Source organism: Streptomyces sp. SX-6 (genome assembly GCF_059089585.1).
On sequence record NZ_JBTHHU010000008.1, the window covers coordinates 1 to 109,246 of the forward strand.

Genomic DNA, 109,246 nt, shown 5'->3' on the forward strand with positions numbered 1-109,246 from the left:
GGCCCGGGGGCCCGGGGGCTTGCCCCCGGAGGAAACGGTGAAAGGGCGGGACCGGGGCACAACTCCCCACCCCCCCCCCGCCCACCCCAACCGCAAGGAAACCCCATGCCGAACCACCACCCCCTCGCCGAAGCCCGCTCCCTCCACACCCGCATCGCGCACCGCACCGTCCTCACCGACATCCACCTCACCGTCGCCCCCGGCGAAGTCATCGCCCTCGTCGGCCCGAACGGTGCCGGCAAGTCGACGCTCCTCGCCGCGCTCGCGGGCGACCTTCCCGCCGCGTCCGGCGAGGTACTGGTCGACGGCCGCCGGACGACCTCCTGGTCACCCCGCGAACTCGCCCTGCGGCGCGCCGTGTTGCCGCAGTCCCCCGAACTCTCCTTCCCGTTCACCGTCGAAGAGGTCGTACGGATGGGCCGCACCCCCTGGGCCGGCACACCCGCCGAGGACGAGGACGACACGGCCGTACGCGCCGCCATGGCCGCCACCGAGGTCACCCCCTTCGCCCCGCGCCCCTTCACCGCGCTCTCCGGCGGCGAACGCGCCCGCGCCGCCCTGGCCCGCGTCCTCGCCCAGCGCACCCCGCTCCTCCTGCTCGACGAGCCGACCGCCGCACTCGACCTGCGTCACCAGGAACTGGTGCTGCGCATCTGCCGGGAACGCGCCGCGGCCGGCGACGCGGTGGTGGTCGTCCTGCACGACCTGAGCCTCGCGGGCGCGTACGCGGACCGCGTCGTCGTGCTGCACGAGGGACGGATCGCGGCCGACGGCGCACCCGCGAAGGTCTTCGACCCGGAACTCCTGGGCCGGGTCTACGCCCAGCCCGTCGACGTCATCGCCGACCCCCGCACCGGCGACCCCCTGGTGATCCCGAGGCGCGAGATCCGGATCACGCACCACCCCGGGGGACGACCATAGGTAAATGTCAGGTAAGTTAGGGCAGCCTAATTCGGCAGGCATTTCCAGCCATGTCCGAAATCCGTACCCGCCCCACCCCACCCCACGCCTGGAGTCCGCCATGCGAGCCCTCCGCTCCACCGTCGTCACCGCCTTCGCGGCAGTCGCGGCCCTGACCGCCTTGTCCGGCTGTGCCGAGAAATCAAACGGCAAGGACTCCGACGCCATCGACATCAAGGCCTCCGACGACGCGTGCGAGGTCTCGAAGACGACCTTCCCCGCCGGCCACGTCAGGATCAACGTCCAGAACAAGGGCTCCAAGGTCACCGAGGTCTACGTCTACGCCCCGGACGACCGCATCGTCACCGAGCGCGAGAACATCGGCCCGGGCACCAAGGCCGAGATCACGGCCACGATCAAGGCCGGTTCGTACGAGATCGCGTGCAAGCCCGGCATGAAGGGCGACGGCATCCGCCAGAAGGTCACCGTGACCGGCGGCGGCGCCCCGCACAAGACCGACCCGGAGCTCGACAAGGCCGTGGCCGCGTACCGCAAGTACGTGCAGCAGCAGGCCGACGAGTCGATACCCGCGGCCCGCAAGTTCACGGACGCGGTCAAGAAGGGCGACCTCGACGAGGCGAAGAAGACCTACGCCCCGTCCCGGGTCGGCTGGGAGCGCACCGAGCCGGTCGCCGAGTCCTTCGGCGACATCGACCCCAAGGTCGACGTCCGCGAGGACGGCCTGGAGAAGGGCCAGAAGTGGACCGGCTGGCACCGGCTGGAGAAGTCCCTGTGGGACGACAAGAAGATCACTGACGAGGACAAGGCCCTCGCCGACCAGCTGATGAAGGACCTCGAGGGCTGGCAGAAGCGCGTCGGCACCGCCGAGATCACCCCGACCAGCATGGCGAACGGCGCCAAGGAACTCCTCGACGAGGTCTACCGGAACAAGATCACCGGCGAGGAGGAGCGCTACAGCCACACCGACCTCGTCGACTTCGAGGGCAACGTGGACGGCGCCGAGAAGGCGTACGCGCTGCTGAAGCCCGTCGCCGCCAAGCACGACCCCGAGCTCGTCAAGGAGCTCGACAAGCAGTTCGCCGCCGTGAAGAAGGCGCTCGACGCCCACCGCGAGGGCGACGGCTTCGTGTCGTACGACACCGTCGGCAAGGACGACCGCAAGGCCCTCTCCGACGTGGTCAACGCGCTCTCCGAGCCCCTGTCCAAGCTCGCCGCGGCGGTCGCGAAGTGACCACAGACATAAAGGACATGAAGGACGCGAAGCCCTCCCGCCGCGCACTGCTCGGCTGGGGCGGCGCGGGCCTCGCGCTCGGCGCCGCCGCGGCCGGGGGCACCGCCGCCGCGCTGAACCTCGGCCGGGACACCGCACCCGCCGCCGTCGCCGGGGACGCCGTCCCCTTCCACGGCGCGCACCAGGCCGGCATCGCCACCCCCGTCCAGGACCGGCTGCACTTCGCCGCGTTCGACGTGACCACGACCGACCGCGGCCAACTGGTCGAGCTGCTGAAGGAATGGACGGCCGCGGCCCGCGCGATGACCGCCGGGCACGAAGTCGGCGACGGGGCGATCGGCGACAACGACGAACTCCCGCCGGACGACACCGGCGAGGCGCTCGGCCTCAAGCCCTCCCGCCTCACCCTCACCTTCGGCATCGGCCCCGGCCTGTTCGAGAAGGACGGCAAGGACCGCTTCGGGCTGAAGGACCGCCGCCCCGAGGCACTGATCGACCTGCCCGCCTTCAAGGGCGACAACCTCGACCCGGCCCGCAGCGGCGGCGACCTGTGCGTCCAGGCCTGCGCGGACGACCCGCAGGTCGCGGTGCACGCGATCCGCAACCTGGCCCGCATCGGCATGGGCCGGGTCGCCATCCGCTGGTCGCAGCTCGGCTTCGGCAAGACGTCCTCGACCACGCCCGACGCGCAGACCCCGCGCAACATGATGGGCTTCAAGGACGGCACCCGGAACATCGCGGGCACCGAGACCGACCGGCTCGACAAGCACGTATGGGTCGGCGGCGGCGACAAGGACGGCCACGGCTGGATGGCCGGCGGCTCGTACCTCGTCGCCCGCCGCATCCGCATGCACATCGAGACCTGGGACCGTGCCTCGCTCAAGGAGCAGGAGGACACCTTCGGCCGCGACAAGGCCGAGGGCGCCCCGCAGGGCAAGCAGCGCGAGCACGACGAGCCGAACCTCCGGCTGATGAAGCCGGACGCCCACGTCCGCCTCGCCCACCCCGACAGCAACGGCGGAGTGACGATCCTGCGCCGCGGCTACTCCTTCACCGACGGCACGGACGGCCTGGGCCGCCTCGACGCGGGCCTGTTCTTCATCGCCTACCAGCGCGACGTACGCGACGGCTTCGTGCCGCTGCAGACGAAGCTGGCACGGCACGACGCGCTCAACGAGTACATCCAGCACGTGGGTTCGGCCGTCTTCGCCGTCCCGCCGGGCGTCCGCGACAAGGACGACTGGTGGGGCAAGGCCCTGTTCGCCTGACGGCCCACTGACGGCCCTTGACGGCCCCTGACAACACCCAACCAAGGAGAAGCCGCGTGTTCGGCAACTACCTCATCGGCCTGCGCGAGGGCCTTGAGGCCAGCCTGGTCGTCTGCATCCTCGTCGCCTACCTGGTGAAGACCGGCCGCCGGGACGCCCTGCGCCCGGTCTGGCTGGGCATCAGCGCGGCCGTGCTGCTCAGCATGGGCTTCGGCGCCCTGCTCCAGTACGGCTCGCGCACCATGACCTTCGAGGCCCAGGAGATGCTCGGCGGCTCGCTGTCCGTCGTCGCGGTGGTCCTGGTGACCTGGATGGTCTTCTGGATGCGGCGCACCGCGCGGCACTTGAAGAAGGAGCTGCACGGCAAGCTGGACGCCGCGCTGGCGATGGGCACCACCGCGCTGGTGGTCACCGCGTTCCTGGCGGTGGGCCGGGAGGGGCTGGAGACGGCGCTGTTCATCTGGACCGCCGTGCAGGCCACCGACGACGGCGCCCGCCCGCTGGCCGGCGCCCTGCTCGGACTGCTGACCGCCGTCGTCCTGGGCTGGCTGTTCTACCGCGGCGCGCTGCGGATCAACCTGGCGAAGTTCTTCACCTGGACCGGCGGCATGCTGATCGTCGTGGCGGCGGGCGTCCTCGCCTACGGCTTCCACGACCTCCAGGAGGCGAACGTCCTGCCGGGCCTGGGGAACAGGGCCTTCGACATCAGCGAGCAGATCCCGGTCGACAGCTGGTACGGCACCCTGCTCAAGGGCGTGTTCAACTTCCAGCCGGACCCGACCTGGCTGCAGGTCACGGTATGGACGCTGTACGTGGTCCCCACGCTGGCCGTCTTCTTCGCCCCGGGTAGGGTTGCCCGGACCCCGGCCCGGACGCCCGTCCGGACGCCCGCCCGGACCGCAGCAGCTGCCAAGGAGGCCCAGACCGATGCGACGTCGGCCGCGCCCTCGACTGTTCCCGTGGCTGGCAGTGCTGACGGTGCCGCCGATGCTGGTGGCGACCGGGTGCGTGACGGTGCACGGCGAGCGGGAGATCGTCCCGGCGGTGAGCAGGGCTGAGGCCCCGAAGGTCCTCAGCGGCTTCACCGAGGGCTACACCGAGGCGTACCGCAAGCTCGACCCGGCGCTCGTCGACCGGGTCGAGACCGGTGCGCTCGCGGAGATAGGCAAGTCCGACCTCAAGGCCCAGCGCGCCGTGACCCCGCAGGGCAACCCCGGGTACACGCCGCTGGTGCTCGACGACGCGCGGTTCACCATTCCGCAGATGGCCGGCTGGCCGAAGTTCTTCGTCGCGGACACCCGCAGCAACCGGGACGGCAACCGCTGGCTGGTGGCGTTCACGCGCACCGGGGCGGACGAGCCGTGGAAGGCCGCGTACCTGTCGATCGCGGCCCCGGGCCGGGTGCCCAAGTTCGCCACGGGCAAGGACGGTTACGCGGTGCCGGCGCTCCCGGCCGCGGACCTCGCCGTGGCGCCGTCCGAGGTGAGCGGCGCCTACACCGACTACCTGCGTACGGGCCGGGGCGATGTCTTCGCCCCCAGCAGTTCGACGACGCAGGCCCGTGCGGACCGGGCCAAGCTGGCCCGTACGCCCACGTTCTGGACCGAGTACATCGACACCCCCGACACGGCCCCGGACTTCCCCCCGCTGGGCCTGCGCACCCAGGACGGCGGGGCGCTGGTCTTCTTCACCGCGCACCACCGCGAGAAGCGCACCATGGCCAAGGGCCTGCGCCCGACGGTCACGGACGGCCGTACGAAGGCGCTGCTGAACGGCGACCTGAGGACTGCCGTCACCTACACCCGGGTCTCCGAGTCGGCGGTCCAGGTCCCGGCGAAGAAGCCGGGCGGACGGATCACCTTCCTCAACCGCATCGAGACGATGACGGCGGCGAAAGGGGAGTAGTCCCCCTCCCCCCCCCCCCCCACCCCCAGCCCGGCCCGGCACAATCCAGCCCGTCCGGCGTTTGAGGACACCGCGCGAAGCGCGGTTCGGGGTCCGGGGCGCAGCCCCGGCAACGGCGGGGAGCAAGCCCCTATCGCCCTATGGGCCAAGCCGCATGGTGCTCATGGTCAGGCCGCGCGCCAGCGTATTGCGCACACGCGTCCGTGAGCGCCTCCAGCAGCGTCAGCGGATCCGGCAGGGCCCGCTCCGGGCCGTGCAGCCATGCCACGTACGCGTCGGCGTCGTCACCCGGCAGCCGGGACGGCGGCAGCAGCACATAGCTGCCGCGGCAGTGCCACCGCAGGCCGGGGTGCTCGTCCATCGTCTCGGGGTGACAGTCCAGTTCGCAGGGCCACCACTCGTCCTCGTCGTCCGGGGTGCCGCGCGTCGCGGTGAAGAACAACATACGGTCCGGCGCCACGGTGGCGACCGGACCGACATCGATCCCGGCTGAGGCGAGCTTCTCCAGTGCCTGGCGGCCCGCCTCGGCCGGTACGTCGAGCACGTCGTGCGCGATGCCCGTGGCCGTGACGAAGTTGGCTTCCGGCTGGCCGCTCAGCCATTTGGTGACTTTCTCGGTGTCCGTCGTGGCGAGCGTCTGCCAGGCGAACGAGACGGGGTGCCGGCCGGGCGTGGGACAGCCGATGCGCTCGCAGGAACAGCCGTAGCCGGACGGGTGCGCGGCGGGCGCCAGTGGGAACCCGGCGGCGGCCGCGGCCAGGAGCAGTTCCTCGCGGGCGGCTCCGGTCGCCGCCCCTGTGTCCGGATGGCCGCCCGTTCCGCTCCTGGGTCGGCGCAGCCACTGGGAGAATCTGCTCTTGCGTTCCATCTATCCCCTCGCTTCGACCGCGTCCTGCGTCAATGCTGCCACCATCCCGGGCCCGGCGTGACCGCCGGGCGCATCCGGTGGTGTGACACGGGCCGCTTCGGCGGGCGCTTCGAGGGTGACTTCAGCGGGCGGTGAGCCCGCGCAGGGTGAGGCCCACGAGGGTGTCGGCGTAGTCGTGGGTCAGCGGCAGGGTGCGCAGCAGCCAGCGATGGGCGAGCGGACCGACGAGCAGTTCGAGGGCGATGCGGGGGTCGAGGTCCGGGTCGACGTGCCCGGCCTCCTGGGCGATGCGCAGCCGCTCGACGTAGAGCTGGAGCCCCGGCTCCAGGACCCGTTCCACGAACTGGGCGGAGAGCCCGGGGTTGACGATGCTCTCGGCGGCGAGGGCCCGGTAGGCGGCGTCGTACTGCGGGCTGTTGAGCTCGTCGACGGTCGCGCGGAGCACGGTTTTGAGGTCGGCCTCCAGGTCGCCGGTGTCCGGGAGCCGGTACTCCTCGGGGGTGGCCGCGGCCTCCTCGCTCAGGGCGACGAACGCGTCGAGCAGGACGGTCGCCTTGGAGGGCCACCAGCGGTAGATCGTCTGCTTGCCGACGCCGGCGCGGGCGGCGATGGCCTCGATGGTGAGCTTCTGATAGCCGGTCTCGCCGACGAGTTCGAGCGCGGCGTCGAGGATCGCGCGCCGGGAGCGTTCGCTGCGGCGGGTGGCGTCGGGTGCGGGTTTGGTGGCCATGGGGGCAGCCTAGCGGGAGTTGAGGCGATACGTTTCGTCTCATTTTCCGTTGACAAGACGAACCGTCTCGTGCACTAATAGGTGTCACGCCGCGAGACGAACCGTCTCGCACGACTGGGGCCCGACCGAGGGCCCGACTGAGACCCGACCGAGAGGAGACCCCATGACCCGGGGAAACAACGGCAACATGCTCGGAGTCGGCGGCGCCCGCAGCAATCTCTCCCGCAAGACCCTCCGCGGCGGCCGTGACGGCCGGGGCGGCTACGGCGCCGACCCGGCCGCACAGAAGCGCGAACTGCTGCGCGCCCTGCGCGAGGGACGCAAGTCGTGACGCACACGTCCTCGTAAACCACCCGTACGGTTCATGCGCGCAGGTCGCCGCTCGTGGACGATTTGGGCACGCACGGCACTGCCGCGTGCGTGCCCAACACCACTGCGAGGAGCGCGACTTGCGTACCTTCACCCCTCGTCGTTATCTGATGTGCCCGCCCGTCCACTTCAGGGTGACCTACTCGATCAACCCGTGGATGGACCCCGCCAAGCCCGTCGACCTGCCTCTCGCGCTCGCCCAGTGGGAAGAGCTCCGCGACCGCTACCGCGCACTCGGCCACACCGTCGAGGAGCTCGAGCCACGGCCCGACCTGCCGGACATGGTCTACGCCGCCAACGGCGCCACCGTCGTCGACGGCCGCGTCCTCGGCGCCCGCTTCGCCCACCCCGTACGCGCGCTCGAGGCCGTCATCCACGCCGCGTGGTTTCGCACGCACGGCTACACGGACGTGCACGAGCCCGAACACATCAACGAGGGCGAGGGCGACTTCGCGGTCACCTCCTCCTGGCTGCTCGCCGGCCGCGGCTTCCGCAGCAGCCCGCTCTCCCACCCCGAGGCCCAGGAGTTCTTCGGCCGCCCCGTCATCGGCCTCGACCTCGTCAACCCCCGCTACTACCACCTCGACACCGCCCTGTGCGTGCTCGACGGCGACGAGATCATGTACTACCCGGGGGCCTTCTCGCCGGGCAGCCGCGCCGTCCTCGAAAGACTCTTCCCCGACGCCCTGATCGCGACCGAGGAGGACGCGTCCGCCCTCGGCCTCAACGCCGTCAGCGACGGCCGCCACGTCCTGCTCCCCCAGGCCTCGGTGGGCCTCTTCGCCCCGCTGCGCGAGCGCGGCTTCCAGCCGGTCGGCATGGACCTCGGCGAGCTGCTGAAGGGAGGCGGCAGCGTCAAGTGCTGCACGCAGGAACTGCGCTGAGCTCCGCGTGAGCCGGAACGGGTCCGGATCCTCGCGTCCGTCCGCGAACGCGAGGACCGGCTCCAGGGGCACCGGCGGAAATACCGCGGGGCCGCGCGAGGTTGGATGCGACGAACCCAACCGCCGGAACTGGAGCCCCACATGACCCGCTCGTTCCTCTTCCTCCTCGCCGGCGCCCGCGCGGACGGCAACACCGAGACACTGGCCAGGGCCGCGGCGGAGCAACTTCCGGGCGACACCGAACAGCGCTGGCTGGACCTGAAGGAGCTGCGCCTGCCCGACTACGTCGACGACCGGCACGCCGACGAGCCCTGGCCGGAGCAGGAGAACGAGAAGCTGCTGCGGCAGGCGACGCTCGCCGCCACCGACATCGTGATCGTCTCACCGCTGTACTGGTATGCGCTGTCGTCCTACGCCAAGCGCTACCTGGACTACTGGTCGAAGTGGCTGACCGCCTCGGCCCCGGACCCGGACCCGGGCTTCAAGGCGAAGATGGCGGGACGCACCCTGTGGGGCGTGACAGCGCTGGCGCACCCCCAGCACGTGGTCGCCGAGCCGTTGGCGCTCACCCTGAACCACTCCGCCGCGTACATGGGCATGCGGTTCGGCGGCGTACTGCTCGGCAACGGCATCCGGCCGGGGGACATACTCGGCGACGAGCAGGCGGCAACCCGGGCCAAGACGTTCTTCGCCCAGGAAGCGCCGCTCGCCCGCTACCCGTACGAGACGGAGTGAACGGTTTACAGCGTCTCGCCGGCGATCCGGCGGTACGTCTCACCGAGCTCCCGCAGGACGGAGTGCTCCGCAGGGAACTGCGCGTCGTCGACCGCGACGACCGCCCGGACGCCGATCGCGGCGTTCGTGGCGAACACGGCCCGCATGGTGCGGACGGCATCGCACGGCACCGAGGCGACGGTGTGCGGGTGGTGCTCCTGGAGCAGCGCCATGGTCACCCCCGGCAGGACGTCGCCGTCCTTCGGCCATACGACCGTGCCCTCGCCGTCGACGAAGCCTACGTTCCAGGTCGCGCCCTCGGACACCAGGTCGCCGCCCTGCGAGATGAACAACGCGTCGTCGAACCCGGCGAGTTGGGCTGTGCGGCGCGCCTGCAGTGCGCCGAAGAGGCCGGTGTGTTTCACCGCGGGCACGTCCCGTACATAGCGAACCGTCTTCGCGCGCAAGGGCGCGAGCGGCAGCGCACCCGCCGGCCTGGTCGTCACGAGGATGTGCGGAGTGGCGGGCGCGGCAGGACGCCCTATGTCCAGGCCGGGATCGAAGACGGTCACCCGCACCACGAGCGGTCCGGGTCCCCGGATGGCGCGGGCCGCCAACTCGCGTACGCGGTCGAGGTCGAGCTCCGTACCGAACACCGCCCGGCAGTCCCGGGCCAGCCGCTCCATGTGCAGGCCGAGGCCGCGTACGCGCCGGTCCTCCACCCGCATGGTCGTGTAGTGCCCGTAGTTCGCGAGTGCGAGCGCTCGCAGGGCGTCAGGGCCGGCGGGACGTCCGTTCAGCTCCATCATGTCCGTCATGAGCCTCAGTGTTCCAGCCGAGGGTGAATCGGAGGAAACCCATATGAACCCCATACACGCCTGTGCCGAACTCGTGGCGCTGGCCAGCCGGGTCATGGCAGCGGCCGGCCACGGCGACATGGTCTGGGGCCATGTCGCACTACGCGACGACGAGGACCGCGGAGTGTGGATCAAGGCACCCGGCTGGGGCCTGGAGGAGATCCGGCCCGACCGGGTCCAACTGGTCTCCTGGGAAGGCGAGGTGCTCGTAGGCACGGGTGCGCCGCACCAGGAGTGTCCGATCCACATCGAGATCATGCGGGCCCGCCCCGACGTACGGGCCTCCGTGCACACCCACTCGGCCGCCGTCAACGCCTTCAGCGCCCTGGACGTACCGCTCCGGCCGATCAGCCACGACGCCGTCCTCTTCGCCGAACACGGGCTGCCGCGGTTCACGGCGACCGCCAACCTCGTCCGTACCCCGGAGCTCGGCCGGGCACTGGCCCGCGAACTGGGCGCGGCCCGCGCCTGTTTGATGCCGCAGCACGGCCTGGTCGCGGCCGGCCCGGACATCCCGCACGCGGTGATGACCGCGATCCTGCTGCAACGCGCCTGCGCGCTCCAGCTCACCGCCATGGCGGCGGGCGAGATCCGCCACTTCACGGGCGAGCAGGAGAGTGTGGAGAAGTCCTCCGTGGTCTGGGCGCCGCAGCAGGTGGAGGCGGGCTGGCGCTACTGGTCCCGGCAGGCCGCCTGAGCGCTTTCGGCCTTCAGCTCGCGCAGCCGCTCATGCCCTTCTTCGGTCACCCGCACGGCACGGCACCGAGGCAGCCGTACTACCCACTTGTTCTCCAGGAACGCATCGGCGACCGCCGCTCCGAGCCGACCGGCCAGGTGGTGCTGCTGCTCGCTCCAGTCCACGCAGATCCGCAGCAAGGGCCTCTTGCTCCTCGATATGCGCAGCACATCGTCCAGATCGACCCCCAGCTCGCCGAACACCTCGCGGGCCGAATCACCGATGCGGTAAGGGTGCGTCGGCAGATACGCGCTCCGGGGGTCGGTGGCGCGGCGCACGGCAGTGAGCTCCCCGTCCTCGCGTACGAGGGCGCCTCGTCGGAGCAGAACCGCCGTGAGGTCCACGCCCAGTTCACCCGCGAGGTGGTCGTAGCAGGTACGGGCCTTCCGCATCGCGCGGGCGCGCGTACCCTCGCGGAGGGACGAGACGGACCGCGGTGGCGACAGCCGCGCCAGCGCCTCGACCGCCTCGGCCACCTCGGGACCGGCCAACCGGTAATAGCGATACCGGCCGTTGCGCTCCATCGCGACGAGCCCGCCGTCGAGCAGTTTGCTCAAGTGCATGCTCATCGCCTGGGCCGAGACCCCCGTTTCGGCCGCCAGCACGCTGGCGGGCAGCGCGCGTCCGTCGGACAGGGCCAGGAGGACACGGGCCCGGGTGGGTTCGCCGATCAGGATGGCAGGACGGGCGATGTCGGCGTCGCCCAGAAGCCGCTTGGGTTCTGCTGCGCTGACTGTCATGGGACCAGTGTGTCCCATGTTCGTTTCAGCACCGGCTGAACTGTCCTGGCGCCGACACTTCAGCCGCCGCTGAACATTCCTGGTGGAACGCTGTGCCCATGTCCACCCGAGACTTGCTAGCGAGCCCGGCCCGTTCCCGGCTCAGTGCGCCGGCACCACGCAAGGGCACGGTACTGGCGATCATGTGCGCCGGGATGTTCCTCGTGCTGCTCGACGTCACGATCGTCAACGTCGCCCTGCCGTCCATCCGCAGCGACCTGCACACCAGCCTCAGCGGCCAGCAGTGGGTGGTGGACAGCTACGCGGTGGTCATCGCGGGCCTCCTGCTGGGCGGAGGGACGGTCGGCGACCGGATCGGTCACCGCAAGGTGGTCGTGGCAGGGCTGGCGCTCTTCGGCCTGGCTTCCGCGGCGTGCGGGCTCGCACCGGGCATCGCGACCCTCATCGGTGCACGGGCGGCACAAGGCGCGGGCGCGGCCCTGCTGTTGCCGGGCACCTTGGCGGTGATCGCGGACACGTATCCGGGACGCGAGGAGCAGGCCAGGGCCTTGGGTATCTGGGCAGGGGTGTCGTCGCTGGCCGTACCCGCCGGGCCGCTTGTCGGCGGACTTCTGGTCACGAGCGTCGGATGGCGGTCCGTCTTCCTGATCAACGTGCCGGTGGTCATCGCGGCCGCAGTGGCGATCTGGGTCCTGGTCCCCGACCACGGCAGGCGCCGCCGCGACGGCCGGCTGGACGTCCCCGGCCTGATCACCGCTCCCGTCACCTTGGCGACCGCGGTCTTCGCGGTGATCAGCGCGGAGCGTTCGGGGTTCGGTACGACGACGGCTGCCGCGACGGCATGTGCGCTGGCCTTCGGCGCCCTGTTCATCATCTGCGAGCGCCGGGCGCCGAACCCGATGTTCCCTCTGTCACTGCTGCGCCGCCCAGCCTTCGTAGGAGCCAACTCCGTCGCCCTGCTGATGAACTTGGCCTACAACGGCACGGTCTTCGTCACCACGCTGAACCTGCAGAGCGTGCACCACTACAGCGCCATGGCCGCTGGGGCTTCCCTGGTCCCCGTCGCACTGCCGCTGGCCGCACTGGCCCCGGTTTCGGGCCGGCTGACGGCCCGGTTCGGGCCGCGGATTCCCATGACGGCCGCCATCGTGCTGTGCGGCGTGGCGGCACTGTGCATGCTGCGGATCCATGCGGACAGCGCGTACACGGCGTTCCTGCCGGTGCTGTTGGGGCTGGGGCTGGGCTGCGGGCTGCTCATCACCGCGGACGTGGCCGCGGCCGTACGCTCGGTACCCGCCGACAAGTCGGGCCTGGCCAGCGGCGTGAACAACACGATGCGCCAGACCGGTACGGCCCTCGGCGTGGCCGTCTTCGGCGCCATTGTCGGTTCGCCGGAGCACGGTGCATCGTTCATCGCGGGCTGGCACCACCTCGGGTGGGTCATCTTCGGAGTGTGGTGCGCGGCCCTGCTCCTGTCCTTGCTCGCCACCACTTCGTCAACCCGGAAGGCTCGATGATGATCCACAAAAGAGCAGAACTGTTCATGACTTTGCACCAGCAAGGCCGCTCCTTCATCCTCCCCAACGCATGGGACGTGGTCAGCGCGCGCCTGCTGTCACAACTCCCCGGAGTCCAGGCGCTCGCGACGAGCAGCGCAGCCATCGCGGCCCACCGCGGACTGCCCGACGGGGAACGCCTGCCCATGACCGCGATGCTGTCCTCCGCCCGCGAGATCGCGGAGGCCACGCCGCTCCCCGTAACGGCCGACCTGGAAGCCGGCTATGCGTCCACGCCGTCGCAGATGCGACGCACGGTGGAAGCGGCACTCGATGCCGGGATCGTCGGCATCAACATCGAGGACGGCGTACCGGACGGCGACGACGGTCTGGACGATGCCCGCCGGCACGCCGAGAAGGTCGCGGTCGCGAAGGAGGTGGCGCGGTCACGTGGCGTGGCCTTGGTGGTCAACGCCCGTACGGACACGTACCGGCGCGGCATCGGCACCGCCGAGTGGCGCCGCGAGGAGACCCGGCGGAGGGCACGGCTCTACCGCGAGGCCGGTGCGGACTGCATCTTCGTCCCCAACTTCCCGGAGCCGGGGACATCACCGGAGGAAGCAGTGCGGCAGGTGCACGAGTTGGTGGACGACCTGGACGGCACCACGCTGAACCTGCTGGCGGGCCCTGGCATCCCACCCGTGCCGGACCTCGAGGCCATCGGCGGGATCCGGCTGTCGGTCGGCTCCGTGCTGTACCGCATCGCCATGCACGCCGTACGCGACCGGATGGCGGCCTTCTTGTCGGACGGCCAACCGGACACTCTGCTCTCCGCTGCCGGACTGAGCTATCCGGAGCTGGCCGGGCTTCTTTCCGAAGAGCGTGGTTGAGGCGCAGCCGACGGGGATCATGATGGAGAGGACAGGATGCAGCTCTCCCCGGAGGTAGCTGGTGGCACAGTTGAGCTTTGAGGAACTACTCGGCCAGGCTAGTGAGTCCGCTGTCCACCTGGAGATGTGGGATGGGTACATGCTCGACGACCCTGCCTACCTGGACTGGCGGGCAGGGAAAGAGCTCGCCCCTCGCACGCGGTGGCCCCAGTGGTTCGAACTGATCGAGAATGCCAGGAGCCGGGGAGTCACCGTTCGTCGGGCCCGCATCGTCTCGGAGCCGGTGAGTGAGTACGTACGGTTCGAGTACGAGATCACCGCGGGGCTCAACATCGCGGCCGGTGAGCAGGTCCGCTGGCTCCCGCGCCGCCGCGCGACCGAGTTGGCGCTGCCGGGGAACGACTTCTGGCTGTTCGACGGCACCACGGCCCTGATCAACCACTTCTCTGGCAGCGGGGATTCGACGCACCATGAGATCGTCACGAGCGCCCAGGTAACGCGTCTGTGCGCTATGGCTTTTGAAGCAGTGTGGGAGCGAGCAGTGCGCCACGAGGAGTACACGCCGCGCTGAGAGGACGTGGAGAAGCCCTACCCGACGGCGGACACGGCCGGACGGATCATGACGGAGAGGACCGGCGAGGTGTCCTGCGGCTGAGCGTGTGCGACCGCCACGTATCCCCAACGCTCGTACACGGCTTGGACTTTGCCGTCGCCCGCGAGCGGGTTGACCATGAGGGTCGCCCGCCCCGTCCAGTCGGACAGCAGATGATCGTGGATCTTTCGGGCAGTGCCCGTGCCACGCCAGGAGGTCAGGACGGCGACCTCGTCGATCCGGAACGTACGCTGCCCGTCCTCACGGATGATGTCCGCCGGCGGCTGGGGGTACACCCTGGGCCACCAGGTGTTCTCCTCGCCGAGCGGACAGCCGTAGGCGTAGCCGACCGGCTCATCATGGTGCCATGCGAGCGCGACCAAGCAGCCAGGACGCGTCGCGTGACGTTCCAACTGCTGGCGCATCCTCGGTGGTTGGTAGTGTTCGAGGTGCTGCAGCTCGGCTCGGGCATCCACGTAGACGGCAAGGATCGCGTCGATGGCGTCATCGGTCAGTGGAGTTCGGGTCAAGCGGTCGGGGCTCTTGGTCATAGGGCGGCTTCCATCGTTTTGGTGAGGCGATCAATGGCAGTCTGAGCGCGGGCACTACCGGGAAGTCCGGCAGCGAGTTCGGAGGCACGGCGGATGGTATTCGTGGCGGCTTCACGTTCTCCCTGGGCGAGTTGTGCCTCGGCGAGGTGAACACGGTAGAGAACGTGGTCGCGTGTGTACCCGGACCGAACGACGGACAGGGCGGAATGAGCGTGAGCCTCGGCGTGCTGCGGCTTCCCGAGTACCCGTAAGGCCTTGCCGTGGAGCGAGTGGAGGTCGGCCACTCCGAAGAAGCCGAGCCACCCGGGTCGGGGGATGTCCTCTGCGGTGGTCAGGATGCAGTGGGCACGGTCGAAGGCTGCTTCGCTGCGGCGCCGGTCGGTGAGCAGGGCAGTGGCCGTACCGATCCGGGCGTGGGCCAGCGACCGGCACAGCGGATCCCGGCGTGCGGCGGGGAGTAGGGCCAGCCGTTCTGCCGACGCCAGAGCATCGAACCGACGCCCGGTGGTAAGTGCGTAGTGCGTCTGGGAGTTCCACGCGTGCAGCAGAGCGTAAGGGTCGTGCGAAAGTTCGGCGAGCCGGGTGGAAGTGTCGATGTGCTCGGCGGCCGACGCCGTCCGATTGCCGTCCAGGGCGTACCAGGTGGCGGCGGCCATCGCGTCGGCGGCAACGGCGTAGAACATCCGCTGAACACGCTGAGAGCAGCCCCCGGCGTTCACTACGGCGGTTGCCTCGTGGCAGATCGCCTGAGCGGTTTGTTCGAGCTGCATCCCACCCTGAGCCTGGTCGGCACGAGTGAGCTGCTGCAACCGCTCGCGCAGCCGCTCCACGTCAGCTGTCCCGGTGCGCCACCGTCCGTGTGCGGCGGCAGGTTGAGTAGAGACGGAGAGGACTGCCGCCGTAGCGGCGGTGGCGGTGTTGACGAATGTTCGGCGATGCATGGGATCCTCCGAGGACGCTGCGGTATGCCGCTTGCTGGGCGGCGGTACGAAACCGAGCTCCTTCGTGGACCGGCCCAGCACTACCGTCAGAGCGAGACGCTGCCGCTCCTGCGGCCATACGACTGCTCCGGCCAGCCACCGACGCACCGTGCGGTCCGTGATCCTCCCTGGTTTTCCGGTCAGTTGTTCTACATAGCCGTTCACCGCATCAGCCAGCTCGGCCTGCTTCAAACCGTTGTCTTCCATGGCCTGTTGGAGCCGCTGGTTGCTCACACCGAGCACCGTACGGCGAGCAGCAGTCGGTGACATAGAGCGCCATTAAAGGCACGGCAAAATAGCCCGGTTGCCTACCGCCAACATCGCAGCACTACGCCCTGTCGCCAGCTCACACCTCTGCGCTTTCCTGGTCACCGAACCGAGTTGGCGCTTCGAGAGGAGAAGCAGTGAACATTCGATTGGCCACCCGATTCGCACAAGGCGGCGACCACGGCAAGGACGACACCAACAGCGACGGACACCCCGGTCAGCCCTGGACCCCGACCGACGAGCCCACCCCCGACGGCTCGACCCCTCCCGGCGACGGGACGCACCGCAAGTGACAAACACAGCCGACCAGTCGGGACGGCCCACCCGCGAGGAGCTGGGCCGTCTCCTCCTCGACACGGGCGTCCTGGCGCACGACTGGGCACCCGCCTTCGCGGACGTACCGCGCGCCGCCTTCCTCCCGGACCGCATGTGGCCTCACCACATGACAACCGGCCACGCCGTCACCGTGGACAGGACGCAGGACCCCAGGACGTGGCAGAGGTACGCGGACTCCGACGACCCCATCGTCACGCAGTGGGACGACGGCGCGCACGACGGCCCCGAACCCGGCACGTCCTTCAGCTCCTCGTCCTCCATGCCGAGCCTGGTGTTCTCCATGCTCGCCGACCTCGATGTGAGGCCCGGCCACCGGGCGTTGGAGATCGGCACCGGCACGGGATGGAACGCGGCGCTGCTCGCGCACCGGCTCGGTGCCGCGAACGTCGTGACGGTGGAGGTCGACGGCGCCGTGGCAAAGGCAGGCCGTGCGGCGCTGGAGCGGTTCGGGCTGCCGGTGGAGGTGGTGCACGGCGACGGATTCGCCGGGCATGCCGAACGGGCTCCGTACGATCGCGTCATCGCCACCTGCGGGCTGCGGGACATCCCGTTCGCGTGGGTGGAGCAGACAACTCCCGGCGGGGTGATCCTCGTTCCCTGGGGTACGTACTACGGCCCGGCCGAGGCAACCGCCCGCCTGGTCGTCGCCGAGGACGGACGAAGCGCGTCCGGCCCGTTCACCCGCCCGGTGGCCTTCATGCGCATGCGCGCGCAGCGCACGGCCTGGCCCCGCCACGACGAGTACGTCCCGCCCGGCGCCCTGGACGCGGCGGACACCTCGTCCACCACCGTCACCGAAGCCGAACTGCTCGGCACGGACGGCTTCGACGCCGTCCGGTTCGCCATCGGCCTGCGCGTGCGCGGCGTCGTCCACCACGCGGACCGCAAGCACGACGGCCGCCGCGCCGTGTGGTTCTACGGCTTGTCGGACCGGTCGTGGGCCGTCACGGTCTTCCGCGACGACCACAAGGAAGCCAAGGTCTACCAGGCCGGGCCCCGCCGCCTCTGGGATGAGGTCGAGTCTGCCTTCCACTGGTGGGAGGCCAACGACAGGCCGGGCTTCGAGCGGTTCGGGCTGACGGTCACGGCCGAGGGCCGGACCCCGTGGCTGGATGATCCCGCCAACTCGACTGCGGCATAGGCACTTCACACACGCAAGGACCTTCGCACCCATGCACCCTCACACGATGATGACCGGCGACAACGCACCTCTCGACCTGGTCACGATCCGCGCCACCGTCCGCCGTGCACTCCAGGAACGGACCGCCCGCCCCGGCACCCGCGAGATCGAAGAGATCACTCACGCTCTCCGCACCCACCTCGAGCGGATGCTCACCGAAGCGCAGAGCCGGGCCGGTCAACTCGGCGCCGGGACAACCGCCAGGAACCGCTGGGAAGCGATGGCCGACCACATCCGCGCCGACCTCGCCTTCGGCGCGGGCCCCGTACGCCCTGTGCGCTCGGCGGCGGACGCCTACATGCAGGTCCTCGCGCGGGATGCGCGCTTCCTCGCGGACTGCCTCGACGAGTGAGCGAACCGGGTACCGGTTTCCGCGTGTTCAGAGCCCCGTTCCGTGAGGAAAGCTGTACCCGGTTCGCAGCGTCCCGTCCCCGCACGCATAGGCTCCCCGCAAGCCATTGGCCAACGGCCGCTGAACTTCAGGGGGATCACCATGCGCATCGGCGTCTACCTCGCCCACCCACGTCCCGGCAGCTTCAACCACGCCGTCTTCGACGCCGTCGTGGACGAGCTCCGCGGGCGCGGGTGCCACGTGCTCGCGCACGACCTCTGCGCCGAGGGGTTCGCCCCCGCGCTGACCTCCGACGAGACGGGGACCGTCGATGCCGCCCCCGGAGCCGTCGACGAACAACTCGCCCTGCACCGCGCCGAAGTGGCCACGCTCGATGCCCTGGTGTTCGTGCATCCGAACTGGTGGGGCATGCCGCCCGCCGTGCTCGCGGGGTGGGTGCAGCGGGTCCTCGCGCCCGGTGTGGCGTACAAGCTCGGTACGGCGGATGGCGAGCCCGTGGGGCTGTTGAGCGCCGGGCGGGCGCTGGTGCTGAACACCTCGGACACGCCCGCCGAGCGCGAGGAGAGCGAGTTCGGGGATCCGCTGCAGAGGGTCTGGGCGGCGTGCGTCCTGCCGTACGTGGGGGTGACCGACGTCCGCCGGGTGGTGTTCCGTACGGTCACCGGCTCGAGCGACGAGGCTCGTGCGGCGTGGCTGCGTCAGGCGCGTGAGCAGGCCGCCGCGCTGCTCGGCTGACAGCCTCGATCACGGAGGCCGAAAACGTACTACCAGAAGCAACAGGCGTCCCATTGACTGCCCATCGACACATTTCGCCGAAAGATGCGGGGGGACGCCGTGCGTCGCTTCTACACCACAGGTCTGGTTCTTCTCAGCGCGACGATGTTCGCAGCTGTCGCGGCAAGTCCGGCCCAGGCCGCTCCCGGTGAGACCAGAACGGTCTGCGGCAGCGCGCTCACGCCGCCCGGGTGGGCCGATGTGAACTGGGGCATCAGCGCCGCGTGCGGTGGGTCCATGAGCCCGAACATCAAGATGATCAAGCAGCTGGACGGCCTCCCCGTGGGCACCTCGGTCAACATCTGCGGCACCACCGTGGCGCCCAAGGGCTGGAACTACGGGCAGTCCTACTACAGCAGCGGCTGTCAGGCCTTCCTCAACCCCAGCCTCAGCCCTAACACCGTGACCGTGACACGGGTGTTCTGACGCGGGTGTTCTGACACACCGGCCCTGGGCCGGGGGTGTTGAGGTGGGTGTTGCGCGATGAGGCGGTCCGAGCAACCTCGTCGCGCAACCGCGCGCCCTTGACCTGGGCACAACCGAAGATCGATGCTCATGCAACCTGAGGCACCCGCGCAACACCTTCGACAGGAGAGTCGGCCATGGCGCTACGGTTCTTCGGCAAAGATCCCTTCACCAACGGCGACGACTGCCCGACGGTTTGGGTCGATGAGGCCAACGCCGACCTGGTGTTCCAGGGATGGAAAGCCGACCATGAGACCGAGGCCGAGTGCCTGACGGACGGCCATATCCCCGCCAATGAAGCTGTGGTTCGGATTCCGGCACGCATGGTGCCACAGGTCAGGAGCGCGTGTGATGCTGCAGAACAGGCCGCCGCAGAACGACATGCCCAGCTTCTCTGAGCTGATATCCCGCTGCCGGGCCGAGGCAGTGCACTTGGAGATGCGGGATGTGTACGCTATATCAGCTGAGGCGGACGACTTCCGGGAATGGCGGACGTGCGGACACCTCACCTCCGCATCGCTCAGGCGCCGCCGCCCGTGGCTGGATCTGGTGCGCCAGGCCGTCGGGCGCGGTGTGGTCATGCGGCGTGCCAGGATCGTTTCCGAGCCGGTCAGCGAGTACATACGCTACGAACACGCCGGAACTCACCTCAATATCGCGGCAGGTGAGCAGGTGAGGTGGCTGCCCCGGCGGCACACCTCGGATCTCGTCCTTCCGGGAAACGACTTATGGCTCTTCGACAACCGCCTGATCCGCTTCGGTCACTTCACCGGTGACGGCGCCTCGGTCGGCCATGAGTTGTGTGAGGACCCGGCGGTGGTCGGGAAGTGCGCCACAGCCTTCGAAGAGATATGGGCGCGCGCCATACCGCACGAGATATTCACGGTCTGATTGCACATTGCACATTTCACTGAAATCTCCACTCATGCCCTCCTACCAGTCGTCGAGTGTCCAGAGCGCGCGCCGGGCCGTGGCGGCCAGGCTGCGGGAAGTCCGGCTCGACGCCGGGCTCACCGGGCAGGAAATCGCCCGCCTTTGCGGGTGGAACAAGTCCAAGTCCTCGCGCATCGAAAATGCCCGTACACCACCGTCCGACGTCGACATCCACAAGTGGTGCGAGGCATGCGGGGCTTCGGCGCAAGCCGCCGACATCATCGCCGCCTCCCGTTCCGCGCACTCGATGTATGTCGAGTGGCGGCGTCTTCAGCGGACCGGCCTGCGCCGGCTGCAAGAGAGCCGCATGCCGCTCTATGAGCACACCAGCAGCTTCCGGGGGTATGCCTCGCATGTGGTCCCCGGGTTGTTCCAGACCCCTGCGTACGCCCGCGCGCTGCTGTCCTCGATCAGCCGCTTCCACGACGCACCGGACGACGCCGACCAGGCGGCCGCGGCGCGCGTCGCACGCTCCCGCGTTCTGCACGAGGGCGGCTGCCGTTTCGCCCTGGTGGCCGAGGAGGCGGTCCTGCGCTACCAGATCGGTGACGCGGAGACGATGGCCGGACAACTGGGCCATCTGCTCTCGGTGATGTCACTGCCTGCCGTGTCCTTGGGCATCATCCCGTTCGGCGCGGGCGCGCGAAGCATGTGGACGCTCGAGGCGTTCAACATGTTCGACGACCAGCGGGTCCATGTGGAACTCCTCACCGCGCAGGTCACGGTCACCGCACCCGGCGAAATCGCGCTGTACGACAAGGCGTTCAACGAGCTTCAGGAGCTGGCCGTGTACGGGCTCGACGCCCGGACCCTCATCGCCTCGGCCATCGAGTCGCTGGCGTGAGCCGGAGTGATCCAGCGTGAACCGGCGTGCAACTCTGTAGAACTTGGTTGAGTGCCACGACCGGTGGTCCCTAGCGTCAGGGCATGGAGCATTCCCTGGGCACCGGCGCCTCCCACCACCTTGGCCCGGCCGCCCTGCACCGATCCGCGGCATGCCTGGCGGCCGACCTGCACGACGCCCTTCAGGCACACGGGTTCACGGTCCGGGTCACCCCCGAGCCGCCCGTGTCCGGCCAGGCCTATGTGTCGATCCCGGAACCACTGCGCGAGGACGAGGCGCGAGTCATCGCCGACGCCCTGCGCGAGTACCGCGGAAGTCCCAGCACGGTCCTGAGCATGGGCGTGGCGGAGGCCAATGCCAGGAGCCGCAGATGGTCCGATCTCACCGAGCACACCGAGTGCCACGAGTGCCGCCTGATCCACGAGGGGTACTCGGCGGCCGCGGAGGAGGGCGACCGCAGGATGGTCGAGGCATGGCGCGGCACGATAAGCCGTCACCTGCAGGAATCACACTGAGCGCATTGTGTGTACTGAGCGCCGTCTACGACGGCCACTCGTCACCCCAGTCCGCGTCCCGCGCCGCCTTGTACGCGGCACCGTGCCGCTTGGTGACCGTCTCGCGGACCAGGCCCTCCCCCGGGGTGCACAGGTCCAGGAGCACCTGGCCCTTACGGATCTGGGGGCGGCGGACGATCCGCGCGGGCGGCTCCGAGAGGTCGGCCAACTCGGCCCGTACGGCCGCCACATACGAGAACTTCTCGTCCTCGTACGCCAGCGACCCGCCCTTGACCTGCCGGTGCAGGGACGAGCGGCTGACGCGGGCCGAGAAGTGGCACCAGTCCGTGCCCGGCACGATGGGGCAGGCCGCGCTGTGGGGACAGGGGGCGACGACGCGGAAGCCGGCGGCGATCAGCTGGTCGCGGGCCTCGATGACGCGCTGGTAGCCGTCGGGCGTGCCCGGTTCGACGATCACCACCGCCCGTGCGTGGGCGGCCTGGTCGGTGACGGCGCGGCGGTCGGCGTCGGTGAGTTCGTTGAGGACGTACGAGACGGTGACGAGGTCCGCGTCGTCGGGGATCGCGAGGCCGGTGCCGATGGTCTGCCGCTGCCAGCGGACGCCGCCCAGCGGCGGGCAGGCGCGGGCCAGTTCGGCGCCGAGGGCGAGGGCGGGTTCCGCCCAGTCGAGGACGGTGGTCTCGCGGTCGCCGCCCGGCCAGGCGGCGGCCACGGCCCAGGTCGCGGCGCCCGTGCCGCCGCCGACGTCGATGTGCGAGGCGGGCTCCCAATCGGGGAGCCGGTCGCGGAAGGCCTCGAGCGCGGACCGCACGGCCTCGAAGGTGGCAGGCATGCGGTACGCGGCGTACGCGGCGACGTCGGAGCGGTCGCGCAGCACCGGGGCGTCGGTCGGGGTGCGCCCCCGGTAGTTGGCGATCAGCCGGTCGACGGCCTGGGCCGCCTGCCGGGGCGGGAGTCCGTCGAGGAGGCCGGCGAGCGCGGCACGGAGGCTCTCGCCGGTCGGGGCGGTTTCGGGGGCGTGCATTGGGTGGATTTTACGTGTCCGCCACGGCCCCGTCCGCCGTGCGCCGCCCCGGGCGGCACAGGAGGACGAAGCACAGCACCGCCACCACCGCGCACGACAGCTGGACCGCGGCCATCGGCACGGCGGTGTGCTCGCCGGCGATGCCGACCAGCGGCGAGGCGAGGGCGCCGAGGAGGTAGGTGGAGGTGCCGAGCAGGGCGGACGCGGAGCCGGCCGCGTCGCGGGAGCGCATCAGGGCCTGGGCGTTGGTGTTCGGCATGGCGAGGCCCATCGCGGACATCAGGACGAACAGCCCGGCGGCGACGGCCACGAGGCTGGCCTTGCCGAAGACGCCGGAGGCCATCAGCAGCAGGGCGCCGGAGGCCAGGGTGATCACGGCGAGGCCGTAGGCGAGGGCCTTGTCGAGGCTGATGCGGCCGATCAGGACCTTGCCGTTGATCTGGCCCGCGACGACGAGCCCGATGGAGTTGGCGCCGAAGAGCAGGCTGAAGGTCTGCGGGGAGGCGCCGTAGATGTCCTGGACGACGAACGGCGAGGCCGAGATATAGGCGAACAGCGCGGCGAAGGCGAAGCCGCCGGAGAGCATGTAGCCGGTGAAGACCCGGTCCGTGAGCAGGCCGCCCATGGCGCGCAGCGCCTGGCCGACACCGCCGGACTGGCGGCGCTCGGGCGGCAGCGTCTCGGGCAGGCGGCGCCAGACGAGCAGCGAGAGCGCGATGCCCACGGCGGTGAGGACGACGAAGACGCCGCGCCAGTCGGTCAGCCGCAGGATCTGGCCGCCGATGAGGGGCGCGACGACGGGGGCCGCACCGGAGATCAGCATGAGGGTGGAGAAGAAGCGCGCCATGGCCAGGCCGTCGTACAGGTCACGGACCATGGCCCGCGCGATGACGATGCCGGCCGAGCCGGCGAGCCCCTGCACCAGACGGAAGGCGATGAGCAGTTCGGTGGTGGGCGCGAACGCGCAGACCGCGGTGGCGATGACGTAGATCACCATGCCGATGAGCAGCGGCTGCCGGCGGCCCCACTTGTCGCTCATGGGCCCCACGACGAGCTGGCCCAGCGCCATGCCCATGAGGCACGCGGTGAGCGTGAGCTGGACGGTCGCGGCCGGGCTGCCCAGGGCGTCCGTCACCTCGGGCAGGGCGGGCAGGTACATGTCCATCGAGAGCGGTGGCAGCGCGGTGAGCCCGCCGAGGGCCAGGGTGACGAGGAGGCCCGCCCGCCGGGTGGCGGTGGTCGTCGGTATTCGCTCGGCCGTGGCGGGGCCGGTGTCCGTCATGTGCTGCTCCATGGAGGTCTCGAGGAGGCCCTCATGGTGTCACTGGCATGACTGGCGGGCGGTCCTTACGTAAGCAATGCGTCAGCTTTCAACCATACGTTCGGCCAAAAAAATTCCGTTCGCCCAACCTGCAACCGGTGACGCCCCTTTCACGTGTTCCTCACTGAAGGCCCACTAACGGGGCCATTAGGGAGGAATCGCTATGAACCGTGCATACCGCCTCGCCATCTCCGGTGCCCTCGCCGCCGCCCTCGTCGGCGGTGGCGCCGCCGCTGCCGTCGCCGCTCCGGCCGCCGCTCCCACCGCCTCCGTCGCGGTCACGAAGCCCGCGCCGAAGCCCGCCCTCACCGCCCAGGCGAGCACCGGCACGGTCAAGGCATGGCAGGAGTTCCGCGTCAGCGGCAAGGCCACCGGCCTCAAGGCCGGCACCACGGTCACCCTGCAGCAGAAGCAGGGCACCAAGTGGGTCTCCCTGCCCGCGAAGGTCTCCCTCAACAAGAACCTGAGCTACTCGATGCGCGCCAAGCTCGGCATCAAGGGCAAGAACTCCCTGCGTGTCGCCGGCGGCGGCGTGACCTCCCCGGTGTTCACCGTCACCGTGCGCTGACCTGCACGGACCTTGGCGCGGGGCCGCGGAATAACGCGGCCCCACAGCGGAGTTGGCGCCACCATGAACGCCAACGACGCCCTGCACTACACCGCCTTCTCCACCGACCCGGCCGGAGGCAATCCGGCCGGCATCATCCTCGACGCCACCGGCCTGGACGACGCGGCACAGCTCGCGATCGCCGCCGAACTCGGCTACGCCGAGACGGCGTTCCTCACCGCGCCGCCCGAGGGACTGGGCGAGCCCGGCCGCGCGTACACCGTGCGCTACTTCAGCCCCCTGGCCGAGGTCCCCTTCTGCGGCCACGCCACCGTCGCGACGGCGGTCGCCCTCGCGGAGAAGCACGGGCCCGGGGCCTTCGCCTTCGCGACCCCCGTCGGCACCGTTCCGGTCACCGTCGCCGAGGACGGCGGGCAGCTGCGGGCCACGCTGACCAGCGTCGAGCCGCACACCGAGGAGGCGGCGCCGGAGGCGGTGGCCGAGGCCCTGGCCGCCCTCGGCTGGCCCGCCGCCGACCTCGACCCCGCCATCCCGCCCCGTATCGCCTACGCGGGCGCCCGCCACCTCGTCCTGGCCGCCGCCACCCGCGAGCGGCTCGCCGATCTCGACTACGACTTCGACCGGCTCGCGGCCCTGATGCGCTCGCTGGACCTGACCACGGTCCAACTCGCGTGGCGCGAGAGCGAGTCGGTCTTCCATGTACGCAACCCGTTCCCGGTCGGCGGCGTCGTCGAGGACCCGGCCACCGGCGCGGCGGCCGCCGCGCTCGGCGCGTACCTGCGCGAGTACGGCCTGGTCGCCGCCGACGCCACCCTCACCCTTCACCAGGGCCACGACCTCGGCCGTCCGGGCACGATCGAGGTCGGCCTGCGCCCCGGCGACCCCCGGGTCACGGTGACGGGGGCGGCGACCCGCATGAGCTAGACCCGCATCGGTCAACTCCCGACCGTCACCACGACCTTGCCCACCTGGCCGTTCGCCTCCAGGTAGCGGTGGGCGTCGGCGATCTCCGCGAAGCCGAAGGTCCGGTCCACCGTCGGCACCAGAGTCCCCGTCCGCAGGCCGGAGTTGATGAACGCCTCGCCGCGGCGCCGCTCGTCGTCGGTCATGGAGACGAGCGTGTAGCCGTGGACGGTGACCGGCCAGGTCATCGGGAACGGCGTCGGGCGCCCGTCCAGCCAGCCGTAGACGATGAGCATGCCGTCCTGGTCCGTGATCCCCGCGAGCTCCTCCACCCCGGGCCCCGCCACCGCGTCGAACACGAGCCGCGCGCCGCGGCCTTGGGTGAGGCGCCGCACCTCCTCGACGAGGTCGCTCTCGTCCCGCGCGATCACATGGGCGGCACCGGCCTCGAGGAGCTGCTTCTTCTTGGCACCGGTCCGGGTGACCGCGACCGGGACGGCGCCCACCGCGTTCGCGATCTGTATCGCGGCCAGGCCGACGCTGCTGGACGCGGCCGTGATCAGCACCGTGTCGCCGGGCCGCATCCGGCCCTTCTCGACGAGCGCTCCGTACGCCGTGAGGTACGACAGCCACACGGCGGCGCCGGTGACCGCGTCCACCTCTGCCGGGCGCCGGATCACCATGTCCGCCGGGATGTTGACGCGCTCCGCGTAGACGCCGATGGCCGACATGTGGCCCGGCCCGACCGCCAGTACGTTCACCGTGTCACCCGGGGCGAAGCCGTCGACGCCCGCGCCGACCGCCTCGACGACACCGGCGGCCTCGTAGCCGATCCGGGAGGCGGGGAGGGTCGGCTGGTAGTAGTACGTGCCGCTGCGGAACAGCGCCTCCGCTCTGTTGAGCCCCAACGCCTCGACGCGGACCCGGACTTCCCCCTCGCCGGGCTCCCCGAGCTCCAGCTCCTCGAACCGCAGGACCTCCGGTCCACCCAGCTCGTCGAACAGCACCGTCTTCGCGATCACGGCAACTCCCCCGCCTTCTCCAGCTTCCCGACGCCGCACGCTTTCCGTGCACCGTTCAGTTTTTATGCGATGCACTCTAATGCAGCGCTGTAAGGTGTCAAGCGTGGAACAGGTGGAGCAGCAGACACAGGGCAGGCGGGCGCGGCTTCGGGCCCAGACGACCGCGGAGATCAAGTCCGTTGCGTTGGAGCTGATGGCCGAGGGCGGCCCGGACGCCATCTCGCTGCGGGCGATCGCCCGCGCGATGGACATGAGCGGCAGCGCGATCTACAGCTACTTCGCCACCCGTGACGCACTGATCACCACGCTGATCCAGGACGTCTACGCCGAGCTCGTGGGCCGGGTGGAGGCCGCGGTCGCGGCCTGTCCGGACGGGGAAACGGCCGCCCGCGTCCTGGCGTGGTGGCGCGCGGTGCGGGAGTGGGCGCTCGCCAACCCCGAGGGTTTCCGCCTGGTCTACGGCGACGCGGTCGCCGGTTACGCGCCCCCCGAGGGCGGCCCGGCCCCCGAGACGGCCAAGGACATCTGTCTCGGCCACCTCGGCCTGATCGCCGAGGCCTGGCCCCACGCGGACGCCGCCCATGGCGGGGGCGACCACCAGTGGGCGGACTTCCGGCCCGCCCTGGCGGCGTCGGCGCAGGAGGCGTACCCCGGACTGCCGCCCGCGGGCGTGGCGTTGTCGCTGCGCGTCTGGGGCCGCGTCCACGGGCTGATCTCCCTGGAGATCTACGGGCATTACGGCCAGCAGACCACGGAGCCCGCCAAGCTCTTCGAGGCCGAACTCCTCGACGTCGTCAGGTCGCTCGGGCTCCCACAGCCCGCGCGGACGACCGGCCGGCACCCTGCGTGATCAGCACCCCGAGCAGGACGACGAGCCCGCCGCACGCGGCGACGACGCCCCACGCGGGCTGAACCGCGTGCGCGAAGGCGGCGACGTCGGTCATCGCACCGCCGCTCGTGCGCAGGCCGCCCGACAGGATCGCGCCGAGCACCGCGACGCCGAGCGAGAACCCGGATCGGCCTGCCGTGGTGAAGATCCCCGAAGCGAGTCCGGCCTGGTCGGAGGGCAGGCCCGACACGCCCTCGGCGAGCAGCAGCGGGGCCGCCAGCCCGATGCCGGCCCCGAAGAGCATGTACTCGACGAGCATCAGCACCGGGGAGGTGTCGGCGGCGCAGACCGCCAGCAGCACGCCCGCGGCCACCATCGCCGTTCCCGCCGCGACCAGCAGCCGCCGCCTGCCGTACCGCTCGGCCAGCCGGCCCGCGAACGGCGAGCTGACCCCCAGGACCGCCGCCGACGGCAGCATCCACAGCCCGGCCTCCATCGGTGAGAGCCGCAGCGGGTTCTGGAGCCAGAGCGCGCTGAGGAAGAAGAAGCCGCCGAACGCCCCGAAGACGCACGCCCCCGCGGCGATCGCACCGCTGAACCGCAGGTCGCGGAACAACCGCAGGTCGATCAGCGGCTCCGCACAGCGGCGCTCGTACGCCACGAACCCGGCGAACGACGCGACAGCCACCGCCGCACAGGCCACCACGACCGGCGAGCTCCAGCCCGCGCGCGGCGCCTCGATGACCCCGTACGTCAGCGAGACCAGCAGCGCGATCACCAGCAACTGACCGGCCACGTCCAGGCGGCGCGGCTTCTCGGCACGCGACTCCGGCACGAAGCGCGCCGTGAGCGCGACCGCCACCAGGCCCACCGGCACGTTCAGCCAGAACACGGAGCGCCAGCCGACGCTGCTCACCAGCAGCCCGCCGAGCAGCGGCCCCACGGCGAGGCCCAGCCCGTACGCCCCCATCCACACGCCCATGGCGCGGGTCCGCTCGGCCTTGCCGGGGAAGGTGTACGCGATGATCGACATCGACACCGGCCCGGCCGCCGCGGCACCGGCCCCCTGGATCACGCGGAACACGACGAGCCCGCCCAGCGACGACGCGAACGCACACAGCAGCGACGCCACCGAGAACACCACAAGCCCCACCTGAAACACACGCCGCCGCCCAACCCGGTCCCCCGTCGACCCCGCCAGCAACATCAACGCCGCCAGCGACAGGCTGTACGCATCGATCGCCCACTGCATCCCCGCGACCGACGCCCCCAACTCCCTTTCCATCGTGGGCAGGGCGACATTGAGCGCGGTGACATCGATACCGGCCATGAGCAGGGAGGCGCAGCAAACGCCCAGCACGACGGAGCGCCGACGCGGACTGAGGCTGGTTACGGGGGGCATGACGCGGACCGTCCTTCCTGTACGGCGGCATGACCTGACCTCTCCAGCGTCGACCGGCAGGGGCACGGCCGCTATCGGGAGACCGACGGACGCGCCCGGCGCACCGCCGTCCCCCGATCGGGGGACGCACCGAACCAAGCCGCCAGCACCGCCACCGAACCGCCGAGCACCATCACCACCGGCAGGGACGCGTGGTCCACGACCGCCCCGCCGGCCAGCGCCCCCGCGGAGAACGTCGCCTGGAACGACGCCGTGAAAAGCACCGACGCCGCCTCCGGGGCATGCGGTGCCGCGTTGGTGAACCAGGTCTGCGAGGAGACCGGTACGGCGCCGTAGGCGATGCCCCAGACGATCAGCAGGGCCACCGCGCCGGCCGTCCACCGGCCGAGTACGGGGAGCAGCAGGGTCGCCCCGGCCGTCATGGCGGCGGCAGCGGCGAACGTCGCCTGCGGGCGGCGCGCCACCGCCCAACTGCCCGCGAAATTGCCGAGGATACCGGCGGCGCCGTAGACGAGCAGCAGCACGGTGACGGCCGTCGGGCCGAGGTGGGTGATCTGCTCGAGGAACGGCGTCACATAGGTGTACGTCCCGAAGTGGGCCAGTACGACGAGGAACGTCATGAGCAGGGCGCGCCGGGTGCCGGAGCCGCGGCACTGGTCGCGCAGGGCGGTCAGGCGGGTGACCTGTTCCGGGGGCATCGGGGGAAGCGTCAGCGTCATGACCAGGAGTACCGCGGCCGTGAGAATTCCCATGGCCAGAAAGGCCGTTCGCCAGTCGACGGCATGCCCGATGAAGGTGCCCACGGGCACCCCGAGCACCGAACCCAGCGGAACTGCGGAGAAAATCACGGCAGTTGCCCGTCCCGCGGATTCCGCCGGTACGAGCCGGCGGGCCAGTCCGGCCCCGATCGACCAGAATCCGCCGATGGTGATCCCGACCATGACCCGGGACAGCAGCATGACCCAATAGGCCGTCGCGGCCGCGGCGACGGCATTCGCCAGGGCGAGCACGAGCATGAAGGCGCACAGCATCAGCCGCCGGTCGATGCGTGCAGTCGCCACGGTGACCACAGGGGCGGTGAGGGCGGCGAGAATTCCCGGCATGGTCATCATCAGCCCGGCCATTCCGTCCGAGACGGTGAAGTCGGCCCCGATCGAGGTGAGCAGGCCGATCGGCAGGATCTCGGTGGTGACGATCGAGAAGATCCCCGTCATCACCGAGACCACACCGAGCCAGCCGAGCCAGGGCGGCCGGGAAGGCATAGCCGGCGTGGCCGACGTGGCGGAAGCGGTGGTGGGCGTGGTGGTTGTGGACATGCGGACCAGTTCAGCAATCACCACTGCCCACGGTCTGGCAGGTTTACGGCATGTACGTGCGTCAGCGTTCCTCGCCGAATGCGACGACGACCTCGTACAGCGCGGGGTTCGGCTTCACCTGGATGTCCGGGTCGTCCTGGACGGCGCGGACACCGGCCCGGAACTCCTGGTTCGCGGAGGCCGCTTCGTATGCCTCGCTGCTTTCCCAGCGCGCGATATTGACCAGCTGGAAACGCGTCTCCGACGACACCGCGCGGTGCAGCCGGGCCTCGAGGAATCCGGGCATGGAGCTCATGATGGCCGCCCGCTCTTGCCACGTCGCGACAAACGCGTCGACATGCTCGGCAGGTACCTCGATGACATTGATGAAAGTGACGGACGCATCGTCCGCTGATTTGCCGTTCAGGGTCATGCCGACCATGCTCGTGCCTCAACTGCGGTTGATGTCAAGGGATGATCTCGGAATGAACATGGCACGTCTCCTGCCCGCCCTCGCACTGCTCGGCGCGTTCAGCAGCGCGTGCGTCACGACGCCCGAGCCTCCGACCTTGCCCCCTTCCCCTTCCCGGGCGCAGAAGCCCGGCTGCCCCGCATCGGGCGTGAAGGTCGAGGCGGGCACGGTCGACGCCGCGATGGGACTGCGGTCGATGTCGTTCTCGCTGGTCAACTGCGGCTCGGCGCCGTACGAGGTGAAGGGGTACCCCGAGGTGCGGGTGCTCGACGAGGCGAAGAAGGCCGTCGGGCTCGACGTGCGGAAGGCGGAGAACGGGCCGCGGCCCGGCGCGTTCACCCTCAAGCCGGGCGAGCAGGTCATGGCGACGGCGCTCTGGCGCAACACGGTGACCGCGTCGGACGTCCCCGCCGTGAACGGCGCGTACTTGGCGATCGCACCGGCGCGGGGGCAGAATCCGCAACTCGTCAAAGAGCTCATCGATCTGGGGAACACGGGAAGACTCGACGTGACGGCGTGGCGCACGACGACTTCCGAGAGGACCCCATGAGTGGTTACGCGTACGACAACGACAGCGAGCACGCCGGTGAGCAGCATCGCTGTCTGGCCGCCGCGTACGACGCCTTCACCACCCGCCGGCTGACCCGGCTCGGGGTCGGCCCGGGCATGCGCTGCCTGGAAGTGGGCGCCGGGGCGGGCAGCATCGCGCGGTGGCTGGCCGGGCAGGTCGGCCCCACGGGCTCGGTGCTGGCCACGGACGTCAAGCCGCAGCGCATCCCGTCGGCCGTGCCGGGCCTGCGGACACTCACGCACGACATCACGTCCGACCCGCTCCCCGGCTCCGAGTTCGACATCATCCACGCCCGCCTGGTGCTCCTCCACCTGCCGCAGCGCACCGAGGTGCTCGGGCGCCTGGTGGCGGCGCTCAAGCCGGGCGGCTGGCTCCAGTTGGACGAGTTCGACGAGACCACGTACGGCCCCCTGATCCCCGTGGGCGCCTCGGGTCCCGCCGCCGAGGCCGCGTACCGCGCCTACCTCGAGGCCAAGCTCCGTGTCCTCCGGTCCGCCGGGGTGGAGCTGGCCTGGGGCCGCAGGATGGCCACGGCCATGCACCACGCCGGGCTGACCGACATCGACGCGGAACCCGAGGCGCAGCAGTGGCGCGCGCACTCCCCCGGGACGGCCCTGCAGATCCACAACACCCGCCACCTGCGCGACCGTTTCCTCGCGGCCGGCCTGACCGACCCGCAACTCGACGAGGCACGGACCGCGATGAGCCACCCGGACTTCCTCGCCACGTCGTGCCTGATGTACTCGGCCCAGGGCAGGAGGCCCCGCGTCGACGGGTGACTGTCGACGGGTGACTTTCGCCCGACTCCGCCCCACCGTCCACGGCGGCCCCGCTACCGTCACGCCATGACCGGCACGTCAGCCGCGCTCTGGGGACTGCTGGGAAGCGCAGTCGCCGAGGCGCTCAACCTGTCCGCCTCCATGCGCCCCAACGGGCCGCGCCGCCGGTGGAGATGGCCGTGGGGCAGCCCCCGGGACCGCCCCATGGTGCTGGTCGCCGTGGCGCTGCGCCTGTTCGTGGGCTGCGGACTGGCCGCACCGCTCGGGGCCTCGCGGCAGCTGCCGACGCCGTTCTCCGCGTTCCTGGCCGGACTCGCGGCGCCGTTGATCGTGGCCCGGCTGTTCCAGAGCCTTCCCGTGCACGACACGGAGGAGCCGCCCGATGCCACAAGTTGACGGTGTCGTCCGCCTGCTCGTGAGGGCCCTGGCCGCCGCACCGCCACCGAGGCCCAACGCGCGGACGGCGGGCATCGTGCAGCGGCTCGTCGCCGCACTCGCCGCACAGCCGCTGTCCGTACCGCCGCGCGTACGGCCCCGGCGTCCCCGCACGGCGGCCTGGCTCCCGGCCCTGGCGGCGGCCATGGCCATCGCCGTGATCACGGGGCTCGGCACGTTCATGACCGGTCACGCACCCGTGACCGGTCACCCACCCGCGCGCGCCGCGACCCCGCCCGTCCCGCAGGGCAGTTGGCCGCTGCTGCACACCCTGACGGACACCGCGCCCGTCGAAGCCGTGGCCTACGGTCCCGACGGCAGGACGCTGGCCGCCGCGAACACCGACCGCACGGTGCGGGTGTGGAACGTGGCAGACCCCGGCCGCCCGCGAATCCGGGTCGTGTACCCGCGCAGCACACGCGGGAAGGGCGCTCGGCTGGCCTTCGCCCCGGACGGCCGGCTGCTGGCCGCCTCGCACTCGGCTACGGGCATGATCACGGTGACCGCGGACGGCAGGCCCGCATCACTCATCACCGCCGACCACAACGACTGGACCGCACTGGGGTTCACCGCTCAGGGCGGACTGCTGCTGGGTGTGAGCACCGATCACACGGCCACGCAGTGGGACGCTGTCACCGGCAAGAAGCTCCGGACCGATAGCAGCCCCCTTCCCGACACCACCTTGGCGGCCCTCGCTCCCGACGCCAGGTCGGCCGCCGTGGCCGGGACGGGCTCCACCGTTTCCCTGTGGCCCCTCGACAAGTTCGGCGGCGCTTACGGAAGGATCATCCTCAACGGCAGCCGCCCGGCCGCGCTCGCTTTCAGCCCCGACGGCCGCATGCTCGCCGTGGCCGACACCAGTCGCGCCGTACAGCTGTGGGACGTCTCCGACATGGTCCGTCCCCGGCCGGCGGGCGTGCCCCTGACCGGCGTGAGCGGACAGTGCGACGCGCTTGCCTTCAGCCCCGACAGCAGGATCCTGGTGACGGCGAGTACAGATCACACGGTGCGGCTGTGGTCGGTGCGATCCGGCCCCTAGGCCGTGTCCCTAGGCCGTGGACGCCTCGCGCGCGTCCAGGAGTTCGTCCCAGTGCTCGCGCGCCCACGCGCACATCGCCTCGAGCGGCTCCAGCGTGCTCCGCCCCAGCGGGGTGAGGGCGTACTCGACGCGGCGCAGCGGATCGGCGTACTCGGCGCGGGCGATCAGGCCGTCGCGTTCGAGCTCGCGCAGGGCCTGGGTGAGCACCTTCGGGGTGATGCCGCGCAGCGGGACCCGCAGTTCGGAGAAGCGCCGCGGTCCGTCCTCGAGACAACGGATGATCATTCCCGCCCATTTGCCGCCGATACGGAACGGCGTGAGACCGGACGGGCAGACCGGGTCGAACATGTCGGGGTCCAGTGGCTTGGTCACCGCTCCACGGTAAGCGGTATCCGGCGGTATCCGGCTGGTAACCACCCCTGCGGCTACGTTCGTTGGCATGCGGTCGGCCGGTCGGGCCGGCCTCGGAGGAACGGGGCGGGACACATGCTCAGAATCATCGTCTTCGGCGCGGGCGGCAGGGCCGGACGGGCGGCCGTCGAAGAGGCCCGGCGGCGCGGTCACTCGGTCACGGCGGTCGTACGCGACCCGGCCCGGCACGAGGGCCTGACGGCGGTGGCCGGTGACGTCACCGACGTGGAGGGGATCGCCCGCCTCGCGCAGGGGCATGATGCGGCGGTCAACGCCGCCGTGGATCTCGGCGCACAGCCGGAGGCCTTCTTCACCGGGGCGTCCCGCGCCCTGATCGACGGGCTGCCGCGGGCGGGCGTGAGCCGACTCGTATCGGTCGGCCTCGCGTCGGTCCTTCCGGACGCCTCCGGGACGCCGCTCCTGGACACGCCGGGCTACCCGCAGGAGTACCGCCCGTTCTACGAGGGACACGGGGCCGGAACGGACGTGCTGCGCACGGCGGGTGACCGGCTCGACTGGGTGGTCGTCAGCCCGTCCGGCGACTTCGACCACGGCGGCCCGCGCACCGGCCGCTACCGTACGGCGCCGGGCGACGCGGCGAGCCGCATCTCGTACGCCGACTTCGCGATAGCGCTGCTCGACGAGTTGGACGCCCCGCAGCAGCACCACCGCGTCCACATCGGTGTCGAGGCGGGCTGACGGGCGGCACCCCGGGCCCGTCTCCAACGGACGGGCCCGGAAGGGACGTCGAAGAGGCGGCGGTTAGAAGAAGCCGCCCTCGTCGTCGTCCTCCTCGTAGTAGTTGTTGACGACCGTGACCCGCTCGGGCTCGTCGTCGCTGAACGCCTCGTTCAGCAGCGCGCCGCCGACGAGACCGGCGACACCGGCACCCACGACCGCGGCCGTGCTGTGCCCGGGGCGCTGCTGGGGCTGCTGCGGGTAGCCGGCCTGCTGCGGGTAGCCCTGCTGGACGTAACCGGCCTGCTGGGGGTAGCCCGCCTGCGGGTAACCGGCCTGGGGCGCGGCCGGGGTGTAGAACGGCGGGGGCGTGGTCTGGACGCGCTGGGCGCAGCCCGCGCAGGTCTGGATGGGCCGGGGTACGCCCCACTGGGGTGACCACTGCACGCTCATCGTCCCGACACCGTGGGACGGGTCGAAGAAGCAGGTCATTGTGACTCCTCGGTTGGATCTGCCGCGGCACAGCATAACTCTGTGTCACACGCGTTTTGTTGGGCTCCGGCTAAAGCTCCGTCACCACGACATCCAGCGCCCACGGCCTGCCCGGCTTCGCCGGGGGCTCACTCTCGACCGTATACCCCAATGCGCGCAGGGCCTCGGCCAGTTCGGCCGGACGGTCGGGCGCGGCACCCTTCGTCAGCAGGTCCCGGACGAGGCGGCCCTTCGTGGCCTTGTTGAAGTGGCTGACCACGGTCCGCTTCTCGACCCCGCCGACCGTCTTCGACTGCAGCACGCGCACGGTGGCCGTCCGCTCGGCGAGCTCGCCCTTCGGCTTCCACGCCGACGCGTACGCCGAGGACCGCAGGTCCAGCACCAGCCCGTCGCCCGCCGCCTCGGGCAGCACCCGCTCCATCGGTCCCCGCCAGTACGCGGCGAGGGAGCCGAGGCCGGGCAGCTTGACGCCCATCGAGCAGCGGTAGGACGGGATGGCGTCCCCGATGCGCACCGCGCCCCACAGCCCGGAGAAGACCAGCAGCGACCGCTCGGCGTCCCGCCGGGCCTTGCCCTCCAGGGTCGCGAGCCCCAGCGCGTCGTACAGCACGCCCGTGTAGATCTCCCCGGCGGGCCGGGTGGGAGCCGTCGGCAGGCCCGCGTTCTTGGCGATCTCGCCGCGCAGGCCCACGCTCAGCCCGAGTACCTCGGCGGCCTTCTCCTCATCCCCCGAGCACAGCTCGACCAGCTCGGCCAGCACCGCCTCCCGAGCCTGGGTGAGCCCCGGCAACGACAGCGAGCCGAGCTCCACCGCACTCCCGGACCCCCCGGTGGCCTTCCCTTCGGACGGCGGCAACAGCACGAGCACGGTCGATCTCCTTCACGCGGCGGGTGGCTCCCCCGGGAGCCTAGCCCCCGGCGTGAACCGTGCTGGGAACGGGCCGGTAGCATGGTCCTTACGGCGGACGAGCCGGCCGGGCGGCCGCGTGGGATCTTCGGATCCCCCGAGGAACGTCCGGGCTCCACACGGCAGGGTGGTGGGTAACGCCCACCCGGGGTGACCCGCGGGACAGTGCCACAGAAAGCAGACCGCCGGGGCCGCAAGGCTCCCGGTAAGGGTGAAACGGTGGTGTAAGAGACCACCAGCGTCCGAGGTGACTCGGACGGCTCGGTAAACCCCACCCGGAGCAAGGTCAAGAGGGGACACCACGGTGTCCCTGCGCGGACGATCGAGGGCTGCCCGCCCGAGTCCGCGGGTAGACCGCACGAGCCTGTCGGCAACGGCAGGCCTAGATGGATGGCCGCCTCCCCAGGGGCCGCAAGGCCCCCGGGAGACAGAACCCGGCGTATAGGTCGACTCGTCCGTCGGTCGACTGAGACAGGGCCCTCTGACCAGCGAAATCGCAGGTCAGGGGGCCTTTCACTTTCGCTTTCACTGACCGGCGTGCGCGGTGTGCGTGCGCGAAGCACGGTCGGAGATCTCCCGGCGCGCTCGGGACCGGACGGTGCGGGGCAACGAGGGAGCGTCCTTCTCGATCTCTTCCCATGCCGTCGAGACGGCATCGATGTCCGCGTTGGTGAGCTGGTCGCGGTCGATCAGCCTCATCTCCACCTGGCGACGCACAGCGGCGTACCGCACGGCCGCCGCACGGTGCTGCGTGGCCAGCTGTGGGTAGTCCCAGATCAGCTGCACTGCGCTGAGCCCTGCCGCTGTGAGGCTGAGGGCGCCGGTGACGACGCGTACGGCGACCATCGACGAGCCGACCAACGACGCGAAGATCGCCGTGCCGACGATGGCGGAGAGCACCGCACTGGAGATCCCGGTGACGCGGTTCCACCGCTCGAAGCGCTCCGCCGCCACATTGTGGGCAACGTGCAGCAGCTGTAAGCCTTCCGCCCAGCGCTTCATCACCTGAAGACGGCCCGCAGCCACCTCGTCTCCCGATTGCATAAGCCTCTTGTAGCTCAGATGTCCTGTGCCCGCTACAGGCCGTCAATTGCACATGCTGCAACGACCGTTGCGAGACATCGGCCCCGGCGGCAGGATGCCCCCGTGACCGACCTCCTCGACATGGCCCCCGTCATCCCCGTCGTCGTTCTCCACGACACCGCGGACGCGATCCCGCTCGTGCGGGCCCTGGTGGCGGGCGGGCTGCCGGCGGTCGAGATCACGTTGCGGACGCACGGTGCGCTGGAGGCCATCGCCGCCGTGGCGGCGGAGGTGCCGGAGGCGGTCGTGGGGGCCGGGACGGTGCTGCGGCCCGCGCAGGCGGAGGCCGCGGTGGAGGCCGGGGCGCGGTTCCTGGTGAGCCCGGGGTGGACGGAGCGGCTGCTGGACGCGATGCGGGGGACGGGGGTGCCGTTCCTGCCCGGGGTGTCGACGGCGTCGGAGGTGCTGGCGCTCATGGAGCGCGGGGTGCGGGAGATGAAGTTCTTCCCCGCGGAGGCGGCCGGCGGCGCCCCGTACCTCAAGTCCCTTGCCGCGCCGCTGCCGACGGCCCGGTTCTGCCCGACGGGCGGGATCGGCGCCGACTCGGCGCGCGCGTACCTGGCCCTGCCGAACGTCGGCTGTGTCGGCGGCACATGGATGCTGCCCCCGGACGCGCTGCGGTCCCGCGACTGGGCGCGGGTGGAGAAACTGGCGCGTGCGGCCGCGCAGTTGTGAGGGGCGCCCCCTTCCGGTGACGGAGAGGGAGTTGGTTGACGACAAGGTCCGATCACAGGCACGGGCGGCGATAGCCTGCTCCCCGTCATGAACGAATTCGCCGACGAAGCACGCTCACGAGTCGCACATCTGCTGCGGATGGCCAACACCACCGACGACGAGGTCAGAGCACGGCTCATCGCGTACGCGGACACCACCCCCGAGCCGCCGATCATGGCCCGGGCCGGGATCGTCACGACGGGCTGCCCGCGCTGCCGCGGCACCGCCTGGCGGCAGGAGGACGCCGAGGGGCCGGTGTGGGTGTGCGCGTCGTGCGGACATGTGGAGGGGGTCACCGTGGAGTGCCCCCACTGCCGGGCCGCGATGGAGCCGCCGGCGCCCGGGGAGCCCGACCGCTGGCAGTGCCCCACCTGCCCCCGTACGGCGGCCACCGGCGAGAGCGCGCAGGACATCGAGAACCGCGAGCAGCGGCGGCTGCGGGCCGTCGCCCTGATGGGCAGGGCGAGGGCCCGCAGGGCGACTTCCGGCCCGTCCGGCGACTGAGGACAACACGGCGAAGCCGTGTTGCGCCCTACCGCAGGTGCGACGTGTCGTTCAGCAGCCGCAGCGACGTGTTGCCGTCCCCGTAGTACGCGACCGCCGACACCGAGGCCGCCGACAGCTCCATGCGGAACAGCGACTCGGGCGGCGCGCCCAGCGCCAGCCGGACCAGGGTCTTGATCGGCGTCACGTGCGTCACCAGCAGCACCGTGCGCCCCGCGTAGCGCGCGAGGAGCTTGTCGCGGGCGACCGCCACCCGACGGGCGACCGCCGCGAAGCTCTCGCCGTCGCCCGTCGGCGCGGCCTTGGTCGAGGCGAGCCAGGCGTCGAGGTCCTCGGGGTGGCGCTCGCGGACCTCGGCGAAGGTCATCCCCTCCCAGGCCCCGAAGTCGGCCTCGCGCAGGCCCTCTTCGACCCGGACGTCGAGCCCGAGCCGTGCGGCCACCGCGTCGGCCGTCTCCCGGCAGCGCCGCAGCGGGGAGCTGACGACGGCCTGGACGGTGCCCCGCGCGGCGAGCGCGGCGGCGACCGCCTCCGCCTGGCGGCGGCCGGCGGGCGAGAGCGCGGGGTCCTCGCCGCCGCTGCCGGAGAACCGCTTCTGGGGCGTGAGGGCGGTCTCGCCGTGGCGCAGCAGGACGAAGGTCGTCGGGGCGCCGAGGTCGGCGGGGGCGGCCCAGCCGACGGGCAGGGGCTTGGCCTCCTCGAGCGGCTCGGCGAGCGGCTCGGCGGCCTCACGGGGCTCCGGCACGGCGGTGCGCTCGGGCACGGCGGTGCGCGACGGCTCCCACTGGCGGCCCTTCTTGCCCGCGTCCATGGCCTCGTTGGCGAGGCGGTCGGCGTGCTTGTTCTTCTCCCGCGGGATCCACTGGTACGTGACCCGGCTCGCGGGGAGGACCGCCTGGGCCCGGGCGGCGAGCGGCTTCATGTCCGGGTGCTTGATCTTCCAGCGGCCGGACATCTGCTCGACGACGAGCTTGGAGTCCATGCGGACCTGGACGGTCGCATCGGGGTCGAGGGCCTTCGCGGCCTCGAGCCCGGCGATGAGGCCCTTGTACTCGGCGACGTTGTTCGTGGCGGTGCCGATGTACTCGGCGGCCTCGGCGAGGGCCTCGCCGGTTGCCGCGTCGAGGACGACCGCGCCGTAACCGGCGGGGCCCGGGTTGCCCCGGGAGCCCCCGTCGGCCTCGACGATGAAGCGATTCGCCATCGGGCTTACAGGCCCGACTCGGACGTACGCACCAGGATGCGGCGGCAGTTCTCGCACCGCACGACCTCGTCGGCGGCGGCCGCGCGGACGTCGTTGAGCTCGGTGATGTTGAGCTCCAGGCGGCAGCCCTCGCAGCGGCGCTGGTAGAGGCGGGCCGCGCCGACGCCGCCCTCCTTGACGCGCAGCTTGTCGTAGAGCGCCAGCAGGGCGCCGGGGACGGAGCCGGCGACGATCTCGCGCTCCTTGGTGACGGTGGCGATCTCGGCGTCGATCTCCGCGAGACCGGCGTCGCGGCGGGTGACGGCGGCGTCGGTCTTGGCCTGGACGGCCTCGACCCGGCCGGTCAGCTCGGCGGTCCGCTCCTGCGCGGCCTCACGGCGCTCCATGATCTCCAGCACGACGTCCTCGAGGTCGCCCTGGCGCTTGGCGAGGGAGGCCACCTCGTGCTGGAGGCTCTCGAGGTCCTTGGGGGACATCCCGGCACCGGAGTCGAGGCGCTGCTGGTCGCGGGCGGCGCGCTGGCGCACCTGGTCGACGTCCTGCTCGGCCTTGGTCTGCTCGCGGGCGGTGTCGCTCTCCTTGGTCTGCGCGGCGACCAGCAGGTCACGGTGCTGGGCGAGGTCGCCCTCGAGGGACTGGATCTCGGCGTGCTCGGGCAGGCTCTTGCGCTTGTGGGCGAGCTGCCCGAGGCGGGTGTCGAGCGCCTGGAGGTCGAGGAGGCGGATCTGGTCGGCGGGCGCGGCGTTCAGTTGGGGGCTCCTACGTGATGGTTGTGAACGGTGGACGCCGCGTGGGCGGTCCAGGGGTCGGTGACGATCCGCGAGACGTGGGTGCGCAGGCCCCAGCCGTGGCGGTCGGAGATCTCGTCGAGCTGGGCGGCGGCCTGCTCGGTCCAGGGCCACTCGGTGGCCCAGTGCGCGGCGTCGACCAGGGCGAGCGGGCTGTGCTGCTGGGCCTCGGAGGCGGGGTGGTGGCGCAGATCGGCGGTGACGTACGCGTCGACGCCCGCGGCCCGTACCTCGTCGAAGAGGGAGTCGCCGGAGCCGCCGCAGACCGCGACGGTGCGGATGGTGCGCTGCGGGTCGCCCGCGGAGCGGACGCCCTGGGCGGTGGCGGGCAGGCGCAGGGCGGCGCGCTCGGTGAACTCGGCGAGGGACAGCGGCGGGTCGAGCTCGCAGATCCGGCCGAGCCCGCGGCGGCCCTCGGGGTCGGTGGGGTCGGGCACGAGCGGGCCGGTGACGCGCAGGTCGAGGGCGCCCGCGAGGGCGTCGGAGACACCGGGGTCGGCACGGTCGGCGTTGGTGTGCGCGACGTGCAGGGCGATGTCGTTCTTGATCAGGGTGTGCACGGCGCGGCCCTTGAAGGTGGCCGCCGAGACCGTCGTCGTACCGCGCAGGTAGAGCGGGTGGTGGGTGACGAGCAGGTCGGCGCCGAGCTTCACGGCCTCGTCGACGACCTCCTGGACGGGGTCCACGGCGAACAGGACCCGGCCGACGGGGCTGTCGGGGTCGCCGCAGACCGTGCCGACGGCGTCCCACTGCTCGGCCCGCTCCGGGGGCCACAGGGCGTCGAGGGCGGCGATGACTTCAGACAGTACGGGCACGGGGAAAGGCTACCTGTCCCCCGTGCCCGTACGGCCACCGCTTGCTTCCGCTTACTTCACAAGGCCCCTCTTACTTGACAAGAATGGCCCGGAGGTCGTCGAGGACGCTGTTCGCGGCAGTGACGCCGAGGCCGAGGTACCAGGTCTCGTCCTTGACGGCCTTCGCGTGACCGTCCTTGACCGCCTTGAGGTTCTTCCAGAGCGGGTTGTGCTCGGCGGCGTCGCGCTTGGTCCTGTCCGGGTCGCCGTAGACACCGGTGAAGATCCAGTCGGCGTCGGCCTGGTCGATCTTCTCCGGGCCGATCTGCACGGCGAGGTCGTTCGCCTGCTGGTTCTTCGGGCGGGGCAGGCCGGCGTCGTCGAGGATCGTGCCGATGAAGGACTTCTTCGCGTACAGGCGCGTGAACTGCGGCATGTAGCGCAGCATCGTGATGGTCGGCTTCTTCTCGCCGACGTCCTCGCCGAGCTTCCTGGCCTTGGCCTCGTAGCCGTCGAGGTTCTTCTTCGCCTCGGCGGTCCTGTCCAGCGCGGCCGCGTTGAGGAGGTAGTTCTCCTTCCACGTGAAGCCGGGGCGGACGGAGAACACCGTCGGCGCGATCTGCGACAGCTCCTTGTAGTGCTTCTCGGCGCGCAGCTTGCTGCCGAGGATCAGGTCGGGGTGGAGGTCGTTGATCGCCTCGAGGTTGAGGCCGTTGATGGTGCCGACGCTCTCGGGGCTGCCTGCGTCCTTCTTCAGGTAGTCGGGGATGCCCTCGCTGCCCTCGGTCGGGGCGTAGCCGACGGGCTTGATGCCGAGCGAGACGACGTTGTCGAGCTCGCCGACGTCGAGGACGACGACGCGCTTGGGGCGCGCCTTGAGCTCCGTGGTGCCGAGCGCGTGGGTGATCTTGCGGGGGAACTGTCCGGGCGCGGCGTCGGTGCCGAACTTCGCGGTCTGCTCGGCGGCCTTGCCGAAGTCCTTGCCGCCCTGGGCGACGGACTTCGAGCCCGCGTCCTTGCCGCCGTCCTTCTCGGAGTCGCAGGCCGTGAGGGCGAGCGCGGCGGCGAGGGCGAGGGCGACGGTGGCCGTGCCACGTCGGCGGAGAGGCATGCGGTGCTCCTGCGGAAAGGGCTCAGGAAAGACTTAGGGTCGCCTAACTTTAAGCACCCGGACTTCGCGAAGCACAACCACCCCCCATTCCTCAGGCGAATCGGACAAGAGCCACCCTTACGCGTGAAACAGTCCCCCTCGGAGGGTTGAGCAACACGGGCGAAAACTACGTTCAGTGCCGGAGGTGACCTTTCTCATGACGGTCTGTGCCCCCCAGAGCACCCCCGAGAGCACCGGACGCAGTGCAGCGCCCGACATGAGACGCCCGGCCTTCACGGTCACGGCGGACGGTTCGTACGCGGCATGGCTGGCCCTGAGCCGCTCGACCGGCGGCTGGTTCCCGGAGCGGTGGACGCTCGACGGGCCCGAGCCCTATGCGGTGCCTCTGCCCGGCAGCCAGCCGGAGGAACCGGACAGCACGGTGCTGCCGCTCGCCGACGGCCGGGTGCTGATCCGGCGCCGGGTGGCGGAGCGGTACGCGCTGTCGCTGCTGTACCCGACCGGGCCCGGTACGGGCGAGATGCCGCTCGGCGCGATCGAGTGCCCGCAGCTGTCCCTGCTGCCGCCCGCGCCCGACGGCTCGTCCGCGTACGCGCTGGTGCACGGCGACCGGGCGACCACGCTGTGGCTCGTGCACGGCGGCTCGTCCGGGCCCGAGTTGCTCGCGAAGGTGCCGGGCCGGTGCGCGGGCGGCGCGTGGCTGGACCGTTCGGGCCGGCTGCTCGCCCTGGACCGCGAGCTGGAGGGGCTCACCAAGGCGGTCGTCGTCGACCTGGCGCGCGGCGGCGAGACCAGCCCGCTGCTCCAGATCACGGAGGAGAGCAACGACCGGCTGGTGCTGGCCGATCCGGACAGCGGTCTGCTGCTCGTACGGTCGGACGCCCCCGGCCACGACCGGCTGGGGTGGGGCGTGCTCGGTTCCGCGCGGCCGGTGCGCTTCCCCGAGTGCCTGCGCCCGCCGGACGCGGCGATGACACCGTTCGCCTCGCAGCCCGGGCAGACGCTGACTCCCGAGACGTGCTCGGTGGCGTTCCTGATCGACCGCGACGCGGGCAACTGGGTGGGCGTGTGGCGGCCCGCCGCCCGGCAGTTGCAGCAGTTCCCCGGCCCGGCGGGCTGGGTGCCGGGCGCCGGTCTGTGGACCGCCGCGGGCGAGCTCCGGCTGCCGTACGTCACCCCGCACGTGCCCTGCGGACTGGCCCGGCTGCGGCTGCCGGAGGCGAAGGCGGAGGAGGACGACCGCGAGCCGGAGCCGGACCCGCAGGCCGCGCCGCGGCCCGTGCCGTTGCAGCAGGCCCCCCACGCCCGGACGCGGCCCGACGGCCGCAGGTGACGAATCGCAACATGTAATCGCGACATGTAAGACATGTAAGGGGTGGCGCCTGATCAAGGTCCCGTTAGGATGGGGCGGGGGTCGCGCAGCGGTTTGACCGAACCGTCGCGCGCGAAGAGCGCGTTGATGTCCGTCGCACGATGTGCAGGTCACTGTTGTGGCCCCCGATGCGCAGATATCCGCCCACCCACGGAGTGACCTTCCCCATGCCCGAAGCCCGTACCGACACGACCGAGGCGAGCCCGATCGAGGCCTCCGCCCAGGCCGCAGCCGCCGGGGGCGGCAGGCACCGCGGCCCGGCGTCCCTGGACGACGACGCCGCCGCAACCCACGGCAAGCACCGCCGGGTCGACGCCGCCTGACGCCCTGCCCGGACGCCGGGCAGCTGCTCAGCCCGCCCGGCGTCCCCTCTCCAGCACCTCCACCGCCGCGAACGTCTCGCCGGGCGGGCGCTCCGCGAACCAGCGCGTGAGGGCGTCCTCGAGGCCGTCCGTCGTGAACTCGGCCGCCACCCGCGGCCGTTCCATCACGGCCACCGTGCCGCCGTGCACGACGAAGACCTGCCCCGTCACCCCGGCCGCGGCAGGCGACGCGAGATAGCCGACCAGGGGCGAGACGTGCTCGGGCGCGAGCGGGTCCGGCCGGCCCGGCTCGGGGGTGCCGGGGAAGAGGTCCTGTGTCATCCGCGTCCGGGCGCGGGGGCAGATCGCGTTCACCGTGACGCCGTACTTGCGCAGCGCCGCCGCCGTCGACGTGGTGAGCCCCACGATCCCGCCCTTCGCCGCCGCGTAGTTCGGCTGGCCGGGCGAGCCCGCGAGGAACGCCTCGGACGAGGTGTTGACGACGCGCCCGTGGACCGGCCGCCCCGTGGCCTTCGCCCGGTCCCGCCAGTACGCGGAGGCGAACCGGAGCGTGGCGAAGTGGCCCTTGAGATGCACGCGGACCACCTCGTCCCACTCCTCCTCGCTCATGGAGAAGACCATCCGGTCGCGCAGGATGCCCGCGTTGTTGACCAGGATGTCGAGCGAGCCGTAGGTGTCGAGGGCGAGGCGGACCAGCTCGCGTGCCGTATCGAAGTCGGCCACGTCGCCGCAGTGGGCCGTGGCCGCCCCGCCCGCCGCCCGGATCTCGGCGACGACCGTCTCGGCGGGCCCCGGGGAGGCCGCGCCGGTGCCGTCGCGGCCGGGCCAGCCGTGGTCGTTGACGACAACGGCCGCGCCCAGCCGGGCCAGTTCGAGCGCCTCGGCCCGGCCGAGTCCGCGTCCGGCGCCGGTGACGATCGCCGCTTTGCCGCGCAAGGTCATCATCCGGCCCGCCTCAGATCTCTATGCAGGTGCGCAGTGCCGCGCCCGAACGCATCTGGTCGATGGCGTCGTTGATCCCGGCGAGCGGGACGCGATGGGTGATCATCCCGGCCAGGTCCACGCGGCCCGCGCGCCACAGGGCGATGGCGCGTTCGTAGGAGCGCAGGACGTCGCCGCCGCCGTACAGCGAGGGCAGGATCCTCTTCTCGTTGAAGAACAGCTCGAACATGTTGAGCTGGAGGGTGTCGTCCATGGCGCCCGCCCCGACCACGCACAGGGTGCCGCCGCGGCGCGTCATGTCCAGGGCGGCGCGCGCGGTGGCCGAGGTGCCCACGACCTCGAAGACGTAGTCGAAGCCCTCGCCGCCGGTGATGCGCGTCCTGGCGTCGGCGAGCCCCTCGGGGTCCACCGCCTCGGTCGCGCCGAACCGCAGCGTCGCCTCGCGGCGCGAGGCGACCGGGTCGACGGCGACGATCTGTGCCGCGCCCGCGATCCGCGCACCCTGGACGGTGGCGACGCCGACGCCCCCGCAGCCGATGACCGCCACCGACGAACCGGCCTCCACCCGCGCGGTGTTGAGGGCCGCGCCCAGTCCGGTGGTGACGCCGCAGCCGATGAGCGCGGCGATGTCGAAGGGCACGTCGTCCGGTATGGGCACGGCGCAGCCCGCCCCGACCACGGTCTCCTCGGCGAAGGTGCCGGTGCCCGCGAAGCTGAAGACGTCGCCGCCGGGGCGCTTGAAGTTGGGGGTGGACACGCTCAGGAAGCCGGAGAGGCACAGCTGTGTCTGTCCTCTGCGGCACGAGGGACAGGTGCCGCAGGACGGCAGCCAGGACACCAGTACTCTCTCGCCCGGCGAGAGCCCGGTGACTCCCTCGCCCACCTCCAGCACCTCGCCCGCACCCTCGTGCCCGGGGACGAACGGGGCGGGCTGGGGCAGCACTCCGGACATCGCGGACAGATCGGAGTGGCACAGCCCGGCCGCCCTCATCCGCACCCGGACCTTGCCGGGGCCGAAGCCCACCGCCTCGATGTCGTCGAGGACTTCGAGCTTCTCTTGGCCCTTCTCGTGCTGCACGGCGGCGCGCATGGGGCGACTCCCTTCGTACGGCTGGGGGTTGAGCTCAGCTGTGCTCGACGACCGCGTCCGTGAGCACCGGTGCGTCGTCGCGCTCGACGACCGTCGCGACGGCCTCGATCCGGCCCGGGCCCTCGCGCCACATCCGCACCCGCAGCGTCTCGCCGGGGAGGACGATGCCCGCGAAGCGGGTGGCGTACGAGCGGACGCGGGCCGGCTCGCCGCCGAGCAGGGTGTCGACGACGGCCTTGAGGACGATGCCGTACGAGCACAGCCCGTGCAGGATCGGGCGGTCGAAGCCGGCGCGGGCGGCGAACGCGGGGTCGGCGTGCAGCGGGTTCCAGTCGCCGGAGAGCCGGTAGAGCAGCGCCTGGTCCGGGCGGGTCGGGCGCTCGGCCGTCATGTCGGGGGTGCGCCCGGGCGGTTCGAGCCGGCGGACGGTGCCGCGCTCGCCGCCGAAGCCGCCCTCGCCACGGACGTAGATCTCGGCTTCACTGCTCCACAGCGGCCCGTCCGCGTCGGCGACCTCGGAACGCAGCACGATGACGGCCGCCTTGCCCTTGTCGTACACGGCTGCGACGCGTGAGGTGCGGGTCGCGCCGTCGGCGCGCACGGGCAGGGGGCGGTGCACGGTGAGCGCCTGTCCGCCGTGCAGGACGGAGGCGAGGTCGACCTCGATGCCGGGTGCGGTGAGCCCGCCCGCGAGGGCGGCACCGCCGCCGGCGACGGTCGCGAAGGAGGGCAGGACGTGCAGTCCGTTCTCGAAGGTGTAGCGGAGTTCGGCGGGGTCGGTGGCGGAGGTGCCCGCGCCGATGCCGAGGTGATAGAGCTGAACGTCCTTGTGGTCCCAGGAGATCGGGGCCACGCGCGGCTCGGCGGCGGTGGCCTTCACGGCGTCGATGGGCATGGGGGCACGTATATCCGTTCCCGGCGCACAGCGGAAGACAAATGTCACATGCACGTTTGGACATTTGCATCTGCCCTGGTCAGGTACATGTTTCCTAGAGTTCGGGCATGAAACGCAGGATGGAGGACGTCGAGCGGTTGAGGGCACCGAGCAAGTGGGCCTTCGTCCCGTGGCTGTTCGCCGACACCGATAACGTCATTCGCATCTTCACGGATGACATAGCGCTGCCCTGGCTCGGCCTCGCGGGTTTCATGGTCTTCGCCGGTTTCTTCGCAGCCGCGGTCGTCACCGCGCTCGACGGGCGGCGCCGGGACACGAACGTTCCGCTGGCCGCGCTCGTCGGAGCGGCGGCGGCCGGCTATGCGCTCGCCTTCGGCTACGGCGGCCACTGGCAGGCGAACTACCCGCTGCTGTCCCTGGCGGTCGGCATCGTACTGCGAGGCAACCAGCGTTGGCTCGCCGGCGGTCTGGCGCTGAACGGTCTGATGTGCGGGGTGATCTCGGTGTGGCGGGACCATTCCCACGGCAGCTGGTCGGACAGCATCGGCTTTTCGTGGGGCACCGCCCTCGCAGGCCTGGTCGCGGCGGCCATCCTCAACCTGTCGGAGACCATCGCCACCCTCCGCAAGACCCGCGAGCAACTCGCCCACGCCGCCGTGGAGCGCGAACGCCTCCGTTTCTCCCGCGACCTGCACGACCTGCTGGGCCACACCCTGTCCGTCATCGTGGTCAAGGCCGAGGCCGTACGCCGCCTCGGCCCGCGCGATCTGGAGGCCGCGCTCAGCCAGGCCGCCGACATCGAGGCCGTGGGCCGCCAGGCGCTGACGGAGATCCGGGAGGCGGTCACCGGCTACCGCGAGGGCAGCCTCGTCACCGAGCTCGACAACGCCCGTTCCCTGCTGGAAGCGTCCGGCATCGCCGCCGAGATACGGCAGTCCGGCCCGCCGCTGCCGCCGCAGACCGGTGTCCTGCTGGGCTGGGTGGTGCGCGAGGGCGTCACCAACGTCGTACGGCACAGCGGCGCGTCCCGTTGCGAGATCGAGGTGCGCGGCGCGGGCGGCCGGGTGCACCTGGAGATCACCGACGACGGGCGCGGCGTAGTCTCGGCGAAGCAGGGGGAGGGCGGCAACGGCCTCAAGGGGTTGACGGAGCGGCTGTCCACCGCGGGCGGATCCCTCACGTCCGGCACCGCGGGGCGGCGCGGCTTCCGGCTCGTGGCGGAACTTCCGGTGGACGACGAGGAGATGGCGGTCGCATGATCAAGACGCTGCTGGCCGAGGACCAGGGCATGATGCGCGGTGCGCTCGCGCTGCTGCTCGGGCTGGAGGACGACATCGAGATCGTCGCCCAGATCGGCAACGGCGACGAGATCGTGCCCAAGGCCCTGGAGGTACGGCCCGACGTCGCCCTGCTGGACATCGAACTGCCCGGCCGCAGCGGCCTGGACGCCGCCGCCGAGCTGCGCGCGAAGCTGCCCTCGTGCAAGGTGCTGATCCTGACCACCTTCGGCCGCCCCGGCTATCTGCGCCGCGCCATGGAGGCGGGCGCGTCCGGCTTCCTGGTCAAGGACGGTCCGGTCGAGAACCTCGCCGCCGCGATCCGGCAGGTGCTGGCGGGCAAGCAGGTCATCGACCCGGCGCTGGCGGCCGCCGCGCTCAGCGCGGGCCCCAACCCGCTCACCCAGCGCGAACGGGACGTGCTGAGCGCGGCGGTGGACGGTGCGACGGTGGCCGACATCGCGGCCAGGGTGCACCTGTCGCCCGCGACGGTCCGCAACTACCTCTCCAACGCCATCGGCAAGACCCAGACCCGCAACCGGATGGAAGCGGTCCGCGCGGCCCGCCAGAACGGCTGGCTTTGAGCACCCCTCGAACAGAACGGCACCACATGCCACCGAAAGCAGACATACTCACCGCCTTCGAAGAGGCGCAGGGCTTCATGCCGCTCGACGAGGGCCTGGCCCTCCACGACGCGGCCGAGGAAGCCGCGCAGCTCGGCCTGCCCCTGGTGGAGATCGGCACGTACTGCGGCCGTTCCACCATCCTGCTCGCCGCGGTCGCCCGGGAGGCCGGGACGACGGCCGTGACCGTCGACCACCACCGCGGCAGCGAGGAGCAGCAGCCCGGCTGGGAGTACCACGACCCGGCGCTCGTCGACGAGCGGGTGGGCCGCATGGACACCCTGCCCGTCTTCCGCCGCACGCTGCACAGGGCCGGTCTCGAGGACCACGTGGTCGCGGTCGTGGGCCGCTCCCCGCAGATCGCCGCGCTCTGGCGGACGCCCGTGGGGCTGGTGTTCATCGACGGCGGGCACACGGACGAGCACGCGACCGCCGACTACGAGGGGTGGGCGCCGCATGTGGCCCCGGGCGGGCTGCTCGTCATCCACGATGTCTTCCCCGACCCGGCCGACGGCGGCCAGGCCCCGTACCGGGTGTATCGCAGGGCTCTGGAGTCCGGCGCGTTCACGGAAACCTCGGTGACGCGCTCGCTTCGCGTTCTGCGGCGGACGGGCCCCGGGTTCTGACCGACAGCGCTAGCATCGCCCAGGTGTCCAACGGCTGCTTTCCCCGCATATCCCGCCCCTGGCGGGCCCTCGCGCTGACCGCGCTGCTCGCGGCCGGGCTCGCGGGGTGCACCGACGACGACCCGAAACCGGCCGGCGCCAAGTCGGCCGGATCCGAACGGCCTTCGGCCGCGACGACCCCGGCCCGGTCCGCCCGGACGAGCGCGTCCCCCGCTCCTTCCCGTACGACTTCCCGTACGACGACGTCCCCGTCCGCCGCACCGGCGGCGGCGGACGGCCCCCTCAAGGGCAAGGTCGTGCTGATCGACCCGGGGCACAACATCCACAACCAGGAACACACCGCCGAGATCGACAAATCCGTCGACATCGGGACGGGCCGCAAGGAGTGCGACACCACCGGCACCGAGACCAACTCCGGTTACGCCGAAGCCACGTTCACCCTGGACGTGGCTCATCGCATGCGCAAGCTCCTCGAGGCGGAGGGGGCCACCGTCGTCCTCACCCATGACGGCGACCGGCCGTTCGGGCCCTGTGTGGACGAGCGGGCCGAGATCGGCAACAAGGCGCACGCGGACGCGGCCGTCTCCGTGCACGCCGACGGGGCCGGCGTCGGCGACCGCGGTTTCCATGTGATCCTGCCCGCGAAGGTGAAAGCCGGACGCGCCGACACCTCGGCCATCGTGGGACCGTCGAAGGAACTCGGCGCGCGGATCGCCGGGAACTTCGTGCGTTCCACGGGAAGCGCGCCGTCCAACTACGTCGGCCACGGTACCGGCCTGGACACACGCGGTGATCTCGGCGGCCTCAATCTGTCGACCGTTCCCAAGGTGTTCATCGAGTGCGGCAATATGCGGGACCCGCAGGACGCCGCTCTGCTGACCGACGACACATGGCGTGAAAAAGCGGCGCAGGGGATCGCAAATGGCATCACCGACTTCATCGCGGGGTAACGGGGGGAAATAACGGCAGGCCACAGGGTTGTCACGAGGGCGAAACGAAGAGGCGCCCCGGCCATGGGAGCGCTACCGTCCCCCGTACGATGGGGGGCCGTGTTCCCCCGCGCCCTCGCACCTTGCGAACCGGCCGGCAAAGACGCCGGGCGGACAACTTCCCGACAGCACTGACAAAGGACTTCAGGTGAACATCCGCTCCCTCACTCGAGGCGACGGCGTGGTGATCGGAGCAGCGGTGTTGCTGTTCATCGCCTCGTTCCTCAGCTTCTACTCCTACGACTGCGGCAGCGGACTGAGCGCCCAGTACTGCCCCAAGGAGCCGAACGGCTGGAAGTCCGACATCTTCCCCGTACTCCCGTCGATCTTCCTGGCCGGCATCATCGCCGCCGTGCTCATCGTCATCGCCCGCTTCCAGCCGGAGGGCCGCAAGCTCGTCGGCATGGGCCTGGACCAGTGGGGCACCGCGTTCGCCGTGTTCGCCGCGTGGTCCTCGCTGTGGGCCCTGGGCGCCGGTGGTGACCGCGTGTCGGCGGGCGTCGGGATGATCCTCGGCCTGATCGCCAACCTGGCGCTCGCCGCGGCCGCGGTGGCCACCCCGCTGGTGCCCGCGCTCAAGGCCCCGCTGGTCGGTGCCCCGAAGCCGCAGCAGTTCCAGGCCCCCTACGGCACCGGCCCGAACCCGGGCTACGGCTACCCCAACCCGGCCCAGCAGGGCGCCCCGTACGGTGCCCAGGCTCCGTACGGCGCCCAGCAGCAGCCGCAGCCCTCCTTCGGCGGGCAGCCCGCCGTCGACCAGACGACCGTGCAGCCGGCCGCGTCCCAGCCGGACGCCGGCATGGGTGCCCCGCAGCAGTCCGGCGGGCAGCCCGCCGCACCGGCCGCCGCCTTCACCCCGTTCTGGTTCGCGGTTCCCGTGAGCCGGCCGCTGTACCCGGAGGACGGCTCGCAGACTCCGGTCGCCGAGCTGACGCCGGGCACGTGGTACCTCGCCGTCGACCAGCGCGGCCAGGCGCTCGTCGCGCAGACGCAGGACGGCCGCCGCGGTGTGCTCCAGGACACCTCGGGCATCCAGCGCGGCTGACGCCCCTCCCTCTCCGAAGGCCCCGCCGGGATCATCGTCCCGGCGGGGCCTTCGCCTTGTCGGCTCGCGACCACCCCCGTAACCTGACGGATCGTCAGCCACCCGCCAGGGAGGGGTCCCGCCATGCGACTCGGCCTCGCGCTCGGCTACTGGGGCCGCGGCCCCGACCCGCGCCACGTCCAACTGGCCCGGCAGGCCGAGGCCTTGGGCTACCACTCGGTATGGACCGCGGAGTCCTGGGGCTCCGACGCCTTCACCCCTCTGACCTGGATCGCCGCCCACACCACCCGCATCCGGCTCGGCACCGCCGTGGCGCAGATGTCCGCCCGCACCCCCACCGCGACCGCGATGCACGCCCTGACCCTCGACCACCTCTCCGGCGGCCGGATGCTTCTCGGCCTCGGCCTGTCCGGCCCGCAGGTGGTGGAGGGCTGGTACGGACGCCCGTTCCCCTCGAGCCCCCTCACCGCGACCCGCGAGTACGTCGACATCGTCCGCCAGGTCCTGCGCCGCGAGGCCCCGGTCGCCCTCGACGGCCACCACTACCCTCTCCCCCGCACCGGCCCCGGCACCACCGGCCTCGGCAAGCCCCTCCGCTCCATCACCCACCCCCTGCGCCCGGGCCTGCCCGTCCTGCTGGGCGCCGAGGGCCCCCGCAACGTCGCCCAGACCGCCCGCATCGCCGACGGCTGGCTCCCCCTCTACTGGTCGCCACTGCGCACCGCCCTCTACGCGGACGCCCTCGCCGACACCCCGGGCGGCTTCATGGTCGCTCCCATGGCCCAGGCCCGCGTGTGCGACGACGTCGCGGAGGGCCTGCGTCCTGTCAAGGCCATGCTCGCCTTCTACCTCGGCGGCATGGGCCACGCGACCCGCAACTTCCACGCGAACCTCCTCACCCGCCTGGGCTTCGACGACACGGTCCGCCGCGTACGCCACCTGTTCGCCGCCGGCCTGCGCGCCGAGGCCGTCGAAGCGGTACCGGACGACCTGGCCGACGAGATCTCCCTGACCGGCCCGCGCGAACGCATCGCGGAACGCCTGGAGTTGTGGCGCTCCGGTCCGGTGACGGACCTGCTGGTCACCGCACCGGACCCGTTGACGCTACGGACCCTGGCGGAGCTCAACTCCTAGGCGCCCGGGCCGAGAAGCGGAGCGAGCCGTTCACCTGCACCCTTCGACACCCCACGAACAGCGCCGAGTTGACCCACCGTAAGGTGATTGCATGTCGAACATAATTGTCGCAGCCGTGCCCGCCCACGGGCACACCCTTCCGCTGCGCGCCATAGCCGCCGACCTGGTGGCACGAGGCCACAAGGTCGCTTTCCTCGGCGGTTCCCGGTTCGCCGAGACCATCGAGGCCACCGGCGCCCGCTTCGTGCCGCTGCCGAAGGAGATCGACTTCGACGACCGGAAGGTGGACGAACTGTTCCCGGACCGCCTGCTCCACCCCGCAGGCCCCGAGCGGCTGGCGTACGACCTCAAGTACATCTTCCTGGACATGATCCCCGCCCAACACCAGGCCGTGCGCAACCTGTTGAAGGAGTTCCCGGCCACCGCCGTGATACATGACGCCTTCTACCTGGGAGCCCTCGCCCTGCCCCTGTCCCTCCCCGCCGGCGAGCGTCCGCTGTCCATCGCCATGGGCATTTCACCGCCCACCATGCAGAGCATCGACACCGCGCCGATGGGCCTCGCGCTCCCGCCCCGCAGCGACGAGGAGGGCCGGGCCCGCAACAAGCAGCTCAACGCCGAGATGGCCGAGGGCATGGAGCCCCTACGGCAGTACGCGGCCGACATGTTCGCCCTCGCCGGCGCCCCCCTGCCCGATGAGCCCCTCTTCGATGTAATGGTCACCGCGCCCGACCACTACCTCCAGCTCACCGTGCCCGGCTTCGAGTACCCGCGCAGCGACGCACCGGACAACTTCCGCTTCATCGGCACCCTCCCGGCCGCCGACGACGCGATGGGTCACGACGAGCCGTCCTGGTGGCCCGAGTTGACGGAGGACGACCGTCCGGTCGTGGTCGTCACCCAGGGCACTCTCGCCAACCACGACCTCTCCGCCCTCGTCGCCCCCGCCGTCCGGTCACTGGCCGACGCCGACGTGCTCGTCATCGCCGCCACCGCCCGGCCCGACGGCCCGCAGGACCTTGAGGCGCTGCTGGACGGTGACCTGCCGGGCAACGTCCGGGTCGCCGGCTACGTACCGTTCGAGCGGCTGTTGCCGCACGCCGACGTCCTGATCACCAACGGCGGCTACGGCGGCGTCCACACCGCGCTGCGCCACGGCGTACCGCTGATCGTCGGCGGTGCGGGCGAGGACAAGCCGGAGGTCGCGGCGCGCGTGCAGTGGAGCGGCGCGGGCATCGACCTGCGCACCGACCGCCCCGAGGAGGCCGCCGTGCGTACGGCGGTCGACGCGGTGCTCGGCGACGGCACGTACCGCGCCCGGGCTCAGGCGCTCCGTGCCGACATCGACGCGCACCGCCCGTTCGACGCGATCGCCGAACTGGTGGGCTAGCTACGGCGCATTGCGCCCCGGCTTGCCCTTCGCGAAGAGCCAGGTGTCGAAGAGGTCGCGCAGATCCTTGCCCGACGTCTTCTCGCACAACTTGATGAAGTCGCCCGTATCGGCATTCCCGTGCCGATGATCCTTCACCCACGCGCGCACGATCGTGAAGAACGTCTTGTCCCCCACCGCCTCCCGGAGCTTGTGCAGCACCATCGCACCGCGTCCGTAGACCGGCCGGCCGGATATCGTCTCGGCCTCCGGGTAGGCGGGCGGGAACGCCCATATGTTGTCGCCGTCCGCGGCCTTACTCTCCGGGTCCTTGCCGTCGTAGTAGTCGTCGAAGGTCTGCCGGGCGGTCCGGCCGCCCTGCTTCTCCTCCCACATCCACTCCGCGTACTGCGCGAAGCTCTCGTTCAGCCACATGTCCCGCCAGGTGCGCGGGGTGACGGAATCGCCGAACCACTGGTGGGCCAGCTCATGCACCACGATCTTGTCGGTGGGGGCCTCGTGGAAGTACGGCTTGGTCTGGGTCTCCAGCGCGTAAGGCGCATACGGATTGCGGTCGATGACCGCGCCGGTGGAGGAGAAGGGGTACGGACCGAAGAGCTCCGTCTCCCAGTTGAGCACCTCGGGCATCAGCTTCTTCATCTTCTCGGCCGCGGCGTCCTCCTTGGGATGCGACGCGATGTAGACCGGCAGGTCCCCGGCCCGCGCCGTGGTGACGCGGTACTCCCCGACCGCGACGCTCGCCACGTACGACGCCATCGGCTCGGCGTTGTGCCAGGCGAACGTCGTGCGCTTGCCGTTGCTCTCCTGCCGCCGCAACTCGCCGTTGGCCACGGCCATGAAGCCCTTGGGAACGGTCACCGTGATGTCGTACGCCGCCTTGTCGGAGGGGTGGTGGTTCCCGGGGAACCACGCCTTCGACCCCCCGGGCTCCCCCAGCCCGACCGCGCCGTGTTCCGTCTCGACCCACCCCTCGGTCGAACCGTCCGGATCCTTGAACTGCTTGGGCTCGCCCTCGTAGGAGATCTCCGTCGTGAACCGCCCGCCCTTGGCCAGTGCCTTGGCGGGCGTGACAGTGAGCTTGTCCCCCTTGCGGGACGTCTTCGCCTCTTTCCCCTCCACCATGGCGCTGCGCACATGCAGCCCCTTGAGATCGAGGCTGAACGCGCTCAGATCCTGGGTGGCGCGCGAGGTGAGGACCGCCTTGGCATCGAGGCGATTGCCATCGGGCTCGTAGTCGAGCGTCAGGCCGTAGTGCTCAACGTGATATCCGCCATTGCCCAATTGAGGAAATACCGGATCGTTGACGCCCCGAGCACCGACGTTCTCCTCCGCCATGTCGCCGCCACCGCCCCCGCAGCCCGCGACGAGCGCGAGCGCTATGGGTATCGAGCAGCGCACCAACCGGCGGCGGAGCGCGATGTGTCCGGGTCTGAGGGGAGTGTCTGCCATGATGGCAATCGTCTCATCCCCCGCAACAACGCCCTTTCGGCCGCCCCTGTTCAACCCTTCTGCACATCACTGAACGACGGCGTCTGGTCCTTGACCTCGGCCCCCGCGCTCTTGCCCGCGTCCTTGACCTTGCCGATGACACTGTCGAAGGTGTTCACGTCGGCATCGGTCGCATCCCCCTTGCGCAGCTTGCCCGCCAGCCCCTTGAGCGACTCGATCCCCGCTCCGAGCGGCGCGAGCGCCTTGGACAGGGTCGGGTCACCCTCGGCGTTCTTCTTCGCCGCCTTCAGCCGGTTGTACGCGAACGTCCCGGCCAGCCCCGCCTTGACGAGCGAACTGATCCTCCCCTTCTCCCCCTTCTTGAACGACCCCGCCTTGAACGGCTTCACAATCCACTGATACGTCGCCCCCGCCGCAAGCCCCGCATTGGCCACGAACCGCGTCTTGGCGAACTTCTGCTTCTCCGCAGAACTGGTCGGCGTCGCCTCGCCCTTGCTCTCCTTCTTCCCTCCACCGCCACAGGCGGACCCGACGAACATCAGGCTGCACGCCAACGGCAGCGCGACAAGGGCACGACGGACACGGGCGCGATCGGACACGACTCTCCTCCGGAGGGCGGGCGGACATTACCTCGGCCAGCGTGACCCGTATCGTACGGGTTCGCACCAGGACGAACCCGTTCGGGTGAGCGGGGCCCGTCCCGGGGCGGGGGGGGGGCTTCGCGACGGGCAGTCGTCAGGCGCGCCCGTCGCGTCAAGCCCGCCACCGCAAGGTAGGCGGGAATCTCCCGGCTTCAGCCGGGAGAGCACTTCAATTGGAGCAGATCTGGTCGTCGGTGGGCAGCTTGCCGGTGGTCAGGTAGTGGTTGACCTTGCTGTCGACGCACGCGTTCCCGTAAAGGCCGTAGATAGCATGCCTGTTGGCGCCTTCCAAAGTGATGAGCTTGGAACTCGGCAGCAGTCCGTGCAGGGCGACGGCGCCCTTGTGCGGGGTGCGCGGGTCGCCGGTGGCCGACACGATCAGTACCTTGGCGTCCTGCTTCACCTGGGTGGGTTCCTCTCGGGGCCGGTCCCAGAAGGCGCACGGGGTGATGTTGTTGGTCACCGCGCCGAAGCGCGGGTACGCGGCACGGCTGCGCTCGATGTCCCGCCAGTAGACCTCGGGATCGCGCGGGGCCGCCCGGTCCCCGCAGAAGACCGCGGACTGCACGCTGCCGTGATGCGACTGCTCTCCGGTCGTCGCGAGCCGCAGGGTCTCCTCGAACTGGGGCGACAGCCGGGTCGGCTGCCCGGCCGCGGCCTTGTTCAGGACGGACAGCTGCTCACTGAGCGCCGCCCGGGACGCATCGGTGTCGCTGTCGATCCCGGCGAGCAGGACGAACGGGACCTGGGTGTCGTCCAGTCGGAAGGTCTTCGGGGCGGTGCCGACCGTCAGCGGGCCGCGTGCGGACGCCCTGATGACGCGGTCGACGGTCGAGAGTACCTGCGCACGGGTGCGGCCGAGGCCGTAGGTCTCGTCGCGTGCGGCGGCCCAGGTGGCCCAGTCGGCGAGCGCCCGCTCGTTCTCCCTGGTGGTCTTCTGGAGCAGCCGGGGGCCGTACTCGCGCGGGTCGATGGCACCATCCAGAACCATGCGGTCGGTGCGGTCGGGGAACATCTGGGTGTAGACGGTGCCCAGGTAAGTGCCGTACGAGTAGCCGAAGTAGGAGATTCTCTTCTCGCCGAGCGCACCGCGGATGACGTCCATGTCACGGGCCGTGTTGCGCGTATTGACGTGCGGCAGCACGGAGGCGTTGGAGGCACGGCACTTGGCGGCCAGGTCCTTCTGGAGGGCGACTTGGCGCTCGAAGCTCCCCCGGCTGAGACCGGCCGAGAAAAGGCTGGTACCGACGGGCCAGCCGCAGTCCAGCGGGGTGCTGCGACCGACGAAGCGCGGGTCGAATCCGACGATGTCGTACTGCGGACCGGCCTTCTTCATCCACGTATGGAAATCGGGCGGGGACTGAAGGGCGCGACCGCCCGGGCCGCCGTTGTTGAGCAGGATCGAACCGATGCGGTGGCGGGTGTCACTGGCCTTGAGCCGGGATATCGCGACGGTGATCGTCCGGCCTTGGGGGGCCGCGTAGTCGAGCGGTACGACGACGTCCGCGCACTGCGCACCGGCCTTGTCCAGGTCGCGGCCCATGGTGTCGTCCAGGTTCTTGGTACAACTGCCCCAGCGTAGGTGCTGGTGGTAGTAACGGTCGGGCGCGGCCCCTGACTTCGGTGCGGCGGAGGCCGCTGCGGCCGTAACGGTGGGGGCTGCGCCAAGGCAGGCAGCGAGGGCGAGGGCGACGGCTGAGGTGCGGCGTACGGTTGGGCTGAGGGTGATCACGGAGTCTCCTCGAGGCGCTGGATGTCTCGGTCGAAAACGCCTTCCACGTGCACCGTGCGCACCGTTGGCACCGCAGCCCCCGTCAGCGCGGGGGCCACGGACCGGGCGGGCCGGCGTAAGGCAGTGGGGCGTCTCTTCGAGATGTTCTGTGCGTGTTTCACACCATCAGACGCTAGACGGAGCAACCGTCTCTGTTCACTGCTGCCATCCCCCCAGCCCCACTGAGGCCACCCCTACCACTCCCTGTCACACACCTGGCTGCGACAGGACACTGCTACGCACGTGAACTCGGCGAGCGCATTGAGGATTTCACCGCCAAAGCGGCTTCCCATAGTCTCGGTGGATCAGCGCACCTCGCCCTCGAATACTGACGCCTCCCCCACTCCCGGCCGCCGCGAGGATCGCCGCCTCTTTCTGCTCGGTGATGCCGTGCTCGCTCCACCGTGGGTGCCTTATGGCTGGCGCCGCTTCACCGACTCTGCACAGACCAGTGCGTCAATGAGCTTGCGGGCGGTGGGGAGGGGAACGGACCCGAGGAAGAGCGAGGGCTCGCCAGAGAGGGAGGCGCGACCCATCAGCTGGGGCCAGGAGCCCCGATCACCCACCTTGATGCCCATCTCCGCCAGCACCCGCTCAAGCATGAACGCGATGTCGTCGGCTCTCCGCTTCCCCGCCATGAAGGCATCAGCTTGCTGTGCGACTGCATCGGTGTCCGTGGTCATGAAGCGACGTTAGAAACCAACAAGCGTCGGTAGCCAGGATCTTGCGATTCCTTGCGCTGTTTCACCCGAGGGCTTGGATGGCCGCAGTGACCAGCGCTCGGGCACGTGAGCCGTAAACAGCCATACCGGCCAGCTCGTTGAAAGCCTTGGCATACTCGGCGATCTCGCGTGGCTGCACCACATTGATCTTGGCTGTCAGGTTCTCGACCGCGACTCGCCGGTCATCGAACATGTAGAACGCTTCCAGCGGCCACAGCTTCCGCGGACCTGCTGCGGGAATCACCCCCAACGACACGGACGCCAACGGCATCAGCGAGAGAAGGTGCTTGAGCTGGCCGGCCATCGTGTCAACGTCACCGATCTGGCTCCGGAGAACCCATTCTTCGATCAGGACGGCGAACCTGTGTCCGCCTTCATAGATGAGACGACTCCTAGCGACCCGGGCCGGTACGGCCTCGGCAACATCGTCAGGAGTCCTATGAAAGTCGGTCATTGACCGCATGAGAGCCGCAGCGTATTCGGGGGTCTGGAAGAAACCCGGAATCACGTTGGAGACATAGATCCGGAACAGCAAGGTCTCTTTGTAGCCGCTGATCAGTCGCTCTTGTGCATGCCGCAGACCCGTTCGGTGACGCCTTCGCCACTCGACATACATGGAGTCGGCCGCTCGAGCGGTCGCGATCAGATCGGCCGCTTGGTCCTCGGCCCCACAGGCAGCACACCACGCGCGGATATCCGCATCGGTGGGCGTGGCCTTGCCGCTCTGGATACGACTCGTCTTGGCAGCGTTCCACCCACATCGGGCTGACAGTTCTTGGCCGGTGATTCCAGCGTCCTTACGGATCTCCACCAACCGGTCGGCAAGGACCTTCCTTGCTGCCGCGACGCTGGACGAGGGGGAGGATGATGACATGGGCTGGCAGTCCGATGGCGGCGTGCGTCAGACCTTGAACTCTTCGTGCGGGATACCGCGCTCCCACACCGCTTCGAACGCTGATGAACAGAGCTGGACCACGGCCGGCTCCTCGGTCATCTCGAACCGAGGGTCGGCCCAATCCCCATCACCGGTGAAGAGGTTGAACCGAACGAGGCAGTCATCGAACAGCCAGAAGTCGGCTGCAGGCACCGCGATGCCGAGCGCCTTGCGCCGGGGAAGCCAGCGGACCTGCTCGCCCACGGCGACGTTGACGGCAGTGGTGGCGTGCTCGTACTTGATGTACTCGCTCACCGGCTCGGAGACGATGCGCGCCCGTCGCACGACGACACCCCGGGCGACGGTCTCTCGCACCAGCGACACCCAGCGGGACCAGCCTTCCGACTCCGGGTCGAGGTCTACTTCACCGGTGCGCTTCCACTGCTCGAACTCCTCAGCCTCGCCAGCGACGCCGTAGCCGTCACGCATCTCCAGATGGACTGCTGTCCTCTGCGCGCTCCGGAGCAGCGTCGGAAAGTCCGGCACGTTCTGCGGCATCGCACGCCTTCCTCAAGACCGGCACCATCCGTAGTGGCAGGGAGATCACCGACTCGTGCGCCGGGACCCCCACAGCATGTCCGGGCACCCACTCGGTGCTGCCGACCTCCTCCGTGAGGACGTCGTCAGCGGTCACACCTTGGATGATGATCCTCTGCTGCTCGTGGTGCACCCAGACCGTGGCGGACCCCTCTTCCTTCGTCTCAGGGTCCATCCCCATGAAATCTAGTGGCATGGCGATCTCCTGTGTCCACCGGTTCACGCTTGACCGCATGACCATCGGCCCATCGTGTTGCCCGGGTCAAGGGGCGCGCACGCCCCGGCGTGGAGGCCAAGCCACAAGCCACCCCGACCCATTGGCGGATCACCGTACTGGTGCAACGAAGCACGGGGAAGCACCGTGATACTTCTGCGCAAGTTCGCGCAATCGGCTGGGGGTTGGGATTCCACTGTTCCTAGCGTAGTTGCCATCGGACTGCGCGAGGGAATGGCCAGGAAGCGAGGAGACCATGGGCAAAGCCAAAGGCGGCAGTCACTCCGGGAAGCCGGACACCGCACCCCACGACGGGCACCGTGAGAAGCCGCCGCAGGTTCCGCCGGTCACCCCCGACCCCAAGAAGAAGTAGAGGCACACATGGCCTGGAGTGATCTCGTGGCGTCCCTGGCCAAAGACGGCTACCTGACGGCTGATTGGGAACCCTCGTTCGCTGCGGTATCGCGCCATCCGTTCATCCCGGCCCAATGCTGGGCCCACGGGGAAGACGGCACCGTGGCGGAACTCGATCGAGAGACCAGATCGCGGGAGTGGGAGGACGCCGTCGCCTCCGACGTGGCGTTGGTCCTGGCGAAGGAGGGCGGCAAGCCCACCACGTCGGCGTCCATGCCGCGCATGGTGGCCATGATGCTGCGCGAACTGGACGTGCAGGACGGAAACACGCTGCTGGAAATCGGGACTGGCACGGGCTGGAACTCCGCCCTGGCGTCACACCGCCTCGGTTCCAGCAGCGTGACCACCATCGAAGTGAACGTCCAGTTCGCAGAGCGCGCGGCAGCACGGCTGAAGGGAGCCGGCTTCACTCCACGCACCGTATGGGGCGACGGGGCGGATGGGTGGGAGGCCAACGCTCCCTATCAGCGGCTCATTGCCACGTGCGCCGTACAGCACGTGCCCTACGCCTGGGTGGCGCAGACCGAAGGCGTCATGGTCATCCCCTGGGGCAACGGCATGTGCAACGGTGCGTTGCTCCGGCTCGAATCCGACGGACACGCAGCCACGGGCAGGGTGGTCGAAGAGTCGTCGTTCATGTGGATGAGCGGCCACGCGCCCGCGGGCTGGCCCGACGAGTGCGAAGGTGAGCAGTCCTCAACGAGCACGGACCCCCGGGTACTCACCCCCAACGAAGCACGCTTCGCGGTCGGGCTCGGCGTCCCTGGGTGCCGGTACTGCGTGGACTGGGGAGACGATCCGGACGGGGCGGACTGCACACTGTGGCTCACGGACGGGCAATCCGCGGCATCGGTCCGGTACATGCCGGAAGGGTCGGCGTTCCCTGTCAGGCAGTCCGGGCCACGCCGACTCTGGCATGAGGTGGAAGCCGCGTACGGCTGGTGGGAGAAGCAGGGCCGTCCCGGCTTCTCCCGCTTCGGGCTCACCGTGGATGGCGATGGCGAGCAGGTGTGGCTTGACTTGCCGGACAACCTCGTCTCGGCTCGGTAGCCGGACACTTGATATGCCGCTGCACTGAACTTGTTGTCCGTGGCGTGCTCGTATGACCTCGTATGGCCTCCCGTAGGTGCTCACGGAATAAGCAGTACCGGAGCATCGCTCCTCTCCGTAAGGTTTCGGCATGGGCATGGACTTGAGCCTTCGTGAGGATCAGATAGCCGCGCTCCGGCGTTGCGCGAAGCAGGAGGGGATCGACGTGCACAGCATCGTGCTGCTCGCTGTCGACGAGTACGTTGGCAGGGCTCACCGGACGATGGTGCGGCAGACGGCCCAGGAGCAAGCGAGCAAATGGCGCGAGCTCATGGACCGGCTCAAGTGACTCTCTCCTACCTGACCCCAGAAGACGCCTTGACCGTCGCCGGATACGCCTGCGCCGACGACACGCCTGTCGTGCTCCGTGACACAGGACAACTGGAGTCCGCTGTACACCGGCCCTCGGCCGAAATGTACGGGCACGAGGTGTACCCGGACCTGATCAGCAAAGGAGCCGCACTACTCCAGGCCCTGTCGATCAACCACCCGCTGATTGACGGCAACAAGCGCACAGCCTGGCTCTCGTGCGTCACCTTTCTCGCGATGCACGGAGTCCAGCTGCGCCCAGAGATCGACGCCGCAGAACGACTGGTCCTCGCCGTGACGACAGGGGAAATGCGTGACGTGGAGGAGATAGCACAGGGCATCAAAGCTTTGCTGGAGCCCGACGTGACGCTGTGAGGCGATCTTGGCGGATGCCTGCGTCAGCGCCCGCCACCGTGAGCGGCCCGGTAATCACTGGGGCTCAGGCCGTGGGCCGTCTTGAAGGCGCGGCTGAAGTGGGCCGGGTTCAGGAACCCCCAACGAGCCGCTATCGAAGCCACCGTGCGGTCGGCCGCGTACGGGCCCCCGGCCAAGTCACGTCGGCAGCCCTCCAGCCTGCGCTGTCTGATCCAGGCCGTGATCGTGGTCTGCTCCTCGGAGAAGAGCTTCTGCAAGTAGCGCAGTGAGACGTGGTGCGCCTTCGCGATCCGTTCCGGGGACAGGTCCGGGTCGGCCAAGTGCTGGTCGATATAGGCGCGGACGCGCAGGAGAGTGGTGCGGCGGGCCGCTTGCTGGTCGTCGGTGTTCGGGCGTGGCCGCCGCTCGGCGAGCATGGTGGCAAGCAGGTCGCCGGTGGTCCGGGAGAGGCTCTCCGCGCTGTCCGCGTAGTCGTGGGAGTGCCTGGCCAGGCGGGTGAGGAACGGGGAGACCAGGGCGCCGACCCCTTCGGTTGAGGAGAAGCGGGTCGCCGTCACCTCCGTGGTCTGGCTGTTGTCCAGGTGGGCCAGGCGGTGCGGGAGCATGAACTCCAGCATCGAGAAGGCCTCGCCGCACGCGAGCGTGTAGGGGCGGGTGGTGTCGTAGCAGGCGATGTCCCCGGGGCCCAGCGCCGTTTCGCGGCCGTCCTGGCGGATCACCGCGCTGCCGCGCTGGATCACGCCCACGAGCAGGTACTCGGCATCCGAGCGGGCGATCAGCCGTGGTGTTCTGTCGACGCGGCTCGGGTCGGCCGATACCTCCGCGACGCCGACGGCGCCGAGGCGGCCGGCCGTGAGCTCTCCGCGGAACGGCTCGTCGTCCTGAAGCGGCTTGACGTGGACCGGCACAAAGCTGTCGCACACGACGTCCTGCCAGAAGGCACGCCGTTCCGCCTCTGCATGGTCTTGGGTCCGCAATCGCCGCATATGGCTGAGCAACGCAGCGGGCTGTCGGCGGATTCCCGTGCGCGTACGGACAACTGGGCGTGCGCTTGCGGACAAATCTGCCGTGCTCTCGCCGGGCATCGTGGAGCGCACCAGTTACCCCGATGGGAGATGACACATGCCTTTCGCGTCAGTCAACGGTCAGCAGCTGTACTTCGAGGACACCGGGGGCGACGGCCCGGTGGTCGTCTTCAGCCACGGCAACCTCATGAACCACCGGATGTGGGCACCCCAAGTCGAGGCACTGCGCGGTGAGTTCCGGTGCGTCGTGTGGGACGAGCGGCTGCACGGGCGCACCAAGGACGACGGCGCTCTCCATACCTACTGGGACTCCGCCGACGACCTTCTCGGTCTGCTCGACCATCTCGGTGTCGAGCAGGCGGCTCTGGTCGGTCACTCCCAGGGCGGGTTCCTGTCGCTTCGCGCTGCGCTGCGTGCGCCGGAACGGGTCAGGGCCCTGGTCCTGATCGACAGCGCGGCGGTGGCCTGGCCGGAGGAGGCCCTGGCCCAGATGAGCGGCATCAGTGAAGGGCTCCGGTCCGGTGGGCCGGATGCGGTTGCCCCGGTTCTGCTCGACCTGCTGCTCGGCAAGCCCGAGATTCATGAGGACTGGCTGCGTGTGTGGCATGAGGAGCCCCGGGAACGGCTGGCCGATGCGGTGGCCGTGCTCATGGGTGTCGACGATGTCTCCGCCCGCCTCGGGGAGATCGCTCAGCCGGTCCTGATCATGCATGGTGAGGCCGATCAGCCGGTCCCGCTGCCGCTGGGGCAGATGCTCCGCGATCACCTGCCGGGGGCCTTGGACCCCGTCGTGATACCGGGCGCGGGACACACACCGAGCCTGACCCATCCCGACCAGGTCAACGGCCCGCTGGCCGCCTTCCTCGCCGGTCCGGCGCTCCTGCCCATCGCCTTCCAGCAGGCGCTCAATGCTCACGATGCCGACCGGGTCCTGGCGCTGTACACGGAGAACGCGACGATGCGCACCGTCACCGGCGAGGTGATCAGCGGCAGCGCCGCACTGCGAGCGGAAGTTGAGCAGACGATCGCCGCCGACCCCAACATCATCAACACCACCCGCCACGTTCTCCTCGGCGACGGCACCGCCCTGCTGATCGTCGACTGGAAGATGCGGCTGACCGCACCGGACGGCAACCGCGTCACCGCGTCCGGCACCGCCACGAACGTGGCAACCCGCGGCGCCGACGGCACGTGGCGCTTCACCATCCTCAACCCGACCGGCACTGCCTGAGCGGAATGGACCGAGCTCACCCTTCTTCCGGCGACGGGCGGGGAGCGATCCGCGGTGTGGGCCGGTTCGGGTCGGTGCGGCTGGGATCGAGGGCGGTGGCGAGATGGCGGCGCAGGAGGCGGCCGAGTTTGCGGTCGACCAGGCTGTTCAGCACGGCGGCCAGCAGCAGGGAGAGGAAGAGACCGAGGCCGATCGAGGGGAGCAGGCCGAGGCCGGGGACCGCTTTGAGGATGCCGCGGGTGACAGGTATGCCCAGGCTTTGGTGAACCAGGTAGAAGGGGTAGGTCAGGGCGCCGGCGTAGACGAGGGTTCGCCATTGGAGGTGGCGCAGCGGGCCGGGGCCGGCCAGGGCGAGCAGTACGAGGAAGCCGGTGAGGACGGCCGCGCTGACTGCCCAGTTGGAGCCGGCGTGTGTGGCGACGCGGTCGTCCAGGACCGTCAGGGTGTAGCACCAGGCGAAGCCGGCCAGGAGCCAAAGGAGGAGGTTGGGTCCGAAGCGGTGCATCAGGTAGAGCGCGATGCCGGCCACGAAGAGTCCGGCGTACTGGCTGAGCAGGAACTCGTCCAGGACGGTGGAGTGCAGTTCGCGGCCGATGGACGCCAGGACGAGCCAGAGGAAACCGAAGGCTATGGCGCGCCGGTAGGTCAGGCCGATCAGCAGCAGTGCGCCCATGAGGAGGTAGAAGCGGGCTTCCACCCATAGTGTCCAGGCGACGCCAGCGGTGAAGTCCAGGCCGAGCGGGCTGGGAATCATCGTCAGGTTGCCCAGGGTGGTACGCAGGTCCGTGGGCGCCCCTGACCGCTGCCCGGCGAGCACGGTGACCGTGCCGGCGGCGACGATGATCAGGACGACGGCCCAGTACAGCGGGAAGAGCCGGGCGATACGGGAGACGGCGAACTGCGCCGGGGTGCGGCCCCAGCAGCTCATGCAGATGACGAAGCCGCTGATCAGGAAGAACGCCTCGACGCCGAGCCAGCCGTAGCCGCTGATCGCGTGCAGCAGTGGTGCTGCCTGCGGGAGGTCGTAGGCCTCGCCCCAGAAGCGGGGGGTCGGGGTGCCGAGGTAGTGGTAGGCGGCCACGGCTGCGGCTGCGAGCAGCCGCAGCCCGTCGACCGCGGCCAGGCGCCCGCCCCCGGCCGACGCGCGGGATATTCGCTGCCCGACTGCCCGGGACAGGCTGCGGGCAGCTCGGGTGTGTACGGAGATAGGCATGGAAAGTCCTGTGGCCAAGCGGCCGATCGAAGATCGAAGAAGGCCGTCTGTAGGGGGAAGAGAGGGTGCCTCCTGATCGCCGGGCGACAGGGGGCAAGCGGGGCCCGAGGCTGAACGTCATGGTCTGCCCGACTGCGTCCCAACAGTTCGACGATCGGCTGCGGTGGCGGACGCGGCCGGGCGGCGGAGGCCTGCGAGATCGATCATGAGCTCCCCTGTGACTTAAACCATGCTTTCACTAAGTGATTAGTGAAAGCATGATGCAGGGACCCCCTGGGGGTCAAACCCTTCGAAGAGCGCCGGACGGCGCGTAAGGTGCCCGCATGATCGAAATGCCGGAGGAGTTCGCGCGGAGCACGGTCGAGCGCGAAGGGGAGCCGGGGGCGGCGTGGATCGCCGAACTGCCCGGGACAGTCGATGAGTTGCTGAAGCGCTGGGACTGCGTGCCGGACGGCGCGGTCATGCACGGCGGCGTCGGGGTCATCGTCCCCGTACAGCGACAGGGCGGGGGAGCCGCCGTGCTGAAGGTGTCCTTCCCCCACCCCGGCAACGTCCATGAGCCCGACGCGTTCGCCGCGTGGGACGGGCGCGGGGCCGTTCTGCTGCACGAGCGTGACGACGAGCGGTTCGCGATGCTGCTGGAGCGGGCCCGCACATCGACCCTGGCCGAAGTCGCCGATGGCGACGAGGTGGTGACGGTCGCCGGGCGGATCAGTCGGCGGCTGGCCGTCCCCGCGCCGCCCGGACTGCCCCGGCTGCGGGAGCAGGCCGACGGCTGGGAGGAGCAGTTGCGCAAGGATGCGGAGGAGCTGGCGCATACGCTGCCGCAGTACGTCGTGGACGCCGCCGTCGCCACCGTACGGGAGTTGGGGCGCGATCAGCCGGACACCCTCGTCCACGGGGACCTGCACCCCGGGAACATCCTGCGCGCCGACCGTGAGCCGTGGCTGGCCGTCGACCCCAAGGGGTACGCGGGAGACCCGGCCTACGACGGCGGCACACTGCTCAAGTCGCGTGCGCTGACGTTCCTCGAGGCGGACGACATAGGCAAGGCCGTCCACCGCGTCGTGGACGTGTTCGCCGAGGCCGCGGAGCTGGATCGCGAACGTGTGCTGCGCTGGGCGCAGTTCCATGCGGTGCAGGCGGCGTTCTGGGGGCGCCGCCACGGCTTCCACATCGCCCGCGACGGAGAGCGTCTGGACTGGCTCAACGAACTCGCCGACCGCCTGGCGGAGTTGCTCACCGCGGATCCGCGCCCGCTGTGATCGGACGCAGCAGTTCACCGAACTCGGCGAACAACCGGGCCGTCGCCGCATCGGCGGCCTTCGACTTCGTGGCGAAGTTCAGGAATCCGTGGACGAGCCCGGGGAACATGTGCTTGTCGACCACCACATCGGCGGCGAGCAGCGCGTCGGCGTACGCCAGTCCCTCGTCCCGCAGCGGGTCGAACTCGGCGCAGCCGACGACCGCGGGCGCCAGGCCCTCGTGGCTGTCGGCGAGGAGCGGGGAGGCCGGGGCGCTGTCGGCGGCGGCCGGGAAGGCGGCGAGGTAGAGGCCGATGATGCGCTCGATCTCGGCCGCGGTCAGCGCGTACCCGGTGGCGTTCTCGGTCAGGGAGCGGTGGTTCCGCTCGCTGCCGAGGTCGGTGGACGGGTAGGCGAGGAGCTGGGCCGCCAGGGGGCGTCCCTCGTCCCGGAAGGCCAGGGCCACGCCGGCGGCGAGGCTGCCGCCGGCGCTGTCACCCGCGACGGCGAGCGTGCTGCCGCCGTAGTCGGCGATGTGGTCCCCGACGTGGCCGGTCACGGCCACGCAGTCGTCGAACCCGGCGGGGAAGGGGAATTCCGGGGCGAGCCGGTAGGCCACGCTGACGACGACCGCGGTCAGGTCCCGGCAGAGGCGGCGGCAGATGCCGTCGTGGGTGTCGAGGTCACCGGCGATGAAGCCGCCGCCGTGGAAGAAGACGACCGTGGGGACGGGGCCGTCGCCCTCGGGGCGGTAGACCCGCACCGGCACTCCGGCGACCCGGCCGTCGGTCACCTCCCCGACCGCGATCGGCGGGCTCGGCGCGACGGCGAGCGAGAGCATGCGGTTCGCCTCGCGCACCTCGGCGATGGAGGGCGGCTCGGCGGGCGGCGGCCCGTCGAGCCCGTACTGCTTCAGCAGGGCCGCTATCTCCGGGTCCATAGGACCCAGGATGCCGTGGGAGCGCCGCACCCGCAGCCCGGCGGGGCCCGTGCGGGGTGCGGCCCCTAACCTGGCGTGATGGAACGGATCTTGGTGAGCGCCTGTCTGCTGGGCCGCCGCGTGCGCTACGACGGCAGCGCGAAGAGCGTGGACGACGAACTGCTCGCGCGCTGGCGGGCGGAGGGGCGCGTGGTCGCGTTCTGCCCCGAGGTGTCCGGCGGCCTGCCCGTGCCGCGGCCGGCGGCGGAGATCGTCGGCGGGGACGGTGCGGCGGTGCTGGACGGCACCGCCCACGTCATCGCCGCAACCGGCGAGGACGTCACCGAGTACTTCGTCCGCGGCGCCCACTTGGCGCTGGACGCGGCCCGTGAAGCCGGTGTCCGCGTCGCGCTGTTGAAGGAGTCCAGCCCGTCCTGCGGGAGTCTTCGGATCTACGACGGCGGGTTCACGGGCACGCGCGTCCCCGGGCACGGCGTGACGACGGCGCTGCTTCAGCGGGCGGGCATACAGGTCTTCGGCGAGGACCGGATCGGTGAGGCGGCGGCCTGTCTCACCGACCGCTAGCCGCAGCAGGCCGGCACCGGCTCCAGCCCGTGCGGGAGGCGATCGCCGCCGAAGACGGCCGTGGTGGCCTCGTCGCCGCCCAGCGCGGCCACCGCGAGGAGCAGCGAACCGGCGGTCCAGGAGGTGAGTTCCCGGGGCCAGACGGCGTCGTCGTCGAAGACGTAGCCGGTCCAGTAGAGACCGTTGTCGGCCCGGAGGTGGCCGATGGAGCGGAGGATCTCCACGGCGCGGTCGGACTCGCCCATCGCCCAGAGGGCGAGGGCGAGTTCGCAGCTCTCGCCGCCGGTGACCCAGGGGTTGGGGGTCACGCAGCGCACGCCGAGGCCGGGGACGACGAAGGTGTCCCAGTGCTCCTCGATGCGCTCCTTGGCCGCGGGGCCGGTGAGGGCTCCGCCGAGGACCGGGTAGTACCAGTCCATCGAGTAGCGGCCCTTGTCCAGGAACCGCTCGGGGTGGTGCCGTATCGCGTGGGCGAGGAGACCGGCCGCGAGCTCCCAGTCGGGCTGGGGCTCCTCGCGGTGCTCGGCGATGGCCAGCGCGCAGCGCAGGGCCTGGTGGATGGAGGAGCAGCCGGTGAGGAGGGCGTCGGGGACGTCGGTGCCGTCCTCTTCGCGCTTCCAGCCGATCTGGCCGCCGGGCTGCTGGAGTTGGAGGACGAACTCGACGGCGGCGTAGACCGTGGGCCAGATGCGGTCGAGGAAGGCGTCGTCGCCGGTGGAGAGGTAGTGGTGCCAGGCGCCGACCGCGATGTAGGCGGTGAAGTTGGTCTCGCGGCTGCGGTCGGTGGGGGCGTCCGCGTCGCCGTCGGCGTAGGCGGCGTACCAGGAGCCGTCGGGGTTCTGGTGTTCGGCGAGCCAGCGGTAGGCGGCCTCGGCGCGCTCGTGCTCGCCCGCGGCGTCGAGGGCCATGGCGGACTCGACGTGGTCCCAGGGGTCGAGGTGGTGGCCGCGGAACCAGGGTATGGCGCCATCGGGGCGCTGGATCGCGGCGATGCCCGCCACGGTCTGGACGGCCTGCTCGACGGAGAGCACTCCGGGCAGGGTGAGGCGTTCGGTGCGGCCGGGGCGGCGGCTGGACGACGTCGTCACAGGCCCGCCTCGGAGACCGAGGAGACCTCGGGGAGCTTCGGCTTGGTCGCGTATGCCACGAAGCTCTTGCCGATGACGGGGTTGAGGGCCTGCTCGGCGAGCCGGGTCGCCCGCGGCTTCTTCATGATGTCCCAGACCAGCAGCTTGTGGTACGCGCGTACCGGCAGCGCCTTGTCGTTGTCGACGCCGAAGGCGCACTTGAGCCACCAGTAGGGGCTGTGCAGACCGTGCGCGTGGTGGGTGCCGTACGGCTTGAGCCCGGCCTCCTCCATCTTGCGCAGGAGTTCGTCGGCCTTGTAGATGCGGATGTGGCCGCCCTCGACCTCGTGGTAGGCGTCGCTGAGCGCCCAGCAGACCTTCTCGGGCCCGTAGCGGGGGACGGTGATCGCTATCCGGCCGCCGGGACGGAGGACGCGGACCATCTCGGCGAGCACGCCCTTGTCGTCGGGGATGTGCTCCATGACCTCGGAGATGATGACGACGTCGAAGCTGTCGTCGGGGAAGGGCAGGGCGAGGGCGTCGCCCTCCATGGCGGTGGCGGTGGCGCCCGCGGGGGCCTCACCGGCCTCCTTCATCGCGGCGAACCACTTGGTGACCTCGCGGATCTCCTCGGCGTTGCGGTCGAGGGCCACGACGTGCGCACCGCGCCGGTAGCACTCGAAGGCGTGCCGGCCCGCGCCGCAGCCCAGATCGAGGACCCGGTCGCCGGCGGCGAGCGGGAAGCGGGAGAAGTCGACGGTCAGCACGCGGATCTGCTTTCGCTCGGCGGGACGGATGGGTGGTGGTCGCGTCGGACGGGTCCGTCAGGCGGGTCTGCCGAGCCGGGTGGCTCTCGCCGTGGCGTACCGCTCGATGGACGCGCGGTAGCGCTCGGCCGTGCCGATGGCGGCCTGGCGCCAGGTGAAGCGGGCGAGGACGCGCTCGCGGCCCGCGGCGCCGAGCCTGCGGCGCAGCTCGTCGTCGCCGAGCAGCCGGTTCAGCCCGGCGGCGAGGGCGTCGGAGTCGCCGGGCGGGACGGCGAGGCAGGTCTCGCCGTCGGGGCCGGCGACCTCGGGGATGGCGCCGCCGGTGGTGGCCAGCAGCGGGGTGCCGCTGGCCATGGCCTCGGCGGCGGGGAGGGAGAAGCCTTCGTAGAGGGACGGGACGCAGGAGACCTGGGCGCTGCGTATGAGGTCGACGAGTTCGGCGTCGCTGATGCCCTTGACGAACTCGACGGCGCCGTCGAGCCCGTGGTGCTCGATGGCCCGGGCGACGGGTCCGTCGTCGGCGCGCTTGCCGACGACGACGAGGTGGGCGTCGGGGTGTTCGGTACGGACCTTGGCGAGCGCCTCGACCAGGTGCACCAGGCCCTTGAGCGGCACATCGGCGCTGGAGGTGGTGACGATGCGGCCGGGTATCACGGGGACGGACGGGTCGGGCGAGAAGAGGTCCGTGTCGGCGCCGATCGGTACGACGTGGATGCGGTCGCCGCGCACCTTGAGGTGGTCGACGATCTCCTGCCGGGAGGAGCCGGAGACGGTGAGGACCGACGGCAGGCAGCGGGCGACGCGCTCCTGCATGCGCGTGAAGCCGTACCAGCGGCGTACGGACAGGCGCCGCTTGAAGTCCGGCGCCGCGTCCAGCTCGAGCTGCCGGTCGACGGTGATGGGGTGGTGGATCGTGGTGACGAGCGGTGCGCCCAGGTCGGCGAGGAGGCCGTAGCCGAGGGTCTGGTTGTCGTGGACGACGTCGAAGTCGCCGCGGCGGGCGGCCAGGTGGCGGCGTGCGCGCAGCGAGAAGGTGAGCGGCTCGGGGAAGCCGCCGGTCCACATGGTGGAGACCTCGAGGGCGTCGACCCAGTCGCGGTACTCGTCGCGGCCCGGGGTGCGGAAGGGGTCGGGCTGCCGGTAGAGGTCGAGGCTGGGCAACTCGGTGAGGGTGACGCCCTCGTCCAGCACCGGGTACGGCTGGGCGCCGATGACCTCGACGGTGTGCCCGAGGCGGGCCAGTTCGCGCGAGAGATGGCGCACGTAGACGCCCTGACCGCCGCAGAACGGGTTGCCCTTGTACGACAGCAGCGCGATGCGCAGCGGGCTGTCACCAGCGGTCACGCACGGCCCCCTAGATTCCCTCGGTATTCAGCGGGAGCGTAACGGTTGGCGAATATCTAGAACAAGTTCCACCGGTTGAGCGCCCCGGACCGGCACCTCGGGCCGACCCCTCAGCCGACCCCTCAAAGGTGATGGTCCTGTAATGCGCTCCGGTGCGTCGCCCGGTACGCGGCGGGCATGGATGGCGGCATGAGCCTGCCGCTGCATCTGTCGCTGAAGCTGAGCAAGCACCTGATCAAGCAGAAGCTGCTGCGGAACGAGAAGTTCCCGCTGCTCGTCGAGGTGGAGACGCTCTTCGCCTGCAACCTCAAGTGCGCCGGCTGCGGCAAGATCCAGCATCCGCACGACGTGCTGAAGAAGCGCATGCCGGTCCAGCAGGCGGTCGGCGCGGTCGAGGAGTGCGGGGCCCCGATGGTGGCGCTCTCGGGCGGAGAACCGTTGATGCATCCGCAGATCGACGAAGTCGTACGGCAGTTGCTGCGGCGCCGGAAGTTCGTGGTGCTGTGCACCAACGCCCTGCTGCTGCCCAAGCACCTCCACAAGTTCCGGCCGGACAGGAACTTCGCGTGGATGGTGCACATCGACGGCCTGCGCGAGCGGCACGACGAGGCGGTGAGCAAGGAGGGCGTGTTCGACGAGGCGGTGGAGGCCATCAGGCTGGCCAAGTCCCGGGGTTTCCAGGTGTATACGAACAGCACGTTCTTCAACACGGACTCCCCGAAGACCATCATCGACGTCCTGGACTTCCTCAACGACGACCTCAAGGTCGACCGGATGGAGATCTCCCCCGGCTACGCCTACGAGATGGCACCCGACCAGGACCGCTTCCTCGGCGTGCAGCAGACCAGGGAACTCTTCCGCACGGCGTTCGCGAACGGACGGCGCAGGAAGTGGCGGCTCAACCACTCCGCGCTCTTCCTCGACTTCCTCGAGGGGAAGCGGGAGTTCGCGTGCACACCGTGGGGCATCCCCTCGTACTCGCTGCACGGCTGGCAGCGTCCCTGCTACCTGATGGCGGACGGCTACGCCTCGACGTACAAGGAACTGCTGGAGACCACCGAGTGGGACAAATACGGCCGCGGCAAGGACCCTCGCTGCGACAACTGCATGGCGCACTGCGGCTACGAACCGAGCGCCGTGCTGGCCACGATGGGCTCGCTCAGGGAGAGCATCCGCGCGCTGACGTCCATGTGAGAGGGCCGTACGCGTCCCGGTGAACCATGCGGTGATGAGCGATAGTGATTCGCGTCACTGCGGGACGCCCTGTCATCATGCACCCTGTCCGCCGCCCGAAGACGGAACGGCCGCCTGAAGACGGAACGCACGAAACGGAACATGCCGGAACCGATGACCGCCGATCCCAAGTCGGCCCCGCCGGTGCTCACCGAGCGCCAGGAGGCCCGCCGCCGACGCATCCTGCACACCAGCGCCGAACTGGCCGGCCGCGGCGGCTTCGACGCGGTGCAGATGCGGGAGGTCGCCGAGGCCTCGAGCGTCGCGCTCGGCACGCTCTACCGGTACTTCCCCTCCAAGATCCATCTGCTGGTCGCCACCATGCGGGACCAGCTCGAGCGGCTGCACAAGACGCTGCGCGAGCGGCCGCCCACCGGGGCGGACCCGGCCGCGCGGGTGGCCGAGACCCTGATGCGGGCCTTCCGCGCGATGCAGCGCGATCCGCATCTCGCCGACGCCATGGTCCGCGCCCTCACCTTCGCCGACCGCTCGGTGAACGCGGAGGTCGACGCCGTCTCCCGGCTGACCACCACGATCATCCTGGACGCGATGGGGCTGCCCGGCCCGCCCGCGCCCGAGCAGCTGTCCGCGGTGCGGGTCATCGTGCACACCTGGCACTCGGCGCTGATCACCTGGCTGTCGGGGCGCGCCTCCATCACCCAGGTGAAGGTCGACATCGAGACAGCCTGCCGCCTGATCGCCTGAGCGCCTTTCGTTCGTGTCTCGTTCGTGAGTCCTTTTCGCTCTTGCGCCGGACGCACCTCTTGCCAACGCACCCCGCGCGCTGCCACGTGCCGGTATGAAGTTACCGCCCCACCGGAGGCAGCGTTTGCTGCGGGAAATGCTGGAGGAACCGGACGATGATCCAGGTCCTGCTGATACATGAGACCCGTCTGCTGAGGACCGCTCTGGCCGAACTGCTCGCCAGGGAGCCCGACCTGGAGGTCTCCTCGGCGTCCTGGCGGGACGCCGACGCAGCGGTTTCGGACCACCCGCCGCAGGTATGCGTCGCCGGCATGGACGGCTCCGAGGCCGGTGAGCCGTACGGGATAGGGGAGTTGTCGAAGCGCTGCCGTACGACGGCCGACGGCGCGTTGATCGCGCTGGTCAGGCGGGGGCGGCCGGGCCCCCTGCGCCGCGCCTACGAGGCGGGCTCCCTCGGCTACTTGGACATGAACGCTTCGCCGGACCTGTTGGTCGAGGCCATAAGAAGAGTGGCGAAGGGGGAACGTTTCATCGATGAAGCGCTCGGTTTCGGCTTTCTTCAGGCGGCCGAAATACCCCTCACCCAGCGTGAGTTGAACGTCCTGTCACTGGCTGCCGAGGGGGCTTCCATCAAGGAGATAGCCTGCGGGCTGCATCTGTCGTCCGGCACCGTGCGCAACTACATGGCGGCCATCACCCGGAAAACCGGCGCCCGCAACCGTGTTGACGCCATCCGCATATCGCGCCGGGCCGGCTGGCTGTCATGATGGCCCCGTAGGACCGTACAAAGGGGAGGGCCCTCCCCCGTCAAGGGGGAGGGCCCGCACAGGCACCGTCAGGCAGCCGTCAGGCAGCCGTCAGAGGCAGAGGATGACGCTGACGTTGCTCACGCAGGAGAGCAGGCTGACGGTGCTCTCGTTGCCGGCGCCGCCCTGCTGCTCCGACTCCAGGCTCTGCAGGTCGAGAAGTGCCATGATCGTTCCTTTCTGTGGGGACAGTGTGGTGCTGGTTACGGCTCCGCGTTCAGCGGAGCCGGCTCTGGGGCGCCGCGAGGGGCGCGAGGAACGGCAGCTGCGCCGGGCGGTCGCCGAGTGCGGCGCCGAGCGCGAGCAGGCAGCCCGCCGTTCCGGTGGCGAGGTCCATGGAGAGCCGCATCATCTGGTGCCCGGGGAAGGCGAGTTCGCCCTGGTAGGACATGCCGTACCAGTCCAGTGCGGCGATCTGTGCGGCAAGGCCGGGAGTCGGAGCAGCCCGCGTGGTGTCGCCCGGCGCGACGGTGCGGGCGAGGTGGAGGATCATCCCGGCGCGGCCCTGGAGGAGGCCGGGCTGGGCGTAGAAGCGGGAGCGGGCGGCGGCCAGGATGCCGTCGCGTGCCTCGGTGAACTCGCCGTCGTCACCGGCGTGGACGAGGTAGTCGTCCAGCACCATGCCGATGCCGACGCTGCCGTCGCCGAGGTAGGGCATCGTGCGCCAGCCCTCGTCCACCTGGAGGCTGCCGCTGGGGGCCCGCACGGTGTGCGCGAGATCCACTCTGAGGGCTTTTTTGGCCAATTCGAGCAGCGCGGGCGTGCCCGTGCGTTCGTACAGCCGGAGGAACAGGAGGGCCGGTCCGGTGGCGCCCCGCATCAGGCCGGCGCGCTGCCGTCCGGAATCTTCTGTTTCGAGCCGGTCGGCCAGGAGTTGTGCGGCTTCCAACGCCCGGTCGCGGAGGGCACTTTCGCCCGTGGTGACGGCGAGGTGGTCGAGCACCAGACCGAGTCCGGCCAGTCCGCCGCGCAGCCCGGAGGTCAGTCGCTGCCACTGCTCGCCGAGCACGGTCTCCGTCAGGTCGAGGGCGCGCCGGGTGTGGCCGAGCCGGTCGAGGACCAGGGCGACGCCGGCGAGGCCGTCGTAGAGGCCGAGCGGGGTGCCGGGCGGCACCGGGTCGGTGTGGCGCAGGAGCCACTCCTCCCCCGCCCCGTACCGCTCGGCGCCCACCTCGGCGAGGGCGTGCAGCACACCGGCCGCGCCATGGGCGAGGCCCAGGCCGCCGCCTTCGGAGAACTGCTCGATGTCGCCGGGGAAGAGCCGGTCGTCGCGGTCCGGGGTCGCGGAGGCGAGGAGGGCGCGCACCATCGAGTCGCGGGCGCGCGGCCAGTCGCCGGGGCCGGCGGGGCCGTGCGGTCGCTCCGTCCCGGCGACGGGACGGTCGCCCGCCGGGGTACGGGTGATCTCGGCCACCGCTTCGTCGAGGAACGCGCGGGGCACCGGGAACTCCCGGGCGATCACGTCCGCCAGGTGGGCCGCCTTCTCGCGGTCGATCACCAGCAGGGTGGTGACGGGCAGGAAGAGCGCGAGCCGCAGGCAGGCCAGGGCGTAGCGGTCCACCTCGACGCCCCGGCGGTCCGGCGGCGCGAAGAAGCCCGGGTGGGCGACGACTTGGCGGCCTCGTTCGGCGGCCGGGGCCGCGGCCTCGAAGTCGATCAGCGCGACGGACTCCTCGTCCGGCCCGACCATGATGTTGAACATGTGCAGGTCGTTGAAGACCATTCCCCTGCCGTGCACGGCGGCGACGGCCTCCTCGACAGCGCCGTGGATGCGCAGCGCCCAGGCCGTGTAGGCCTCGACCGCCGAGGGGTCGGGGTCGGCGGCGAGCAGCGGATGCCGTTCGCCGAAGAAGGAGTTGAGGGGGCGGCCCTCGACGAAGTCCATCACCAGGAAGCGGTGGTCGCCCAGCGTGAACCAGTCGCGCACCTCGGGTGCGACGCCGAGTCCGGAGAGCTTCTCGAGCGCTTCCTTCTCCCGCTCGAGCCGGGCCACCGCGTCGGCGCCGTCCGCGGCCAGGCCGGCGTACGGGCGGCCCTCCTTGAGGACGACCTTGCGGCCGTCGCGGGTGTCGGTGCCGACGTAGACCCCGCCGCCGTTGGAGAAGTGCAGGGCCTTCTCGATGCGGTACGGCAGGTCGCCGACCGTGGTGGCGTTGCGTGCGGCGAGGTGGGGCTCGAGGAAGGCGGGCAGGGTCACCCAGGAGGGGACCCGGAACGCGGGGTCGCGGGGGTCCGGTACGAGCCGGCCCTCGGCGTCCTCGATCGCGGGGACGAGCGAGCCGCGCTCGTCGACGCAGAAGCGGCGGGCGAAGGCGCCGTAGCGGACGTAGAGCGGGCCGTCGTGCCAGCGCAGGTCGGTGAGGATGTACGGGCCGGGCGAGCCGCCGAGGACCTCGTGCAACGCGCCCAGGGTTTCCTCGAGTTGGGCCTCGTCATCGGGGTAGACGGTGACGAACTTGCCGCTCATGTCGCGTCCGGCGTACTTGCTGTTGCGCAGGTGCAGCAGGTGCGCTCCCGGCACGAACTTGAAGGGGATGCGCCGGGGCACGCAGTGGTCCCACACCGCGGCGGCCGTCTTGTCCGCGGTGCCGGTGGTCGCCGTCACATGGATCTTCCAGCCCTGGGCGGGCCGGTTCTCGTTCCCGGTGGCGGGGACGACGTGGAGCCAGTCACCGGTGCGGCTCGTCTCCCAGCCGTCGGGCACAGGGCGGCGGGCGGTGTCGAACAGGGCGTCCTGCGCGGTGGCGGTCGCCACCTTCTGCAGGCGGTCCGGGGTCTCGTAGAAATGCCGGTCGGCAAGACAGTAGACCTCGTACCTCTTGTCCATCGGGCTCCCCCGTGCGTATGCGCCTGGTTGCGACGACGAGATTTCCACGCGCCGGGGAGGTGGCGACAGTCTCAGATGTCACCGAGTGACCGTGCGGAACGCATGAGTAACAAAAGGAGGTTGCTTAATGCGAGTGTCATACGCGCATTACTCGCCGCTACTCGCCGGGGAAGACCTCCTCGCCCGTCGCCTCGTCGTGGAGGGTGATGGCCTCGACCGGGCATCCCTCGGCCGCCAGGCGCACGTCGTCCGACGCCGCCGTGACGGGGGCGGCCGGGTGTGACTTGTGGGCCTCGTCGAGGCGGAAGGCCTCGGGCGCCACTCCCGCGCACTGGCCGGAGCCGACGCACAGCCCGCGGTCGACGGCCACCTTCCAGCGGCGCTCGCGGGCCCCGGTTTCTAGGTACGTGGCCGGGAGGTGGATCATCTTGTGCTCGAAGTACTCGCCGTAGCCCTCCGGCCCGAACTCCCGCCCCAGGCCGGAGTTCTTGTAGCCGCCGAACGGCCCGAGCATGTCGAGGCTGAAGGTGTTGACGCAGTACGTGCCGGTGCGCACGGACCGTGCGACCTCGATGCCGCGCTCGACGTCGGCCGTCCAGACGCTGCCGGAGAGGCCGTAGTCGGAGTCGTCCGCGATGCGCACGGCCTCGGCCTCGTCGTCGTACGGCAGCAGGCAGACGACCGGGCCGAAGATCTCCTCGCGGGCGACGCGCATGGTGTTGGCGACGTCGCCGAGGAGCGTCGGCTCGACGTACCAGCCCGTGCCGCCGGGCAGGTGCGGCCGGCCGCCGCCCGTCAGCACCCGGGCGCCCTCCTGGCGTCCGGCGGCGACGTACTCCAGCGACCGCTCGCGCTGCCGCCGGGTCACGAGCGGGCCGACCTGGGTCTTGGGGTCGAGCGGGTCGCCGACGACCAGCGCGGCGGCGGCCGCGGCGAAGCGCGCGGCGTAGTCGTCGTAGGCGGCGCGCGGGACGAGGACGCGGGTCTGGGCCACGCAGGCCTGGCCGTTGTTCATCCACGCGCTGGGCGCGATGCCGGCGACGGCGGTGTCCGGGTCGGCGTCCGGCAGGACGATCGCGGCGGATTTGCCGCCCAGTTCGAGCGTGACGCGGGTGAGGTGCCGCGCGGCGACCTCCATGACGCGTCTGCCCGCGGCGACCGACCCGGTGAAGGAGACCTTGTCGACGCCCGGGTGGCCGACGAGGTACTCGCCCGTCTCCCGCCCGGCGGGCAGGATCGACAGCACCCCCTCCGGCAGCCCCGCCTCGGCGGCGATCTCCGCGAGGACGTACGCGTCCAGCGGCGTCTCCGGCGCGGGCTTGAGCACGACCGTGCAGCCCGCGAGCAGGGCGGGGGCGAGCTTCGCCGCCGCCGCGAACTGGGGCACGTTCCACGGCACGATCGCGGCCACGACGCCGGCCGGTTCGCGCCGCACGAGCAGCGGGCCGAGCGCACCGGCCCGCCGTTCCTCGTACGGGAACTCCCGCGCGACCCTGATCGCGCCGTCCCACACCATGACCGCGCCGAGGGCCTGCGCGAGGACGCTCCAAGAGTAGGGGGAGCCGTTCTGCGCGGAGATGAGCCGCGCGATCTCCTCGTGCCGGGCGGCGAGGCCGTCCTTGATCCGGGTGACGATCTCGACGCGCTCCGCGAGCGGCCGTGCGGCCCAGCCGCCGAAGGCGGCCCGGGCGGCCCGCACCGCGCGGTCGACGTCCTCGCGCGAGGCGTGCGGTACGCGGCCGATGACCCGCTCGCTGTGCGGCGAGACGACGTCCAGGGTGCTCCGTGCGGCCGGGTCGGCCAGGGCACCGCCGATGAACAGCTGTCCGTGCTCGATAACTGACGCCACGTCAGCCGTGATACCAGCTCCTGCCCGGCCGCCGGAACCCCCGGACCGGCTTCGGAGCGCGGTGCGCCGGTAAAGTACGGGGGACAAAACGGCACCGCGCAGCGGCACCGCAGGCCACAGCGAGCACCGAGAGAGGCACCCATTCCCATGGCCCACCCCGCCGCGCGCAGCGCAGTCGCCCTGACCGCCGCCCTCCTGATCACCGCGACCGGTGCCGGCACGAGCGTCGCCGACAGCCCGAAGCCGCAGGCCCCCGGCCTGTACGGCACGAGCGACCCCAAGTTCGACGGCGTCTTCCGCCAGTCCCTGGCCTTCCTCGCGCAGAACGCGACGGGCATCACCCCCGCCAAGCAGGCCATCGACTGGCTGTCCGGCCAGCAGTGCGCCGACGGCGGCTTCCCCGGGTTCCGTGCCGACACCGGCAAGCCCTGCGACGCACAGAAGGACGAGTTCACCGATCAGACCGCCGTGGCCGTCCAGGCCCTCGCGGCCGTCGGCGGGCGCGGCGAGCAGGTGAAGAAGGGCATCGACTGGCTCAAGGCCCACCAGAACGCGGACGGCGGCTGGGGCATGAACGCCGGCGCGCCCAGCAACGCCAACTCCACGGCCGTCGCCGTCGGCGCCTTCGCGGCCGCCGGCCAGGACCCGGCCAAGGCCACGGCCAAGGGCGGCAAGAGCCCGTACGACGCCCTGCTGACCTTCCAGCTCGGCTGCTCCGCGAAGGAGGACGACCGGGGAGCGTTCGCCTGGGCCCCGCAGAAGGACCAGCTCAATGCCGACAATTCGGCATCCGCCGCGTCCGCGCTGGCCGCCCTGGGCAAGGGCTTCCTCGTCGAGCCGGCGAACGGCAAGGACAAGCCGGTCGAGGCGCTCGGCTGCGAGAAGGACGACAAGGCCAAGCCGAAGGACGCCCCCGCCGCGGCCGGGGCGGTGGCCGCGTACCTGGCGAAGAAGCTCGACGCGACCGGCAACCACCTGGAGTCCTCCATGCCGGGCGCCCCCAAGGGCCCGGACTTCGGCGTCACCGCGGACGCGGTCCTCGCCCTGGCCGCGGGCGGCCACCGTGACGCCGCGGGCAAGCCGCTGAAGTGGCTCGAGTCCAAGGAGAGCAAGGCGGCCGAGTGGGCCAAGGGCGACTCCGGCAAGGGCGACCCGGCCCGGCTGGCCAAGCTCGTCCTCGCCGCCCGCGCCGCGGGCACGGACCCGCGCGACTTCGGCGGCGCCGACCTGGTCTCCCAGCTGAACGCGACCGGCCCCGAGCCGGACACCGCCCCGGCCAACGCCGAGGAGAAGAAGGACGAGAGCGGCACCACCTTCGGCATCTGGTGGTTCGTGGGCATCTGCTTCGTCGCCAGCGTCGGCATCGGCTTCCTGCTGAGCAACCGCCGGAAGAAGCAGTGACGTTGATACGTGGTGTCCGCGCGGCGAGCGCCCTGCTGATCGCGGGGCTGCTCACCGTGCTCGCCGGCGCCCCCGCGCACGCGGCCGGCTACCGCTACTGGTCGTTCTGGCAAGGCCACGGCGGCAGTTGGACGTACGCCACGCAGGGGCCCGCCCAGGCCCGGCCCGGCGACGGGGACAGCGTCGGCTTCCGGTTCACCGTGAGCGAGGACTCGTCGAACGCCGCCAAGCCGCGCGGTGCGCCCGGCTTCGACGCCGTGTGCGCGGGCACGCCTGCCCGGGAGGGCAGCAAGCGGGTGGCGGTCGCGGTCGACTTCGGCACCGCCGCGGACGCGCCCGGCGGCGAGACGCCGCCCGCCGCCCGTACGGCGTGTGCGCGGATCCCCTCGGACGGGAGCGCCGGTGACGCGCTCGCGGCGGTCGCGAAGCCGTTGCGGTACAACTCCTCCGCGCTGCTGTGCGCGATCGCCGGTTACCCGAGGACGGGCTGCGGCGAGCAGGTGGGCGAGGAGAGCTCTTCGGGTTCGTCGGGGAGCGGCGGCCCGTCCACCGGTCTGATCGCGGGCGTTGCCGCCGTGGCCGTCCTCGGTGCCGCCGCCGTGTGGCAGACGCGCCGCCGCCGGCGCGGATGAGCGGCCCGCGCGGGCGCGCCCGCGAACTCCACGCGGGCGCCTGGTGGATCTGGGCGCTGGGCCTGGCGACCGCCGCCTCCCGGACCACCCATCCGCTGCTGCTGGGCCTGCTGATCGCCGTCGCCGGCTATGTCGTCGCGGTCCGGCGCACGGATGCGCCCTGGGCGCGGTCGTACGGGGCGTTCCTCAAGCTCGGCCTGGCCGTGATCGTCATCCGGCTCGTCTTCGCCGTGCTGCTCGGCTCGCCGATTCCGGGCACGCACACGGTCGTTGTGCTGCCCGAGATCCCGCTGCCGCACTGGGCGCAGGGCGTGCGCCTCGGCGGCCGGGTCACGGCGGAGGGGCTGGTGTTCGCGCTGTACGACGCGCTGAAGCTCGCCGCCCTGCTGATCTGCGTCGGCGCGGCGAACGCCCTCGCCAATCCGGCGCGGCTGCTGAAGTCCCTGCCGGGTGCGCTGTACGAGGCGGGTGTGGCGGTCGTCGTCGCGATGACCTTCGCGCCGCATCTGGTCGAGGATGTCCAACGCCTGCGCGCCGCACGGCGGTTGCGGGGCCGGAGCGACCGCGGGCTGGGTGCGCTGCTGCGGGTGGGGGTTCCGGTGCTGGAGGGTGCGCTGGAACGTTCGGTCAATCTGGCGGCGGCGATGGACGCGCGTGGCTACGGGCGTGCGGCCGCGGTGCCGCGCGCCGTCCGGCACACGACGTCTGTTCTGACGCTGGGCGGTCTGCTGGGCGTGTGCGCCGGCACGTACGGCCTGCTGGCCGACCAGGGTGCGGGGTACGGGCTGCCGGTGCTGGCGGCCGGCCTGCTCGCCGCACTCGGCGGCCTGTGGCTGGGCGGCCGCCGCTCGGTGCGTACGCGGTACCGGCCGGACCGGTGGGGGGTGCGGGAGTGGCTGGTGTCCGCGTCGGGGGCGGGTGTCGCGGCGCTGATGGCCTGGGCGGGGTCGGGCGATGCGGCGGTGCTGCATCCGCCGGCGGTGCCGTTGGCTGCGCCTTCGCTACCGCTGGTTCCGGCGGCGGCGGTGCTTCTCGGCCTCGCGCCGGCGTTTGTGCCGACGGGGGGAGCTGTGCCCCGGCCCCGCCCTCTCACCGTCTCTTCCGGGGCTCCGCCCCGGACCCCGAAACCGCGCTCCGCGCGGTTGTCCTCAATCGCCGGACGGGCTGACTTTCAGCCCGGCCGGCGCTTGAGGCCGAGCGGCGAAGCCGCGACAAGGGGGTCTGGGGCACAGCCCCAGGAAACGGAGAAAGGGCGGGACCGGGGCACAACTCCCCCCACCGCGGCAGGAGGCAGCGCACAGTGATCCACTTCGAATCCGTGTCGGTCGTCTACGACGGCACCCACACCCCAGCCCTCCGCGACGTCGAACTCACCATCCCCGAAGGGGAGTTGTGCCTCCTCGTCGGCCCGTCCGGCGTCGGCAAGTCGACCCTGCTCGGCGCCGTCTCGGGCCTCGTGCCGCACTTCACCGGCGGCACCCTGCACGGCCGCGTCACCGTCGCGGGCCGCGACACCCGCACGCACCGCCCACGCGAACTGGCCGACGTGGTCGGCACCGTGGGCCAGGATCCGATGGCCCACTTCGTCACCGACACCGTCGAGGACGAGCTCGCCTACGGCATGGAATCCCTCGGCCTGCCCGGCGACACGATGCGGCGCCGCGTCGAGGAGACCCTCGACCTCCTCGGCCTCGCCGATCTGCGCGACCGTCCCATCGCCACCCTCTCCGGAGGGCAGCGGCAGCGCGTCGCCATCGGCTCGGTGCTCACGACGCACCCGAAGGTGCTGGTCCTGGACGAGCCGACGTCCGCCCTGGACCCGGCCGCCGCCGAGGAGGTGCTCGCGGTGCTCCAGCGCCTGGTCCACGACCTGGGCACCACCGTGCTGCTCGCCGAGCACCGGCTGGAGCGCGTCGTGCAGTACGCGGACCAGGTCGTCCTCCTGCCCGGCCCCGGCGCGGCGCCGGTCGTCGGCGACCCCGCCGAGATCATGGCGCGTTCGCCCGTCCACCCGCCCGTCGTGGCGCTCGGCAGGATCGCGGGCTGGTCCCCCCTGCCGCTGTCCGTACGCGACGCACGCCGCAAGGCCGCACCACTGCGCGAGCAGTTGGCCAACACGACGCCCGCCCCGCCGGCCGTCCCCGCGCAGCGCGGCACGCCCGTCGCCGAGACGGACTCCCTCTCCGTGCGCCACGGCCGCACGGAGGCACTGCACGGCATCGGACTGTCCGTCCGCCCCGGCGAGACCGTCGCCCTGATGGGCCGCAACGGCGCGGGCAAGTCGACGCTGCTGCGCACGATGGTCGGCCTGCACGCGCCGTCCCACGGCACCGTGCGCGTCGGCGGCGCCGAACCGCACCGCACGGGCCCGCGCGAACTGCTGCGCCACGTCGGCCTCGTACCGCAGGACCCGCGCGACCTGCTGTACGCCGACACCGTCGCCGCCGAGTGCGCCGCCGCCGACCACGACGCGGACGCCGCGCCCGGCACCTGCCGTGCGCTGGTGTCCGAACTGCTGCCGGACGTGGCCGACGCCGCCCACCCCCGCGACCTCTCCGAGGGCCAGCGCCTCGCGCTCGCGCTCGCGGTCGTCCTCACGGCCCGCCCGCCGCTGCTCCTGCTGGACGAGCCGACGCGGGGTCTCGACTACGCGGCCAAGGCCCGCCTGGTGGAGATCCTGCGCGGGCTCGCCGCCGAGGGGCACGCGATCGTCCTGGCGACGCACGACGTGGAGCTGGCCGCCGAACTCGCCCACCGGGTGCTGATCCTGGCCGACGGCGAGGTCGTCGCGGACGGCCCGACCGCCGAAGTCGTGGTCTCCTCGCCCGCGTTCGCCCCACAGGTCGCCAAGATCCTCGCGCCGCTGCCGTGGCTCACGGTCCCGCAGGTGCGCGATGCACTGGAGGGCGCTTCATGAGTCCCGTACGTCCCCGTCCCATACGCCTGGGCCCGCGCTCGGTCGTCGCCCTCGTCCTCGTCTCCCTCACCGGCATCGCCGCCTTCGGCTGGCCGCTGCTCGCCGACTCCGCCTCCGGGCTCGCGCACTCCAAGGACGCGCCGTGGCTGTTCGCGGCGCTGCTGCCGCTGCTGCTCGCGGTCGTCGTGGCGACGATCGCGGACACGGGTTTGGACGCCAAGGCCATCGCCATGCTCGGCGTCCTCGCGGCGGCGGGCGCGGCACTGCGCCCGCTGGGCGCGGGGACGGCCGGTATCGAGCCGATGTTCTTCCTCATGGTGCTGTCGGGGCGGGTCCTCGGCCCCGGATTCGGCTTTGTGCTGGGCGCGTTGTCGATGTTCGCGTCGGCGCTGCTGACGGGCGGGGTCGGGCCGTGGATGCCGTTCCAGATGCTGGCCATGGGGTGGGTGTCGATGGGCGCGGGCCTGCTGCCGGGCGCGGACCGGCTGCGCGGGCGCGGCGAGCTGGCGATGCTCGCGGCGTACGGGGCGGTGGCGTCCGTCCTCTACGGCACGGTCATGAACCTCCAGGGCTGGCCGTACATCGGCTCGCTCGCCTCCGGCATCTCGTTCGTCCCCGGCGACCCGCTCTCCGCCAACCTCGCCCGCTTCACCGCCTACTGCCTGGCGACCTCGCTCGGCTGGGACCTCCCGCGCGCCCTCGTCACGCTCGCGGCGACGCTCACGCTGGGGCCGGTCGTGCTCAAGGCACTGCGCCGGGCGACGCGACGGGCGGCGTTCGACGCGCCAGTGGCTTTCAAAGAAGCCCCTACAACCGCTGAATGATCGTCCCTGTCGCCAGCGCGCCGCCCGCGCACATGGTGATGAGCGCGAACTCGCCGTCCCTGCGCTCCAGTTCGTGGAGCGCGGTGGTGATCAGCCGGGCACCCGTCGCTCCGATGGGGTGACCGAGCGCGATCGCGCCGCCGTTGACGTTGACCTTCTCCAGGTCCTGGCCGAAGACCTGCGCCCAGGACAGTACGACCGAGGCGAACGCCTCGTTGATCTCGACGAGGTCGATGTCCGCCAGCGACATCCCCGCCTTGCCGAGCACCGCCCGGGTGGCGTCGACAGGGCCGTCGAGGTGGAAGTGCGGGTCGGAGCCGACGAGCGCCTGCGCGACGATACGGGCGCGGGGGCGCAGCTTCAGTGCCCGCGCCATCCGCTTGGACGCCCATAACAGGGCTGCCGCGCCGTCGGATATCTGCGAGGAGTTGCCGGCCGTGTGGACCGCCGTGGGCATCACGGGCTTGAGGCCGGCGAGGGCCTCCATGCTCGTGTCCCGCAGTCCCTCGTCGCGGTCGACCAGCCGCCACATGCCCTGTCCGGCGAGCTGTTCCTCCTCGGTCGTCGGCACCTGGACGGCGAACGTCTCACGCTTGAACCGCTCCTCCGCCCAGGCGCGGGCCGCGCGTTCCTGCGAGCGCAGGCCCTGGGCGTCGACGTCCTCGCGGGTCAGGCCGCGGCGGCGGGCGATGCGCTCGGCGGCCTCGAACTGGTTGGGCAGGTCCACGTTCCACTCGTCCGGCACCGGTCTGCCCGGGCCGTGCCGGGTCGCGCTGCCCAGCGGGACGCGGGACATGGCCTCGACGCCGCAGCCGATGCCGATGTCGATCACCCCGCAGGCGATCATGTTGGCGACGAGGTGGTTGGCCTGCTGGGACGAACCGCACTGACAGTCCACGGTGGTGGCCGCGGTCTCGTACGGCAGCCCCATCGCGAGCCAGGCGGTGCGCGCCGGGTTCATCGACTGCTCCCCGGCGTGGGTGACGGTGCCGCCGACGATCTGCTCGACGCAGTCGGGCTGGATGCCGGTGCGGGCGAGGACTTCCCGGTAGGTCTCCCCCAGCAGGTAGGCGGGATGGAGGTTGGCGAGCGCGCCCCCGCGCTTGCCGATGGGGGTGCGTACGGCTTCGACGATGACGGGCTCGGCGGCCATGGCTCGTCCTCTCCTCGCGACGGCGGACGTCCGTTCGCAGTCTTATGACTGGCACCCCCCGCACGCAAGGGTCGCGCACCGTAGTGCTCATGCAACAGATGGCGTCGCGCGCCTTGCCAGTCGCAGGGCGCGTGATTAGCGTCGAACAGCACTTTCTGACGGACCGTCAGTGCAAGGAGGAGGTGGCCGATGCCCTCCTGTCCGGCCCTCCCCGAGGGATTCGACTTCACCGACCCGGACCTCTACCACCACCGCGTCCCGCTCCCCGAGTTCGCGCTGCTGCGCCGCACCGCCCCGGTGTGGTGGAACGCCCAGCCGCACGGCATCGCGGGCTTCGACGACGACGGCTACTGGGTGGTCACCCGCCACGCCGACGTCAAGGAGGCCTCGCTGCGGCCGGACGACTTCTCCGCCGCCCTCAACACCTCGATCATCCGCTTCAACGAGCACATCCGCCCCGAGAGCATCGACGCCCAGCGGCTCATCATGCTCAACATGGATCCGCCCGAGCACACCCGGATCCGCCAGATCGTCCAGCGCGGCTTCACCCCGCGCGCGATCCGGTCGCTCGAGGACGCGCTGCGCAGGCGGGCCCGCGCGATCGTCGCCGCGGCGCGCGAGCACGGCAGCGGCGACTTCGTCACCGACATCGCCTGCGAGCTCCCGCTCCAGGCGATCGCGGAGCTCATCGGCGTCCCGCAGGCCGACCGGGCACGGATCTTCGACTGGTCGAACCGGATGGTCGCCTACGACGACCCCGAGCTGACCCGTACCGAGGACGCCTCTCTCCGGGCGGCGGGCGAGCTCGTCGCCTACGCCATGGAGCTCGCGGCGGCCCGCGCCGCCCGTCCGGCCGGGGACATCGTCAGCCGGCTCGTCGCCGCCGAGGGCGAGGGCAACCTGCGCTCGGACGAGTTCGGGCTCTTCGTGATCCTGCTCGCCGTCGCCGGAAACGAGACCACGCGCAATGCCATCAGCCACGGCATGCACGCCTTCCTCACCCACCCCGGCCAGTGGGACCTCTACAAGCGCACCCGTCCCGCGACGGCCGCGGAGGAGATCGTCCGCTGGGCGACCCCGGTCACGGCCTTCCAGCGCACCGCGACGCGGGACACGCGGCTGGGCGGCGTCCGCATCGGGGCGGGGCAGCGGGTGGGCCTGTTCTACGCCTCGGCCAACCACGACCCCGAGGTCTTCCCCTCCCCCGACACCTTCGACATCACCCGCGACCCCAACCCCCACCTCGGCTTCGGCGGCGGCGGACCGCACTTCTGCCTCGGCAGGTCACTGGCGGTGCTGGAGATCGACCTCGTCTTCACCGCGGTCGCCGACGCGATGCCGGACATCCGGCTCGAAGGCGAGCCGCGGCGGCTGCGGTCGGCCTGGCTGAACGGCATCAAGGAGCTGCGGGTGCGGTACGCAGCCCCCTGACCGCCTCCTGCGGGGCGCTCAGCCCTCGACGCGCGCCACGCTCTTGATGACGACCGCTTCCTTCGGAACGTCCTGGTGGAAGCCCGCCGTCGCCGTCTTCACGGCAGCGATCGCGTCGACGACGTCCTGGCCCTCGACGACCTGGCCGAACACCGTGTAGCCCCAGCCGTTCGGGGACTTCGAGGAGAAGTTCAGGAACTCGTTGTCGGAGACGTTGACGAAGAACTGCGCGGTGGCCGAGTGCGGGTCGCTCGTACGGGCCATGGCGACCGTGTACTTGTTGTTCTTCAGACCGTTGTCGGCCTCGTTCTCGACGGCCGGGCTGGTGGGCTTCTGCTGCATCTGCTCGGTGAAGCCACCGCCCTGGATCATGAAGCCGGGGATCACGCGGTGGAAGATCGTGCCGGCGTAGTGACCCGAGTCGACGTAGGAGAGGAAGTTCGCGACGGTCTTCGGCGCCTTCTCTGCGTCGAGTGCCAGCACGATGTCGCCGTGGTTGGTACCGAAGCGGACCTTGGTCATGGATGACTCCAAGTGATCTTTCATGCGCACCGCGGTGCGCTGTGGACAACAAGTGATCAAACGAGTCTGACACGACCACTCCGCACTCGTGGCTTTGGCCGTCCGCCAGCGTGGTCGCCGGCCGCCGCGCGGTGGCGGCAGCGACCGTACAAGCGGCAGGGGCGGGGGCACCAACTCCCGCCTCCCGAGCCGGAATCAACCCTTGTCCGCACTCTTGCCCAGCCGCCGTCGACCGACTTACTCTCGGGTACACCTTTCTGGGGCGGCATGTTCGTACTACGCACGTTCGACGCATCGCACCCATGATGCGGCAATTGCCCCATGCACAGCACACGGCACATGCACCCCCCATCGCACCGTTCAGCACGATGACAGCGCGGGCGGGCAGTTCCGACAGCGTTGTCAACTCTCACCGCTCACCGAGGGGACAGCAACATGAAGGACGCACAGGGAAGACAGGTGACGGGGCGCGTCAGATGGCGGAAGTTCGCCGTGCTGGCCGTGCCCGGGTTCGCAGTGACGGGTGCGCTGGCCGTGGCGCTCGCGCAAGGGGCGCTGGCCGCGTCGTTCGCCGTGTCGGGGCAGGAGTTCAAGGTCGCGGCGAAGAGCCTGCACGGCGAGCACTTCGAGCAGTTCGGCGGCTTCGACTACAACGTCCGCGACGGCAAGGGCAAGCCGTTCCCCGTGGCCATCACCGCCTTCGAGTCGGCCACGATCCACGGCCTGTGCCAGTCCGTCGTGACGAAGGTTCCCGTCCTCGGCACCTTCACGCTGAACGTCTCGGCAGGAAACGACCCGGCCAATCCGGTGACCGCCAAGGATCTGCGCCTGGACGTCACCTCGCAGGAGGGCGACATCGATTTCCACGACGCCGAGATCGGCCGCGACGCCTCCACCATGACGCCGGTGAAGGGAACCCAGGACCTCTTCGGGCAGCAGGCCAGGACCGCCGACATCAAGGACGTCAAGCAGGTCGCCTGGGCCACCACTGCCGCACGGTTCAAGCTGAACGGGCTCAAACTCAGCATCCACAAGGGCGCGTCGGAATGCTTCTGACGTGACACCCGGCACCGAGCTCGGGTCCGCGCACGGCCGCCACCCCTGGCTGGCGTGGCGGCTGTGGCGCAAAGGGCGGCCTTTCTGGGGCGGTCTGCTCAGCGTCGCCGCGGGTGCGGAGATCTGCGCCATCCCCCTGGCACCGCTGAAGATCATGCTGGTGCAGGGGATCACCGGCTTTCTGTCGATCCTCATGGGCCTCGTCATGATCATGATGGGCCTGAGCGCATGGTTCGCACCGCACTACCGCATGTTCGCCGGGATCGTGACCGTCATGTGCGCGGCGGCGGCACTGGTCCTGTCCAACCTGGGCGGCTTCCTGCTGGGCACGCTCCTCGGCGTGGTCGGCGGCAGCATGGTCTTCGCCTGGCAGCCGCATGCGTCACCTCCGGCCGGGACCGTCAACGAGCCCACGGCCGAACCGACTTCCGGGGCGCCGGCCGGGACCGGCGCCCCGGATGCTCCCGCACCTCCCGCACCTCCCGCACCAGATCCCGTGCACGAAGTTCCCCACACTCCCCTTCCCCCGAAGGAGCCGGAATGACCGCACGCAGATCCCGTACCCGCGCCGTGCTCGCCGCCGGTGCCGGTCTGGCCATGACCGCCGCCCTCACGCTGGCCGGCACCGCCGACGCCCGCACGACCGACCCCGGTTCGACGACCGTCACCCCGGCGGGGCACTCGTTCGCCGCCACGCTCACGGGCTCGGCCACGTTCCAGGCCGGTTCGGTCACCGTGACGTGCAACACCTCCAGCTCCCAGCCGGCAGCGGGAAGCAGCAACAACCAGATACCGGCGGCGCCGGGCAACTCCAACCCCTCCGGACCGATCGCCAGCCCGCTCAACTCGCCCACGTATTCCGACTGCTCCACCAACATGCCGGGCGTGGACGCCACCGTCACCACCTCCGGCACCTGGGGCGTCTCCATGCAGAACGGCTCCCCGATCACCGCCTCGCTGACCATCCCCAGCAGCGGCTTCGTCGTCCAGACCACCGGCATCGCCACGTGTACGGTGACCGCCGCGCCGACCGCCCCGGCGACCTTCGGCACGACCTTCACCAACGGTGCGCCGTCGACGATCACCGTCACCAACGCGACCGTCCCGGTGACCATCACCGGCGGCTTCGGCTGCCCCACGGCGGAGACGTCGTCGACGTTCAACGCCGTCTACAACGTCACCGACACGACGGACCCGACGCAGCAGATCACCGTCGGCAGCTGATGCCCCCGAGGCCCCCGGTCCCCGTCTGCCCGGTGGGATCGGGGGCCTCGGCCCCAACGATCGCTCCTGTGTCCCAGTAGAACGGCCACACCTCCGCGATCCGCCCCTCCCGCACCACGACTCTCTGAAGGATGGGGAATCGGAGATCCCGCCCTGTGGCCCTCACGCGCGCGCTGATCCGGCTGAGCACGATCACCGTGTCGCTGCCGTCGGCGAAGAACTCCTGCTCGCCGATGTCGAAGACCTCCCAGGTCTCGCTCATCGCACGGAAGAACCGTGCCATCCCGTCGTGCCCGCGCCATGTACCTCCGTAGGGCAGGGTCTCGGCCTGGTGGAGCTCGACGTCGTCGGCGAAGTACGGCGCGAGCACGGCGAAGGAGGCTCCGCCCGGGCCGCCGGCCGCGAAGTAACGGTTCTCGGCGGCGTACATGGCGCGGAGGACGGACAGAGGCGCAGAAGCAGTCATGCCGCCAGCATGGCCGGGGTTACCCCGCCCCACCGGCGGCCATCGGACGCCGAGTTACTACACCCGGGCTGTGTCCGCGCCCGCGTCCGCCGGCGCGGACTCCAGGGCGCTGCTCCCGCTCCGGGCGCCCGGGATCCTGGCGAGGAGCCGGGGGCCGGGGCCGGTCAGGGCGTACTGGATGCCGAAGCCGCAGGCGACCACGGCCGCGCCGCCCAGGGCGTCGAGCACGTAGTGGTTGGCGGTGCCGACGATGACGAGGAAGGTGAGCGTCGGGTAGAGCATGCCCAGCGCCTTCATCCACAGCTTCGGCGCGACGATCGCGATCACGACGCCGCACCACAGGGACCAGCCGATGTGCAGCGAGGGCATGGCCGCGTACTGGTTGGACAGTTCGGTCAGCGCGCCGAAGTCGGGGTTGGAGAGGTCCTGCGGGCCGTTGGCGGTGTCGATGTAGCCGTGGCCCGGCATCAGGCGCGGGGGTGCGAGCGGGTAGGCCCAGAAGCCGACGAGGGCCATGAGCGTCGCGATGGCGAGGGCCGTGCGGGCCCAGCGGTAGGTGGCGGGGCGGCGGAGGTAGAGGAAGCCGAGCAGGGACATCGGCACCAGGAAGTGGAAGGTGCCGTAGTAGTAGTTCATGCTGTCCTTCAGCCAACCGACGCTCGCCACGAAGTGGTTGAAGCCGTGCTCGAAGTCGATGTGCAGGAACTCCTCGGCGCCCAGGATCTGCCGGCCGTGGGACTCCGCGAGGCTCCGCTCGTCGGGGGCGCCCGCGCGGATGTAGGAGTAGACGAAGTAGCCGACGCGGATGAGCATCAGCTCGAGCAGCAGGTTGGGACGGTTCAGCGGCCTCCGCCAGAAGCCGAGCAGCGGCACCCAGGAGAAGCGCCCGCGCCGCGGCTCGGCGAACGGGGTCGGCGTCACCCGGTCCCAGGCCGGAGAGGTGCGCGAGAGGAACGGCACCACGCAGGCGGCGAGCAGGGCCGCGAGCAGCGGGGCGTTGTCGCCGACCGGGCCGAGGACCGGGTTGTCCGGCACGAGGACCCTGCTGGTGAGCGTCATGACCAGCACGACGAGGACGGGCCACACCAGCCGGTCGGCCCGCCGCTTGCCGACCCGGCCGCACACCGCGAGCAGGATCCACAGCTGCTGGTGCTGCCAGGCGGTGGGCGAGACGGCGACGGCGACGCAGCCGGTGATGGCCGTGGCGAGCAGCGGCTGCCCGTCGCGGGCGTAGTGCGCGGCGCGGCGCAGACCGGTCACCACGACGGCGAGGGCGAGCACGGCGAAGAGCACGATCTCGGCCGGGCCCTGCAGGCCGATGCGCAGCAGCAGTCCGTGCAGGGACTGGTTGGCGAGCCCGTCGGGCCGTTCGCCGAGGCCGGCTCCGGCGAGGTGGTGCACCCAGTACGTCCACGAGTCGCCGGGCACGGCGGCCCACGCGAGGGCGGTGAGCGCGGCGAAGGTGACGCCGCCGGTGACGGCGGCGCGGCGGCGGCCGGTGAGCCAGAGCAGCGGGGCGAAGAGCAGGACGGCGGGCTGGAGCGCCGCCGCGACGCCGACGAGCACCCCGCTCGTCCGGCCCGTGCCCTCGGCGAGCCGGGGCAGGCAGCAGGCGAGGAGCACCAGCAGCACGGGGATGATGCTCGTCTGCCCGAGGGTGAAGGTGTTGCGGACGGGCAGCGAGAGCACCGTGAGAATCACCGCGACGGGTGCCGCGACCAGGGCGGTACGGCGGGGCACCGGCCCCGGCAGGGCGCGGGCGGCGACGAGGGCGAGGGCGACGACGAGCAGCAGTGTGCCGAAGGTCCAGACGATGCCGAGGCTGTGCTCGGCGGCGGACGTCAGGGGTTTGAGCACCAGCCCCGCGAAGGGGGTGCCGGTGAACTTGTCGGTGTCGTAGAAGGAGCCGCGCACCCGGAGGACGCCGTGCTCCCCTATCCAGGTCGCGAGGTCGGTGAACCGCCGTTCCGGCGGCCGGCGCAGTACAACTGCCGCCTGGCGGGCGGCGAGCAGCCCGGCGAGGAGCCAGAGCCCGCCCAGGATCATGATCGTCCGAGAGCCCGCCCTCGGCGGAGTCCCCAGTCCGCCCCGCTCTGCATTCGCCACGACCTGCTGCTCCTCCAGTCGCCCAGCTCGGTCACCCTCGTCGGGCTCTTGAGACCTTACTGAGTCTTGAGGAACAGACGCAGGTCACCCCCCGGACACCTGAGGACCACCCATGAGTGGCCTGAACTTAGCGCACAACGGCCGGAACACACGGCAACGCCGGGCGGCGCGGGGGACTTGGGACCGCTGGGGCAGGATGGGCTCATGAGCATCGTGAAGATCAATGTCCTGACCGTCCCCGCCGAGCAGCGCGAGGTCCTCGAGCAGCGCTTCGCCTCGCGTGCCGGTGCCGTCGAGAGCTCGGACGGCTTCGAGTGGTTCGAGCTCCTCCGTCCCGTGGAGGGCACCGACCAGTACCTCGTCTACACGCGCTGGCGCGCCGAGGAGGACTTCAAGGCCTGGATGGAGGGCTCGATGAAGGCCGCGCACCAGGGCGGCGGCGAGGGTGCCCCCAAGCAGCGGCCCGCGGCGGCGGGTTCCACGCTGTGGTCGTTCGAGGTGGTGCAGCAGGCGGCGCCCAAGCAGGCCTGACGGCGAGCGGGCCGGGCCACCGGTCCCGTCACGGGTGGCGGTGGTCCGGCCTGACGTCCCCGTCGCCGTTGTGCGGCTGTTCCTCGTCCGAGCCGGAGAGCTCGCCGCTCAGCTCCTTGACGAGCTCGCAGAGGTCGTGGGGCCGGTCGGGCGTCCACCAGTCGCCCAGCAGTTCCGCGAGCGACTGCTCGCGCGCGGCGAGGAGCAGCTCCGCCTGGCGCCGTCCCTCGTCGGTCAGTTGGAGCTCCACTCCGCCGCGGGAGACCAGGTTGCGGGTCTCCAACTGCCGCTCGGCCTCGGTGATGGCCCGCAGCGGTACGGCCGAGCGCTCGGCGAGCAGCGGGGGCACGACGGATCCGTACCGGTTGATGCGTACGAGCATCCAGGCCGAGGCGGGCAGCAGGTCGAGCCCGGAGCGGGCGGCGATGTCCTCGTAGATCTTCTTGCGTCCCTCGCGGCTGCCGAGGACGGACAGCGCGCGGGCGCACTCGTCGCGCGAGGTGCGCTGGACGGGGTTGCTGGCGAGGACCTCGCTCTGGTCGGGGGTGGTGACGCTGGCGCGCAGCGGCTGTTCCCGGAGCAGCCAGGCGAGGAGGAAGGCGAGCAGCCCGGCGGGCACGGCGTAGAGGAACACGTCGGTGATCGAGTCGGAGTACGCGGCCAGGACGGCGGTCCGCTCGGGCGGGGCGAGCCTGGCGATGGCGCGCGGGTCGGAGGCGAGCGCGGTGGGGGTGACGCCCGGGGGCAGGGTGATGCCGGCGACGGCGGACTCGATGCGCGGGCCGAGCATGTTGGCGAAGATCGTGCCGAAGATGGAGACGCCGAACGAGCCGCCGATGGAGCGGAAGAAGGTGGCGCCGGAGGTGGCGACGCCGAGGTCCTTGTAGCCGACGGAGTTCTGCACGACCAGGACGAGCACCTGCATCACGAGGCCGAGCCCGAAACCGAACACGAAGAAGTAGAGGCTCATGAGGGCGGTGCTGGTCGTCGGGTCGAGCTGGTGGAGCAGGAGCAGGCCGAGGACCATCACCAGAGTGCCCGCGATGGGGAAGACCTTGTAGCGGCCGGTGCGGCTGACGATCTGGCCCGAGCCGGTCGAGGCGATCAGCAGGCCGGCCACCATCGGCAGCATGTGCACGCCGGAGAGCGTCGGTGTGACCCCGTGCACGACCTGGAGGAAGGTCGGCAGATAGGTCATGGACCCGAACATCGCGAAGCCGACGATGAAGCCGATCACCGAGCAGAGCGTGAAGGTGTGGATCCGGAAGAGCGTCAGCGGCAGGACGGGTTCGGCGGCCCGCCGCTCGACCAGGACGAAGGGCGCCAGCAGCGCCACCCCGAGCACGCCGAGCCCGATGATCTGCCAGGACGACCAGGGGTAGGTGGTGCCGCCGAGCGAGGTCATCAGCACCAGGCAGACCGCGACGCAGGCGATCAGGAAGGTGCCGAGGTAGTCGATGCGGTGCGGGGTGCGGTCGGCGGGGATGTGCAGGACGGCGGCGATGACGGCGAGGGCCACGATGCCGATGGGCAGGTTGATGTAGAACACCCAGCGCCAGCTGAGGTAGTCCACGAACAGCCCGCCGAGCAGCGGCCCCAGCACGCTGGCCCCGCCGAAGACCGCGCCGAACAGCCCCTGGTAGCGGCCGCGGTCGCGGGGCGGCACGATGTCGCCGACGATCGCCATCGACAGCACCATCAGACCGCCGCCGCCCAGTCCCTGGAAGGCACGGAAACCGATCAACTCCGGCATGTTCCGGGCGAGTCCGCACAGCGCGGAGCCGGCCAGGAAGATGACGATGGCGGTCTGGAAGAGCTTCTTGCGGCCGTACTGGTCGCCGAGCTTGCCCCACAGCGGGGTGGCCGCCGTGGAGGCGAGCATGTAGGCGGTGACGACCCAGGAGAGGTGGGAGAGTCCGCCGAGGTCGCCGACGATGGTCGGCAGGGCCGTCGAGACGATCGTCTGGTCGAGGGCCGCCAGCAGCATGCCGAGCAGCAGCGCGCCGATCGCGACGCGCACGGAGCGGACGGTCTGCCCCTCGCCGGGTATCGGCCCCGCGGACACCACCATGGGAACTCCTTGGGTCCGGCTTCGGTTCCATCGTGGGCTCAGCGGCCGTGCGGAGCGCGCCGGGGTACTCCATTGGCCTGGGGTGAGCACCTTCCCACCGCGTTGACCAGGGACGTTGGCGCATACACCCGAATTCTTTGTATCTTTGGGAAACAAAGTGGTTCCGCCCGCACCCCCTGACCGGCGGGCGGGACCACTTGTCTTCCACCTCTGCCGGCCTACGCCCGTTCACGCGGCAGCAACGGCAGCAGCGCCGAGATCGCCACGCACAGCGCCAGGTGGAACCCCAGCGCGGCCATGAGCGCGTGCCCGTACGCACCGGCGTCCCCGCTCCGGGCCCCGCCCAGCGTGCCGTAGTAGAGGACGCCGACCACCGCCACGCCCACCGCGCCGCCGACCTGCTGGCCGGTGGACAGCACCCCGGACGCCATGCCGACCTCGGCGGGCGCGACACGGGAGAGCACCGTGTTGACCAGCGGGGTGACGAGCAGGCCGTTGCCCACGCCGATCAGGACGAAGGACGGGGCCAGGTCCCACGCGACGAGCCCGCTCCCGGTGTACGCGACCACGCCGATCGCCACCGCGTACCCGAGCCCCGCGACGCCCGCACCGGCCTGGAGCACCCGGCGCCCGTACCGGCCGAGACGGCCCGCGGCGAGGCTGGCCGCGAAGAAGGCGACGGCGAACGGAATATAGATCAGACCCGCGCCGAGGGTGTCGAGGCCGAGGCCGTTCTGGACGGTGAGCGAGAGCACCAGGAAGAAGGAGTTGATGCCGAAGTACGTCAGCAGCACCAGGGACATGCCCACCGCGAAGGGACGTTCGCGCAGCAGACGCAGGCGTACGAGCGGCGAGCCGCCGCGCGCCTCGACGCGCCGCTCCACCAGGACGAAGCAGACGAACGCGAGCACGGACGCGGCCAGGCTCAGCCAGGTCCACAGCGGCCAGCCCGACTCGCGGCCCTCGACCAGCGGGACGACGAGCAGGAAGAGGGCGACGGTCAGCACGGCCGCACCCGGCAGGTCCAGGCGACGGGCGCCGGGGGCGCGGGACTCGGGGACGAAGACGGCGGCCAGGGCCAGGGTCAGCAGCCCCACGGGGATGTTGACCCAGAAGACGGGGCGCCACGAGGTGCCGAAGAGGTTCGCGGAGACGAGGACGCCGCCGAGCAACTGCCCGGCGACACCCGCCAGTCCGATGACCGCGCCGAGCACGCCGAACGCCCGCGCCCGCCGCGGCGCGGGGACGAGCACCTGGATCACGGAGAAGACCTGCGGGAACATCGTGGCCGCGCCGAGCCCCTGCACCAGCCGCGCGGCGATCAGCGCACCGGCACCGGGCGCGGCGGCACAGGCCGCGGACGCGAGCGTGAAGAGGGCCATGCCCGCGAGGAACATCCGTCTGCGGCCGAGGAGGTCGCCGAGCCGGGCGCTGGTGATCAGGGCGATGGCGTAGGCGAGTTGATAGCCGGCCAGGATCATCTGCACGTCGGCGTCGGAGGCGTGCAGGTCCTCCTGGATGGCGGGGGTCGCGACGAGCACGATGAACGTGTCCAGTACGGCCATGAACACGCCGACGAGGACGACGGACAGGGCCCGCCACGGGGAGGTCACGGGGGCGTCGGCGGGAGCGAGCGCCGGTTGTTGTGTCTGGGTCATGAACCGAGGTTCGACCGGGCCGGGGCGGAGATACAGAGGGAACTTATGCTGGTGGCCGCAGTACCCCCTTATACAGAGAACACGGAGACCGGTGGCCGATCCAGAACACCGGCGCGCCCTCGCGGAGTTCCTCCGCTCGCGCCGTGAACGCCTCGTGCCGCGCGATGTCGGGCTCCCGGCCGGTCCCCGGCGCCGTACGCCCGGACTGCGGCGCGAGGAGGTCGCCGCGCTCTCGGGCGTGAGCGTGACCTGGTACACGTGGCTCGAGCAGGCGAGGGGCATCTCCGTCAGCCGGCAGGTGCTGCACAGCCTGGCCCGGGTGCTGCTGCTGTCCCCGGCCGAGGCGCGGCACCTGTTCGCGCTGGCCGGCGAGGCACTGCCGGAGCCGCCGCCCGAGGCGGAGGGGGTGCCGGACCCGGCCCTGCGGCGCCTGGTGGACGCGCTCGACCCGCACCCCTCGTATCTTCTGACCCCCACCTGGGAGCTGGTGGCGTGGAACCGTGCCGAGGCCGGGCTGGTCGGCGACCCCGACTCCTGGGAGCCGGTGTACGAGCGGAACCTGCTGGAGCGGGTGTTCCTCGACCCGGGCATACGCGCGCTCCTGGTCGACTGGCCGGGCCAGGCGCGGGCCCTGCTCGAGCAGTACCGCGCGGGAGCGGGCCGGCACCTGGGCGACCCCGCCTTCGAGCGGCTGACCGGCCGGCTGTGCGCGGCGAGCGCGGAGTTCCGGACCTGGTGGGACACGCACGACGTGGCGGAGTTCCGCCCGTCGCGCCGCGAGTTCGATCACCCGCGCCTGGGGCGGCTGGCCTTCGACTACGTCAAGCTCGCGGCGGCGGACGCGCCGGGGCTCAGCCTGGTCTCGTGCCTGCCGGCGGACGAGGGGACGGCGCACAAGCTGCCGGAGCTGGCGCGCCTTGGCGAGGGGACGACCCTTTTGTATCGTGGAGAAACAAAGTGACCCGCCCCTTCGCCCCTCCAGCGCCCTCCACCTCGCCCCCGGGAGTACTTCGATGACCACCCTCGCCTGCAAGGCCGCGCTCCTCGACATGGACGGCACGATCGTCAACTCCGACGCCGTGGTGGAGCGCTGCTGGCTGAGCTGGGCCGGTGAGCACGGCCTGGACGCGGACGAGGTGATGAAGGTCGTCCACGGCCGCCAGGGCTGGGCCACCATGGCCCTCCTGCTCCCCGACCGTCCCATGGAGCTCAACCACGCCGACAACCGGCGCATGCTCGAGGCGGAGACCTCGGACGTCGACGGCGTGGTCCCGGTGGCCGGCGCCCCCGCGTTCATGGCGGCGCTCGCCGACCTCCCGCACGCCCTGGTGACCTCGGCGGACCGGAAGCTGGCCGAGGCCCGGATGGGCGCCGCCGGGCTGGCGATGCCCGCGGTGCGGATCACGGCGGAGTCCGTCAGCGCGAGCAAGCCGGACCCGGAGGGCTTCCTCAAGGGCGCGGCCGAGCTGGGCTTCGCCCCCGAGGACTGCGTGGTCTTCGAGGACTCCGAGGCGGGCGTCGCCGCCGGCCGGGCCGCCGGGATGCGGGTCGTCGGCGTCGGCCCGCGGGCGGCCGCCTACGGGCCGGACGCGCACGTCATGGACCTCGAGCAGATCCGCGTCGAGCGGACCGCCGACGGCCTGGTGCTCCGGATCGCCGCTCAGATCGCCGCTTCGTAGAGGCTGAAGCCCGCGAGCGCGATCATCACCAGCGCCGCGATCCTGGTGATCAGCTTCAGCGGCACGTACTTCATGAGCGTGCGGCCGCCCACGATGCCCAGGCCCGCGACCGCCCACAGGCCCAGCGTCGCGCCGACGCCGACCGACACCGGGTCGTCGTAGCGGGCGGCGAGGTTCGCGGTCATGATCTGGGTCAGATCACCGAACTCGGCGACCAGGATCAGCATGAAGCCCGCCCCGGACACCTTCCAGAAGGACTGGTCGGCGGGCTTTTTGATCTCCTCGTCGTCCTCGTCCTTCTTCAGCAGCAGCATGGCCGCGCCCGCGAGGAACGCCACGCCGACGAGCGCCTGGAGCAGCCGCTGCGGCAGCAGCGTGAGCAGGCTGCCCGCCGCGATGGCCAGCGCGACGTGCACGGCGAAGGCGGCGGCGACGCCCGTGAAGACGTACGAGGCGCGGTAGCGGGTGCCGAGCATCAGGGAGGCGAGAGCGGTCTTGTCCGGCAGTTCGGCCAGGAAGATCACGCCGAAGACCAGGGCGGCGACGGTGAAGCTGAACACGGTTTTCCTCTGGTGGGGCTGCCACACCAAAGTCCCGGATGGATCAGGGGTCGCTTCGGCACGGCAGCGTCATGGACACTGCGGCCGAAGGTCTCGCTGGCACGTACCGCGGTATGTGCCTCCGGGCGCCGGCCGAGGCGAGCTCGGCAGTATGTCGACGGTCCGGCGAAGAGCTACTCCCCTTCTGCTCCCCTCAGGGTACGCGGCCACCGGCGCCGCGGCTCCGGCGCGGGAAGGCGGTGCAGCCGGTCGCGGGTGACCAGCTCCAGGACGACGGCCACCGCCACCGCCTGCACGGCCATCAGCGCCACCAGCACGAACAGCTGCACCGCGCCCGCCTGCACCGGCGACGCACCGCCGAGCAGCATCCCGACGAACGCCCCGGGCAGTGTGACCAGACCCACCGTCCTGGTCTGGTCCAGGCCCGGCAGCAGGGCGTCGGAGGCGGCCGGGCGCGCGATCTCCCACCGGGCGTCCCGGTCCATCAGCCCGAGCGCCATCCCCGCCTCCACCTCGCCGTGGCGCAGATGCAGCTCGTCGAGCGCGCGCCGCCCGGCGAGGACGGTCGCAGTCAGGCCGCCGCCGATGAGGATCCCGGTGACGGGGACCAGCGCCACCCCGCGCAGCGGCACCAGCCCGGTCAGCAGCAGCACCGCCACGACCGGCACGACCGCCGCGCCGATCGGCACGACCGTCCACCACCAGGTGCCGTTGTCCGTGATCCGCCGCCCCGCCGTGCGCACGGCCACCGCGAACATCAGCAGGACGAAGCACAGCAGCAGCGGCAGGGCGCGCACCACCCACCCGATCAGCGCGGAGACGGCCGCCAGCTGGACCGCCGCGCGCAGCCCGGCGAGGGCGACCTGCCGGGCGTAGCCGCGCTCGCGGCCGTCGGCGAGGCGGGCGAGCGCCGCGACGGCCACGGCCACCACGAGCAGCAGGGCCAGCACGACGCCGAGCGCGGTGTTGACGGGCAGCAAGGAGGCGGCGATTAGCACGCGAGCACCCTAGCGACGTGCTCTGTAACAAGAGGGTGTCAGCAGCGAAAAATCAAACAACTTGAACTTGCAAGTACTGTGAGGTGTACCTAACCTGGGGTTTCTCGTCGTATCCGTCCCCCACACGAGGAGCACCGGAACAATGCCCCCCACGACCACCAGCCCCACGGCCACCGCCACCCCCACGACGGCGGCCGCCCCGCTCACCGAGCGGCTCGACGCGGCGCGCCCGTACGCCCTGTCCGCCTTCCGTGCCGTCGTCGGCCTGCTCTTCGCCTGCCACGGCGCGGCCTCGCTCTTCGGCATCCTCGGCGGGGCCGCCGGGGGCGGCACGATCCCGGCGGGCACCTGGCCGGGCTGGTACGCGGCCGTCATCCAGCTCGTCGGCGGCATCCTGGTGCTGCTCGGCCTGGGCACCCGCGGCGCGGCCCTGATCTCCTCGGGCTCCATGGCGTACGCGTACTTCAACGTGCACCAGAGCCACGCGCTGTGGCCGATACAGAACGGCGGCGAGGCCTCCGCGATGTTCTGCTGGGCCTTCCTGCTGATCGTCTTCACCGGCCCCGGTCCGGTCGCGCTGGACCGGCTGATCTCCCGGTCGCGCCAGGGCTGATCGGGTCTCAGGAGCACCGGCGGGGCGCGTGATGCGGACTACATCACGTGCCCCCTTCATCTTTCCCAGAAGCCCCACGCGTACTGTGTACGGTTGTGAAGGCCGCTCCTGCCGCTCCCCTGCGACATCGCGGCGGGGGACCGTACCGGGAGAGCAGGACGTGCTGCAGCAGTTGGGGGCGTTGGCCGACACGCCATGGATATACGTCATAGTCGGCCTCTCCGTCCTGCTCGATGTCTTCCTGCCGGTGCTGCCGAGCGGTGTGCTCGTCATCACCGCCGCGACGGCCGCGGCCGGTTCCGCCGTGGGTGACAGCGGACACACCCATCCCAACCTCTCCCGGCTGATCGCCCTGGTGATCTGTGCCGCGACGGCATCGGTCACCGGCGACCTCGTCGCCTACCGCCTCGCCTGGCGCGGCGGCGACCGCTTCGACCGGGCGATAGCCCGCTCCCGACGGCTGACGGCCGCCCAGGAGAAGCTCGGCACCGCGCTGCTGCGCGGCGGCGGCGCGCTCGTCGTCGTGGCCCGCTTCGCGCCCGCCGGGCGCTCGGTGGTCAGCCTCGGCGCGGGCGTGATGCACCGCCGCGTCCGCGAGTTCCTGCCCTGGTCCAGCCTCGCCGGGCTGACCTGGGCCGCCTACAGCGTGGGGCTCGGCTACTTCGGCGGCCAGTGGCTCGGCGCGACCTGGGTCGGCACGGCCGTCTCCGTCCTCGCGCTGTTCATGGCGGGCGCGGGCGCCGCGTTCCTGATACGCCGCCCGCACGAGGCCAAGGCATAGGAAGTGCCGCGAGGGGCCCGGTTCCTTGGGAACCGGGCCCCTCGCGCATGCTCAGCGGACCTTGCGCTCGATGCCCTTCTCGGCGAGGGCGCTCAGCCCGTTCGCCCACAACTGGTTGACGCGCGCCCGCTCGTTGGAGTCCGGGTACGGGTTGGTGCAGGACGGGCCGGGGCCGCCGCCCGACATCAGCTCGCTGCACGGGCCGCTGTAGTGGTCCGGCAGGCCGAGGACGTGGCCGGTCTCGTGCGTGGTGACGCGCGTGGAGTCGTACTGCTGGTTCTGCTGGTAGTCGAGGAAGACGTACCCGTGGCCGTGGCCGTCGGTGCTCGCGTACGAGCCGTTGGGGTCGTTGCCCTCGTAGTAGGAGAAGTCGGCGCTGCCGCTCGCCGACTGCAACCGGACGTTGCGCACGGAGCCGTTCCAGATCTGCGCCGCGTTGGCTATCTCGTTCTGGAACGACGGCGCCTGGCTCGCGTCGTACGTGACCGTCACGGACCGCAGCCCGGGCGAGGCCTTCTGCTTGGCCAGCGCGGACTTCATGACGGCGTCGAAGAAGGCCTTGTTGTGGGCCGCTTCGGCCTTCGAGCCGGTGTACGCGGCTCTGGACTGCTCGGTGGAGGCGCGGTGCTGCGGTGCTGCCGCCGATGCGGGTACGGCCGTCATGGCGGCCGTCAGGCCGAGGCCGATCGCGGTGGTGAGTACCATGGCGGAACGCTTCGTCGAGCGCTTCATGTGGGGGGTCTCCATTCGTGCGGAGAACCCCGCGCCGCACGGGTGGGACGGGCGGCGCGAAGGTTCACCGGAGAACTTTCGGTTCCGCAGAGTGTCCGACGCCCATCGGCGGCGCGGATGATGGCAGTTGGCGATAGCCCCGTCCAATCACCCACCCGGTCACCGGAATCCGTTCACCGGAATCCGTCGCTCATTTGCCCGACATGTGCCTGGTGTGGTCAGCGGGGCGCGGTTATGCTCCCGACCGTGGAGCTTGAGGTCAGACACCTCCGAGCGCTTTGTGCCATCGCGGACACCGGCAGCGTGCGGAAGGCCGCAGTGCAGCTGGGCATGACCCAGCCCTCCCTCACCACGCAGCTCCGGCGCATCGAGCAGGCCGTCGGCGGGCTCCTGTTCATCCGCGGCCAGAGCGGCAGCAGGCCGACGCCCCTGGGCCAGTCGGTGCTCTCCCGCGCCCGCCCGATCGTGGCCGAGATGGCCGCCCTGGTCACGGCCGCGCGCGACGCGGCCGTAGGCGTGGGCGGTTTACGGCTGCGCATCGGCAGCGTCGGCAGCCGCGTGGTGGCGGGCTGGCTGCAGCGCATCCACAAGCGGCTTCCCGACCTGGACACCACGATCCACATCGACGTGTCGTCGACGGGCCTGCTCCAGCAACTGTCCGCGAACCTGCTCGACATCGCCCTGGTCCACGAGCCCGCCGGCTTTCCCCTGCACCTTCCCGAGGGCGTCGAACGGCACGTCCTCATCCCATGCGAGCCCCGCTTCGTCACCCTGTCCGCCACGCATCCGGCGGCCGCCCGGCCGGTGATACGGCTCGCCGAACTCGCCGACGACGCCTGGATCGTGGACCCCGCCGCCGACCACGAGTGCGCCGCCCTGCGCCACGCCTTCACCCTCGCGGGGATCGGACCCCGCCTCCTCAGCGTCCGCGACCACGCCACCGCCACCGACCTCGTCGCCTCGGCCGAGGCCGTCCGCCCCTGCCAGCCCACCGCGGACCCCGCGCCGGGCACGGTCATCCGGCCCCTCGCCGGGGACCCGCTGGTCGGCCGGCTGTCCCTTACCGCGAGACCCGGCTCCCCGCCGGGTGAAGAACTCGGCGAACTGTGCGGCGACTTGATGGACGCCTACCGGGAGCTGACGCTGGCGAACACCACGTACCGCACCTGGCTCGACGGACGGGGCGGCGGCGACGGCACGGCGGAGACGGTCGCCAGGTTCGGTCTCTCCGCGTAGTCAGCCGCCATCACTTTTAGCCGAGGTTCCATAAACAACGGCCGGCGCGCGCGTGAAGACCCCGTGAAACATGGATTCCGCACCCCAGCGTGTTCCCCCTCCCTGTGCACACGCACCCCACTACCATGCCCCGGTGGCGAGCGACCAGAACAAGCCATCGAACGCAATAAATTCCCCGTCAATTAGCCGGGGACATTCGTCAGGAGCGCGCTAAGAGGGCTCGCCCCGCACCCTGCCCGGCGCTTCGCTACGGATGGCTTGAACAAGCCCGTTACATCGCCTGCGACCGATGGCGCCCCACAGTCCCCGCACGCCACGTCCGCAGGCCCTCGCATTCCTCCCACATCTCATGAAAAACGGGGTGCATCGCGTAATGGCGGATCTCGCTTTCATCGGCCTGGCGCTCCTCGCCTTCGCCGCTCTCTTCCTCGCGGTCAAGGGGGTCGAGCGGCTGTGAGCGCGGAGAACATCGTCGGTCTCGTCGTGTCGGTGGGCCTGGTGGTCTACCTGGTGCTCTGTCTGCTGTTCCCCGAGAGGATCTGAATGAACGACACCCTCGCGGGCTGGCTGCAGATCCTCGCGCTCATCGCGGCGCTCGCCCTGTCCTTCCGGCCCCTCGGCGACCACCTCGCCCGCTGCCTGACCACCTCCCGGCATCTGCGCGCGGAGCGGCTGCTCTACCGCGCGGGCGGGGTCAACGGGGACGCCGAACAGACCTGGGCGACATACCTGCGGAGTCTGCTCGCCTTCTCACTCGTCTCGCTCCTGTTCCTGTACGGATTCCAGCGGGTGCAGAATCATCTCCTGCTGTCGCTGGGCATGAAGCCGGTCGCCCCGGACCTGGCGTTCAACACGGCCGCGTCCTTCGTGACGAACACCAACTGGCAGGCGTACTCGGGCGAGTCGACGATGGGCCATCTCGTGCAGATGGCGGGCCTCGCGGTGCAGAACTTCGTCTCGGCGGCGGTGGGCATCGCGGTGGTCGCCGCGCTCATCCGGGGATTCACCCGGAAGAGGACGAACACCATCGGCAACTTCTGGGTGGACCTCACCCGGATCGTCATCCGGGTACTGCTGCCGGTCTCCTTCGTCTTCGCTCTCGTCCTCGTCGCGGCCGGCGTCATCGAGAATTTCCACGGAGTTCAGGCCGTCACCGGAATCGCGGGCCGGCATCAGGGCATCACCGGCGGACCCGTGGCCTCGCAGGAGGCCATCAAGCAACTCGGCACCAACGGCGGCGGTTTCTACAACGCCAACTCGGCGCACCCCTTCGAGAACCCCACGCCGTTCACCAACCTCGTGGAGATCTACCTCCTGCTGGTCATCCCGGTCGCACTCCCCCGCACCTTCGGCACGATGGTCGGCGACCGCCGCCAGGGCTACGCGATCCTCGCCGTCATGGGCCTGATCTGGGCGGCCTCGGTGGCCGTCGTGACCGCCAACGAGGTGCACAGCGTGAGCAGTTCGGCCGGGCACGCGGCGGGCGGCATGATGGAGGGCAAGGAACAGCGGTTCGGCGTCTGGGCCTCGGCGTTGTTCGCGGTGTCCACCACCCTCACCTCGTGCGGCGCGGTCAATTCCGCGCACGACTCGTTCACCCCGGGCGGCGGCGGACTGCTGATCTTCAACATGATGCTGGGCGAGATCGCCCCCGGTGGCACCGGCTCCGGCCTGTACGGCATCCTCGTCCTCGCGGTCGTGGCGGTGTTCGTGGCCGGGCTGATGGTCGGCCGTACGCCCGAGTACCTGGGCAAGAAGCTCGGCAGCCGGGAGATCAAGTTCGCCTCGCTCTACATCCTCACCACCCCGGCCATCGTCCTGGCCGGCACGGGCATCGCCATGGCACTGCCCGGCGAACGGGCCGCGATGACCAACCACGGGCCGCACGGCTTCGGTGAAGTGCTCTACGCCTTCACCTCGGCCGCGAACAACAACGGCTCGGCGTTCGCGGGCCTGAACGCCAACACCCCCTGGTACAACACCTCCCTCGGCCTGGCCATGATCTTCGGCCGCTTCCTGCCCATGGTGTTCGTCCTGGCACTGGCCGGGGCCTTGGCGTCGCAGCGCCAAGTCCCGGTCACCGCAGGCACGTTGCCCACGCACCGGCCGCAGTTCGTCGGCCTGCTCACGGGCGTGATCCTCATCGTCGTCGGCCTCACCTACTTCCCGGCGCTGGCGCTGGGGCCGCTCGCGGAAGGGCTGCACTGATGTCCCTGACCACTCTCCAGCCCACCACGCCCCAGCCGCACCGGGTCTCGGGCGGGCTGCTCGACCCCACACAGCTGGTCACCTCCTTCCCGGACGCACTGCGCAAGCTCGACCCGCGGATCATGGTCCACAACCCGGTCATGTTCGTCGTCGAGGTCGGCGCGGTGCTCACCACGCTGTCGGCGGTCAAGGACCCCGGTGTCTTCCCCTGGGTGATCACCGTCTGGCTGTGGCTGACGGTCGTGTTCGCCAACCTCTCCGAGGCCGTCGCGGAGGGCCGGGGCAAGGCCCAGGCGGAGACCCTGCGCCGGACGCGTACGGACACCACGGCCCGCCTGCTGCGCGACTGGCGCCCCGGGGCGAGCGCACTCGCGGAGGACGAGATCTCCGCATCGGAACTCCACGTGAACGACCACGTCGTCGTCGAGGCGGGGCAGATCATCCCCGGCGACGGAGACGTCGTGGAGGGCGTGGCGTCCGTGGACGAGTCGGCGATCACCGGCGAATCGGCGCCCGTCATCCGCGAGTCGGGCGGCGACCGGTCCGCTGTCACCGGCGGCACCAAGGTGCTCTCCGACCGCATCGTCGTCAGGATCACCTCCAAGCCCGGCGAGACCTTCATCGACCGCATGATCGCCCTCGTCGAGGGCGCGGCCCGGCAGAAGACGCCGAACGAGATCGCGCTCAACATCCTGCTCGCCTCGCTGACGATCGTCTTCCTCATCGCGGTCGTCACCCTCCAGCCCTTCGCGATCTACGCGGGCGCCGAGCAGAGCATCGTCATCCTCGTCGCGCTCGTCGTCGCCCTCATCCCGACGACCATCGGCGCGCTGCTGTCCGCGATCGGCATCGCGGGCATGGACCGGCTCGTCCAGCGCAACGTCCTGGCCATGTCGGGACGCGCGGTCGAGGCGGCCGGCGACGTCAACACCCTGCTGCTCGACAAGACCGGCACCATCACCCTCGGCAACCGCCAGGCCGCCGAGTTCCTGCCGGTCGAGGGCGTCGGCGCCGACGATCTCGCGGACGCGGCCCAGCTGTCCTCGCTGGCCGACGAGACGCCCGAGGGCCGCTCGATCGTCGTCCTCGCCAAGCAGAAGTACGCGCTGCGGGCGCGCACCGAGGGCGAGTTGGCGCACGCCGAGTTCGTACCGTTCACCGCGCAGACCCGGATGAGCGGCGTGGACGTGGACGGGCGCAAGGTCCGCAAGGGCGCGGCGGGAGCCGTCAACGGATGGGTGACCTCCTGCGGCGGCCGGGTGGGCGACGAGGTGCACGACCTCACCGAACGCATCTCGCAGAGCGGCGGCACCCCTCTCGTGGTCGCGGTGGAGGACCAGGAGGGTGCGCGGGTGCTGGGCGTCGTCCACCTCAAGGACGTCGTCAAGGAGGGCATCAGGGAACGGTTCGACGAGCTGCGCCGCATGGGCATCAAGACCGTCATGATCACGGGTGACAACCCGCTGACGGCGAAGGCCATCGCGGAGGAGGCGGGTGTCGACGACTTCCTCGCGGAAGCGACACCCGAGGACAAGATGGCGCTCATCAAGCGCGAGCAGGCCGACGGCAAGCTGGTGGCCATGACGGGCGACGGTACGAACGACGCCCCGGCCCTCGCCCAGGCGGACGTCGGCGTGGCGATGAACACCGGCACCTCCGCCGCCAAGGAGGCCGGGAACATGGTCGACCTCGACTCCAACCCGACCAAGCTCATCGAGATCGTCGAGATCGGCAAGCAACTCCTCATCACCCGAGGGGCGTTGACGACCTTCTCCATCGCCAACGACGTCGCGAAGTACTTCGCCATCATCCCGGCCATGTTCGCGAGCGTGTACCCCGGGCTCGACCGGCTCAACGTCATGCGGCTGCACAGCCCGACGTCGGCCATCTCCTCGGCGATCATCTTCAACGCCCTGATCATCGTCGCCCTGATCCCGCTCGCCCTGCGCGGCGTGCGCTACCGGCCGTCGTCCGCCGCCTCGCTGCTGGGCCGCAACATCTGGATCTACGGGCTGGGCGGGCTCGCCCTGCCGTTCATCGGCATCAAACTCATCGACCTGGCCGTCCAGTTCGTCCCCGGCCTCCACTGACGGCCACGGAAGGCGGCACCACCATGCTCACCCACCTCCCGCTCCCCCTGCGCCGACACCTGTCGGCACTGCGCATGCTCCTCGCATTCACCGTCATCACGGGCATCGCCTATCCACTCGCGGTAACGGGCATCGCACAGGCGCTGTTCAGCCACAAGGCCAACGGCTCCCTGATCGAGGACCACGGCAGGCCCGTGGCCTCCGCCCTCATCGGCCAGAACTTCTCGCTCCCGGGGACGACACGCCCCGACCCCAAGTGGTTCCAGCCCCGTCCTTCGGCGGGTTCGTACGACCCGCTGGCCTCAGGCGCCTCCAACCTGGGCCCGAACAACCGCGACCTGGTCAGCACGATCGAGCAACGCCGCGCCTCCGTGGCCGCGTTCGACGGCGTCGCCCCGAAGTCCGTACCGTCCGACGCCCTCACCGCGAGCGGCTCCGGCCTCGACCCGGACATCTCCCCCGCCTACGCCCGGGAGCAGGCGGCCCGCGTGGCCAGGGCCCGCTCGCTCCCCGAGCCCCGGGTCCACGAGCTCGTCGACCGCCATGTACGCGGCCGTGACCTCGGCTTCCTCGGCCAGCAGCGCGTCGACGTGGTCGAGCTCAACCGCGCCCTCGCCGCACTGCGGTAGCGGTATCCGTCCGGCGGTGCGTCACCGGACGCACCGCCGGACGGTTGGCACCATGCCCCAAGTCCCCTTGTGTGGAGGCGATTCCGCATGAGCTCCGGCGTGAAGCACGTTCTGCTGGTCGACGACGAGCCACAGCTGCTCCGAGCCCTCAGCATCAACTTCAAGGCCCGCCATTACAGCGTGGCCACCGCCCCCAACGGCGTCACCGCCCTGAAACTCGCCGCCCAGCGCCCGCCGTCCGCGGTCCTCCTCGGCCTCGAACTGCCGGACATGAGCGGCATCAAGGTCATAGCTACCCTGCGCACCTGGAGCCCCGTACCGATCGTCGCACTCTCGAACCGCACCACGGCCACCGACAAGGTCACCGCCCTGGACGCCGGTGCCGACGACTACGTGACCAAGCCCTTCTGCATGGACGAGCTCTTCGCCCGGCTGCGGGCGGTGCTGCGCCGTCCTCCGACCCTCGAGGTACGTACGACCGTCCGGCTCGGCCACTACACCGTCGACTTCACCGCCTGCACGGTCCACTCCCGCGTCGGCCATGACAAGCCCCCGCATCTGACCCCGACGGAGTGGCGCGTCCTCACCACCCTCACCCGCGTCCCGGGCCGCCTCGTCACCAGCCGTGAACTGCTGCGCGCCGTATGGGGCCCCGGCAACGACAACCGCACCAACTACCTCCGCATCTACCTCGCCGCCCTGCGCCGCAAGCTGGAGACCGAGCCCTCCCACCCCCGGCACCTGATCACCGAGCCGGGCCTGGGCTACCGCTTCGAGCCGTGAGTTTGCGGGATGCCGGGGCGCGGGTGACGGTGGTGGAAGGGACCACGCGCCCGAGGTGACCGTTGGAGGCCTCATGCCCACGCACACCCTCAAGGACAAGGTCGTCGTCATCGGCGGCGCGTCGAAGAACCTGGGCAGCCTGATCGCCAAGGAGTGCGCGGCGGACGGCGCGAAGGTCGTCGTCCACTACAACAGCGACTCCTCCCGCGACCAGGCCGAGCAGAC

General features: G+C 70.9%; 118 protein-coding genes, 1 other RNA gene and 1 pseudogene (1 of these 120 cut by a window edge). 71 read left to right on the forward strand and 49 right to left on the reverse strand.

The genetic code is table 11. The features are described 5' to 3' along the window. Positions 1-105 precede the first annotated feature (105 nt). The 5 genes from ACV530_RS11710 (at position 106) to ACV530_RS11730 (ending at position 5,325) form a co-directional block, all read left to right on the forward strand. Positions 106-921: a heme ABC transporter ATP-binding protein gene (locus ACV530_RS11710; protein WP_494332306.1), complete on the forward strand. Its 816-nt coding sequence runs from the start codon at positions 106-108 to the stop codon at positions 919-921. 100 nt (positions 922-1,021) lie between these two features. Beyond that, positions 1,022-2,152: an iron uptake system protein EfeO gene (gene efeO / locus ACV530_RS11715; RefSeq protein ID WP_494332307.1), complete on the forward strand. Its 1,131-nt coding sequence runs from the start codon at positions 1,022-1,024 to the stop codon at positions 2,150-2,152. Between the two features lie 17 nt (positions 2,153-2,169). Continuing rightward, complete coding sequence (gene efeB / locus ACV530_RS11720; protein ID WP_494332598.1) at positions 2,170-3,420, forward strand: iron uptake transporter deferrochelatase/peroxidase subunit; 1,251 nt, start codon at positions 2,170-2,172, stop codon at positions 3,418-3,420. Positions 3,421-3,476: 56 nt separating this feature from the next. Continuing rightward, the gene (efeU, locus tag ACV530_RS11725) at positions 3,477-4,478 is read left to right on the forward strand and encodes an iron uptake transporter permease EfeU (protein WP_494332308.1); all 1,002 of its coding nucleotides are present in this window, start codon (positions 3,477-3,479) and stop codon (positions 4,476-4,478) included. After that, positions 4,408-5,325, forward strand: coding sequence for an SCO2278 family lipoprotein (locus ACV530_RS11730; protein ID WP_494332309.1), 918 nt, complete (start codon positions 4,408-4,410; stop codon positions 5,323-5,325). The genes efeU and ACV530_RS11730 overlap by 71 nt, the downstream gene beginning before the upstream one ends. A gap of 130 nt (positions 5,326-5,455) precedes the next feature. Here ACV530_RS11730 and ACV530_RS11735 read toward each other — a convergent pair whose 3' ends face one another. Beyond that, positions 5,456-6,193 (reverse strand): bifunctional DNA primase/polymerase, encoded by a 738-nt coding sequence (locus ACV530_RS11735; protein WP_494332310.1) that lies wholly within the window; start codon positions 6,191-6,193, stop codon positions 5,456-5,458. A 121-nt stretch (positions 6,194-6,314) separates the two neighbouring features. Continuing rightward, complete coding sequence (locus ACV530_RS11740) at positions 6,315-6,923, reverse strand: TetR/AcrR family transcriptional regulator (RefSeq protein WP_494332311.1); 609 nt, start codon at positions 6,921-6,923, stop codon at positions 6,315-6,317. A gap of 163 nt (positions 6,924-7,086) precedes the next feature. Here ACV530_RS11740 and ACV530_RS11745 point away from each other — a divergent pair, with 163 nt between their 5' ends. The 3 genes from ACV530_RS11745 to ACV530_RS11755 all read left to right on the forward strand — a co-directional run bounded on the left by ACV530_RS11745 (position 7,087) and on the right by ACV530_RS11755 (position 8,911). After that, a complete protein-coding gene (locus ACV530_RS11745) occupies positions 7,087-7,254 on the forward strand; it encodes a DUF6243 family protein (RefSeq protein WP_494332312.1) in 168 nt (55 codons plus the stop codon). A gap of 85 nt (positions 7,255-7,339) precedes the next feature. After that, positions 7,340-8,176: a dimethylargininase gene (gene ddaH, locus ACV530_RS11750; RefSeq protein WP_494332313.1), complete on the forward strand. Its 837-nt coding sequence runs from the start codon at positions 7,340-7,342 to the stop codon at positions 8,174-8,176. 141 nt (positions 8,177-8,317) lie between these two features. After that, positions 8,318-8,911, forward strand: coding sequence for a flavodoxin family protein (locus ACV530_RS11755; RefSeq protein ID WP_494332314.1), 594 nt, complete (start codon positions 8,318-8,320; stop codon positions 8,909-8,911). A gap of 5 nt (positions 8,912-8,916) precedes the next feature. Here the strand turns inward: ACV530_RS11755 and ACV530_RS11760 are convergent, their stop codons facing one another. Beyond that, on the reverse strand, positions 8,917-9,708 hold the full coding sequence (locus tag ACV530_RS11760; RefSeq protein ID WP_494332315.1) for an aminotransferase class IV family protein: 792 nt from the start codon (positions 9,706-9,708) through the stop codon (positions 8,917-8,919). Positions 9,709-9,751: 43 nt separating this feature from the next. Here ACV530_RS11760 and ACV530_RS11765 point away from each other — a divergent pair, with 43 nt between their 5' ends. After that, positions 9,752-10,444: a class II aldolase/adducin family protein gene (locus ACV530_RS11765; RefSeq protein WP_494332316.1), complete on the forward strand. Its 693-nt coding sequence runs from the start codon at positions 9,752-9,754 to the stop codon at positions 10,442-10,444. Here the strand turns inward: ACV530_RS11765 and ACV530_RS11770 are convergent. Further along, on the reverse strand, positions 10,420-11,223 hold the full coding sequence (locus ACV530_RS11770) for an ArsR/SmtB family transcription factor (RefSeq protein WP_494332317.1): 804 nt from the start codon (positions 11,221-11,223) through the stop codon (positions 10,420-10,422). The two genes, ACV530_RS11765 and ACV530_RS11770, sit on opposite strands and share 25 nt — an antisense overlap. A 98-nt stretch (positions 11,224-11,321) precedes the next feature. On the opposite strand from ACV530_RS11770, the gene ACV530_RS11775 reads away from it, so the two are divergent. The 3 genes from ACV530_RS11775 to ACV530_RS11785 are packed head-to-tail and all read left to right on the forward strand — an operon-like array spanning position 11,322 to position 14,180. Next, entirely contained in the window at positions 11,322-12,740 is a 1,419-nt protein-coding gene (locus tag ACV530_RS11775) for an MFS transporter (protein ID WP_494332318.1), read from the forward strand. Between the two features lie 26 nt (positions 12,741-12,766). Further along, on the forward strand, positions 12,767-13,609 hold the full coding sequence (locus ACV530_RS11780; protein WP_494332319.1) for an isocitrate lyase/PEP mutase family protein: 843 nt from the start codon (positions 12,767-12,769) through the stop codon (positions 13,607-13,609). A gap of 58 nt (positions 13,610-13,667) precedes the next feature. Beyond that, a complete protein-coding gene (locus ACV530_RS11785; protein ID WP_494332599.1) occupies positions 13,668-14,180 on the forward strand; it encodes a DUF6879 family protein in 513 nt (170 codons plus the stop codon). Positions 14,181-14,197: 17 nt separating this feature from the next. Here ACV530_RS11785 and ACV530_RS11790 read toward each other — a convergent pair whose 3' ends face one another. Next, positions 14,198-14,752: a GNAT family N-acetyltransferase gene (locus ACV530_RS11790; protein ID WP_494332320.1), complete on the reverse strand. Its 555-nt coding sequence runs from the start codon at positions 14,750-14,752 to the stop codon at positions 14,198-14,200. Then, the gene (locus ACV530_RS11795; protein ID WP_494332321.1) at positions 14,749-15,966 is read right to left on the reverse strand and encodes an NsdA family TPR-like regulatory protein; all 1,218 of its coding nucleotides are present in this window, start codon (positions 15,964-15,966) and stop codon (positions 14,749-14,751) included. Before ACV530_RS11795 ends, ACV530_RS11790 begins: the two co-directional genes overlap by 4 nt. A 170-nt stretch (positions 15,967-16,136) precedes the next feature. Between ACV530_RS11795 and ACV530_RS11800 the strand changes: the two genes are divergently transcribed. From ACV530_RS11800 to ACV530_RS11815, 4 genes are all read left to right on the forward strand, one after another. Continuing rightward, positions 16,137-16,292 carry a hypothetical protein gene (locus ACV530_RS11800; RefSeq protein WP_494332322.1) on the forward strand — a complete coding sequence of 52 codons (156 nt, stop codon included), beginning with the start codon at positions 16,137-16,139 and terminating at the stop codon, positions 16,290-16,292. Continuing rightward, entirely contained in the window at positions 16,289-17,476 is a 1,188-nt protein-coding gene (locus ACV530_RS11805; RefSeq protein WP_494332323.1) for a methyltransferase domain-containing protein, read from the forward strand. The genes ACV530_RS11800 and ACV530_RS11805 overlap by 4 nt, the downstream gene beginning before the upstream one ends. Positions 17,477-17,507: 31 nt before the next feature. Beyond that, a complete protein-coding gene (locus ACV530_RS11810) occupies positions 17,508-17,867 on the forward strand; it encodes a DUF6415 family natural product biosynthesis protein (protein WP_494332324.1) in 360 nt (119 codons plus the stop codon). Positions 17,868-18,008: 141 nt separating this feature from the next. Then, positions 18,009-18,602 (forward strand): NAD(P)H-dependent oxidoreductase, encoded by a 594-nt coding sequence (locus ACV530_RS11815; RefSeq protein ID WP_494332325.1) that lies wholly within the window; start codon positions 18,009-18,011, stop codon positions 18,600-18,602. A gap of 110 nt (positions 18,603-18,712) precedes the next feature. Here the strand turns inward: ACV530_RS11815 and ACV530_RS11820 are convergent, their stop codons facing one another. Then, positions 18,713-18,880 (reverse strand): hypothetical protein, encoded by a 168-nt coding sequence (locus ACV530_RS11820; RefSeq protein ID WP_494332326.1) that lies wholly within the window; start codon positions 18,878-18,880, stop codon positions 18,713-18,715. Here ACV530_RS11820 and ACV530_RS11825 point away from each other — a divergent pair. The 5 genes from ACV530_RS11825 to ACV530_RS11845 all read left to right on the forward strand — a co-directional run bounded on the left by ACV530_RS11825 (position 18,879) and on the right by ACV530_RS11845 (position 21,398). Beyond that, a complete protein-coding gene (locus ACV530_RS11825) occupies positions 18,879-19,067 on the forward strand; it encodes a hypothetical protein (RefSeq protein WP_494332327.1) in 189 nt (62 codons plus the stop codon). The genes ACV530_RS11820 and ACV530_RS11825 overlap by 2 nt on opposite strands. 176 nt (positions 19,068-19,243) lie before the next feature. Continuing rightward, the gene (locus tag ACV530_RS11830) at positions 19,244-19,504 is read left to right on the forward strand and encodes a hypothetical protein (RefSeq protein ID WP_494332328.1); all 261 of its coding nucleotides are present in this window, start codon (positions 19,244-19,246) and stop codon (positions 19,502-19,504) included. Next, positions 19,458-19,997 carry a DUF6879 family protein gene (locus tag ACV530_RS11835; RefSeq protein WP_494332329.1) on the forward strand — a complete coding sequence of 180 codons (540 nt, stop codon included), beginning with the start codon at positions 19,458-19,460 and terminating at the stop codon, positions 19,995-19,997. The genes ACV530_RS11830 and ACV530_RS11835 overlap by 47 nt, the downstream gene beginning before the upstream one ends. A gap of 34 nt (positions 19,998-20,031) precedes the next feature. Next, entirely contained in the window at positions 20,032-20,883 is an 852-nt protein-coding gene (locus tag ACV530_RS11840) for a helix-turn-helix domain-containing protein (protein ID WP_494332330.1), read from the forward strand. A gap of 83 nt (positions 20,884-20,966) precedes the next feature. Further along, a complete protein-coding gene (locus ACV530_RS11845; protein ID WP_494332331.1) occupies positions 20,967-21,398 on the forward strand; it encodes a hypothetical protein in 432 nt (143 codons plus the stop codon). A gap of 25 nt (positions 21,399-21,423) precedes the next feature. Here ACV530_RS11845 and ACV530_RS11850 read toward each other — a convergent pair whose 3' ends face one another. Together ACV530_RS11850 and ACV530_RS11855 are read right to left on the reverse strand one after the other, a co-directional pair. Continuing rightward, complete coding sequence (locus ACV530_RS11850) at positions 21,424-22,422, reverse strand: small ribosomal subunit Rsm22 family protein (RefSeq protein ID WP_494332332.1); 999 nt, start codon at positions 22,420-22,422, stop codon at positions 21,424-21,426. Positions 22,423-22,432: 10 nt separating this feature from the next. After that, positions 22,433-23,704 (reverse strand): multidrug effflux MFS transporter, encoded by a 1,272-nt coding sequence (locus ACV530_RS11855; protein WP_494332333.1) that lies wholly within the window; start codon positions 23,702-23,704, stop codon positions 22,433-22,435. Between the two features lie 202 nt (positions 23,705-23,906). On the opposite strand from ACV530_RS11855, the gene ACV530_RS11860 reads away from it, so the two are divergent. Further along, complete coding sequence (locus tag ACV530_RS11860; protein ID WP_494332334.1) at positions 23,907-24,311, forward strand: hypothetical protein; 405 nt, start codon at positions 23,907-23,909, stop codon at positions 24,309-24,311. Between the two features lie 63 nt (positions 24,312-24,374). Then, positions 24,375-25,235: a PhzF family phenazine biosynthesis isomerase gene (locus ACV530_RS11865; RefSeq protein ID WP_494332335.1), complete on the forward strand. Its 861-nt coding sequence runs from the start codon at positions 24,375-24,377 to the stop codon at positions 25,233-25,235. Positions 25,236-25,246: 11 nt separating this feature from the next. Here ACV530_RS11865 and ACV530_RS11870 read toward each other — a convergent pair whose 3' ends face one another. Beyond that, the gene (locus ACV530_RS11870) at positions 25,247-26,233 is read right to left on the reverse strand and encodes a zinc-dependent alcohol dehydrogenase family protein (protein ID WP_494332600.1); all 987 of its coding nucleotides are present in this window, start codon (positions 26,231-26,233) and stop codon (positions 25,247-25,249) included. Positions 26,234-26,339: 106 nt separating this feature from the next. Between ACV530_RS11870 and ACV530_RS11875 the strand changes: the two genes are divergently transcribed. Beyond that, complete coding sequence (locus ACV530_RS11875) at positions 26,340-27,086, forward strand: TetR/AcrR family transcriptional regulator (protein WP_494332336.1); 747 nt, start codon at positions 26,340-26,342, stop codon at positions 27,084-27,086. Here the strand turns inward: ACV530_RS11875 and ACV530_RS11880 are convergent. From ACV530_RS11880 to ACV530_RS11890, 3 genes are all read right to left on the reverse strand, one after another. Then, positions 27,031-28,467 carry an MFS transporter gene (locus tag ACV530_RS11880; RefSeq protein WP_494332337.1) on the reverse strand — a complete coding sequence of 479 codons (1,437 nt, stop codon included), beginning with the start codon at positions 28,465-28,467 and terminating at the stop codon, positions 27,031-27,033. The genes ACV530_RS11875 and ACV530_RS11880 overlap by 56 nt on opposite strands. Positions 28,468-28,538: 71 nt before the next feature. After that, complete coding sequence (locus ACV530_RS11885; RefSeq protein ID WP_494332338.1) at positions 28,539-29,783, reverse strand: MFS transporter; 1,245 nt, start codon at positions 29,781-29,783, stop codon at positions 28,539-28,541. Between the two features lie 61 nt (positions 29,784-29,844). Beyond that, on the reverse strand, positions 29,845-30,195 hold the full coding sequence (locus ACV530_RS11890; RefSeq protein WP_494332339.1) for an antibiotic biosynthesis monooxygenase family protein: 351 nt from the start codon (positions 30,193-30,195) through the stop codon (positions 29,845-29,847). A gap of 52 nt (positions 30,196-30,247) precedes the next feature. On the opposite strand from ACV530_RS11890, the gene ACV530_RS11895 reads away from it, so the two are divergent. From ACV530_RS11895 to ACV530_RS11910, 4 genes are all read left to right on the forward strand, one after another. Continuing rightward, positions 30,248-30,784: a DUF4232 domain-containing protein gene (locus ACV530_RS11895; RefSeq protein ID WP_494332340.1), complete on the forward strand. Its 537-nt coding sequence runs from the start codon at positions 30,248-30,250 to the stop codon at positions 30,782-30,784. Then, on the forward strand, positions 30,781-31,584 hold the full coding sequence (locus tag ACV530_RS11900; protein ID WP_494332341.1) for a class I SAM-dependent methyltransferase: 804 nt from the start codon (positions 30,781-30,783) through the stop codon (positions 31,582-31,584). The genes ACV530_RS11895 and ACV530_RS11900 overlap by 4 nt, the downstream gene beginning before the upstream one ends. 66 nt (positions 31,585-31,650) lie before the next feature. Next, positions 31,651-31,980 (forward strand): hypothetical protein, encoded by a 330-nt coding sequence (locus ACV530_RS11905; protein ID WP_494332342.1) that lies wholly within the window; start codon positions 31,651-31,653, stop codon positions 31,978-31,980. Continuing rightward, complete coding sequence (locus ACV530_RS11910) at positions 31,967-33,058, forward strand: WD40 repeat domain-containing protein (RefSeq protein WP_494332343.1); 1,092 nt, start codon at positions 31,967-31,969, stop codon at positions 33,056-33,058. Before ACV530_RS11905 ends, ACV530_RS11910 begins: the two co-directional genes overlap by 14 nt. Positions 33,059-33,067: 9 nt before the next feature. Here ACV530_RS11910 and ACV530_RS11915 read toward each other — a convergent pair whose 3' ends face one another. Beyond that, entirely contained in the window at positions 33,068-33,430 is a 363-nt protein-coding gene (locus ACV530_RS11915; RefSeq protein ID WP_494332344.1) for a winged helix-turn-helix transcriptional regulator, read from the reverse strand. 114 nt (positions 33,431-33,544) lie between these two features. On the opposite strand from ACV530_RS11915, the gene ACV530_RS11920 reads away from it, so the two are divergent. Beyond that, on the forward strand, positions 33,545-34,168 hold the full coding sequence (locus ACV530_RS11920; protein ID WP_494332345.1) for an NAD(P)-dependent oxidoreductase: 624 nt from the start codon (positions 33,545-33,547) through the stop codon (positions 34,166-34,168). Between the two features lie 63 nt (positions 34,169-34,231). Here the strand turns inward: ACV530_RS11920 and ACV530_RS11925 are convergent, their stop codons facing one another. Both ACV530_RS11925 and yaaA read right to left on the reverse strand, forming a co-directional pair. Beyond that, on the reverse strand, positions 34,232-34,639 hold the full coding sequence (locus tag ACV530_RS11925; protein ID WP_494332346.1) for a hypothetical protein: 408 nt from the start codon (positions 34,637-34,639) through the stop codon (positions 34,232-34,234). 70 nt (positions 34,640-34,709) lie between these two features. Continuing rightward, positions 34,710-35,507, reverse strand: a complete 798-nt coding sequence (yaaA, locus tag ACV530_RS11930; RefSeq protein ID WP_494332347.1) for a peroxide stress protein YaaA — start codon at positions 35,505-35,507, stop codon at positions 34,710-34,712. Positions 35,508-35,605: 98 nt separating this feature from the next. On the opposite strand from yaaA, the gene rnpB reads away from it, so the two are divergent. Beyond that, positions 35,606-36,004: RNase P RNA component class A (gene rnpB, locus ACV530_RS11935), an RNA gene on the forward strand. 67 nt (positions 36,005-36,071) lie between these two features. On the opposite strand, the gene ACV530_RS11940 is transcribed toward rnpB, so the two are convergent. Next, the gene (locus ACV530_RS11940; protein WP_494332348.1) at positions 36,072-36,590 is read right to left on the reverse strand and encodes an SLATT domain-containing protein; all 519 of its coding nucleotides are present in this window, start codon (positions 36,588-36,590) and stop codon (positions 36,072-36,074) included. 102 nt (positions 36,591-36,692) lie between these two features. On the opposite strand from ACV530_RS11940, the gene eda reads away from it, so the two are divergent. Both eda and ACV530_RS11950 read left to right on the forward strand, forming a co-directional pair. Then, positions 36,693-37,304: a bifunctional 4-hydroxy-2-oxoglutarate aldolase/2-dehydro-3-deoxy-phosphogluconate aldolase gene (eda, locus tag ACV530_RS11945; protein WP_494332349.1), complete on the forward strand. Its 612-nt coding sequence runs from the start codon at positions 36,693-36,695 to the stop codon at positions 37,302-37,304. 87 nt (positions 37,305-37,391) lie between these two features. Then, positions 37,392-37,847: a hypothetical protein gene (locus ACV530_RS11950; RefSeq protein WP_494332350.1), complete on the forward strand. Its 456-nt coding sequence runs from the start codon at positions 37,392-37,394 to the stop codon at positions 37,845-37,847. 28 nt (positions 37,848-37,875) lie between these two features. Here the strand turns inward: ACV530_RS11950 and ACV530_RS11955 are convergent, their stop codons facing one another. From ACV530_RS11955 to ACV530_RS11970, 4 genes are all read right to left on the reverse strand, one after another. After that, a complete protein-coding gene (locus tag ACV530_RS11955; RefSeq protein ID WP_494332351.1) occupies positions 37,876-39,051 on the reverse strand; it encodes a bifunctional RNase H/acid phosphatase in 1,176 nt (391 codons plus the stop codon). 5 nt (positions 39,052-39,056) lie between these two features. Then, entirely contained in the window at positions 39,057-39,800 is a 744-nt protein-coding gene (locus ACV530_RS11960) for a zinc ribbon domain-containing protein (protein ID WP_494332601.1), read from the reverse strand. Further along, complete coding sequence (locus ACV530_RS11965; protein ID WP_494332352.1) at positions 39,797-40,654, reverse strand: Nif3-like dinuclear metal center hexameric protein; 858 nt, start codon at positions 40,652-40,654, stop codon at positions 39,797-39,799. Before ACV530_RS11965 ends, ACV530_RS11960 begins: the two co-directional genes overlap by 4 nt. 70 nt (positions 40,655-40,724) lie before the next feature. Next, positions 40,725-41,744: an ABC transporter substrate-binding protein gene (locus tag ACV530_RS11970; protein ID WP_494332353.1), complete on the reverse strand. Its 1,020-nt coding sequence runs from the start codon at positions 41,742-41,744 to the stop codon at positions 40,725-40,727. A 256-nt stretch (positions 41,745-42,000) separates the two neighbouring features. Between ACV530_RS11970 and ACV530_RS11975 the strand changes: the two genes are divergently transcribed. Both ACV530_RS11975 and ACV530_RS11980 read left to right on the forward strand, forming a co-directional pair. Then, a complete protein-coding gene (locus ACV530_RS11975) occupies positions 42,001-43,077 on the forward strand; it encodes a hypothetical protein (protein WP_494332354.1) in 1,077 nt (358 codons plus the stop codon). Between the two features lie 206 nt (positions 43,078-43,283). Then, the gene (locus ACV530_RS11980) at positions 43,284-43,439 is read left to right on the forward strand and encodes a hypothetical protein (RefSeq protein WP_494332355.1); all 156 of its coding nucleotides are present in this window, start codon (positions 43,284-43,286) and stop codon (positions 43,437-43,439) included. Between the two features lie 27 nt (positions 43,440-43,466). On the opposite strand, the gene ACV530_RS11985 is transcribed toward ACV530_RS11980, so the two are convergent. The 3 genes from ACV530_RS11985 to ACV530_RS11995 are packed head-to-tail and all read right to left on the reverse strand — an operon-like array spanning position 43,467 to position 46,366. Continuing rightward, the gene (locus tag ACV530_RS11985) at positions 43,467-44,381 is read right to left on the reverse strand and encodes a 3-oxoacyl-ACP reductase (protein WP_494332602.1); all 915 of its coding nucleotides are present in this window, start codon (positions 44,379-44,381) and stop codon (positions 43,467-43,469) included. A 13-nt stretch (positions 44,382-44,394) separates the two neighbouring features. Continuing rightward, on the reverse strand, positions 44,395-45,471 hold the full coding sequence (locus tag ACV530_RS11990; RefSeq protein ID WP_494332356.1) for a Zn-dependent alcohol dehydrogenase: 1,077 nt from the start codon (positions 45,469-45,471) through the stop codon (positions 44,395-44,397). 34 nt (positions 45,472-45,505) lie between these two features. Continuing rightward, the gene (locus ACV530_RS11995; RefSeq protein ID WP_494332357.1) at positions 45,506-46,366 is read right to left on the reverse strand and encodes a MaoC/PaaZ C-terminal domain-containing protein; all 861 of its coding nucleotides are present in this window, start codon (positions 46,364-46,366) and stop codon (positions 45,506-45,508) included. A gap of 107 nt (positions 46,367-46,473) precedes the next feature. Here ACV530_RS11995 and ACV530_RS12000 point away from each other — a divergent pair, with 107 nt between their 5' ends. The 7 genes from ACV530_RS12000 to ACV530_RS12030 all read left to right on the forward strand — a co-directional run bounded on the left by ACV530_RS12000 (position 46,474) and on the right by ACV530_RS12030 (position 53,450). Next, positions 46,474-47,625 carry a sensor histidine kinase gene (locus tag ACV530_RS12000; protein WP_494332358.1) on the forward strand — a complete coding sequence of 384 codons (1,152 nt, stop codon included), beginning with the start codon at positions 46,474-46,476 and terminating at the stop codon, positions 47,623-47,625. Continuing rightward, positions 47,622-48,227, forward strand: coding sequence for a response regulator (locus tag ACV530_RS12005; RefSeq protein ID WP_494332359.1), 606 nt, complete (start codon positions 47,622-47,624; stop codon positions 48,225-48,227). Before ACV530_RS12000 ends, ACV530_RS12005 begins: the two co-directional genes overlap by 4 nt. 26 nt (positions 48,228-48,253) lie before the next feature. After that, positions 48,254-48,892: a class I SAM-dependent methyltransferase gene (locus ACV530_RS12010; protein WP_494332360.1), complete on the forward strand. Its 639-nt coding sequence runs from the start codon at positions 48,254-48,256 to the stop codon at positions 48,890-48,892. 23 nt (positions 48,893-48,915) lie between these two features. Then, positions 48,916-49,842: an N-acetylmuramoyl-L-alanine amidase gene (locus ACV530_RS12015; protein ID WP_494332361.1), complete on the forward strand. Its 927-nt coding sequence runs from the start codon at positions 48,916-48,918 to the stop codon at positions 49,840-49,842. Positions 49,843-50,029: 187 nt separating this feature from the next. Next, entirely contained in the window at positions 50,030-50,926 is an 897-nt protein-coding gene (locus tag ACV530_RS12020) for a DUF5336 domain-containing protein (RefSeq protein ID WP_494332362.1), read from the forward strand. 123 nt (positions 50,927-51,049) lie between these two features. Continuing rightward, complete coding sequence (locus ACV530_RS12025) at positions 51,050-52,060, forward strand: LLM class F420-dependent oxidoreductase (RefSeq protein ID WP_494332363.1); 1,011 nt, start codon at positions 51,050-51,052, stop codon at positions 52,058-52,060. Positions 52,061-52,151: 91 nt separating this feature from the next. Beyond that, positions 52,152-53,450: a glycosyltransferase gene (locus ACV530_RS12030; RefSeq protein WP_494332364.1), complete on the forward strand. Its 1,299-nt coding sequence runs from the start codon at positions 52,152-52,154 to the stop codon at positions 53,448-53,450. Here ACV530_RS12030 and ACV530_RS12035 read toward each other — a convergent pair whose 3' ends face one another. The 6 genes from ACV530_RS12035 to ACV530_RS12060 form a co-directional block, all read right to left on the reverse strand. Beyond that, entirely contained in the window at positions 53,451-54,899 is a 1,449-nt protein-coding gene (locus ACV530_RS12035) for a M1 family metallopeptidase (RefSeq protein WP_494332365.1), read from the reverse strand. Between the two features lie 50 nt (positions 54,900-54,949). Next, entirely contained in the window at positions 54,950-55,438 is a 489-nt protein-coding gene (locus ACV530_RS12040; protein ID WP_494332603.1) for a hypothetical protein, read from the reverse strand. Between the two features lie 271 nt (positions 55,439-55,709). Then, positions 55,710-57,272 carry an alpha/beta hydrolase gene (locus ACV530_RS12045; RefSeq protein ID WP_494332366.1) on the reverse strand — a complete coding sequence of 521 codons (1,563 nt, stop codon included), beginning with the start codon at positions 57,270-57,272 and terminating at the stop codon, positions 55,710-55,712. Between the two features lie 452 nt (positions 57,273-57,724). After that, complete coding sequence (locus ACV530_RS12050) at positions 57,725-57,994, reverse strand: hypothetical protein (protein ID WP_494332367.1); 270 nt, start codon at positions 57,992-57,994, stop codon at positions 57,725-57,727. A gap of 61 nt (positions 57,995-58,055) precedes the next feature. Continuing rightward, positions 58,056-58,907 (reverse strand): helix-turn-helix domain-containing protein, encoded by an 852-nt coding sequence (locus tag ACV530_RS12055; RefSeq protein ID WP_494332368.1) that lies wholly within the window; start codon positions 58,905-58,907, stop codon positions 58,056-58,058. A 27-nt stretch (positions 58,908-58,934) separates the two neighbouring features. Continuing rightward, a complete protein-coding gene (locus ACV530_RS12060) occupies positions 58,935-59,465 on the reverse strand; it encodes a DUF6879 family protein (protein ID WP_494332369.1) in 531 nt (176 codons plus the stop codon). A 634-nt stretch (positions 59,466-60,099) separates the two neighbouring features. Here ACV530_RS12060 and ACV530_RS12065 point away from each other — a divergent pair. The 3 genes from ACV530_RS12065 (at position 60,100) to ACV530_RS12075 (ending at position 61,905) form a co-directional block, all read left to right on the forward strand. Beyond that, positions 60,100-61,182, forward strand: coding sequence for a methyltransferase domain-containing protein (locus ACV530_RS12065; RefSeq protein WP_494332370.1), 1,083 nt, complete (start codon positions 60,100-60,102; stop codon positions 61,180-61,182). A 130-nt stretch (positions 61,183-61,312) separates the two neighbouring features. Then, a complete protein-coding gene (locus tag ACV530_RS12070) occupies positions 61,313-61,510 on the forward strand; it encodes a CopG family transcriptional regulator (protein WP_494332371.1) in 198 nt (65 codons plus the stop codon). Continuing rightward, positions 61,507-61,905: a type II toxin-antitoxin system death-on-curing family toxin gene (locus ACV530_RS12075; protein ID WP_494332372.1), complete on the forward strand. Its 399-nt coding sequence runs from the start codon at positions 61,507-61,509 to the stop codon at positions 61,903-61,905. Before ACV530_RS12070 ends, ACV530_RS12075 begins: the two co-directional genes overlap by 4 nt. A 23-nt stretch (positions 61,906-61,928) precedes the next feature. On the opposite strand, the gene ACV530_RS12080 is transcribed toward ACV530_RS12075, so the two are convergent. Further along, the gene (locus tag ACV530_RS12080; protein WP_494332373.1) at positions 61,929-62,828 is read right to left on the reverse strand and encodes an AraC-like ligand-binding domain-containing protein; all 900 of its coding nucleotides are present in this window, start codon (positions 62,826-62,828) and stop codon (positions 61,929-61,931) included. A 199-nt stretch (positions 62,829-63,027) separates the two neighbouring features. On the opposite strand from ACV530_RS12080, the gene ACV530_RS12085 reads away from it, so the two are divergent. Beyond that, entirely contained in the window at positions 63,028-64,161 is a 1,134-nt protein-coding gene (locus tag ACV530_RS12085; protein WP_494332374.1) for an alpha/beta fold hydrolase, read from the forward strand. Between the two features lie 16 nt (positions 64,162-64,177). Here the strand turns inward: ACV530_RS12085 and ACV530_RS12090 are convergent, their stop codons facing one another. Continuing rightward, positions 64,178-65,374 carry an acyltransferase family protein gene (locus tag ACV530_RS12090; RefSeq protein ID WP_494332375.1) on the reverse strand — a complete coding sequence of 399 codons (1,197 nt, stop codon included), beginning with the start codon at positions 65,372-65,374 and terminating at the stop codon, positions 64,178-64,180. A 323-nt stretch (positions 65,375-65,697) separates the two neighbouring features. On the opposite strand from ACV530_RS12090, the gene ACV530_RS12095 reads away from it, so the two are divergent. Next, positions 65,698-66,639 carry an aminoglycoside phosphotransferase family protein gene (locus ACV530_RS12095; RefSeq protein ID WP_494332376.1) on the forward strand — a complete coding sequence of 314 codons (942 nt, stop codon included), beginning with the start codon at positions 65,698-65,700 and terminating at the stop codon, positions 66,637-66,639. Here the strand turns inward: ACV530_RS12095 and ACV530_RS12100 are convergent. Next, positions 66,614-67,558 carry an alpha/beta hydrolase gene (locus ACV530_RS12100; protein ID WP_494332377.1) on the reverse strand — a complete coding sequence of 315 codons (945 nt, stop codon included), beginning with the start codon at positions 67,556-67,558 and terminating at the stop codon, positions 66,614-66,616. The two genes, ACV530_RS12095 and ACV530_RS12100, sit on opposite strands and share 26 nt — an antisense overlap. A gap of 78 nt (positions 67,559-67,636) precedes the next feature. On the opposite strand from ACV530_RS12100, the gene ACV530_RS12105 reads away from it, so the two are divergent. After that, on the forward strand, positions 67,637-68,122 hold the full coding sequence (locus ACV530_RS12105; protein ID WP_494332378.1) for a 2-thiouracil desulfurase family protein: 486 nt from the start codon (positions 67,637-67,639) through the stop codon (positions 68,120-68,122). Here the strand turns inward: ACV530_RS12105 and ACV530_RS12110 are convergent. From ACV530_RS12110 to ACV530_RS12120, 3 genes are read right to left on the reverse strand one after another with little or no spacing between them, the layout of a single operon-like run. Continuing rightward, positions 68,119-69,210: a prenyltransferase/squalene oxidase repeat-containing protein gene (locus ACV530_RS12110; protein ID WP_494332379.1), complete on the reverse strand. Its 1,092-nt coding sequence runs from the start codon at positions 69,208-69,210 to the stop codon at positions 68,119-68,121. The two genes, ACV530_RS12105 and ACV530_RS12110, sit on opposite strands and share 4 nt — an antisense overlap. Continuing rightward, positions 69,207-69,956, reverse strand: a complete 750-nt coding sequence (locus ACV530_RS12115; protein ID WP_494332380.1) for a class I SAM-dependent methyltransferase — start codon at positions 69,954-69,956, stop codon at positions 69,207-69,209. Before ACV530_RS12115 ends, ACV530_RS12110 begins: the two co-directional genes overlap by 4 nt. Before the next feature lie 57 nt (positions 69,957-70,013). Further along, a complete protein-coding gene (locus ACV530_RS12120) occupies positions 70,014-71,300 on the reverse strand; it encodes a glycosyltransferase family 4 protein (protein ID WP_494332381.1) in 1,287 nt (428 codons plus the stop codon). Positions 71,301-71,489: 189 nt separating this feature from the next. Here ACV530_RS12120 and hpnH point away from each other — a divergent pair, with 189 nt between their 5' ends. The 3 genes from hpnH to ACV530_RS12135 all read left to right on the forward strand — a co-directional run bounded on the left by hpnH (position 71,490) and on the right by ACV530_RS12135 (position 74,005). Continuing rightward, complete coding sequence (gene hpnH / locus ACV530_RS12125; RefSeq protein WP_494332382.1) at positions 71,490-72,494, forward strand: adenosyl-hopene transferase HpnH; 1,005 nt, start codon at positions 71,490-71,492, stop codon at positions 72,492-72,494. 153 nt (positions 72,495-72,647) lie between these two features. After that, entirely contained in the window at positions 72,648-73,238 is a 591-nt protein-coding gene (locus tag ACV530_RS12130; protein WP_494332604.1) for a TetR family transcriptional regulator, read from the forward strand. 155 nt (positions 73,239-73,393) lie between these two features. Beyond that, positions 73,394-74,005 (forward strand): LuxR C-terminal-related transcriptional regulator, encoded by a 612-nt coding sequence (locus tag ACV530_RS12135; protein ID WP_494332383.1) that lies wholly within the window; start codon positions 73,394-73,396, stop codon positions 74,003-74,005. A 90-nt stretch (positions 74,006-74,095) separates the two neighbouring features. Here the strand turns inward: ACV530_RS12135 and ACV530_RS12140 are convergent, their stop codons facing one another. From ACV530_RS12140 to ACV530_RS12155, 4 genes and pseudogenes are all read right to left on the reverse strand, one after another. Then, entirely contained in the window at positions 74,096-74,212 is a 117-nt protein-coding gene (locus tag ACV530_RS12140) for a SapB/AmfS family lanthipeptide (protein WP_494332384.1), read from the reverse strand. A 49-nt stretch (positions 74,213-74,261) separates the two neighbouring features. Continuing rightward, a complete protein-coding gene (gene lanKC / locus ACV530_RS12145) occupies positions 74,262-76,871 on the reverse strand; it encodes a class III lanthionine synthetase LanKC (protein WP_494332385.1) in 2,610 nt (869 codons plus the stop codon). A gap of 157 nt (positions 76,872-77,028) precedes the next feature. Continuing rightward, complete coding sequence (locus tag ACV530_RS12150) at positions 77,029-77,298, reverse strand: ferredoxin (RefSeq protein ID WP_494332605.1); 270 nt, start codon at positions 77,296-77,298, stop codon at positions 77,029-77,031. Next, positions 77,281-78,720: pseudogene (locus ACV530_RS12155) on the reverse strand (aldehyde dehydrogenase); the annotation flags it as partial. The gene ACV530_RS12150 and the pseudogene ACV530_RS12155, both read right to left, overlap by 18 nt. Before the next feature lie 147 nt (positions 78,721-78,867). Here ACV530_RS12155 and ACV530_RS12160 point away from each other — a divergent pair. The 5 genes from ACV530_RS12160 to ACV530_RS12180 are packed head-to-tail and all read left to right on the forward strand — an operon-like array spanning position 78,868 to position 84,494. Further along, positions 78,868-80,121 (forward strand): SCO2321 family membrane protein, encoded by a 1,254-nt coding sequence (locus tag ACV530_RS12160; protein WP_494332386.1) that lies wholly within the window; start codon positions 78,868-78,870, stop codon positions 80,119-80,121. Positions 80,122-80,123: 2 nt separating this feature from the next. Beyond that, positions 80,124-80,753 carry an SCO2322 family protein gene (locus ACV530_RS12165; RefSeq protein WP_494332606.1) on the forward strand — a complete coding sequence of 210 codons (630 nt, stop codon included), beginning with the start codon at positions 80,124-80,126 and terminating at the stop codon, positions 80,751-80,753. Next, positions 80,750-82,057 (forward strand): energy-coupling factor transporter transmembrane component T, encoded by a 1,308-nt coding sequence (locus ACV530_RS12170; protein WP_494332607.1) that lies wholly within the window; start codon positions 80,750-80,752, stop codon positions 82,055-82,057. The genes ACV530_RS12165 and ACV530_RS12170 overlap by 4 nt, the downstream gene beginning before the upstream one ends. Then, the gene (locus tag ACV530_RS12175) at positions 82,054-83,670 is read left to right on the forward strand and encodes an ABC transporter ATP-binding protein (protein WP_494332387.1); all 1,617 of its coding nucleotides are present in this window, start codon (positions 82,054-82,056) and stop codon (positions 83,668-83,670) included. Before ACV530_RS12170 ends, ACV530_RS12175 begins: the two co-directional genes overlap by 4 nt. After that, positions 83,667-84,494 (forward strand): ECF transporter S component, encoded by an 828-nt coding sequence (locus ACV530_RS12180; protein WP_494332388.1) that lies wholly within the window; start codon positions 83,667-83,669, stop codon positions 84,492-84,494. The genes ACV530_RS12175 and ACV530_RS12180 overlap by 4 nt, the downstream gene beginning before the upstream one ends. Here ACV530_RS12180 and ACV530_RS12185 read toward each other — a convergent pair. Then, positions 84,478-85,647: a steroid 3-ketoacyl-CoA thiolase gene (locus tag ACV530_RS12185; RefSeq protein ID WP_494332389.1), complete on the reverse strand. Its 1,170-nt coding sequence runs from the start codon at positions 85,645-85,647 to the stop codon at positions 84,478-84,480. The genes ACV530_RS12180 and ACV530_RS12185 overlap by 17 nt on opposite strands. 189 nt (positions 85,648-85,836) lie before the next feature. On the opposite strand from ACV530_RS12185, the gene ACV530_RS12190 reads away from it, so the two are divergent. Further along, positions 85,837-87,078 (forward strand): cytochrome P450, encoded by a 1,242-nt coding sequence (locus tag ACV530_RS12190; protein ID WP_494332390.1) that lies wholly within the window; start codon positions 85,837-85,839, stop codon positions 87,076-87,078. Between the two features lie 18 nt (positions 87,079-87,096). Here ACV530_RS12190 and ACV530_RS12195 read toward each other — a convergent pair whose 3' ends face one another. Beyond that, positions 87,097-87,600 (reverse strand): peptidylprolyl isomerase, encoded by a 504-nt coding sequence (locus ACV530_RS12195; protein ID WP_494332391.1) that lies wholly within the window; start codon positions 87,598-87,600, stop codon positions 87,097-87,099. 435 nt (positions 87,601-88,035) lie between these two features. On the opposite strand from ACV530_RS12195, the gene ACV530_RS12200 reads away from it, so the two are divergent. Genes ACV530_RS12200 through ACV530_RS12210 form a run of 3 tightly spaced genes read left to right on the forward strand, consistent with a single transcriptional unit; the run spans position 88,036 to position 89,880 of the window. Next, positions 88,036-88,656, forward strand: a complete 621-nt coding sequence (locus ACV530_RS12200; RefSeq protein ID WP_494332392.1) for a DUF6230 family protein — start codon at positions 88,036-88,038, stop codon at positions 88,654-88,656. 1 nt (position 88,657) lies between these two features. Further along, positions 88,658-89,200, forward strand: coding sequence for a DUF6114 domain-containing protein (locus ACV530_RS12205; RefSeq protein ID WP_494332393.1), 543 nt, complete (start codon positions 88,658-88,660; stop codon positions 89,198-89,200). After that, positions 89,197-89,880, forward strand: coding sequence for a hypothetical protein (locus ACV530_RS12210; protein ID WP_494332394.1), 684 nt, complete (start codon positions 89,197-89,199; stop codon positions 89,878-89,880). Before ACV530_RS12205 ends, ACV530_RS12210 begins: the two co-directional genes overlap by 4 nt. Here ACV530_RS12210 and ACV530_RS12215 read toward each other — a convergent pair. Further along, a complete protein-coding gene (locus tag ACV530_RS12215) occupies positions 89,864-90,346 on the reverse strand; it encodes a nuclear transport factor 2 family protein (RefSeq protein ID WP_494332395.1) in 483 nt (160 codons plus the stop codon). The genes ACV530_RS12210 and ACV530_RS12215 overlap by 17 nt on opposite strands. Positions 90,347-90,403: 57 nt before the next feature. Continuing rightward, the gene (locus ACV530_RS12220) at positions 90,404-92,392 is read right to left on the reverse strand and encodes a bifunctional glycosyltransferase 87/phosphatase PAP2 family protein (RefSeq protein ID WP_494332608.1); all 1,989 of its coding nucleotides are present in this window, start codon (positions 92,390-92,392) and stop codon (positions 90,404-90,406) included. 264 nt (positions 92,393-92,656) lie between these two features. On the opposite strand from ACV530_RS12220, the gene ACV530_RS12225 reads away from it, so the two are divergent. Continuing rightward, complete coding sequence (locus ACV530_RS12225; protein WP_494332396.1) at positions 92,657-92,983, forward strand: antibiotic biosynthesis monooxygenase family protein; 327 nt, start codon at positions 92,657-92,659, stop codon at positions 92,981-92,983. A gap of 28 nt (positions 92,984-93,011) precedes the next feature. Here ACV530_RS12225 and ACV530_RS12230 read toward each other — a convergent pair whose 3' ends face one another. Together ACV530_RS12230 and ACV530_RS12235 are read right to left on the reverse strand one after the other, a co-directional pair. Next, positions 93,012-95,054 (reverse strand): DHA2 family efflux MFS transporter permease subunit, encoded by a 2,043-nt coding sequence (locus tag ACV530_RS12230; protein ID WP_494332397.1) that lies wholly within the window; start codon positions 95,052-95,054, stop codon positions 93,012-93,014. A gap of 218 nt (positions 95,055-95,272) precedes the next feature. Beyond that, the gene (locus tag ACV530_RS12235) at positions 95,273-96,712 is read right to left on the reverse strand and encodes an MFS transporter (protein WP_494332398.1); all 1,440 of its coding nucleotides are present in this window, start codon (positions 96,710-96,712) and stop codon (positions 95,273-95,275) included. Positions 96,713-96,803: 91 nt separating this feature from the next. On the opposite strand from ACV530_RS12235, the gene ACV530_RS12240 reads away from it, so the two are divergent. After that, positions 96,804-97,673, forward strand: coding sequence for a helix-turn-helix transcriptional regulator (locus ACV530_RS12240; protein ID WP_494332399.1), 870 nt, complete (start codon positions 96,804-96,806; stop codon positions 97,671-97,673). A gap of 52 nt (positions 97,674-97,725) precedes the next feature. Further along, entirely contained in the window at positions 97,726-98,391 is a 666-nt protein-coding gene (locus ACV530_RS12245) for an HAD-IA family hydrolase (protein WP_494332400.1), read from the forward strand. On the opposite strand, the gene ACV530_RS12250 is transcribed toward ACV530_RS12245, so the two are convergent. After that, positions 98,373-98,951: a TMEM165/GDT1 family protein gene (locus ACV530_RS12250; RefSeq protein WP_494332401.1), complete on the reverse strand. Its 579-nt coding sequence runs from the start codon at positions 98,949-98,951 to the stop codon at positions 98,373-98,375. The genes ACV530_RS12245 and ACV530_RS12250 overlap by 19 nt on opposite strands. Positions 98,952-99,124: 173 nt before the next feature. Then, positions 99,125-99,949, reverse strand: coding sequence for an ABC transporter permease (locus tag ACV530_RS12255; RefSeq protein WP_494332402.1), 825 nt, complete (start codon positions 99,947-99,949; stop codon positions 99,125-99,127). Between the two features lie 142 nt (positions 99,950-100,091). Here ACV530_RS12255 and ACV530_RS12260 point away from each other — a divergent pair, with 142 nt between their 5' ends. Together ACV530_RS12260 and ACV530_RS12265 are read left to right on the forward strand one after the other, a co-directional pair. Then, positions 100,092-100,562: a DoxX family protein gene (locus ACV530_RS12260; protein ID WP_494332403.1), complete on the forward strand. Its 471-nt coding sequence runs from the start codon at positions 100,092-100,094 to the stop codon at positions 100,560-100,562. A 160-nt stretch (positions 100,563-100,722) separates the two neighbouring features. After that, a complete protein-coding gene (locus tag ACV530_RS12265; protein ID WP_494332404.1) occupies positions 100,723-101,343 on the forward strand; it encodes a DedA family protein in 621 nt (206 codons plus the stop codon). Between the two features lie 51 nt (positions 101,344-101,394). On the opposite strand, the gene snpA is transcribed toward ACV530_RS12265, so the two are convergent. Continuing rightward, complete coding sequence (gene snpA, locus ACV530_RS12270; RefSeq protein ID WP_494332405.1) at positions 101,395-102,075, reverse strand: snapalysin; 681 nt, start codon at positions 102,073-102,075, stop codon at positions 101,395-101,397. A gap of 234 nt (positions 102,076-102,309) precedes the next feature. Here snpA and ACV530_RS12275 point away from each other — a divergent pair, with 234 nt between their 5' ends. The 7 genes from ACV530_RS12275 to ACV530_RS12305 form a co-directional block, all read left to right on the forward strand. Further along, positions 102,310-103,311, forward strand: coding sequence for a LysR family transcriptional regulator (locus ACV530_RS12275; protein WP_494332406.1), 1,002 nt, complete (start codon positions 102,310-102,312; stop codon positions 103,309-103,311). Positions 103,312-103,764: 453 nt separating this feature from the next. After that, a complete protein-coding gene (gene kdpF / locus ACV530_RS12280; protein WP_494332407.1) occupies positions 103,765-103,854 on the forward strand; it encodes a K(+)-transporting ATPase subunit F in 90 nt (29 codons plus the stop codon). Further along, a complete protein-coding gene (gene kdpA, locus ACV530_RS12285) occupies positions 103,855-105,519 on the forward strand; it encodes a potassium-transporting ATPase subunit KdpA (protein WP_494332408.1) in 1,665 nt (554 codons plus the stop codon). It begins immediately after the preceding gene. Further along, on the forward strand, positions 105,519-107,609 hold the full coding sequence (kdpB, locus tag ACV530_RS12290; RefSeq protein ID WP_494332409.1) for a potassium-transporting ATPase subunit KdpB: 2,091 nt from the start codon (positions 105,519-105,521) through the stop codon (positions 107,607-107,609). Before kdpA ends, kdpB begins: the two co-directional genes overlap by 1 nt. Positions 107,610-107,632: 23 nt before the next feature. Next, the gene (gene kdpC / locus ACV530_RS12295; protein WP_494332410.1) at positions 107,633-108,238 is read left to right on the forward strand and encodes a potassium-transporting ATPase subunit KdpC; all 606 of its coding nucleotides are present in this window, start codon (positions 107,633-107,635) and stop codon (positions 108,236-108,238) included. A gap of 99 nt (positions 108,239-108,337) precedes the next feature. Beyond that, positions 108,338-109,021 (forward strand): response regulator, encoded by a 684-nt coding sequence (locus ACV530_RS12300; RefSeq protein WP_494332609.1) that lies wholly within the window; start codon positions 108,338-108,340, stop codon positions 109,019-109,021. Positions 109,022-109,094: 73 nt separating this feature from the next. After that, positions 109,095-109,246 carry the 5' portion of an SDR family oxidoreductase gene (locus ACV530_RS12305; protein WP_494332411.1) on the forward strand. 604 nt of this gene lie beyond the right edge of the window, so 152 of the gene's 756 nt are visible here — the first part of the coding sequence; the start codon lies at positions 109,095-109,097; the stop codon falls past the right edge of the window.

Bases quoted from the DNA above. Each gene is read 5' to 3' on its own strand.
- ACV530_RS11710 (WP_494332306.1), top strand. From the start codon at position 106: ATGCCGAACCACCACCCCCTCGCCGAAGCCCGCTCCCTCCACACCCGC.
- efeO (WP_494332307.1), top strand. From the start codon at position 1,022: ATGCGAGCCCTCCGCTCCACCGTCGTCACCGCCTTCGCGGCAGTCGCG.
- efeB (WP_494332598.1), top strand. From the start codon at position 2,170: ATGAAGGACGCGAAGCCCTCCCGCCGCGCACTGCTCGGCTGGGGCGGC.
- ACV530_RS11730 (WP_494332309.1), top strand. From the start codon at position 4,408: ATGCTGGTGGCGACCGGGTGCGTGACGGTGCACGGCGAGCGGGAGATC.
- ACV530_RS11735 (WP_494332310.1), bottom strand. From the start codon at position 6,193: ATGGAACGCAAGAGCAGATTCTCCCAGTGGCTGCGCCGACCCAGGAGC.
- ACV530_RS11740 (WP_494332311.1), bottom strand. From the start codon at position 6,923: ATGGCCACCAAACCCGCACCCGACGCCACCCGCCGCAGCGAACGCTCC.
- ACV530_RS11745 (WP_494332312.1), top strand. From the start codon at position 7,087: ATGACCCGGGGAAACAACGGCAACATGCTCGGAGTCGGCGGCGCCCGC.
- ACV530_RS11755 (WP_494332314.1), top strand. From the start codon at position 8,318: ATGACCCGCTCGTTCCTCTTCCTCCTCGCCGGCGCCCGCGCGGACGGC.
- ACV530_RS11760 (WP_494332315.1), bottom strand. From the start codon at position 9,708: ATGACGGACATGATGGAGCTGAACGGACGTCCCGCCGGCCCTGACGCC.
- ACV530_RS11765 (WP_494332316.1), top strand. From the start codon at position 9,752: ATGAACCCCATACACGCCTGTGCCGAACTCGTGGCGCTGGCCAGCCGG.
- ACV530_RS11770 (WP_494332317.1), bottom strand. From the start codon at position 11,223: ATGACAGTCAGCGCAGCAGAACCCAAGCGGCTTCTGGGCGACGCCGAC.
- ACV530_RS11775 (WP_494332318.1), top strand. From the start codon at position 11,322: ATGTCCACCCGAGACTTGCTAGCGAGCCCGGCCCGTTCCCGGCTCAGT.
- ACV530_RS11780 (WP_494332319.1), top strand. From the start codon at position 12,767: ATGACTTTGCACCAGCAAGGCCGCTCCTTCATCCTCCCCAACGCATGG.
- ACV530_RS11790 (WP_494332320.1), bottom strand. From the start codon at position 14,752: ATGACCAAGAGCCCCGACCGCTTGACCCGAACTCCACTGACCGATGAC.
- ACV530_RS11810 (WP_494332324.1), top strand. From the start codon at position 17,508: ATGCACCCTCACACGATGATGACCGGCGACAACGCACCTCTCGACCTG.
- ACV530_RS11815 (WP_494332325.1), top strand. From the start codon at position 18,009: ATGCGCATCGGCGTCTACCTCGCCCACCCACGTCCCGGCAGCTTCAAC.
- ACV530_RS11825 (WP_494332327.1), top strand. From the start codon at position 18,879: ATGAGCCCGAACATCAAGATGATCAAGCAGCTGGACGGCCTCCCCGTG.
- ACV530_RS11820 (WP_494332326.1), bottom strand. From the start codon at position 18,880: ATGGACCCACCGCACGCGGCGCTGATGCCCCAGTTCACATCGGCCCAC.
- ACV530_RS11830 (WP_494332328.1), top strand. From the start codon at position 19,244: ATGGCGCTACGGTTCTTCGGCAAAGATCCCTTCACCAACGGCGACGAC.
- ACV530_RS11835 (WP_494332329.1), top strand. From the start codon at position 19,458: ATGCTGCAGAACAGGCCGCCGCAGAACGACATGCCCAGCTTCTCTGAG.
- ACV530_RS11840 (WP_494332330.1), top strand. From the start codon at position 20,032: ATGCCCTCCTACCAGTCGTCGAGTGTCCAGAGCGCGCGCCGGGCCGTG.
- ACV530_RS11845 (WP_494332331.1), top strand. From the start codon at position 20,967: ATGGAGCATTCCCTGGGCACCGGCGCCTCCCACCACCTTGGCCCGGCC.
- ACV530_RS11850 (WP_494332332.1), bottom strand. From the start codon at position 22,422: ATGCACGCCCCCGAAACCGCCCCGACCGGCGAGAGCCTCCGTGCCGCG.
- ACV530_RS11855 (WP_494332333.1), bottom strand. From the start codon at position 23,704: ATGACGGACACCGGCCCCGCCACGGCCGAGCGAATACCGACGACCACC.
- ACV530_RS11860 (WP_494332334.1), top strand. From the start codon at position 23,907: ATGAACCGTGCATACCGCCTCGCCATCTCCGGTGCCCTCGCCGCCGCC.
- ACV530_RS11865 (WP_494332335.1), top strand. From the start codon at position 24,375: ATGAACGCCAACGACGCCCTGCACTACACCGCCTTCTCCACCGACCCG.
- ACV530_RS11880 (WP_494332337.1), bottom strand. From the start codon at position 28,467: ATGCCCCCCGTAACCAGCCTCAGTCCGCGTCGGCGCTCCGTCGTGCTG.
- ACV530_RS11885 (WP_494332338.1), bottom strand. From the start codon at position 29,783: ATGTCCACAACCACCACGCCCACCACCGCTTCCGCCACGTCGGCCACG.
- ACV530_RS11890 (WP_494332339.1), bottom strand. From the start codon at position 30,195: ATGACCCTGAACGGCAAATCAGCGGACGATGCGTCCGTCACTTTCATC.
- ACV530_RS11895 (WP_494332340.1), top strand. From the start codon at position 30,248: ATGAACATGGCACGTCTCCTGCCCGCCCTCGCACTGCTCGGCGCGTTC.
- ACV530_RS11900 (WP_494332341.1), top strand. From the start codon at position 30,781: ATGAGTGGTTACGCGTACGACAACGACAGCGAGCACGCCGGTGAGCAG.
- ACV530_RS11905 (WP_494332342.1), top strand. From the start codon at position 31,651: ATGACCGGCACGTCAGCCGCGCTCTGGGGACTGCTGGGAAGCGCAGTC.
- ACV530_RS11910 (WP_494332343.1), top strand. From the start codon at position 31,967: ATGCCACAAGTTGACGGTGTCGTCCGCCTGCTCGTGAGGGCCCTGGCC.
- ACV530_RS11920 (WP_494332345.1), top strand. From the start codon at position 33,545: ATGCTCAGAATCATCGTCTTCGGCGCGGGCGGCAGGGCCGGACGGGCG.
- ACV530_RS11925 (WP_494332346.1), bottom strand. From the start codon at position 34,639: ATGACCTGCTTCTTCGACCCGTCCCACGGTGTCGGGACGATGAGCGTG.
- ACV530_RS11940 (WP_494332348.1), bottom strand. From the start codon at position 36,590: ATGCAATCGGGAGACGAGGTGGCTGCGGGCCGTCTTCAGGTGATGAAG.
- ACV530_RS11950 (WP_494332350.1), top strand. From the start codon at position 37,392: ATGAACGAATTCGCCGACGAAGCACGCTCACGAGTCGCACATCTGCTG.
- ACV530_RS11955 (WP_494332351.1), bottom strand. From the start codon at position 39,051: ATGGCGAATCGCTTCATCGTCGAGGCCGACGGGGGCTCCCGGGGCAAC.
- ACV530_RS11970 (WP_494332353.1), bottom strand. From the start codon at position 41,744: ATGCCTCTCCGCCGACGTGGCACGGCCACCGTCGCCCTCGCCCTCGCC.
- ACV530_RS11975 (WP_494332354.1), top strand. From the start codon at position 42,001: ATGAGACGCCCGGCCTTCACGGTCACGGCGGACGGTTCGTACGCGGCA.
- ACV530_RS11980 (WP_494332355.1), top strand. From the start codon at position 43,284: ATGCCCGAAGCCCGTACCGACACGACCGAGGCGAGCCCGATCGAGGCC.
- ACV530_RS11985 (WP_494332602.1), bottom strand. From the start codon at position 44,381: ATGACCTTGCGCGGCAAAGCGGCGATCGTCACCGGCGCCGGACGCGGA.
- ACV530_RS11990 (WP_494332356.1), bottom strand. From the start codon at position 45,471: ATGCGCGCCGCCGTGCAGCACGAGAAGGGCCAAGAGAAGCTCGAAGTC.
- ACV530_RS11995 (WP_494332357.1), bottom strand. From the start codon at position 46,366: ATGCCCATCGACGCCGTGAAGGCCACCGCCGCCGAGCCGCGCGTGGCC.
- ACV530_RS12000 (WP_494332358.1), top strand. From the start codon at position 46,474: ATGAAACGCAGGATGGAGGACGTCGAGCGGTTGAGGGCACCGAGCAAG.
- ACV530_RS12005 (WP_494332359.1), top strand. From the start codon at position 47,622: ATGATCAAGACGCTGCTGGCCGAGGACCAGGGCATGATGCGCGGTGCG.
- ACV530_RS12010 (WP_494332360.1), top strand. From the start codon at position 48,254: ATGCCACCGAAAGCAGACATACTCACCGCCTTCGAAGAGGCGCAGGGC.
- ACV530_RS12025 (WP_494332363.1), top strand. From the start codon at position 51,050: ATGCGACTCGGCCTCGCGCTCGGCTACTGGGGCCGCGGCCCCGACCCG.
- ACV530_RS12030 (WP_494332364.1), top strand. From the start codon at position 52,152: ATGTCGAACATAATTGTCGCAGCCGTGCCCGCCCACGGGCACACCCTT.
- ACV530_RS12035 (WP_494332365.1), bottom strand. From the start codon at position 54,899: ATGGCAGACACTCCCCTCAGACCCGGACACATCGCGCTCCGCCGCCGG.
- ACV530_RS12040 (WP_494332603.1), bottom strand. From the start codon at position 55,438: ATGTTCGTCGGGTCCGCCTGTGGCGGTGGAGGGAAGAAGGAGAGCAAG.
- ACV530_RS12050 (WP_494332367.1), bottom strand. From the start codon at position 57,994: ATGACCACGGACACCGATGCAGTCGCACAGCAAGCTGATGCCTTCATG.
- ACV530_RS12055 (WP_494332368.1), bottom strand. From the start codon at position 58,907: ATGTCATCATCCTCCCCCTCGTCCAGCGTCGCGGCAGCAAGGAAGGTC.
- ACV530_RS12060 (WP_494332369.1), bottom strand. From the start codon at position 59,465: ATGCCGCAGAACGTGCCGGACTTTCCGACGCTGCTCCGGAGCGCGCAG.
- ACV530_RS12065 (WP_494332370.1), top strand. From the start codon at position 60,100: ATGGCCTGGAGTGATCTCGTGGCGTCCCTGGCCAAAGACGGCTACCTG.
- ACV530_RS12070 (WP_494332371.1), top strand. From the start codon at position 61,313: ATGGGCATGGACTTGAGCCTTCGTGAGGATCAGATAGCCGCGCTCCGG.
- ACV530_RS12085 (WP_494332374.1), top strand. From the start codon at position 63,028: ATGCCTTTCGCGTCAGTCAACGGTCAGCAGCTGTACTTCGAGGACACC.
- ACV530_RS12090 (WP_494332375.1), bottom strand. From the start codon at position 65,374: ATGCCTATCTCCGTACACACCCGAGCTGCCCGCAGCCTGTCCCGGGCA.
- ACV530_RS12095 (WP_494332376.1), top strand. From the start codon at position 65,698: ATGATCGAAATGCCGGAGGAGTTCGCGCGGAGCACGGTCGAGCGCGAA.
- ACV530_RS12100 (WP_494332377.1), bottom strand. From the start codon at position 67,558: ATGGACCCGGAGATAGCGGCCCTGCTGAAGCAGTACGGGCTCGACGGG.
- ACV530_RS12105 (WP_494332378.1), top strand. From the start codon at position 67,637: ATGGAACGGATCTTGGTGAGCGCCTGTCTGCTGGGCCGCCGCGTGCGC.
- hpnH (WP_494332382.1), top strand. From the start codon at position 71,490: ATGAGCCTGCCGCTGCATCTGTCGCTGAAGCTGAGCAAGCACCTGATC.
- ACV530_RS12130 (WP_494332604.1), top strand. From the start codon at position 72,648: ATGACCGCCGATCCCAAGTCGGCCCCGCCGGTGCTCACCGAGCGCCAG.
- ACV530_RS12135 (WP_494332383.1), top strand. From the start codon at position 73,394: ATGATCCAGGTCCTGCTGATACATGAGACCCGTCTGCTGAGGACCGCT.
- ACV530_RS12140 (WP_494332384.1), bottom strand. From the start codon at position 74,212: ATGGCACTTCTCGACCTGCAGAGCCTGGAGTCGGAGCAGCAGGGCGGC.
- lanKC (WP_494332385.1), bottom strand. From the start codon at position 76,871: ATGGACAAGAGGTACGAGGTCTACTGTCTTGCCGACCGGCATTTCTAC.
- ACV530_RS12150 (WP_494332605.1), bottom strand. From the start codon at position 77,298: ATGATCCACCTCCCGGCCACGTACCTAGAAACCGGGGCCCGCGAGCGC.
- ACV530_RS12160 (WP_494332386.1), top strand. From the start codon at position 78,868: ATGGCCCACCCCGCCGCGCGCAGCGCAGTCGCCCTGACCGCCGCCCTC.
- ACV530_RS12170 (WP_494332607.1), top strand. From the start codon at position 80,750: ATGAGCGGCCCGCGCGGGCGCGCCCGCGAACTCCACGCGGGCGCCTGG.
- ACV530_RS12180 (WP_494332388.1), top strand. From the start codon at position 83,667: ATGAGTCCCGTACGTCCCCGTCCCATACGCCTGGGCCCGCGCTCGGTC.
- ACV530_RS12185 (WP_494332389.1), bottom strand. From the start codon at position 85,647: ATGGCCGCCGAGCCCGTCATCGTCGAAGCCGTACGCACCCCCATCGGC.
- ACV530_RS12190 (WP_494332390.1), top strand. From the start codon at position 85,837: ATGCCCTCCTGTCCGGCCCTCCCCGAGGGATTCGACTTCACCGACCCG.
- ACV530_RS12195 (WP_494332391.1), bottom strand. From the start codon at position 87,600: ATGACCAAGGTCCGCTTCGGTACCAACCACGGCGACATCGTGCTGGCA.
- ACV530_RS12200 (WP_494332392.1), top strand. From the start codon at position 88,036: ATGAAGGACGCACAGGGAAGACAGGTGACGGGGCGCGTCAGATGGCGG.
- ACV530_RS12210 (WP_494332394.1), top strand. From the start codon at position 89,197: ATGACCGCACGCAGATCCCGTACCCGCGCCGTGCTCGCCGCCGGTGCC.
- ACV530_RS12215 (WP_494332395.1), bottom strand. From the start codon at position 90,346: ATGACTGCTTCTGCGCCTCTGTCCGTCCTCCGCGCCATGTACGCCGCC.
- ACV530_RS12220 (WP_494332608.1), bottom strand. From the start codon at position 92,392: ATGATCCTGGGCGGGCTCTGGCTCCTCGCCGGGCTGCTCGCCGCCCGC.
- ACV530_RS12225 (WP_494332396.1), top strand. From the start codon at position 92,657: ATGAGCATCGTGAAGATCAATGTCCTGACCGTCCCCGCCGAGCAGCGC.
- ACV530_RS12230 (WP_494332397.1), bottom strand. From the start codon at position 95,054: ATGGTGGTGTCCGCGGGGCCGATACCCGGCGAGGGGCAGACCGTCCGC.
- ACV530_RS12235 (WP_494332398.1), bottom strand. From the start codon at position 96,712: ATGACCCAGACACAACAACCGGCGCTCGCTCCCGCCGACGCCCCCGTG.
- ACV530_RS12245 (WP_494332400.1), top strand. From the start codon at position 97,726: ATGACCACCCTCGCCTGCAAGGCCGCGCTCCTCGACATGGACGGCACG.
- ACV530_RS12260 (WP_494332403.1), top strand. From the start codon at position 100,092: ATGCCCCCCACGACCACCAGCCCCACGGCCACCGCCACCCCCACGACG.
- snpA (WP_494332405.1), bottom strand. From the start codon at position 102,075: ATGAAGCGCTCGACGAAGCGTTCCGCCATGGTACTCACCACCGCGATC.
- ACV530_RS12275 (WP_494332406.1), top strand. From the start codon at position 102,310: ATGCTCCCGACCGTGGAGCTTGAGGTCAGACACCTCCGAGCGCTTTGT.
- kdpA (WP_494332408.1), top strand. From the start codon at position 103,855: ATGAACGACACCCTCGCGGGCTGGCTGCAGATCCTCGCGCTCATCGCG.
- kdpB (WP_494332409.1), top strand. From the start codon at position 105,519: ATGTCCCTGACCACTCTCCAGCCCACCACGCCCCAGCCGCACCGGGTC.
- kdpC (WP_494332410.1), top strand. From the start codon at position 107,633: ATGCTCACCCACCTCCCGCTCCCCCTGCGCCGACACCTGTCGGCACTG.